The sequence below is a fragment of the Silvimonas sp. genome (assembly GCF_031291215.1).
In the GTDB taxonomy this organism is placed as follows: domain Bacteria; phylum Pseudomonadota; class Gammaproteobacteria; order Burkholderiales; family Chitinibacteraceae; genus Silvimonas; species Silvimonas soli.
In genome coordinates, this window is sequence record NZ_JARLJK010000136.1 from 283,326 (window position 1) to 398,668 (window position 115,343).

Annotated in this window: 101 protein-coding genes, 1 tRNA gene and 1 pseudogene (2 of these 103 cut by a window edge); 58 read left to right on the plus strand and 45 right to left on the minus strand. The window is 56.2% G+C overall.

Annotation, left to right across the window (positions count from 1 at the left end):
- A protein-coding gene (locus P4L78_RS16875) for an anhydro-N-acetylmuramic acid kinase (RefSeq protein ID WP_309329232.1) crosses the window boundary here: on the minus strand, nucleotides 1-823 show its 5' portion. It extends 281 nt beyond the left edge of the window; 823 of the gene's 1,104 nt are visible here — the first part of the coding sequence; it begins with the start codon at nucleotides 821-823; its stop codon lies off the left edge, out of view.
- 200 nt (nucleotides 824-1,023) lie between these two features.
- Between P4L78_RS16875 and tyrS the strand changes: the two genes are divergently transcribed.
- Nucleotides 1,024-2,262: a tyrosine--tRNA ligase gene (tyrS, locus tag P4L78_RS16880; RefSeq protein ID WP_309329235.1), complete on the plus strand. Its 1,239-nt coding sequence runs from the start codon at nucleotides 1,024-1,026 to the stop codon at nucleotides 2,260-2,262.
- Between the two features lie 186 nt (nucleotides 2,263-2,448).
- Complete coding sequence (locus tag P4L78_RS16885) at nucleotides 2,449-2,754, plus strand: hypothetical protein (RefSeq protein WP_283149290.1); 306 nt, start codon at nucleotides 2,449-2,451, stop codon at nucleotides 2,752-2,754.
- Here the strand turns inward: P4L78_RS16885 and P4L78_RS16890 are convergent.
- From P4L78_RS16890 to P4L78_RS16930, 9 genes and pseudogenes are all read right to left on the minus strand, one after another.
- On the minus strand, nucleotides 2,733-3,650 hold the full coding sequence (locus P4L78_RS16890) for a histone deacetylase (protein ID WP_309329239.1): 918 nt from the start codon (nucleotides 3,648-3,650) through the stop codon (nucleotides 2,733-2,735). The two genes, P4L78_RS16885 and P4L78_RS16890, sit on opposite strands and share 22 nt — an antisense overlap.
- 19 nt (nucleotides 3,651-3,669) lie before the next feature.
- Nucleotides 3,670-4,380: a lipoprotein-releasing ABC transporter ATP-binding protein LolD gene (gene lolD, locus P4L78_RS16895; RefSeq protein ID WP_309329242.1), complete on the minus strand. Its 711-nt coding sequence runs from the start codon at nucleotides 4,378-4,380 to the stop codon at nucleotides 3,670-3,672.
- 13 nt (nucleotides 4,381-4,393) lie between these two features.
- The gene (locus P4L78_RS16900) at nucleotides 4,394-5,629 is read right to left on the minus strand and encodes a lipoprotein-releasing ABC transporter permease subunit (RefSeq protein WP_309329245.1); all 1,236 of its coding nucleotides are present in this window, start codon (nucleotides 5,627-5,629) and stop codon (nucleotides 4,394-4,396) included.
- A gap of 114 nt (nucleotides 5,630-5,743) precedes the next feature.
- Nucleotides 5,744-6,535 carry a pyruvate formate-lyase-activating protein gene (gene pflA / locus P4L78_RS16905; protein ID WP_309329247.1) on the minus strand — a complete coding sequence of 264 codons (792 nt, stop codon included), beginning with the start codon at nucleotides 6,533-6,535 and terminating at the stop codon, nucleotides 5,744-5,746.
- Between the two features lie 166 nt (nucleotides 6,536-6,701).
- Nucleotides 6,702-6,872, minus strand: a pseudogene (locus P4L78_RS16910) (glycine radical domain-containing protein); the annotation flags it as partial.
- A gap of 79 nt (nucleotides 6,873-6,951) precedes the next feature.
- Entirely contained in the window at nucleotides 6,952-9,267 is a 2,316-nt protein-coding gene (pflB, locus tag P4L78_RS16915; protein ID WP_309329250.1) for a formate C-acetyltransferase, read from the minus strand.
- Between the two features lie 363 nt (nucleotides 9,268-9,630).
- On the minus strand, nucleotides 9,631-11,223 hold the full coding sequence (locus P4L78_RS16920) for a peptide chain release factor 3 (RefSeq protein ID WP_283149297.1): 1,593 nt from the start codon (nucleotides 11,221-11,223) through the stop codon (nucleotides 9,631-9,633).
- Between the two features lie 56 nt (nucleotides 11,224-11,279).
- Entirely contained in the window at nucleotides 11,280-14,186 is a 2,907-nt protein-coding gene (locus P4L78_RS16925) for a PAS domain S-box protein (RefSeq protein WP_309329253.1), read from the minus strand.
- 6 nt (nucleotides 14,187-14,192) lie between these two features.
- On the minus strand, nucleotides 14,193-16,106 hold the full coding sequence (locus P4L78_RS16930; RefSeq protein ID WP_309329257.1) for an ATP-binding cassette domain-containing protein: 1,914 nt from the start codon (nucleotides 16,104-16,106) through the stop codon (nucleotides 14,193-14,195).
- A gap of 290 nt (nucleotides 16,107-16,396) precedes the next feature.
- On the opposite strand from P4L78_RS16930, the gene P4L78_RS16935 reads away from it, so the two are divergent.
- The 3 genes from P4L78_RS16935 (at nucleotide 16,397) to P4L78_RS16945 (ending at nucleotide 18,560) form a co-directional block, all read left to right on the plus strand.
- Nucleotides 16,397-16,657, plus strand: coding sequence for a hypothetical protein (locus P4L78_RS16935; protein WP_283149300.1), 261 nt, complete (start codon nucleotides 16,397-16,399; stop codon nucleotides 16,655-16,657).
- Between the two features lie 73 nt (nucleotides 16,658-16,730).
- Nucleotides 16,731-16,982 carry a hypothetical protein gene (locus tag P4L78_RS16940; RefSeq protein WP_309329260.1) on the plus strand — a complete coding sequence of 84 codons (252 nt, stop codon included), beginning with the start codon at nucleotides 16,731-16,733 and terminating at the stop codon, nucleotides 16,980-16,982.
- A gap of 129 nt (nucleotides 16,983-17,111) precedes the next feature.
- Entirely contained in the window at nucleotides 17,112-18,560 is a 1,449-nt protein-coding gene (locus P4L78_RS16945; RefSeq protein ID WP_309329263.1) for a transglycosylase SLT domain-containing protein, read from the plus strand.
- A 70-nt stretch (nucleotides 18,561-18,630) separates the two neighbouring features.
- Here the strand turns inward: P4L78_RS16945 and P4L78_RS16950 are convergent, their stop codons facing one another.
- From P4L78_RS16950 to P4L78_RS16980, 7 genes are all read right to left on the minus strand, one after another.
- Nucleotides 18,631-21,198: a [protein-PII] uridylyltransferase gene (locus P4L78_RS16950; protein WP_309329265.1), complete on the minus strand. Its 2,568-nt coding sequence runs from the start codon at nucleotides 21,196-21,198 to the stop codon at nucleotides 18,631-18,633.
- 19 nt (nucleotides 21,199-21,217) lie between these two features.
- On the minus strand, nucleotides 21,218-22,027 hold the full coding sequence (map, locus tag P4L78_RS16955) for a type I methionyl aminopeptidase (RefSeq protein WP_309329267.1): 810 nt from the start codon (nucleotides 22,025-22,027) through the stop codon (nucleotides 21,218-21,220).
- 95 nt (nucleotides 22,028-22,122) lie between these two features.
- Complete coding sequence (minE, locus tag P4L78_RS16960) at nucleotides 22,123-22,383, minus strand: cell division topological specificity factor MinE (RefSeq protein ID WP_283149305.1); 261 nt, start codon at nucleotides 22,381-22,383, stop codon at nucleotides 22,123-22,125.
- Nucleotides 22,384-22,386: 3 nt separating this feature from the next.
- Nucleotides 22,387-23,196, minus strand: a complete 810-nt coding sequence (gene minD / locus P4L78_RS16965; RefSeq protein WP_283149306.1) for a septum site-determining protein MinD — start codon at nucleotides 23,194-23,196, stop codon at nucleotides 22,387-22,389.
- A gap of 85 nt (nucleotides 23,197-23,281) precedes the next feature.
- Nucleotides 23,282-24,004 carry a septum site-determining protein MinC gene (minC, locus tag P4L78_RS16970; protein WP_309329270.1) on the minus strand — a complete coding sequence of 241 codons (723 nt, stop codon included), beginning with the start codon at nucleotides 24,002-24,004 and terminating at the stop codon, nucleotides 23,282-23,284.
- Between the two features lie 189 nt (nucleotides 24,005-24,193).
- Nucleotides 24,194-25,012: a pyruvate, water dikinase regulatory protein gene (locus P4L78_RS16975; RefSeq protein ID WP_309329274.1), complete on the minus strand. Its 819-nt coding sequence runs from the start codon at nucleotides 25,010-25,012 to the stop codon at nucleotides 24,194-24,196.
- 71 nt (nucleotides 25,013-25,083) lie between these two features.
- On the minus strand, nucleotides 25,084-25,902 hold the full coding sequence (locus P4L78_RS16980) for a pyruvate, water dikinase regulatory protein (protein ID WP_283149309.1): 819 nt from the start codon (nucleotides 25,900-25,902) through the stop codon (nucleotides 25,084-25,086).
- 328 nt (nucleotides 25,903-26,230) lie between these two features.
- Here P4L78_RS16980 and ppsA point away from each other — a divergent pair, with 328 nt between their 5' ends.
- Together ppsA and P4L78_RS16990 are read left to right on the plus strand one after the other, a co-directional pair.
- Entirely contained in the window at nucleotides 26,231-28,642 is a 2,412-nt protein-coding gene (ppsA, locus tag P4L78_RS16985) for a phosphoenolpyruvate synthase (RefSeq protein ID WP_309329279.1), read from the plus strand.
- A gap of 150 nt (nucleotides 28,643-28,792) precedes the next feature.
- The gene (locus P4L78_RS16990) at nucleotides 28,793-29,995 is read left to right on the plus strand and encodes an aspartate aminotransferase family protein (RefSeq protein WP_309329283.1); all 1,203 of its coding nucleotides are present in this window, start codon (nucleotides 28,793-28,795) and stop codon (nucleotides 29,993-29,995) included.
- Between the two features lie 65 nt (nucleotides 29,996-30,060).
- On the opposite strand, the gene P4L78_RS16995 is transcribed toward P4L78_RS16990, so the two are convergent.
- From P4L78_RS16995 to P4L78_RS17005, 3 genes are all read right to left on the minus strand, one after another.
- Nucleotides 30,061-30,777, minus strand: coding sequence for an MgtC/SapB family protein (locus P4L78_RS16995; protein ID WP_309329286.1), 717 nt, complete (start codon nucleotides 30,775-30,777; stop codon nucleotides 30,061-30,063).
- A gap of 403 nt (nucleotides 30,778-31,180) precedes the next feature.
- Nucleotides 31,181-32,653, minus strand: a complete 1,473-nt coding sequence (locus P4L78_RS17000; protein WP_283149313.1) for an inorganic phosphate transporter — start codon at nucleotides 32,651-32,653, stop codon at nucleotides 31,181-31,183.
- Nucleotides 32,654-32,742: 89 nt separating this feature from the next.
- The gene (locus P4L78_RS17005; RefSeq protein ID WP_309329290.1) at nucleotides 32,743-34,212 is read right to left on the minus strand and encodes a protein adenylyltransferase SelO family protein; all 1,470 of its coding nucleotides are present in this window, start codon (nucleotides 34,210-34,212) and stop codon (nucleotides 32,743-32,745) included.
- A gap of 116 nt (nucleotides 34,213-34,328) precedes the next feature.
- Here P4L78_RS17005 and ybaK point away from each other — a divergent pair, with 116 nt between their 5' ends.
- The 3 genes from ybaK (at nucleotide 34,329) to P4L78_RS17020 (ending at nucleotide 37,292) form a co-directional block, all read left to right on the plus strand.
- On the plus strand, nucleotides 34,329-34,826 hold the full coding sequence (gene ybaK / locus P4L78_RS17010; protein WP_283149315.1) for a Cys-tRNA(Pro) deacylase: 498 nt from the start codon (nucleotides 34,329-34,331) through the stop codon (nucleotides 34,824-34,826).
- 100 nt (nucleotides 34,827-34,926) lie between these two features.
- Nucleotides 34,927-35,493: a cob(I)yrinic acid a,c-diamide adenosyltransferase gene (locus P4L78_RS17015; protein ID WP_283149316.1), complete on the plus strand. Its 567-nt coding sequence runs from the start codon at nucleotides 34,927-34,929 to the stop codon at nucleotides 35,491-35,493.
- Between the two features lie 44 nt (nucleotides 35,494-35,537).
- The gene (locus P4L78_RS17020) at nucleotides 35,538-37,292 is read left to right on the plus strand and encodes a hypothetical protein (RefSeq protein ID WP_309329293.1); all 1,755 of its coding nucleotides are present in this window, start codon (nucleotides 35,538-35,540) and stop codon (nucleotides 37,290-37,292) included.
- Nucleotides 37,293-37,404: 112 nt separating this feature from the next.
- On the opposite strand, the gene P4L78_RS17025 is transcribed toward P4L78_RS17020, so the two are convergent.
- The 8 genes from P4L78_RS17025 to trxB all read right to left on the minus strand — a co-directional run bounded on the left by P4L78_RS17025 (nucleotide 37,405) and on the right by trxB (nucleotide 45,568).
- Nucleotides 37,405-38,448, minus strand: a complete 1,044-nt coding sequence (locus P4L78_RS17025; RefSeq protein WP_283149318.1) for a bifunctional UDP-4-keto-pentose/UDP-xylose synthase — start codon at nucleotides 38,446-38,448, stop codon at nucleotides 37,405-37,407.
- Between the two features lie 101 nt (nucleotides 38,449-38,549).
- A complete protein-coding gene (locus P4L78_RS17030; protein ID WP_309329298.1) occupies nucleotides 38,550-39,470 on the minus strand; it encodes a formyltransferase in 921 nt (306 codons plus the stop codon).
- Complete coding sequence (locus tag P4L78_RS17035; protein ID WP_309329301.1) at nucleotides 39,467-40,411, minus strand: glycosyltransferase; 945 nt, start codon at nucleotides 40,409-40,411, stop codon at nucleotides 39,467-39,469. Before P4L78_RS17035 ends, P4L78_RS17030 begins: the two co-directional genes overlap by 4 nt.
- A 129-nt stretch (nucleotides 40,412-40,540) precedes the next feature.
- Complete coding sequence (locus P4L78_RS17040) at nucleotides 40,541-41,668, minus strand: DegT/DnrJ/EryC1/StrS aminotransferase family protein (RefSeq protein WP_309329304.1); 1,128 nt, start codon at nucleotides 41,666-41,668, stop codon at nucleotides 40,541-40,543.
- A gap of 8 nt (nucleotides 41,669-41,676) precedes the next feature.
- A complete protein-coding gene (locus tag P4L78_RS17045; RefSeq protein ID WP_283149322.1) occupies nucleotides 41,677-42,048 on the minus strand; it encodes an SMR family transporter in 372 nt (123 codons plus the stop codon).
- Entirely contained in the window at nucleotides 42,045-43,688 is a 1,644-nt protein-coding gene (locus P4L78_RS17050) for a glycosyltransferase family 39 protein (protein WP_309329309.1), read from the minus strand. Before P4L78_RS17050 ends, P4L78_RS17045 begins: the two co-directional genes overlap by 4 nt.
- 120 nt (nucleotides 43,689-43,808) lie before the next feature.
- Entirely contained in the window at nucleotides 43,809-44,474 is a 666-nt protein-coding gene (locus P4L78_RS17055; protein WP_309329313.1) for a Smr/MutS family protein, read from the minus strand.
- Nucleotides 44,475-44,614: 140 nt separating this feature from the next.
- Nucleotides 44,615-45,568 (minus strand): thioredoxin-disulfide reductase, encoded by a 954-nt coding sequence (gene trxB, locus P4L78_RS17060; protein ID WP_283149325.1) that lies wholly within the window; start codon nucleotides 45,566-45,568, stop codon nucleotides 44,615-44,617.
- Between the two features lie 269 nt (nucleotides 45,569-45,837).
- Here trxB and P4L78_RS17065 point away from each other — a divergent pair, with 269 nt between their 5' ends.
- From P4L78_RS17065 to rfaD, 29 genes are all read left to right on the plus strand, one after another.
- Nucleotides 45,838-46,542, plus strand: coding sequence for an ABC transporter permease (locus tag P4L78_RS17065; protein WP_309329316.1), 705 nt, complete (start codon nucleotides 45,838-45,840; stop codon nucleotides 46,540-46,542).
- Nucleotides 46,530-47,105, plus strand: coding sequence for a hypothetical protein (locus tag P4L78_RS17070; protein WP_309329320.1), 576 nt, complete (start codon nucleotides 46,530-46,532; stop codon nucleotides 47,103-47,105). The genes P4L78_RS17065 and P4L78_RS17070 overlap by 13 nt, the downstream gene beginning before the upstream one ends.
- A 133-nt stretch (nucleotides 47,106-47,238) precedes the next feature.
- Nucleotides 47,239-48,228: an MlaD family protein gene (locus P4L78_RS17075; RefSeq protein ID WP_309329323.1), complete on the plus strand. Its 990-nt coding sequence runs from the start codon at nucleotides 47,239-47,241 to the stop codon at nucleotides 48,226-48,228.
- Nucleotides 48,225-49,034: a hypothetical protein gene (locus tag P4L78_RS17080; RefSeq protein ID WP_309329325.1), complete on the plus strand. Its 810-nt coding sequence runs from the start codon at nucleotides 48,225-48,227 to the stop codon at nucleotides 49,032-49,034. The genes P4L78_RS17075 and P4L78_RS17080 overlap by 4 nt, the downstream gene beginning before the upstream one ends.
- A 204-nt stretch (nucleotides 49,035-49,238) precedes the next feature.
- Nucleotides 49,239-49,958, plus strand: a complete 720-nt coding sequence (gene rpsB / locus P4L78_RS17085; RefSeq protein ID WP_283149330.1) for a 30S ribosomal protein S2 — start codon at nucleotides 49,239-49,241, stop codon at nucleotides 49,956-49,958.
- A gap of 89 nt (nucleotides 49,959-50,047) precedes the next feature.
- On the plus strand, nucleotides 50,048-50,923 hold the full coding sequence (gene tsf / locus P4L78_RS17090; RefSeq protein ID WP_283149331.1) for a translation elongation factor Ts: 876 nt from the start codon (nucleotides 50,048-50,050) through the stop codon (nucleotides 50,921-50,923).
- 244 nt (nucleotides 50,924-51,167) lie between these two features.
- Nucleotides 51,168-51,887 (plus strand): UMP kinase, encoded by a 720-nt coding sequence (gene pyrH / locus P4L78_RS17095; RefSeq protein ID WP_283149332.1) that lies wholly within the window; start codon nucleotides 51,168-51,170, stop codon nucleotides 51,885-51,887.
- An 81-nt stretch (nucleotides 51,888-51,968) separates the two neighbouring features.
- On the plus strand, nucleotides 51,969-52,526 hold the full coding sequence (gene frr / locus P4L78_RS17100; RefSeq protein WP_390901532.1) for a ribosome recycling factor: 558 nt from the start codon (nucleotides 51,969-51,971) through the stop codon (nucleotides 52,524-52,526).
- A gap of 64 nt (nucleotides 52,527-52,590) precedes the next feature.
- The gene (gene uppS / locus P4L78_RS17105) at nucleotides 52,591-53,355 is read left to right on the plus strand and encodes a polyprenyl diphosphate synthase (protein WP_405051575.1); all 765 of its coding nucleotides are present in this window, start codon (nucleotides 52,591-52,593) and stop codon (nucleotides 53,353-53,355) included.
- A 1-nt stretch (nucleotide 53,356) separates the two neighbouring features.
- On the plus strand, nucleotides 53,357-54,163 hold the full coding sequence (locus P4L78_RS17110; protein ID WP_309329328.1) for a phosphatidate cytidylyltransferase: 807 nt from the start codon (nucleotides 53,357-53,359) through the stop codon (nucleotides 54,161-54,163).
- A 55-nt stretch (nucleotides 54,164-54,218) separates the two neighbouring features.
- On the plus strand, nucleotides 54,219-55,424 hold the full coding sequence (ispC, locus tag P4L78_RS17115) for a 1-deoxy-D-xylulose-5-phosphate reductoisomerase (protein WP_283149334.1): 1,206 nt from the start codon (nucleotides 54,219-54,221) through the stop codon (nucleotides 55,422-55,424).
- A 4-nt stretch (nucleotides 55,425-55,428) separates the two neighbouring features.
- Complete coding sequence (gene rseP / locus P4L78_RS17120) at nucleotides 55,429-56,778, plus strand: RIP metalloprotease RseP (RefSeq protein WP_309329331.1); 1,350 nt, start codon at nucleotides 55,429-55,431, stop codon at nucleotides 56,776-56,778.
- 26 nt (nucleotides 56,779-56,804) lie between these two features.
- Nucleotides 56,805-59,093: an outer membrane protein assembly factor BamA gene (gene bamA, locus P4L78_RS17125; protein WP_283149336.1), complete on the plus strand. Its 2,289-nt coding sequence runs from the start codon at nucleotides 56,805-56,807 to the stop codon at nucleotides 59,091-59,093.
- 25 nt (nucleotides 59,094-59,118) lie between these two features.
- Nucleotides 59,119-59,619: an OmpH family outer membrane protein gene (locus P4L78_RS17130; RefSeq protein ID WP_283149337.1), complete on the plus strand. Its 501-nt coding sequence runs from the start codon at nucleotides 59,119-59,121 to the stop codon at nucleotides 59,617-59,619.
- 12 nt (nucleotides 59,620-59,631) lie between these two features.
- Nucleotides 59,632-60,666, plus strand: coding sequence for a UDP-3-O-(3-hydroxymyristoyl)glucosamine N-acyltransferase (lpxD, locus tag P4L78_RS17135; protein WP_309329335.1), 1,035 nt, complete (start codon nucleotides 59,632-59,634; stop codon nucleotides 60,664-60,666).
- Complete coding sequence (gene fabZ / locus P4L78_RS17140) at nucleotides 60,666-61,124, plus strand: 3-hydroxyacyl-ACP dehydratase FabZ (RefSeq protein ID WP_283149339.1); 459 nt, start codon at nucleotides 60,666-60,668, stop codon at nucleotides 61,122-61,124. Before lpxD ends, fabZ begins: the two co-directional genes overlap by 1 nt.
- Nucleotides 61,125-61,222: 98 nt before the next feature.
- Nucleotides 61,223-61,999, plus strand: coding sequence for an acyl-ACP--UDP-N-acetylglucosamine O-acyltransferase (gene lpxA, locus P4L78_RS17145; protein WP_283149340.1), 777 nt, complete (start codon nucleotides 61,223-61,225; stop codon nucleotides 61,997-61,999).
- A gap of 63 nt (nucleotides 62,000-62,062) precedes the next feature.
- A complete protein-coding gene (gene lpxB / locus P4L78_RS17150; RefSeq protein WP_283149341.1) occupies nucleotides 62,063-63,241 on the plus strand; it encodes a lipid-A-disaccharide synthase in 1,179 nt (392 codons plus the stop codon).
- Nucleotides 63,238-63,822, plus strand: a complete 585-nt coding sequence (gene rnhB / locus P4L78_RS17155) for a ribonuclease HII (RefSeq protein ID WP_283149342.1) — start codon at nucleotides 63,238-63,240, stop codon at nucleotides 63,820-63,822. Before lpxB ends, rnhB begins: the two co-directional genes overlap by 4 nt.
- 185 nt (nucleotides 63,823-64,007) lie before the next feature.
- Entirely contained in the window at nucleotides 64,008-64,868 is an 861-nt protein-coding gene (gene motA / locus P4L78_RS17160) for a flagellar motor stator protein MotA (RefSeq protein ID WP_283149343.1), read from the plus strand.
- A 70-nt stretch (nucleotides 64,869-64,938) separates the two neighbouring features.
- Nucleotides 64,939-65,841 (plus strand): flagellar motor protein MotB, encoded by a 903-nt coding sequence (gene motB, locus P4L78_RS17165; RefSeq protein WP_309329339.1) that lies wholly within the window; start codon nucleotides 64,939-64,941, stop codon nucleotides 65,839-65,841.
- A complete protein-coding gene (locus P4L78_RS17170; RefSeq protein ID WP_309329342.1) occupies nucleotides 65,841-66,563 on the plus strand; it encodes a class I SAM-dependent methyltransferase in 723 nt (240 codons plus the stop codon). Before motB ends, P4L78_RS17170 begins: the two co-directional genes overlap by 1 nt.
- Nucleotides 66,548-67,936: an HDOD domain-containing protein gene (locus tag P4L78_RS17175; RefSeq protein ID WP_309329345.1), complete on the plus strand. Its 1,389-nt coding sequence runs from the start codon at nucleotides 66,548-66,550 to the stop codon at nucleotides 67,934-67,936. The genes P4L78_RS17170 and P4L78_RS17175 overlap by 16 nt, the downstream gene beginning before the upstream one ends.
- Nucleotides 67,937-67,956: 20 nt before the next feature.
- Nucleotides 67,957-68,733 carry an RNA methyltransferase gene (locus tag P4L78_RS17180; RefSeq protein WP_309329347.1) on the plus strand — a complete coding sequence of 259 codons (777 nt, stop codon included), beginning with the start codon at nucleotides 67,957-67,959 and terminating at the stop codon, nucleotides 68,731-68,733.
- 98 nt (nucleotides 68,734-68,831) lie between these two features.
- Nucleotides 68,832-69,329, plus strand: a complete 498-nt coding sequence (locus tag P4L78_RS17185; RefSeq protein WP_283149348.1) for a PilZ domain-containing protein — start codon at nucleotides 68,832-68,834, stop codon at nucleotides 69,327-69,329.
- Nucleotides 69,326-70,003 (plus strand): uracil-DNA glycosylase, encoded by a 678-nt coding sequence (gene ung / locus P4L78_RS17190; protein WP_309329349.1) that lies wholly within the window; start codon nucleotides 69,326-69,328, stop codon nucleotides 70,001-70,003. The genes P4L78_RS17185 and ung overlap by 4 nt, the downstream gene beginning before the upstream one ends.
- 59 nt (nucleotides 70,004-70,062) lie before the next feature.
- On the plus strand, nucleotides 70,063-70,971 hold the full coding sequence (locus P4L78_RS17195; protein ID WP_309329351.1) for an ROK family protein: 909 nt from the start codon (nucleotides 70,063-70,065) through the stop codon (nucleotides 70,969-70,971).
- 30 nt (nucleotides 70,972-71,001) lie between these two features.
- A complete protein-coding gene (locus tag P4L78_RS17200; protein WP_309329352.1) occupies nucleotides 71,002-72,690 on the plus strand; it encodes a glycoside hydrolase family 9 protein in 1,689 nt (562 codons plus the stop codon).
- A 6-nt stretch (nucleotides 72,691-72,696) separates the two neighbouring features.
- Nucleotides 72,697-73,692: an ADP-glyceromanno-heptose 6-epimerase gene (gene rfaD / locus P4L78_RS17205; protein ID WP_309329354.1), complete on the plus strand. Its 996-nt coding sequence runs from the start codon at nucleotides 72,697-72,699 to the stop codon at nucleotides 73,690-73,692.
- A 9-nt stretch (nucleotides 73,693-73,701) separates the two neighbouring features.
- Here rfaD and P4L78_RS17210 read toward each other — a convergent pair whose 3' ends face one another.
- Nucleotides 73,702-74,715, minus strand: a complete 1,014-nt coding sequence (locus P4L78_RS17210; protein ID WP_309329356.1) for an AraC family transcriptional regulator — start codon at nucleotides 74,713-74,715, stop codon at nucleotides 73,702-73,704.
- A 132-nt stretch (nucleotides 74,716-74,847) separates the two neighbouring features.
- On the opposite strand from P4L78_RS17210, the gene P4L78_RS17215 reads away from it, so the two are divergent.
- The 12 genes from P4L78_RS17215 to P4L78_RS17270 all read left to right on the plus strand — a co-directional run bounded on the left by P4L78_RS17215 (nucleotide 74,848) and on the right by P4L78_RS17270 (nucleotide 86,702).
- Entirely contained in the window at nucleotides 74,848-75,519 is a 672-nt protein-coding gene (locus P4L78_RS17215) for an HAD-IA family hydrolase (RefSeq protein WP_309329358.1), read from the plus strand.
- Between the two features lie 62 nt (nucleotides 75,520-75,581).
- The gene (gene cysM / locus P4L78_RS17220) at nucleotides 75,582-76,460 is read left to right on the plus strand and encodes a cysteine synthase CysM (RefSeq protein WP_309329360.1); all 879 of its coding nucleotides are present in this window, start codon (nucleotides 75,582-75,584) and stop codon (nucleotides 76,458-76,460) included.
- 58 nt (nucleotides 76,461-76,518) lie between these two features.
- Entirely contained in the window at nucleotides 76,519-77,367 is an 849-nt protein-coding gene (locus P4L78_RS17225) for a 3',5'-nucleoside bisphosphate phosphatase (RefSeq protein ID WP_309329361.1), read from the plus strand.
- A complete protein-coding gene (locus P4L78_RS17230; RefSeq protein WP_283149357.1) occupies nucleotides 77,364-77,921 on the plus strand; it encodes a dihydrofolate reductase family protein in 558 nt (185 codons plus the stop codon). Before P4L78_RS17225 ends, P4L78_RS17230 begins: the two co-directional genes overlap by 4 nt.
- Before the next feature lie 16 nt (nucleotides 77,922-77,937).
- Nucleotides 77,938-78,561, plus strand: a complete 624-nt coding sequence (locus P4L78_RS17235) for an L-threonylcarbamoyladenylate synthase (RefSeq protein WP_283149358.1) — start codon at nucleotides 77,938-77,940, stop codon at nucleotides 78,559-78,561.
- Nucleotides 78,562-78,685: 124 nt separating this feature from the next.
- Nucleotides 78,686-79,342 (plus strand): site-2 protease family protein, encoded by a 657-nt coding sequence (locus P4L78_RS17240; RefSeq protein ID WP_283149359.1) that lies wholly within the window; start codon nucleotides 78,686-78,688, stop codon nucleotides 79,340-79,342.
- A 61-nt stretch (nucleotides 79,343-79,403) separates the two neighbouring features.
- Nucleotides 79,404-80,606, plus strand: a complete 1,203-nt coding sequence (locus tag P4L78_RS17245) for a tryptophan--tRNA ligase (RefSeq protein ID WP_309329363.1) — start codon at nucleotides 79,404-79,406, stop codon at nucleotides 80,604-80,606.
- A gap of 94 nt (nucleotides 80,607-80,700) precedes the next feature.
- Nucleotides 80,701-81,513: a segregation and condensation protein A gene (locus P4L78_RS17250; protein ID WP_405051576.1), complete on the plus strand. Its 813-nt coding sequence runs from the start codon at nucleotides 80,701-80,703 to the stop codon at nucleotides 81,511-81,513.
- Nucleotides 81,514-81,522: 9 nt separating this feature from the next.
- Nucleotides 81,523-82,107, plus strand: coding sequence for an SMC-Scp complex subunit ScpB (gene scpB, locus P4L78_RS17255; RefSeq protein ID WP_309329365.1), 585 nt, complete (start codon nucleotides 81,523-81,525; stop codon nucleotides 82,105-82,107).
- Between the two features lie 110 nt (nucleotides 82,108-82,217).
- Nucleotides 82,218-83,588, plus strand: a complete 1,371-nt coding sequence (cysS, locus tag P4L78_RS17260; RefSeq protein ID WP_283149362.1) for a cysteine--tRNA ligase — start codon at nucleotides 82,218-82,220, stop codon at nucleotides 83,586-83,588.
- Nucleotides 83,589-83,716: 128 nt separating this feature from the next.
- Entirely contained in the window at nucleotides 83,717-84,463 is a 747-nt protein-coding gene (locus P4L78_RS17265) for an enoyl-CoA hydratase/isomerase family protein (protein ID WP_309329367.1), read from the plus strand.
- A gap of 130 nt (nucleotides 84,464-84,593) precedes the next feature.
- A complete protein-coding gene (locus P4L78_RS17270; RefSeq protein WP_309329369.1) occupies nucleotides 84,594-86,702 on the plus strand; it encodes an HDOD domain-containing protein in 2,109 nt (702 codons plus the stop codon).
- A 69-nt stretch (nucleotides 86,703-86,771) separates the two neighbouring features.
- Here P4L78_RS17270 and oppF read toward each other — a convergent pair whose 3' ends face one another.
- The 9 genes from oppF to P4L78_RS17315 form a co-directional block, all read right to left on the minus strand.
- The gene (gene oppF / locus P4L78_RS17275) at nucleotides 86,772-87,761 is read right to left on the minus strand and encodes a murein tripeptide/oligopeptide ABC transporter ATP binding protein OppF (protein ID WP_283149365.1); all 990 of its coding nucleotides are present in this window, start codon (nucleotides 87,759-87,761) and stop codon (nucleotides 86,772-86,774) included.
- The gene (locus P4L78_RS17280; RefSeq protein ID WP_309329371.1) at nucleotides 87,754-88,758 is read right to left on the minus strand and encodes an oligopeptide/dipeptide ABC transporter ATP-binding protein; all 1,005 of its coding nucleotides are present in this window, start codon (nucleotides 88,756-88,758) and stop codon (nucleotides 87,754-87,756) included. The genes oppF and P4L78_RS17280 overlap by 8 nt, the downstream gene beginning before the upstream one ends.
- A gap of 8 nt (nucleotides 88,759-88,766) precedes the next feature.
- On the minus strand, nucleotides 88,767-89,681 hold the full coding sequence (locus P4L78_RS17285) for an ABC transporter permease subunit (protein WP_283149367.1): 915 nt from the start codon (nucleotides 89,679-89,681) through the stop codon (nucleotides 88,767-88,769).
- 7 nt (nucleotides 89,682-89,688) lie between these two features.
- Nucleotides 89,689-90,624 (minus strand): oligopeptide ABC transporter permease OppB, encoded by a 936-nt coding sequence (gene oppB, locus P4L78_RS17290; RefSeq protein ID WP_309329373.1) that lies wholly within the window; start codon nucleotides 90,622-90,624, stop codon nucleotides 89,689-89,691.
- A gap of 147 nt (nucleotides 90,625-90,771) precedes the next feature.
- A complete protein-coding gene (locus P4L78_RS17295) occupies nucleotides 90,772-92,388 on the minus strand; it encodes a peptide ABC transporter substrate-binding protein (protein WP_309329375.1) in 1,617 nt (538 codons plus the stop codon).
- A gap of 140 nt (nucleotides 92,389-92,528) precedes the next feature.
- On the minus strand, nucleotides 92,529-93,602 hold the full coding sequence (locus tag P4L78_RS17300) for a porin (protein ID WP_309329377.1): 1,074 nt from the start codon (nucleotides 93,600-93,602) through the stop codon (nucleotides 92,529-92,531).
- Nucleotides 93,603-94,186: 584 nt separating this feature from the next.
- Nucleotides 94,187-95,596, minus strand: coding sequence for an NADP-dependent phosphogluconate dehydrogenase (gndA, locus tag P4L78_RS17305; RefSeq protein ID WP_283149371.1), 1,410 nt, complete (start codon nucleotides 95,594-95,596; stop codon nucleotides 94,187-94,189).
- Between the two features lie 686 nt (nucleotides 95,597-96,282).
- Nucleotides 96,283-96,576: a hypothetical protein gene (locus P4L78_RS17310; protein ID WP_283149372.1), complete on the minus strand. Its 294-nt coding sequence runs from the start codon at nucleotides 96,574-96,576 to the stop codon at nucleotides 96,283-96,285.
- Nucleotides 96,577-96,995: 419 nt separating this feature from the next.
- Nucleotides 96,996-97,069 (minus strand) — tRNA-Gly (locus P4L78_RS17315).
- Nucleotides 97,070-97,356: 287 nt separating this feature from the next.
- Between P4L78_RS17315 and P4L78_RS17320 the strand changes: the two genes are divergently transcribed.
- Nucleotides 97,357-97,656 carry a hypothetical protein gene (locus P4L78_RS17320; protein WP_309329380.1) on the plus strand — a complete coding sequence of 100 codons (300 nt, stop codon included), beginning with the start codon at nucleotides 97,357-97,359 and terminating at the stop codon, nucleotides 97,654-97,656.
- A gap of 90 nt (nucleotides 97,657-97,746) precedes the next feature.
- On the opposite strand, the gene hutH is transcribed toward P4L78_RS17320, so the two are convergent.
- Complete coding sequence (gene hutH, locus P4L78_RS17325; RefSeq protein ID WP_309329382.1) at nucleotides 97,747-99,297, minus strand: histidine ammonia-lyase; 1,551 nt, start codon at nucleotides 99,295-99,297, stop codon at nucleotides 97,747-97,749.
- Nucleotides 99,298-99,787: 490 nt separating this feature from the next.
- Between hutH and fusA the strand changes: the two genes are divergently transcribed.
- The 5 genes from fusA (at nucleotide 99,788) to P4L78_RS17350 (ending at nucleotide 104,483) form a co-directional block, all read left to right on the plus strand.
- Nucleotides 99,788-101,893, plus strand: coding sequence for an elongation factor G (gene fusA / locus P4L78_RS17330; protein WP_283149375.1), 2,106 nt, complete (start codon nucleotides 99,788-99,790; stop codon nucleotides 101,891-101,893).
- A 166-nt stretch (nucleotides 101,894-102,059) separates the two neighbouring features.
- A complete protein-coding gene (locus P4L78_RS17335) occupies nucleotides 102,060-102,902 on the plus strand; it encodes a polyamine aminopropyltransferase (RefSeq protein WP_309329385.1) in 843 nt (280 codons plus the stop codon).
- Nucleotides 102,903-102,923: 21 nt separating this feature from the next.
- On the plus strand, nucleotides 102,924-103,277 hold the full coding sequence (locus tag P4L78_RS17340; RefSeq protein ID WP_309329387.1) for a YkgJ family cysteine cluster protein: 354 nt from the start codon (nucleotides 102,924-102,926) through the stop codon (nucleotides 103,275-103,277).
- Between the two features lie 240 nt (nucleotides 103,278-103,517).
- The gene (locus P4L78_RS17345; protein ID WP_283149378.1) at nucleotides 103,518-103,961 is read left to right on the plus strand and encodes a hypothetical protein; all 444 of its coding nucleotides are present in this window, start codon (nucleotides 103,518-103,520) and stop codon (nucleotides 103,959-103,961) included.
- A gap of 129 nt (nucleotides 103,962-104,090) precedes the next feature.
- Nucleotides 104,091-104,483: a DUF423 domain-containing protein gene (locus tag P4L78_RS17350; RefSeq protein ID WP_309329390.1), complete on the plus strand. Its 393-nt coding sequence runs from the start codon at nucleotides 104,091-104,093 to the stop codon at nucleotides 104,481-104,483.
- Nucleotides 104,484-104,553: 70 nt separating this feature from the next.
- On the opposite strand, the gene folE is transcribed toward P4L78_RS17350, so the two are convergent.
- The 6 genes from folE to P4L78_RS17380 form a co-directional block, all read right to left on the minus strand.
- Nucleotides 104,554-105,267 (minus strand): GTP cyclohydrolase I, encoded by a 714-nt coding sequence (folE, locus tag P4L78_RS17355; protein ID WP_283149380.1) that lies wholly within the window; start codon nucleotides 105,265-105,267, stop codon nucleotides 104,554-104,556.
- A gap of 399 nt (nucleotides 105,268-105,666) precedes the next feature.
- Nucleotides 105,667-106,650 (minus strand): LacI family DNA-binding transcriptional regulator, encoded by a 984-nt coding sequence (locus tag P4L78_RS17360; RefSeq protein ID WP_283149381.1) that lies wholly within the window; start codon nucleotides 106,648-106,650, stop codon nucleotides 105,667-105,669.
- Between the two features lie 105 nt (nucleotides 106,651-106,755).
- A complete protein-coding gene (locus P4L78_RS17365) occupies nucleotides 106,756-108,120 on the minus strand; it encodes a glycoside hydrolase family 125 protein (protein WP_309329392.1) in 1,365 nt (454 codons plus the stop codon).
- Nucleotides 108,117-111,185: a hypothetical protein gene (locus tag P4L78_RS17370; RefSeq protein WP_309329394.1), complete on the minus strand. Its 3,069-nt coding sequence runs from the start codon at nucleotides 111,183-111,185 to the stop codon at nucleotides 108,117-108,119. The genes P4L78_RS17365 and P4L78_RS17370 overlap by 4 nt, the downstream gene beginning before the upstream one ends.
- 135 nt (nucleotides 111,186-111,320) lie before the next feature.
- Nucleotides 111,321-112,544: a sugar ABC transporter substrate-binding protein gene (locus P4L78_RS17375; protein ID WP_309329396.1), complete on the minus strand. Its 1,224-nt coding sequence runs from the start codon at nucleotides 112,542-112,544 to the stop codon at nucleotides 111,321-111,323.
- Nucleotides 112,545-113,023: 479 nt separating this feature from the next.
- On the minus strand, nucleotides 113,024-114,127 hold the full coding sequence (locus P4L78_RS17380) for a calcium:proton antiporter (protein ID WP_283149385.1): 1,104 nt from the start codon (nucleotides 114,125-114,127) through the stop codon (nucleotides 113,024-113,026).
- A gap of 683 nt (nucleotides 114,128-114,810) precedes the next feature.
- Here P4L78_RS17380 and P4L78_RS17385 point away from each other — a divergent pair.
- Nucleotides 114,811-115,343, plus strand: partial view of an EAL domain-containing protein gene (locus P4L78_RS17385; RefSeq protein WP_309329398.1) — the start only. Its footprint extends 2,110 nt past the window's final position; only the first 533 of its 2,643 coding nucleotides appear in the window; it begins with the start codon at nucleotides 114,811-114,813; the stop codon falls past the right edge of the window.

The window sequence follows — 115,343 nt, forward strand, 5'->3', positions numbered from 1 at the left end:
GGGCGGTCAGGGCACTCAAGGTGGCCTGTACGTCTTGCGGGGCGTGACTGTAGCTGGTCAATTGTCGCCGCAGCCATTCACCATGGAACAGATCGCGACCGGTGCTTTTCGGCGGCAATAGCGCGAAATAGGGCTCGGACAACATGGCTTGCAGCAAATCCGCCTGCAAGTGCCCTTGGGCCGCCCAGGCACCGCCCGCATCGTAGTGTTCACCGCGGTGCTGCAGCGTCCACATATCCATCAGGACATTGCCCGGCCCGGTATCAAAACCGATGATCGAGCCGCTTTGGTCCAGAATGGTGATATTGGCAATGCCGCCGATATTGGCAATGACACAAGGCTCGCCAGTATGGCCAAAGATGGCCTGATGAAACGCCGGGACCAGCGGCGCTCCCTGACCACCAGCCGCAATGTCGCGGCTGCGAAAATCACCCACAACCGTAATTCCGGTTAGTTCGGCCAGTCGCGCGTGGTTGCCCAACTGCACGGTGTAGCCGACTTCTGGCCTGTGCCGCACAGTTTGGCCGTGATTGCCAATGGCTTTGATGTCTGCTGTGGTGAGATGGCTTTGTACCAACAAACGCGAAACTGCCTCGGCGTATAGATCTGCCAAGGCATTCCCAGCCATATGGGCCAGATGTAATTCGTCCTCGGAACGCGCCTGTAACTGCATTAACAAGGCGCGCAGCTGTTCTCCCAACGGCAACGCCACAGCCGCGTGCAATCGGGGCTGGCCACCGGAAAAATCCACCAGCGCGGCATCTACCCCATCCAGGCTGGTCCCGGTCATCAGGCCGATATAGAAATCATGGTTCGCGGTCATGGGGTTTTCCAGTGGGTTAATCGCCTTGTCCGGGGCGACGGCGCGCTTGGCAGGTAGGGGAAAAGGGCGAATTGCAGTAGAATTGCGCGTTTATTGCATCCGTTTCCGGGCTCAACGCGCACTAGAGCGTAACAAAGCTGCCCGGCTATGCCAATCAACTGGAACGCCGCATCCGCTTCCAGACATCAGATCGAACTGCCATGACCGTACAAGAAAAAGCGCCGCTGCATCCGGACACTCTCGCCGCCCTGCAAATCATCAAACGCGGTGCCGATGAAATCCTGCCAGAAGACGAACTGATCAAAAAGCTGGAACGCAGTCGCACTACCGGGGTGCCGCTCAAGATCAAGGCTGGTTTTGACCCGACAGCGCCAGATCTGCATTTGGGCCATACGGTGCTGATCAACAAAATGCGGCAGCTGCAGGATCTGGGGCACGAAGCGCAATTTCTGATTGGCGACTTTACCGGCCGCATTGGTGATCCAACCGGCAAAAACACTACCCGGCCCCCGCTGACCGAAGAAGACGTCAAGCGCAACGCCGAAACCTACGAACGCCAGGTTTTCAAGATTCTGGACCGCGCAAAAACCCGCGTCATGTTCAATTCGACCTGGCATAACGAACTGGGCGCGGCGGGCATGCTCAAGCTGGCATCGTCCATTACGGTGGCGCGCATGTTGGAGCGGGACGATTTCTCCAAGCGCTTTGCCAATAATCAGCCCATCGCTGTGCATGAGTTCATGTATCCGCTGCTGCAGGGTTATGACTCGGTAGCGATGGATGCAGATGTTGAACTGGGCGGCACGGACCAGAAATTCAACTTGCTGATGGGCCGCATGTTGCAGCAGCAGCATGGCAAAGAGCCGCAAGTGGTGCTGATGATGCCACTGCTGGAGGGGCTGGATGGCGTCAACAAGATGTCCAAATCGCTGGGCAACTATATCGGCATCGATGAACCGGCCAACGAAATTTTCGGCAAGGTGATGAGTGTTTCCGATGTGCTGATGTGGCGTTATTTTGAGTTGCTCTCGTTCCGGCCGATGACCGAAATCGAAACCTTCAAGGCAGAGATCGCTGCAGGTCGCAACCCGCGTGACGTAAAGGTGTTGCTGGCACAAGAGCTGGTTGCTCGTTTTCACTCGCAAGCGGCCGCCGAAGCTGCGCTCACCGACTTTGAAACCCGTTTCCAGAAAGGCGCCATGCCGGATGAAATGCCCGAGTTCAACCTGGCCGCGGAAGGCGAAGGTTTGCAGATCGGTAACGTTCTGAAAGAAACACAGCTATGCCCGTCTACCTCGCAGGCGTTCCGCGATATTCAGGCGGGTGCGGTGAAGCTGAATGGCGAAAAAGTGGCAGACAAAAATCTGCTGATCGCCAAAGGCGAAACCGTCGTACTGCAAGTAGGCAAGCGCAAGTTTGCACGCGTGACGGTCGGCTGATTGTTGGTTTGAGTAGTTAACAAGCTGGCAAGCCGAAGCAAGGGAAAGGCGAGGGTAGTTGACCTCGCCTTTTTTGTTTTCTTTCAACGGGATGCAGAGACGCCGAATATTGTATTTTGTTACTGAATTACAGATTGGCACGCAGTATGCTTGTAGTTTTGTAACGCAATTACGATGGACCGCAGGATGAGTACTCTGGAAATCCCCCGCCCACGACGCGCTTTGGGGGTAATGCGTCGCATGCAATGTGGCTATCCGATTCTGGAAGCCGGGCCGTTATCCATGACCACCTACCTGGATGGCTACGGTCCCGAGGCCGCAATGTGGCTGAGCTTTTTCAATCACTACGGCTGGGTTACACCACGCGAATGGACCAACGGCATTCGGGCGTGGGTACTGTCGGATAAAGGCCGGTCGGTGCTGGAGCAGGGTGAAAACTGGTGGCAACAACTCAGTTGGTCGCAACGCCTCTATGTATGCTTCTTCGGCTGAGCCGTAGCAGCAAATAGTGTTACCGCAGCCTGCAAAGTTGCGGCATGAATGGCTACGGTCTGGTTGATATCCCGACCGTACCCACCTCCCATGGTGATGGCTACCGGCACATCAAATTGCTGGCAAAGTCCAAGCACATACTGGTCCCTTTGCAGCATGCCTTGGGCTGACAATCCCAAGCGCCCAAGGCGATCTCCTTCCCAGGCATCGGCCCCGGCTAAATACAGCACCAGATCGGGGCGTTGTTGCTGCAATAGCGCGGGTAAAGTGCATTCGAGTTGCGCGAGGTAAGTGACATCATCGCAAGCGTCCGGCATTTCGATATCCAGATCACTGCGAGCTTTTTGAAACGGGAAGTTGTTGGCGCCGTGAATGGATAGCGTAAACAGCGCTGGGTCATCCGCCAGGATATCTGCCGTGCCATTGCCCTGATGCACATCCAGATCAATCACCAACGCGCGGCGGATCAGGCCTTCCCGCTGTAACACCCGCAGCGCCACGGCGCTGTCGTTGAAGACGCAAAACCCGCTACCGTGATCTGTGTAGGCGTGGTGCGTGCCACCCGCCAGATTTGCGCCGCAGCCTTGCAGCAACGCCGTGCGGCAAGCGGCGAGCGTAGCGCCGGTAGAACGGCGTGACCGCTCCACCAACTCAGCTGACCAAGGCAACCCCAAAACACGCTCTTCGGCCTTGCTAAGCTGGCCGTCCCGCAGTTTTTCCAGGTATTGAGCACTGTGCGCGGTGAGCAATTCGAAGTCTGTGGCCGCCGGAGCGGTCTCGATCAAATCCGCAGCAAACGTGCTGACCGCCTCAAACAGCAAACGATATTTTTGTGCGGGAAAGCGATGGCCAGGCGGTAACGGCAGCGGATATTGATCGGTGCGAAAAATAATCACCGCGTACCTCGCGCCCGGATTACAGGGTCAACCCGCTGACCAATTGATGCAGATGGCCATCGGTAAGCTGCAATTGCCGCTGGCAACGCTGGGCCAGGGTGACATCGTGGGTCACGATGATGAAGCTGGTTTGCAGCGCCCGGTTTAATTCCAGCATCAAACCGAATACCGTTTCTGCAGTGCCCCGATCCAGGTTGCCGGTGGGCTCATCGGCCAGCACACAATCGGGCTCGGTCACCAGCGCGCGGGCAATGGCTGCACGTTGGCGCTCGCCGCCAGACAATTCGCCTGGTTTGTGATGGCTACGACGTCCCAGTCCGACTCGTTCCAGCATGGCCTCGGCTTGCTTGAGCGCCGCTGCTTTGGGCATACGCCGGATCAACAAGGGCATGGCGACGTTTTCGGCGGCGGTGAATTCCGGCAGCAGATGATGAAACTGGTACACAAAACCCAAGTGGCGATTCCGTAGCTCACCACGTTTGCTATCGGGCAGTGTGAACGGATTGGCTCCCAGGATGCGTACGCTGCCAGCCGATGGCACATCCAGCGCGCCAATCAAATGCAGTAACGTGGATTTGCCAGAACCCGATGCACCAACAATCGCTACCGTTTCGCCCTTGGCCAGCGTGAGGTCGACGTTGCTCAGCACGTGGGTTTCCAGCTTGCCGCTGATATAGCTCTTGCTGATACCTTGGGCCTGGATCACCAGATCGGAAACGTTGGTTGGCATGGCTGTTGGCTGCTTATTCATAGCGCAGTGCCTCCGCCGGATTGACACGGGAGGCGCGCCAGCTTGGATAAATAGTGGCGAGCAGCGCCAGCACAAGCGAGATCAGACCGATGCTGCTGACATCGCTCCACTCCACTTTGGAGGGCAACTCGGTAATCAGGTAAACGTCTGGCGAAAGGATGTGGGTGCCCAAGATGCGTTCAATAAACGGGACTATCGTGCCAATGTTCAGAGCGACCAATACACCGCCGAATACGCCGGTGAATGTGCCAACAAAGCCAGAGACCGCACCCTGAATCATGAAGATTTTCATGATCGAGGCCGGTGATGCGCCTAGTGTGCGCAGGATGGCGATATCAGCTTGTTTGTCGGTGACGACCATAACCAGCGTGGACACCAGATTGAACGCAGCCACGGCCACGATCAGGGTCAGAATCAGAAACATCATGCGTTTTTCAATTTCTACCGCGCGGAAATAGGTGGGGTTTTCCATGCTCCAGTCGCTAACCATCTGGTTCGGCATCTGGCCAGCCATTTCCAGCGCGACATTGCGCGCCAGCAAAGGATCATCCAGCCGCAAACGCACCCCCGAGATGGCATCACCCATGCGGAACAGCTTTTGCGCGTCGGACATTTCAATCAGCGCTACGCCCGCGTCGTAGGGGTAGTAATCCGCACGAAACAAGCCGACCACGGTGAACTGGCGAAAACGGGGAATCAATCCGGCGGGGGTAACTTGGCCATCCGGTGTGATCAAAGTGACCTTGTCGCCGGGACGAACACCCAGATCATTGGCCAGCTGCCAGCCCAAAACCACACCAAAGGTCCCGGGGATCAAGTTGGTGAGTTTGCCGCCGTAAACGTTGGCAACCGCCGGGCTGACGCCAGGTTCTTGCGCGGGGTCGATGCCTCGAATCAACGCACCTTTGACCTGACCACCCGCAGTCAGCAAGCCCTGGCCCAGCACATAAGGCGCGGTGGCTTTGACATGCGGATTTTTGGCAGCCTCTTGCGCCACGGTTGGCCACTGTTGCAGATGGTTATCCGCACCGCTGATTTGTACGTGGGCGGCCATGGCCAGAATGCGATCGCGCACCTCACCCTGGAAGCCGTTCATGACGGACAGCACAATGATCAGCGCGGCAACGCCTAGCGCGATACCCAATATGGAAATCAGGGAGATAAACGAGATAAAGCCGTTGCGCCTTCGCGCTCGGGTGTAACGCAGGCCGATCAGGAGTTCGTACATGGGCAGGGGACTTGTTCAAGGCAGGGCAAGTTTAACATGCCTGCCGTAAAACGCCCCGCGAATCCGGAAATGGCCTACGCGGGGCATGGGGTCATCCTGAAAGGCGATTTCAGCTTAGTAGGTGGTTAGCCCGTGCTTGCGAAATTGCTCGCGTACGCGATGGGTCAGTTCGGGCGAAGGCGGTTGAACGTTGGTGAGTTCGTAATCCAGCCCGAGCTCTTGCCACTTGGATTCGCCCATTTTGTGAAAGGGCAATACTTCTACTCTCTCCACATTGCCCAGGCTGGCCACGAAAGTGGCAAGACCTTCCACATCGTCTTCGAAGTCCGAAAAACCGGGCACCAGCACATAGCGCAGCCAAACCGGCTTTTTCATGGCGGCTAAACGTTTGGCGAACAGCAAACTGGGTTCGACCGGTTTTCCGGTAAGGCGCTCATGCCGTTCGTTGTTGAATTCCTTGATATCCAGCAGCACCAGGTCAATGGGTTCAAACCACTCATCAGGCAGGTTGCCCGACAGGAAGCCTTGGGTGTCGAGCGCAGTATGCAGTTTCAGTTCGTGTTTGGCGCGACGGAAGATTTCACCGGTGAAATGGGCTTGCATCATCGGCTCGCCACCGGAAATGGTCAGGCCACCGGCCACCCGCAAGAAACTGGCGTATTTGCCGATCTCCGCAATGACATCATCGACTGTGTAGACCTTGCCGTTATGCAGCTTCCAGGTATCCGGGTTATGGCAGTACAGACAGCGGAACTGACAGCCACTCACAAATAGGGCAAAGCGCATACCCGGACCATCGACCGCAGCGCCGGTCTCGATGGAATGCACAAAGCCAACCTGGCGACCCTGCGCATCGTAAGCAGCCGGGGCGATCTCGCCGACCTTTTTCAGTTCGATGGTTTCCATGTGATCTCCGGGGTACAAATTCTGATTTTTTATGGGTTTGCCCAAGGGCCAACTGGGGCCGACTGGCAAAACCAGCAGGCGATAAAGCATATATAAAACGGACCGGGGGCAAATGCCATACCGGTCCGCGATTTGATGGGTCAGCGGTAAGGCTGACGCGCTACGGTTATACCGTTGCGTGGAAAGTGCGGTTGATCACGTCCAGCTGCTGCTCACGCGTGAGCTTGACGAAATTCACGGCATAGCCGGACACACGAATTGTCAGTTGCGGGTATTTGTCTGGATTTTCCATTGCGTCCAGCAGAGTGTCCCGATTCAACACATTCATGTTCAGGTGAAACAATTGATTCTGAGCCATTTCGAAGTCCTTGTTGCCGGGATGCCGGAGTAAAACTCCGGACATCCCTCTTGCTGGTTTAAACCCGATCGTGGAACGTGCGGTTAATCACGTCCATTTGTTGCTCGCGGGTCAGCTTCACAAAATTGACGGCATAACCAGAAACACGCACGGTCAGTTGTGGGTAGTTTTCCGGGTGCTCCATCGCATCCATCAGGGTGTCGCGATTCATCACGTTCATATTCAGATGGAACAACTTGTCCATAGCGGTTTCAACGGCTTCAGTTGCGGCACATGCTGAACCACCGCCTTCACCGTGCGGGCCAAACAAACCGTCAATCGAGGCAGCCAGAGTCTTGATACGGTCTTGCGGGTTGTGACCCAACGAGTCCGGTGTCATCGAGGCTGTCCATGAAATACCATCCAGCGCAGCTTCGTATGGAATCTTCGAAACTGAGAAGCCCGCAGCGATAAAGCCGTTTTCATCCCGACCATTCATTGGGTTGGCACCCGGTGAGAACGGTGCACCTGAACGGCGACCATCTGGCGTGTTACCGGTCTTCTTGCCATAAACCACGTTAGAGGTAATGGTCAGTACGGACTGGGTTGGCGTGGCGTTACGGTAAAAGGCCGGTTGGGCTTTGATCTTCTTCATGAACGATTCGGTCAGCCATACCGCGATGTCATCGACACGGTCGTCGTTATTGCCGTATGCAGGGTAGGTGCCTTCGATCTTGTAATCGACAGCCAGACCGTTTTCATTACGGATAACGTGAACCTTGGCGTGCTTCACGGCCGACAGCGAATCCGCTGCGACTGACAAACCGGCGATACCACATGCCATGGTGCGCAGGATATCGCGGTCATGCAGGGCCATTTCGATGCGTTCGTACGCATATTTGTCATGCATGTAGTGGATGCAATTGAGCGCGGTAACGTAAGTCTTGGCCAGCCAGTCGAGCATCAGGTCGTACTTGGGCATGAGTTCGTCATAGCTCAGCACATCACTCTTGATTGGCTCAAAACCCTTGGCCACGACTTTGCCGCTCTTTTCATCCACGCCGCCATTGATGGCATACAGCATGGCTTTAGCCAAGTTGACGCGAGCGCCAAAGAACTGCATTTGTTTGCCTACGGCCATTGCCGAAACGCAACATGCAATTGCGTAGTCATCGCCCCATTGCGGACGCATCAGATCGTCGTTTTCGTACTGGATGGCAGAGGTATCAATCGACACCCTCGCGCAGAACTCTTTGAAGCCCTGCGGGAATTGCGTTGACCACAACACAGTCAGGTTAGGTTCCGGTGCAGGCCCGAGGTTGTACAGGGTGTGCAGAACACGGAAGCTACACTTGCTGACCAGAGGGCGACCATCCAGGCCAACGCCACCAATCGATTCGGTAACCCAGGTCGGATCGCCGGAGAACAGTTCGTCGTACTCTGGTGTGCGCAGGAAACGCACGATCCGCAGTTTCATGACCATGTGGTCAATCATTTCTTGCGCTTCGGCTTCGGTGATGCGGCCTTCTTTAATGTCGCGCTCAATATAGATATCGAGGAAGGTCGAGATACGACCGATAGACATAGCTGCGCCGTTTTGTTCTTTCACGGCAGCCAGATAGCTCAGATACAGCCATTGCACAGCTTCTTGCGCGGTAGCAGCAGGACGAGCCAGGTCAAAGCCGTAGGACTTGCCCATTTGCTTGAGTTCAGCCAGCGCCTTGATTTGTTCCGACAGTTCTTCACGCAGACGAATGACTTCTTCGGTGAACGGAACGTTATCCAGTTCAGCCTTTTCACGTTTTTTATCCGCGATCAGGAAGTCCACGCCATACAGTGCCACACGGCGATAGTCACCGATAATACGGCCACGGCCATAGGCGTCAGGAAGACCGGTGATCACGCCCGAACTGCGGCAAGCCATGATTTCCGGGGTATAGGCATCAAATACGCCCATGTTGTGATCTTTACGGTATTTGGTAAAGATTTCGGTAATCAGCGGGGACTCTTCAAAGTGGTAGGCTTTGAGGGAGTTTTGCACCATGCGCAGACCGCCGTTTGGCATGATGGCGCGGCGCAGCGGGGCATCGGTTTGCAAACCAACAATGGTTTCCAGATCTTTGTTGATATAACCTGGGCCGTGCGAGGTAATCGAAGAACCAACCTGAGCGGAGACTTCCAGCACGCCGCGTTTGCGTTCTTCTTTCAGCAGGACGGAGAGTTCGTTCCAGAGTTGGGTGGTGCGTTCGGTCGGTCCGGCAAGGAAGCTGTCATCACCATCGTACGGGGTATAATTTTCCTGGATAAAATCGCGGGTAGCGACTTTTTTCTGCCACTCGCCAGCGGTAAAACCACGCCAGGCTTCAAGCTGCAGATTAACTTCCGGTGCGTTCATGGTTTGATGCTCCTTGGTGACTGTCTGTTTGACATAAACCTTCAGACTACTCCCCCGGAGGGTTCACCTCAGGGGCCTTAGATGCAGTTAGAATAGCACCGCGCTACGGGGAAAGCCTGGCAAATATCTACACAGATCAACAGCTTATTGAAGCTGGAATTTGTTGATCTACGTCAATAATTTGACTGGGAATGTGATGCAGAATGAATATTCTCGTAGTTTTATTTCGTAGTTTTTGCTGGTGTTGAAGAGACAATTGCAGCAAGTGTCTTCTAAGGCTCGAACAGAATCGGCAGATTGCAAGGGCAATAAAAAAAGCACCGGATAGCCGGTGCTTTTTTTATTGCGCTACAACCAGAGCCGTTAAAGAGTAACGGCGTGTTCCCGCGTTTCGTGGAACACGATTTCGGGCCAGCGTTCCTGAGTCAATGCCAGGTTGACCCGGCTGGTTGCCAGATAGGCCAGGCTATTGGCTGCGTCACGGGCCAGATTGTTTTCGAGCGCCCGTTCAAATTCGGCCAGGCGTTTGGCATCAGCACACGAAGCCCATCGCGCGGTATAGATGGTCACCGGTTCAAACATGGCATCAACGCCGTATTCGTTGGCCAACCGGCTAGCCACCACTTCAAACTGCAGCACGCCCACGGCACCCAAAATCAGATCCGAGCCATTCAGTGGCTTGAATACCTGCACGGCGCCTTCTTCACCCAGTTGCTGCAAGCCTTTCTGCAATTGCTTGATTTTCAATGGGTTGCGGATGCGTACGATGCGGAACATTTCCGGTGCAAAGTAAGGAATGCCGGTAAAGCCCAGCACTTCACCTTCAGAGAACGAATCGCCAATCTGGATGTTGCCGTGGTTGGGCAAACCAATAATGTCGCCAGCATAGGCTTCTTCGACTTGCTCGCGCCCTTGCGCCATAAAGGTCACCACCGAGTTGGCCGCGATTTCCCGGCCCAAGCGCAAGTGCTTGAATTTCATGCCCCGTTCAAATTGGCCAGAACAAACGCGCAGAAACGCAATCCGGTCGCGATGGCGCGGGTCCATATTGGCCTGAATCTTGAACACAAAAGCAGAGAACTTCTCTTCGGTTGGCGAGACTGCACGCGCTGTAGCATCACGCTCTGCCGGAGCCGGGGCCCAGTCAATCAGTGCGTTCAGAATTTCACGCACGCCAAAGTTGTTGATGGCCGAGCCAAAGAACACCGGCGTCAGATTGCCGGAGAGGAACTCGCCCAGATCAAACGGGTGCGAAGCGCCGCGCACCAGATCCAGTTCCATGCGGGTTTGTTCGATTTCCAGCGGAAACAACTCATCCAGGCGTGGGTTATCCAGGCCTTGAATAATCTCGTCAGCGTCACTGGAGCGGCCTTCGCCCGACTTGAACAGCAAAACCTGGTCGTTGAGGATGTGATACACCCCGCGGAAAGTCTTGCCCATGCCGATAGGCCAAGTGACCGGAGCGCAGCGAATCTTCAGGACTGATTCGACTTCATCCAGCAATTCCAGGTTGTCGCGCACTTCACGGTCATATTTATTCATGAACGTGATGATCGGGGTGTGGCGCAAGCGGCAAACGTTCAGTAACTTGATGGTTTGCTCTTCCACGCCTTTGGCCGCGTCAATCACCATCAGTGCTGAATCGACAGCGGTCAGCACGCGATAGGTATCTTCTGAGAAGTCCTGGTGGCCTGGAGTGTCGAGCAGATTGACCACGTGATCGCGGTAATCAAACTGCATGACCGACGATGCAACCGAAATACCGCGTTGCTTTTCGATATCCATCCAGTCCGAAGTGGCAAACTTGCCACCTTTCTTGCCCTTGACGGTACCGGCGAGCTGAATCGCACCTGAAAACAGCAACAGTTTTTCAGTCAGCGTGGTTTTACCAGCATCGGGGTGAGAAATGATGGCGAAGGTACGGCGGCGCGCAACTTCGCGAGCAATATCGGGCATGGTCTGGGGCAGTTGAAAGCGAAACCGGCAATTGTACGGCAAAGCGTCGGTGGCGGCTAACCGACGGTGCTGGCCGTCAGTTGTTGCTCCATTTGCAGCAGTACGGTAAATACCGCGCCTCCGTCGGGGTGGTTGCACGCGGTCACGCTGCCGCCGTGGTCTTCCATGATCTGCTTGCTGATTGCCAGCCCAAGACCAGTGCCGCCAGCCTCGGCCCGTACCCGCGCGCTCTGGATGAACTTGTCAAAGATGGCATCCAGTTCGTGTTCCGGAATGCCGGGTCCATGGTCACGCACGGTCAAACCGACCGCAGCGGCGCCTGATGCCAGCGTCGCCTGTTCCAGATAGCGGATTTCGATAACGCTATCGGGCGGACTGAACTTGATAGCGTTGGATAACAGATTAACCACCACCTGCATCAGTCGCGCCTGGTCAAATACGGCGTAGAGCGGTTCGCTGTCGTCTTCAATATCCAGCCGCAGATTGAGCGTGCTGAGTAGCGGGGCAATTTCAGAGGCAGCGCCTTGTACTGCCAATTGCAGGCAGTGCCGGGTTTTGTCGTAGCGCATCTTGTTGGCTTCAAGACGGGACATATCCAGCAAGTCATTCAGCAGCACCAGCAAGCGGTTGCCGCTGGAATGAATGCGCTCAAAATAGCGCCCCAACGCGCCTGGCTCACCGCGACTGGCCTTGGAAATGCCCATTTCCGAGAAACTCAGAATTGCATGCATCGGCGTGCGCAGTTCATGCGACATGTTGGCGAGGAAGGCCGATTTGGAGATATTGGCTTCTTCCGCGGCATCTTTGGCTTCAACCAGCTTGCGTTCAATATCTTTCAGATGCGAGATATTGGTCAGGAACGCAAAGGCGTATTCCAGGTTGTGTTGCTCATCCAGAATGGCGGCCGAACTCACCAGGAAAGGCTGACGCTCGCCATTGGCGTCAACCAGCGTCACCTCAGACAACCGGTTTTCACCGGCACTATCGTTGACCAATGACACCGGGAAAATCTGCAGTGCGGGCTCGCCCCAGATGGTGTGCGGCTGCTCGCCGATCAAGTCTTCGCGCCGCAAGCCCAGCACCTGGCAAAAGGCGTGGTTGACATCGACGATATGACGATGGGTATCGATCAGGATAAAACCGTCGGCCGTGGTATCAATAATGGTGCGTTTCAATCGCTCGGACTGGCGTAGCGCCTGTGCGGCAATACGTTGGGCGGTGACATCTTCGATGACCGTGATCATGCCTTTGCCAGGGTCGCCAGGCACCAGTGCTTTGGCGTACATCATGGCCCAAAAGCCTGAGTGATCGCGGCGGAACAATTCGATTTCGCCGCGAAACACACCGCCGGTATTGATGCGGGCCCAGATGGTGGTGGCTAGCTCGTTGTAACGCGCCTCAGACCCATGAATGACCCGCGTGGGCAGACCAATGATGTCGCTGGCGGCGTAGCCGAACAATATTTCAAAAGCCGGATTAACCAGGCGAATGGTATTGCGCACCGACAACATGATGGCCAGCGGACTGGCATCCAGCACTGTACGGATTTCTGCCGTGCGTTCCAGCACTAGATCTTGCAAGTGGTCGCGGTGGCGCCGCAGTTCGCGTTCGGAGTTTTGTTGCTCGGTGATATCGCGCACCGTGCTGCAGATATACGCTTCCTGAAAGAACTCCACGTAATTGAAAGTGATTTCAACAGGCTGCAGCGCGCCTTCCTGATTACGCTGATGCGTAATGTGGACCATCCGTTTTTCGAGTCGCAGACGCTGCCAGAATTCCTGCCATTGCGGGTCGGTAATGTGTGGATAGAGATCAAGAAAACGTAGCTTGAGCAGTTCTTCGTGGCGGTAGCCTGTGGTGGTTGAGGCCGCCCGGTTGGCGTAACGCACAAACGCTTGGCGATCAGCCCACAAAATAACGTCTGGCGCTTCATCAACGGTGAACTGGGTAAGGTAGAGCCGAGACTCGATCTGCTCGACTCGCTTGATTTGCCGTAGCAGCAAGAACAGCAAAACGCTCACGACCAGGATCAGCACCAGTGCCGATACGGCGCGCCCCAGGAGGTCGCTGTGAAATTTCTGCAGCACGATGTCCAGATCGGACGTCACCATCACGATGATCGGTAGTTCGCCTTCCGACACCAGGAAAGTAACCAGCGTGTCGCTGCCGGACTGGGTGCTGTCCATGTAAAACGCGCCGTGATTCTGGCGGCTTTGTTCAAAACGCGAGACATTGGCGCTGCGTAAATTGCGGCCCAGTTCTCGGGTATCCAGCGGGTAATTCAGTAGCAAGATGCCGTCGTTGCGCAACAACTTGATATGCGTGCCCGCTGGCAGCTTGAGTGAGCGATAAAAGCGGTTGAAATAGTCAGGCTCGATGCCAGCGACCACCGCGCCGCCAAAACTGCCGTCAGGCCGGTCAACGCGATGTGAAACCGGAATATTCCAGGTAGCGGTGATTTTGCCAATCAGCGGGCCGGAGACCAGAAAACGCGGGTCGGTGCTGTCGCGATGGTATTGCAGCCACGCGCGATCAGAAAAGTCGATATCGTGTGCGCCCGGATGCGCTGCACTACTGCGCACCACACCCTGTTCATCGACCGTCACGATATCGCTGATTTGCGGAGTCAGCCGCAACTTGTTGCGTAGCTCGCGGGAGATTTCCTGCGCGTCGGCATTGCCAACACCGCCAGCAATTTCCAGCCGGTCCACCGTGCCCTGAATGGCTTGCTCGGCCGAGATGAACGTGCGGGTGGTGTGCTCATCCAGCGAGCGGGCCAGCAGCAGATTCTGCCGCCGCGCCTCATCCAGACTGGCATCGTAATCACGCAGGGTGAGCCAGGCGAGTATCAGTCCGCAGATCAGCAACAAGATCACGTAAAACGCCACCAGCCCGACTCGCATCGGGCGTAGTGACGATTGGCGCGGCAGGGTGGGTCCGCGTGGGCTGAACAGCCAGGCCATGAACGTTTAGCGCCGCGCTTCCAGTTGTTCCCAGCGTTCCAGCTTTTCCATCAAGCTGGTTTCAATGAGTTCTACCCGATTTTGCATCTCACGTGCCTTTGTTGGGTCGTTCCGGTATAGATCCGGGCTTTGCATTGCATCGTGCAAACTGACTTGTTCCTCTTCCAGCGCGGCGATCTCGGCAGGCAATTTCTCCAGTTCGCGCTGCTCATTAAAGCTGAGGCGGGCAGGGCGCTGGCGATTGCGATCAGCCTGTTTGTCGCCGGCATTGGTCGATTCTTTGGCGGGCGAACTGCTCGCTGCAGCGCTTGCGGCCCGGGCTTGCATCATCCGGGCACGCGCTTGCTGCCAGTCGCTATAACCGCCAGCGTTCTCCAGCAATACGCCGTCGCCCTCAAAAGCTACAACCTGGGTGACCACGTTGTCCAGGAATGCCCGGTCATGTGAGACCAGAAACACAGTGCCCGGATAATCAATCAGCAACTGTTCCAGCAATTCGAGAGTGTCGATGTCTAGATCGTTGGTGGGTTCGTCCAGCACCAGCACGTTGGCCGGACGGGTAAACAGGCGCGCCAGCAACAGCCGGTTGCGCTCACCCCCCGACAAAGACCGCACCGGGCTGCGTGCGCGCTCAGCCGGGAACAGGAATTCTTCCAGATAGCCCATGATGTGTTTGCGGGCGCCGCCAATTTCGACGAACTCGTTACCTTGGCTGACCACATCGGCCACGGTGGCGTTTTCGTCCAGTTGCTCACGGAACTGGTCGAAATACGCCACTTCGATTTTGGTACCGCGTTGAATGGTGCCGGAATCAGCTTCCAGTTCGCCCAGCACCATCTTCAGGAAAGTGGTTTTGCCCACGCCGTTCGGGCCGACCAAACCAATCTTGTCGCCACGAATCAAGCGACTGGTGAAGTCTTTCAGAATGATCTTGTTGCCGAAGGACTTGGTGGCGTTTTCAAACTCGGCAATCAGCTTGCCTGAGCGCTCGCCCGCATCCAGCTGGAACGAGACATTGCCAATGCGTTCACGCCGCGCTGCGCGTTCGCGACGCAGTTTTTCCAGTTGCCGCACGCGGCCTTCATTGCGGGTACGACGCGCTTCCACGCCTTTGCGAATCCAGACTTCTTCTTGCGCCAGCACTTTGTCGAACTTGCGATTTACCGTTTCTTCCTGGGCGATCAGTTCGGCCTTGCGCACTTCATAGGTCGAGAAATTGCCTGGGAAACTGGCGATATTGCCGCGATCCAGCTCGATGATGCGCGTGGCGACATTATCCAGAAAGCGTCGATCGTGAGTAATAAACAGCACGCTGCCGGAGAAGTTGTTGAGCAAACCTTCCAGCCACTCGATGGCGCTGACGTCCAGATGGTTGGTTGGCTCATCCAGCAACAATATTTGCGGCTCGCTCACCAAGGCGCGAGCCAGCGCTACGCGTTTTTTCCAGCCGCCCGACAATTCGGAGACCAGCGTTTGTGGTGGCAAACCCAGATGGGTAAGAGTGCCGGCGATCAGCACATCAAAACGCCAGCCATCGCGAGCTTCCAGTTCGTGCTGCAAATCCATCAGGCGGGACAACGCCTCTTCACTGCCGTCTTGAGTTTCGGCGCAGGCGTGGTAATCAATCAGAATCTGCCGCAAATCGCCCAAGCCTTCGGCGACGGCTTCAAAAACAGTTTGGCCAGGCTGAAACTCAGGCTCTTGCGCTACAAATGCCAGACGAGCGTTCTGGCTGACACGAATGGCGCCTTCATCCAGCGTTGCCACTCCGGCAATTGCCTTGAGCAATGTTGACTTGCCCTGACCATTGCGGCCAATCAGCCCAACGCGCTCGCCTTCCTCCAGCGAGAAAGTGGCGTGGTCAAGCAAGGGCCAGTGACCATAGGCAAGGCTGGCATTTTCGACGTAAAGCAAAGGCATTTCAGATTCCTGAACGGTGATCCATAAGGGTTTATGTTTTTGATTTGAGCTTTTACACCCGCTTGGATACCCGCTTTGTGTGGGCTGTATCCGGGCCAATCTGGCGCGACCTGCCATTCTACCAATTCAAACGCCCGCTTGACTGTCTATCCGCGTAATCCTGGTAACATGGTGTGGTTTTCGATACCGTCAGCCTGTTCCTGGTGAGGTAATCCATTTGCCGGGAAAATTCCCAGCGCAATGCCTCGGTAGTCTATGCTGGACCGAAATGACCACCCGGAGGACGCCCCATGGCCCAGAAACTGTTTTACCAATTTGATGCCGATGAACAAACCAGTTTCATCAGCGCATGTGAGCGCCACGGTTATGTTTACGAAGATTTTGATGTGGTTGCCAATGACTCATTCCTGAATGGCAGCGCCGGGGCGCACCAGCGGGAGGTCAGTGTGGCCAGGTTTGACCGCATCAAGCTCTATCTGGGTGAGAGCAACACCGGTTGGCTGCACGAATTTGAAACCGATCTGGCGAAAGGCAATTTTTCCCAGCTCTGAATGAGCGGGGTCGTGCGGTAACGATACGGCAGATATGATAGACGGATTGCCATAATGACAAAGAGAGGGCTGGATGGCGCAAGCGAGTATTGATGATTTGCCTTGGGATCAGCGTGTTGCGCTGGACGCCGCACTGGAAGCGTTGTCTTTGACCCATGAGGATTTTCGCTTCCGGATTGAAGATGGCTCATGGTTGAGTCAGAACGGCGTCAATCCGGCACGTATCACGGTGGAACGGCTAGCCGACGGCAAAGTCGAACACTACAGTTTTGCCGACGGCGAAACCAACTGGACGCAACGTCTGGTGCATAATTTCGCGGCATGAACGGCCTGTCTGCGTCTTTCTGCGATAAGGCGAAAGACAGGCGTTATCTGCTACGGCGGGCTCCTGAATTCAACCTTCTGTGATCTGATTACTGGCTTTCGATGCGCGCTGCCCTCTACAATGCTCGCCATGAACCAGGCCAAACCCCTGATTTACCTTTTATTGTTGGCGCTCGCTTTTGGCAGCAGCAATGCAGTTGCTGCCAACCATGGAGGCAAACGCCCACGCGCCGTTGCCAGCCAGAAAAGCGAACATCCGGCACTCAATACTCCCACCGACCTTGGGGATCAGGATTTTGATCCGGCCAACCCGCCGGGGCAGATTCGCGTATTGGTCGCGCTGGGTCCATCCACCTTTTTCTTCCAGAATGGCCGCCCGCACGGGGTGGAGTACGCCATGCTGCTGGAGCTGGAAAAATACCTCAATCGCAATCGCCCCAAGGCCCGTCCGCCGACCAAACTGATGTTTGTGCCGGTCGATGCCGGGGAGTTGATTCCATCATTGCGTGCCGGCAAGGGTGATATCGCCGCCGGTTTGATGCCGGTGAATGAGGGGGCCAAGCAACTGGTGGCATTTACCCAGCCCTATTTGCGTGATCAGTGGTGTGTGGTGCAGAGCCGTAACGCCACGCCTTTGACTGACATGCAGTCGGTCAATGGCAAAACCCTGACGGAATCCGCCGGTAGTTACGCCCGGCGTCTGTTGCTGGATTACCCCAAGGTCAACGTGCGGGATGCGCCAATTGGCAGCACCGCCGAAAACGTACTCGGCCAGGTGCAGTCGGACGATACCCAAGCCACTTTGGCTAGCCGTTATGTGGTGGATTTATGGGGCAAAAAATTCGAGAAACTGCGCCCTGACGCCTGTATCGACACTAACGTGGACGTAGCGTGGGCGGTCGACCAGGGCAAGCCGCAACTGCTGGCTGAGATCAATCGGTTTATTTCGACCAGTGGTGCCGGTATCGCTGAGCGGGCGCTAAAGCTGACACAGCGCTATTTGCCCAGCGATGCCAAGGTGGCCAATCCTAACCAGCTTAGTGCTTATGACAAGCTCGGTTTCTTTGCACCGATGTTCCAGCTAGTGGCTTCAGCCAACAATATGGACTGGATGTTGCTCGCCGCCATCGGCCAGCGGGAAAGCACGCTCAAACCGGTGATTCGGCAAAATGGCCCGACCGGGTTAATGCAGATCAACCCGTCTACAGCCCGCAAAATGGGCGTAACCAATCCGCACGACAATCAACAGAATGTCACTGCTGCCGCGCGTTACCTGGCGTATTTGCGCGATATTTTCAGCACACCGGGCATAGAGCCGGATGACCAGCTCAATTTCATGATCGCGGCGTACAACGCCGGGGAAGGGCGCATTCAGCAATTGCGCAAAAAGGCCCAGGCGCAAGGGCTGGATCCGAACCGTTGGGAAGGCAATGTGGAGAAAGTGGCGAAGCAGACCGTTGGCAACCGCCTGCTGGATTATGTTTCTACCGTCAATCGCTACTACCTGGCTTACCAGGGTGCATCCCGTGCTGCCTCGGCGCCGTTGGATGCTTCGGCTACGGCGGCTGTCGCTCAATAGATGGAGCGTGCGGTGATTAAAAAACCAACCCGGCATCAGGCCGGGTTGGTTTTTTAATGATAAAGCACGATTACACCTGCAAGGCCGCCAGGAGATCGCCTTCCAGATGGCGCACGGCGCGCTCGTCATCCAGAATCGGCCCGGAAATCAGGAAGTTATCTTCCGCCCGTTCGCCTAATGTCATGATCTTGGCCGACTGGATTTCGATGCGGTTGCTGGCCAGAATGCGGGCGATTGTCGACAGCAAACCGGTACGGTCACCCGCAGTGATCGACAACACCTGATATTGCCCACCGCGCTCATCTGCGCTGATTTCCACGCGCGGTTGAATCGGGAAGTGCTTGAGCTGGCGGGAGACACGCGCTTTACCGCCGGCAACCAGCGGCGCTTGGCGCGCAATCTGGCTGGCCAGTTCGTATTCCACATAACCAATCAGATCGCGATAAGCCTCGTTCGCGTGGTCCGGGATGTACACGTAGAAACTGTCCAGCGCATAGCCGTGGCGCGTGGTGTGAATATGCGCATCAAAAATGCTGTAACCGGCTTTTTCAAAGAAGGCGCAGATGCGCGCAAACAAATCGGCAACGTCTTTGGTGTAAACCATGACTTGCAGACCCTCACCAGACTCCGACAGCTTCGCGCGCACAATGGGCACGTCGGTATCCAGCCGCGAGAACAACTGACGGGTGTGCCAGGCGATTTCGCGGGCGTCATGACGCAGGAAATACACCGTGTCCAGTTGCGACCAGAACGGCTCGTGCACGTCATCGCGCAAGCCATACAGCCGCAGCAGTCGCAAAGCCTCGGCCTGGCGGTCTTCCAGCCACGTTTGCGCCGGGATATTTTTGCTGTTGAGGTAACGCTGGGTCGCTTTGAACAAATCTTCCAGCAGCTTGGCCTTCCACGCATTCCAGACCTTGGGGCTGGTACCGCGAATATCCGCTACGGTGAGCAGATACAAAGCGCTGAGATGGCGTTGGTCGCCCACCATGGCAGCAAATTCTTCCACCACTTCCGGGTCATAAACGTCGCGTTTTTGCGCGAATGACGACATCACCAGATGCTGACGTACCAGCCACGGAATCAGTTTGACGTCATCCGGATGCAGCGGGTGCGCGGCGCAGAAATCTGCGGCAATTTTTTCGCCCAAAGTGGAGTGATCTCCACCGCGGCCTTTGCCGATATCGTGGAACAGCGCCGCCATATATAGCGCCTCAGGCCGATCAAATTCGGCAATCAACCGCGAGCAAAACGGATATTCGTGCGTGAACGCCGCGACCGCAAAACGGCGCACATTGCGCAACACCATCAACGTGTGTTCATCGACCGTATAGACGTGAAACAGATCGTGCTGCATGCGCCCGACAATGTCGCCAAATTGCGGAATATAGCGACCCAATACGCCGTACTGATTCATGCGCCGCAAAATGCGTGTCAAACCCGCCGGTTGCCGGAACAGGTCGATAAACAATTGCTTGTTACGCGGATTGGCGCGGAAATTGTCATCAATCAGTGAGCGGGCGTGCCACAACGCTCGCAAGGTCTCTGGAGCAATATCGGCGGCATAGTTTTCTTGCTCGAACACCAGGAACAATTCAAGAATGGCAGACGGGTCTTGCTCGAACACGGTCGAATGGGTGATTTCCAGCACCGGTCCGCGCAGCTGAAAGCGTTCGTTGATCGGCGTGATTTCCACGCCAATCTGCGAAAAAATCCGTTTACGCAATGCCTGGACCAGCAATGGCGTGAGCTGGCTGACCACACGCGCTGCCAGATAATACTGCGCCATCAACTGTTCACTGGCCCGCTGCCGGTTGTTGTCGACATAGCCAAAATCTGCGGCCAGCGGGTTTTGGTAGTCGAACAGGATGCGGTCTTCGTGGCGCTTGGCAGTCCAGTGCAACTGGATGCGAATGCAGCGCAAAACCCGCTCCGCGTGGCGCAATTTCTGGCTTTCTTCGCGGGTGAGCATGCCCATGGCGGCCAGCTTGCGCCAGTTGTTGCCCAGGCCCAATGCCGCGGCAATCCAGCCAATCAGATGTAGATCGCGCAGGCCACCCGGCGCTTCTTTGATGTTGGGCTCAAGCTTGTAGGTTGCACTCAGGAAGCGACCGTATCGCGCCTGTTGTTCCAGCAATTTGGCGTCAAAGAACTCTTTCGGGTCGATGTGTCGGTAAACGGTTTCGCGAAAGCGGGCAAAACGTTGTTGATCGCCCGTCAGGCAACGCGATTCCAGCAACGCCGTTTGCACGGTAATGTCTTTTTCCGCTTCAGCCAGACAATCAGCCATGGTGCGCACGCTGTGGCCCACTTCCAGTCCGATATCCCACAACTCCCCGACAAACACCTCCAGCTTTTCCAGCAAGGCGGGTGAGGGTTGATCCGGCAATAGAATCAGCAGATCAATATCAGAATACGGATATAACTCGCCACGGCCATAGCCGCCGACGGCCACCAGCAGCACTTGCCCAGGAAACTGGTGCCTGTCCCACAACTCGATCAGCGTGCGATCAGTCAGATGCACCAAGGCTTGCAGCAATGGCGCCGCCTTGGACGGGTCGCTGAACTTGCGCCGCAACTCGGCTTTCTGGGCGGCGTGATACTCACGCAGGGCAACGACGGAGCGCAGGGCAGTCATGGCAGGTTGGGGTTCCGGTTTAGCCAAGCAGGTACTGGGCAGGTTTGGCTTGTACGCCAGCCGATGTGGTCAGGATCTCATAACCGGTTTCGGTCACCAGCACGGTGTGTTCCCACTGGGCCGAGAGCGAGCGGTCTTTGGTAACGATGGTCCAGCCATCCGGCATGGCGCGGATTTCACGTTTGCCAGCGTTGATCATGGGTTCCACGGTGAAGATCATGCCCGGCTTCAGTTCGATACCGGTGCCCGCCTTACCGTAGTGCAGCACTTGCGGGTCTTCATGGAAATGGTCGCCAATGCCGTGGCCGCAGAACTCACGTACCACCGAATAACCGGCTTTTTCGGCGTATTTCTGGATGGCCTCGCCAATGTCGCCCAGATGTGCGCCTGGCTTGATCTGCTCGATACCGATCCACATGCAGTCAAAAGTGACCTGGGCCAGCCGTTTGGCATGCGCGGGCACTTTGTCACCGACCATGAACATGCGGCTGTTGTCACCGTGATAGCCATCTTTGATCACGGTGACGTCGATATTGACCGTATCGCCATCCTTCAACGGTTTGTCGTTGGGAATGCCGTGGCAGATCACGTTATTGATCGAGGTGCAGATCGACTTCGGGTAGGGCGTATACCCCGGAGGCTGATAATGCAGCGGCGCCGGAATGGTGTGCTGCACGTTCACCATGTAATCGTGGCACAGACGGTCCAGTTCTTCGGTGGTCACGCCGGGTTTGACGTAGGGCGTAATGAAGTCGAGCAGTTCCGCGCCCAGCCGGCCGGCTACACGCATTTTTTCGATTTCTTCCGGTGTTCTGATAGAAACTGACATTTTGATTTTCCCACGGCCTGGTTAGCCGGATCGCGCAAATGACAAGAGAGGCGATTGCCTCTCTGTGCCTTAACATTTGAAAAGCAAGACGTATCTTACCGCCGGGCAGGCTCTGGCAGCACGATGTTCACTTCCAGTACTTCGAAATCATCTTTCTTTTCGAGTTGTACTTTAATGTCATCGGGATTAATCGCCACATATTTGGAAATGACGGCGATCAGCTCTTTTTGCAACTGCGGCAGGTAATCCGGTGCGTCGCGACCGGCGCGTTCGTGCGCCAGAATGATCTGCAAGCGCTCGCGGGCCACGTTGGCGGTTTTTTTCTTCTCGCCAAAGAAATAACTCAATATGGACATGACTTAACCTCCGAGCAGCCGCTTCCAGAACGGCTGTTTCGGTACTTCGACAAAACGCAGGGGCTTTTCTTCACCGAGGAAACGGGATACGACATCTTTGTATGCCTCCGAGACATCCGAGCCTTCGTTATGAATGGCTGGCGTGCCCGAGTTGGAGGCCTGCAAAACGGCTTCGGACTCTGGAATCACACCAATCAGCGGGATGCGCAACAGATGCTGGACATCATCCAGCGACAGCATTTCGCCCGTGTCGACGCGCTTGGGTGAATAACGGGTAATCAGCAAATGGGTTTTGACCGAGCCACCTTCTTCGGCTTTCTTCGACTTTGCGTCCAGAATGCCGATGATGCGGTCAGAGTCACGTACCGATGAGACTTCCGGATTGGTGGTCACAATGGCTTCGTCGGCAAAATACAGCGCCAGGAAAGCCCCGGTTTCGATACCGGCCGGGCTGTCACACACAATGTAGTCAAAACCGTCGTGAACCAGGTCTTTCAGGACCTTTTCGACGCCTTCTTTGGACAGCGCGTCTTTATCACGGGTTTGGGAAGCGGGCAGGATGTACAGGTTGTCGCAGTTTTTGTCTTTGATCAGCGCCTGACGCAGCGAAGCTTCGCCCTGAATCACGTTCACAAAGTCGTATACCACGCGACGCTCGCAACCCATGATCAGGTCCAGATTGCGCAAACCCACATCGAAATCGATTACCGCAGTCTTGAAACCGCGCAGCGCGAGCCCGGAGGCGAAGCTGGCACTGGTAGTGGTCTTGCCCACGCCACCTTTGCCGGAGGTGACAACAATGATTTTGGCCACAAAAAATCCCCTGTTAGTCTGGATTCGGTCAGTGATTCAGTCGGTTATCCAACTGTCTATGTATAAGGCTAATTCGGGCAGCTGATTACAAACTCAGCGCTTCGATAACCAGCTTGTCTTCGTTTAACAACACTTGCGCTGGCTTGGATTTCACCGAGGCAGGCAGGGACTCTTCCAGCGTGCGATACACGCCAGCGATCGATACCAGTTCGGCTTCCATGCAAGTGGTAAAAATTCGGGCATTCACGTCACCGCGGGCGCCAGCCAGAGCGCGGCCGCGTAGCGGTGCATAAACGTGGATATGGCCATCAGCGATGACTTCGGCGCCATTTGAAACCAGTGCCAGCACCACCAGATCAGCGCCTTTGGCGTAAACCTGCTGGCCGGTACGCACCGGCTTGGTGATCACCATGGTCGGGATACGTTCGGCCACTACAACCGGAGCCGGTGCGGCAGGCGCACTGACGGTTGCGGCGGAGACCGTTTCATCGGCCAGCACTACCAGCCCGGCTTCTTGCGCAGCCCGCTGTTGCGCGTCGTTGCCACCGTAGGCCCCAATCGGCTTCAGGCCAAATTGGCGCAGCAGATTGACAATGCTGCTGATTTCCAGCGCGCTGGGGCATTGGGGCAACTGATTGAAATCGATAGCGACCTGATCGCCGGTCAGCATGTGCTCGCGACCACCCAGCTTTTCTTGCAATGCAGCTTCAAGCGCGGTGGTGTCGGCGGTGGCGGGAACAAAGGTAAGCAGCTTGAGCCCGATGCTTTTGAATTCGAAGGCGGTAGCGTCAGTACGGGATCGGGACATGGGAAGGGCTGCGGGCCAGACGTTCAAAGGCGAGAGTGTACCGTCTCCCCGGCTGCGGCGGAAGTTATCCACACCATTGAGCGGCGAAACGTTGTCATTTGTTGAAAGCCGGGCGTCTGGTGCGGAAAGTGCGTTGCTGACGGTTACTCCAGCGCCGGAGATAACGCGATGAACCGGCGCACCGCAAAACTAGTAGCAACGCCGTTTCAAGCCGGTCTTCAGCATGATCGTCGTGGCCAGTTCTTCAATAGACAAGCGGGTGGTATTCAGAAACGGAATGTTTTCGTGCTGCATCAGACTTTCGGCCAGCACCACTTCTTGTTCGCAAGTGCGTAACAAGGCGTATTGGCTATCGGGCTTGCGCGACTGGCGAATCTGCGAGAGGCGGCCCGGATCAATACTGATGCCAAATAACTTGCTGCGATGCGCGTGCAAGGGTTTGGGCAGTTTGTGATCGGCAAAGTCTTCTGGTGTGAATGGATAGTTGGCCGCCTTGATGCCATATTGCAGTGCCAAATACAGACAGGTTGGCGTTTTGCCGGAACGCGAAACGCCGACCAGGATTACGTCGGCATCTTGCAGATTGCGGGCCATGCCACCGTCGTCGTGCGTGGTGGCGTAGTTCACCGCGTCGATGCGGTGTTTGTACTCTTCAAAATTGGTGATCGCATGCACCTTGCCAGAGGTGTGCGAGGACTGGCGCTGCAGTTCTTTCTCCAGCGGGCCAATAAACGTCTCGAAGAAGTCCATAGTCAGGGCTTCCTCAATCACAAACAATTTGCGCAGGCTTTCACTGATCAGCGTGCAGAAGACTATCGGCCGGCATTGGTCGGCGGCGGCCTGCGCGCGGATTTGTGCCACTGCTTGCAGGGCTTTGTCTTCGCTATCGATGTACGGCAGCACAATGCGGCGAAAGGTCACGTCGTCAAACTGTGTGATCAGGCTGTGACCAAGCATTTCGGCGGTAATGGCAGTGCGGCCGGAAACGAAGAAAGCAGTACGAAGCATTGCTGGATACTCCAGCCCGACAAGTCGGGGTTTGACGTCAAGGGCGCCAGAGCGCCGGCTAAAACACCAGATTAGAAGGTGCGCCGAACCAGTCCGGTGCGATGCATGATGGTCGTGGCCAGTTCTTCAATCGAGCGGGTGGTTGAACTCAGATAAGGCACGCCGACATGGCGCATCAGCGCTTCGGCCTCCGAAATTTCGAACTGGCAATTATCCAGCGCTGCGTAGCGGCTGCCGGGTTTGCGTTCTTCGCGGATTTGCGCCAGTCGGTCAGCATCGATGGTCAGTCCAAACATTTTGGTGCGATACGGCAACAACAAGCGCGGCAGGGTGTGCGCTCCGAAGTCTTCCGGGGTGAGTGGGTAATTGGCGGCCTTGATGCCATATTGCAGTGCCAGATAAAGGCACGTGGGCGTTTTGGCCGAACGCGAAACACCAATCAGGATAATGTCCGCTTCATTCAAATCTCGCGGCATCACGCCATCGTCATGGCTGATGGCGAAATTCACCGCGTCAATCCGCGTTTTGTATTCTTCAAAATTGGAAATACCGTGAGAGCGGCCTACGGTATGTGAAGATTCACGGCCTAATTCACGTTCCAGTGGATTAATGAATATTTCAAAAAAATCCAGCGTCAGTGCTTGTTCGACGTGAATGATTCGTCGCAACGTTTCATCAACCATGGTTGAAAAAACCAGGGGCCGACATTGATCGGCAGCAGCCTGTTCCCGAATGCGGTTGGCCGCTTCCTGCGCTTTCTCTGGGGTATCGATAAACGGCAAGGCAATGCGGCGAAAATTCACGTCATCGAATTGGGTCAACAAAGAGTGGCCCAGCATTTCCGCCGTGATCCCGGTGCGGTCAGAGACGAAAAAGGCGGTACGCGGCATTGTCAGCAACTCCAGGAAACCAGCACGGTTCGAAAGATAAATTTATCTAGCATAAAGTAGTTCATTCATGCGGGTATTGCCGAAACCCCGTAAGGCATCGTTTGCGCGACAGATGACTTGCCATTATTGCAATTGACACTAATCATTGTGATCGAATGCCACGCCTGCCAGATCAGTAAACCCGATAAAAATCAGACCATTGGTGGCTGTTGGGGCTTTCCCGATCCGGGATTTTCCCGTAATGGTTATCGCCACTATGCGATCCGCGTTCCCAGCCTAGAATGAAGGCCATCCATTCCGCAACGCAACATTTTGACGAGGTCCGCTGATGAATACCACTGTGAACCACGACCCCGCTGCTGCTGGTCAAGCGCTGGTGATTGATTTCACCCAGTTGCGCATGCACCAGGTTGAGCAAGTGGGCGGCAAAAACGCATCACTGGGCGAGATGATCTCCCAACTGGCCGAACAAGGCGTGCGTGTGCCAGGGGGCTTTGCCACCACAGCGGATGCGTATCGGCAGTTTCTGGCACATGAAAGTCTGGCTGACCGCATCGACGGCGCGCTGCACGGGCTGGATGTGGATGATGTCAAAGCACTGGCGCAAGTAGGCAAACAAATCCGTGAGTGGATTGTTGCCACGCCGTTCCCCAAAGCACTGGAAACAGAAATCGCCGCGCATTATCAATTGCTGGGCGACAACGTGACCGTGGCTGTGCGCTCGTCAGCAACCGCGGAAGATTTGCCGGATGCCTCATTTGCTGGCCAGCAAGAAACCTTCCTCAACATTCAGGGCTTTGAAAATATCCTGCATGCCATCAAGGAAGTGTTCGCCTCGCTCTACAACGACCGGGCGATTTCCTACCGCGTGCACAAAGGGTTCGATCACAAGCTGGTCGCGTTGTCGGCCGGGATTCAGCGCATGGTGCGCTCCGACATGGGCGCCGCCGGGGTGATGTTCTCAATTGATACCGAAACCGGTTTTGATCAGGTGGTGTTTGTCACCGCCTCGTATGGTCTGGGCGAAACCGTGGTGCAAGGCGCGGTCAACCCCGATGAGTTCTACGTGCACAAGCCCACGCTGGTTGGTGGTCGGCCAGCGATTGTGCGCAAGCATCTGGGCGGCAAAGCCATCAAGATGGAATTCAATACCGAAAGCGTGGCAGGCAAGTCGGTACGCACGGTAGAGGTTGATCCGGCTGAGCGTCGCCAGTTCTCGATCAGCGATGCCGAGGTGGAAGAACTCGCCCGTTACGCGTTGATTATTGAGAAACACTACCAGCGCCCGATGGATATCGAGTGGGGTCGCGACGGCATCGACGGCAAGTTGTACATCCTGCAAGCGCGTCCGGAAACCGTGAAGTCGCAAGAAAGCGCAACCGATAAACTGACCAAGTTCCGCATGCAGGAACGCAGCACGGTACTGACCGAAGGTCGCGCCATTGGCCAGAAGATTGGTGCGGGCAAGGTACGCATTATTCGCGACGTTTCCGAGATGGATCGCGTAGCACCGGGCGATGTGCTGGTGTCTGACATGACCGACCCGGATTGGGAACCAGTCATGAAACGCGCGGCAGCGATTGTGACCAATCGCGGTGGACGGACCTGCCACGCCGCCATTATTGCGCGTGAGTTGGGCATTCCGGCCGTGGTCGGTTGCGGCGATGCGACGCGCGTTTTGCGCGAAGGCGATGAAGTCACGGTGTCTTGTGCCGAAGGCGATACCGGCAATGTCTACCAGGGCATTCTCAAGTTCGAACGCGTGGACGTCTCGCTGGCCAAAATGCCGGAATCCCCGGTCAAGCTGATGATGAATGTCGGCAATCCCGAACTGGCATTCGAGTTCTGTCAGTTGCCGAACGAAGGTGTGGGTTTGGCACGGCTGGAGTTCATCATCAACCGCATGATCGGTGTGCACCCGAAAGCGCTGCTGGCCTATCCGAATCTGCCGCCAGAACTCAAAACTCAGGTAGAAGACCGTATTGCGGGCTATCGCTCGGCAGTGGATTTCTATGTCGACAAGATCGCCGAAGGTATCGCCACGCTGGCCGCCGCCTTCTGGCCGCGCAAGGTGATCGTGCGCTTGTCGGACTTCAAGTCCAACGAATACGCCAACCTGATTGGCGGGCCGCAGTACGAGCCGCATGAAGAAAATCCGATGCTGGGTTTCCGTGGTGCCTCGCGCTATATCGATCCATCTTTCCGCGATTGTTTTGAACTGGAATGCCGCGCCGCGAAGAAAGTGCGTGACGTGATGGGTTTGACCAACGTCGAGCTGATGATTCCGTTCGTGCGCACGCTGAAAGAGGCGGAAAAGGTCATTGATCTGCTGGCGGAAAACGGCCTCAAGCGTGGCGAGAACGGCTTGCGCGTCATCATGATGTGCGAGATTCCATCCAATGCGGTGCTGGCGGATCGCTTCCTTGATTATTTCGACGGGTTCTCGATTGGCTCCAACGACATGACCCAATTGACGCTAGGGATTGACCGCGATTCGGGCGGCCCGGTTTCGGCCTCGTTTGACGAACGCAACGACGCCGTCAAAGCGATGCTGAGTATGGCCATCAAGGCCTGCAAGGCGCGCGGCAAGTACGTCGGCATCTGCGGGCAAGGCCCGTCTGATCATCCGGATCTGGCGCAGTGGTTGGTGGAAGAGGGTATCGAAACCATCTCGCTGAACCCGGATACGGTCATAGAAACCTGGTTGTTCCTGGCCGGTGAAACTGTACAGACTCACTAATCTGCTGGCTTGGTCACAAAAAACGGAGGCGCTGGGTGGCCTCCGTTTTATTTTTGTGGTTTTTGCTTTGGATCATGCCGGTTAGAATGCAAAGCATCGTCTGGCAGCGTGTGCCACTTTGACCCATCGAGTTAAGCGAAAGGAACTGCAATGTCTTTTACCCGTGCCGATTTTGACCAATACATGGTACCCAACTACTCGCCCGCCGCGTTCGTGCCAGTGCGTGGCGAGGGAAGTCGCGTATGGGATCAGGAAGGTCGTGAATACATCGACTTTGGTGGTGGCATTGCGGTGAACTCACTGGGGCATTGCCATCCGGCGCTGGTCAAAGCGTTGACCGAACAAGGCAACAAGCTATGGCATTTGTCCAATGTGTTCACCAATGAGCCCGCGCTGGCGCTGGCCAAAAAGCTGATCGAACACACTTTTGCCGAGCGCGTATTCTTTTGCAATTCCGGTGCCGAAGCCAACGAAGCTGCGCTCAAGCTGGCACGTCGGGCGAGCATCGAGCAGTTTGGTGAAAACAAACATAAAGTACTGGCCGCGCTCAATTCTTTCCACGGTCGCACTTTCTTTACCGTGTGTGTGGGTGGGCAATCCAAGTATTCAGATGGTTTCGGCCCTCGGCCCGCCGGGATCGAACACTTTGAATACAACAACCTGGATTCGCTCAAAGCGCTGATTGATGACGACACCGCTTGCGTGATTGTTGAGCCGATTCAGGGCGAAGGCGGCGTCACCCCGGCAACGCAAGCATTCTTGCAAGGCGTGCGTGAACTGTGTGACCAACACAATGCCATCCTGATTTTTGATGAAGTGCAGAGCGGCAATGGCCGGTCCGGCAGCTTGTACGCTTATCAGGACTTTGGCGTAACGCCAGACATTCTCTCCACGGCCAAAGGTCTTGGCGGCGGCTTCCCGGTGGGTGCCATGCTGACTACGGAAAAACTGGCAAAGCATCTGGCGGTAGGCACCCACGGCACTACTTATGGTGGAAATCCGCTGGCGTGTGCAGTGGCTGGCGCGGTGCTGGATGTGATTACCGATCCGGCTGTATTGGCTGGCGTTAAAGCCAAAGCCGAGCGCATTCGTTCCCGTTTGTTGGCCATTTCTGCCAAATACCCGGTATTCCAGGAAGTGCGCGGCATGGGCTTGCTGATCGGTGCAGAACTGAATGACCGCTACAAAGGTCGTGCTCGCGATGTGCTGGCTCTTGCTACGCAAGAAGGTGCAATGATCCTGATGGCGGGGCCAGATGTGCTGCGTTTCGCACCATCGCTGGTGATGCCGGATGCGGATATTGACGAAGGTTTGAATCGCTTTGAAAAGGCAATCGCCAAGCTGGTGGCATAAGTCGTCTTTTGCCAGTCCCATAAAAAACCGCCCCTATGGGCGGTTTTTTATGGGTGACACACTTGTCATTCCATCGTGCTGGAGTTCCAGTACGCCTGCTTGATATACGGCTGGGTCGAAAGCCGCTGGGCAATTTTCTCCAGTTGGGCGGAATTGGCTGATGTCGCCAGCAACGTGGCGGTCAGTTCGACATCGTCATCGCCGAATGGCTCGATATCCATATCGCTGAGCGGATATTGCGCTTGATCCAGCAAAGCATCGATCAAGGCCAGCGCATGTTTTTGCTGGTCGCCATCGACCACCACATGCAACTGCCAGGTAACTTCACTGCTGCTATCGCTAATCGGTTGCCGGTTGATGGCGTTCACCAGCGGGCGCAGCAGTGTGTTGGCGGCCAGCACCAGCAAAGCGGTGAGGATGGCGGCATCCAGTTGCCGGGCACCGGCGGCGGCACCTGCCGCAGCCGAGCCCCAGAGCGTAGCGGCCGTGTTCAGGCCGCGCACGTTCAGACCTTCTTTCATGATGGCGCCTGCGCCCAGAAAACCGACGCCAGACACCACGTACGCCACGACGCGGATGGCGCCGCCCGCACCATCCAGCCGGAAAGCCATATCGACGAAGGCCGCAGCGCCAACGGCCACCAGCGTGTTCGTGCGTAAACCCGCAGTGCGCTGGCGGAACTGGCGTTCGTAGCCAATGATGGTGCCCAGAACAAAGGCCACGACGAGCGCAACAAGGGATTGGGCGAAATGCGGTAGATCAAAAGTGAAAACACTGAACATGGGTTCTCCTTGCCGTGGTCTGCGCACCATACGCGCCGAGCACGGCAAAATTGCGACGGCACTTTCAGTCAGCCCGAATGGACAATCCATTCAGTATGAGAAAGTGCGTTGAGCAAAGCAGGTGATTTACATCATCTGCCATGATTAACATTTAAATCGCAATGCGCTGATAGATAAGCGCGCAAGAACTAGCAGAGCGCACCGTCTCGCCGGGCGGCGGGACGATGACCAGAATTGGGCAGGGTCCAGCCGGATCAGCTAACAGGCAAAGCGAAACCGGAAAATATCTGGATATCCAAAGGGGTAGCCCCGAAAAGGAAAACGGCGCGATGGTAAATTCGCGCCGTACTGGCTGTCAACCTTGCTGGGGCAGATTGGTTATCCGACCCGCCGCAGCAAGCGATTATTGAATGAACTTGCTGGCGATCCAGAACAGACCTGCCGCCAGGCCCATTGCTGCGGGCAGCGTCAGTACCCAGGCCAGCAGGATGTTACGGATGGTCGAGCCCTGCAGGCCGGAGCGATTGGCCAGCATGGTGCCCGCTACGCCAGAAGACAGCACATGCGTGGTCGATACGGGTAGACCGAAAATATTGGCAATGCCAATTGATACCGCGGCGGTAATCTGCGCCGACATACCCTGAGCGTAAGTCATGCCTTGTTTGCCGATCTTCTCGCCCACGGTCTGCACCACGCGACGCCAGCCGATCATTGTGCCGACGCCCAGCGCCATGGCCACGGCCAGAATTACCCAGTAGGGCGAGTATTCGGTGGTCGCTGTCAGGTCTTTACGCAACTTTGAGAGGTCTGATTTTTCTGCCGAATCAATGCTTTTCATCGAGCCGACTTTCTTGGCGGTATCGTCCAGACAAAGCAAATTACGGCGCACGCGGTTGCGTGCTTCCGGCGTGATGTCACGATAAGACTGCACGCTGTCGAGCGTGGACAGCAGATCGGCAATCATCGGCTCGGTCATTTGCGGATCACATTTGTACTTGGCCGGCAGCTCGGCAGCAGGGGCTTTGCCCAACGCCAGATATTCGCCCAGCGATGCGTTATTGCGCTGATAGAACTGACGTAAGTGAATGGATGCGTCGCGCGTGCGTTCAATCTGGTAAGCCGTGGCATCCAGATCAACCACAAACTTGGCGGGCACGATGCCGATCAGCACCAACATGATCAAGCCAATGCCTTTCTGGCCGTCATTGGAACCGTGAGCAAAACTGACCGCCAGCGCCGAAACCACCAGCACCAGACGAGTCCAGAACGGCGGATGCTTTTTGCCGTCAACCAGTTTGCGTTGCTCCGGATTCTTGTGCATGCCCGATAAGGGGCGCAGTTTTTTCAGAATAATCAACAACAAACCGGCAATCACCACACCCACAATCGGCGAAATGATCAGCGACAGGCCGATTTCCACGACCTTGCCCCAATTGATGCCGTCATGAATCGAGGTATTCGTCAGCACCGCGTTGGTCAGACCTACGCCGAGGATCGAACCGATGAGGGTGTGCGAACTGGAGGCCGGCAAGCCCAGATACCAGGTGCCCAGGTTCCACAAAATGGCCGACGCCAGCAGGGCGAACACCATCACCAAACCGTGGCTGGTGCTCACGTTGATCAGCAAATCAACCGGCAGCAAATGGACGATGGCATAAGCCACACCCAAACCGCCGAGCAGCACACCGCCGAAATTGAAAATACCGGACAAGACCACCGCCAGATGTGGCGGCATGGATTTGGTATAGATCACCGTAGCCACCGCATTGGCGGTGTCATGAAAACCGTTAATGAATTCGAAAGTCAGGACAAACAACAGCGCCAGCGCAAGGCTGATCGCCACATGAACAGGAATACCGCTAAAAAGATCGGGCATCAGAAGGAGGGGCTTGAAGGCAGGATGGGCCGGATTATCTCAGAATCCGGCCCCGATGAGTGACGTACATTACTAAATATATTGCGCAATTATGACGAACAAGAGACCGATAAGCTGGCCGCCCAGTCCGGCGGCGCGGCGGCATAGTCAGCATATTCAGGTTGTTCAGCGAAAGGTTGGGACAAGCAATCGTGCAGGCGCTGCATCTCGCTGAAGTCGCCTTGTTGTGCTTTGCGGATGGCGATTTCGGCCAGGTGATTGCGCAAAATGTACTTCGGATTGGCAGCGCGGGCGCGTTCCTGAATGACTGCAACCGCATCGCCCGTGGCGGCTACCCGCTCGCGATAGTCAGTTAGCCACAGGTCAAAGGCTTCGCGATCCACAAAGCGATCACGCAACGCCGGGCATGGATGGGCATCTTGCAATCCCAGGGATGCCAGGTCACGCCAGAAGTTGGTCCAGTCGGTGCGCCCGGCTTGCAGCAGATTAAACAGCGCGGTCAACAAACCCCAATCTTCATCGCGCCAGTCCGGCAAGCCCAGCTTGGACTGAAATTGTGCGGCAAAGGCGGTTTCGAACAGGTCTTGAAAAGTATGCAAAGCAGCGATGGCTGCTTCGCGATCCAGCAACGGCAATAGCGCCTGAGCCAGCGCCTGCAGATTCCATAAAGCGATTTGTGGCTGCTGGTTATAAGCGTAGCGGCCACTTTCATCGGAATGATTGCAGATATGGCCCGCGTCAAAGCCGTCCATAAAGCCAAATGGGCCGTAATCCAGGGTCAGACCAAGAATCGACATATTGTCGGTATTCATTACGCCATGACAAAAGCCGACTGCTTGCCAATGCGCCAGCAAGATGGCGGTACGGGCAATCACGGCTTCCAGCAGTGCCAACGCAGGCGAGGCCGCGTCTGCGCATTCTGGATAGAAATGTTCGATGGTCCAGTCGACCAGTGTGCGCAACCCTTCATGATCGCCGTGATGGCAATAGAATTCGAAATGACCGAAACGCACGAAGGTGGGGGCGACGCGTGCCACCACGGCGGCGGTTTCCCGGGTCTCGCGCCAGATGGCTTCGGGCGATGCCGTCATCGCCAACGCCCGGGTAGTGGGAATGCCCAAGCCGTACATGGCTTCAGAGCACAGGTATTCACGAATGCTGGAACGCAAAACTGCGCGGCCATCGGCGCGCCGGGACCACGGCGTAGGGCCGGCGCCTTTAAGCTGGATTTCTTGCACAATGCCATTGCGGTCTTTGACTTCCGCAATCAGAATCGCCCGCCCATCGCCCAATTGCTGAACGTAAACCCCGAACTGATGCCCGCAGTACACGCTGGCCAGTGGCTCGCTACCAGGAATCAGTAAATTGCCGGTCAGGTAGTCCGTTAATCCGACATGTGCGTTTGTATCAGGATCAAGTCCCAGTTGTGCGGCCAGCGGCGCGTTCCAGATTGCCAGAACCGGCTCGGCTAATGGCGTGGGTGCAACCTTGGCGAAAAAGCGCTCCGGCAAGAGCTGGAAGCGGGGAGTTAGCGCAAGTCGGGCAAAAGTGTCGTTCACGTTTTACAATCCAGTGTTTGTCGGATGTGTCCGCCATGTATCCGGTTTAATTGTTGAGTTGTTTTGTCGGGTATTATATCACCCAAAACGACCAAGCCATCCTAGGAGAGGTGTGCGTGAGCGAGAAAGCACCGGTCACCGCGGCGATTCGCATGCTGCGCCAGCATAAAGCGTCTTATACCGAGCACTTATACGACTACGAAGAAAAAGGCGGCACGACAGTCTCGGCCCGTGAATTGGGCGTGCCAGAACACGCCGTCATCAAAACCTTGATCATGGAAGACGAAGCAAAGCAGCCCATGGTGGTGTTGATGCATGGCGATTGCGAAGTCTCTACCAAAAATCTGGCGCGGCTACTGCACAAGAAAACCATCCACCCCTGTTCGCCGGATATCGCCAACAAGCATTCGGGATATATGGTGGGCGGGACATCGCCGTTTGGCACGCGCAAGCCGATGCCGGTGTACATGGAAAGCAGCATTTTGGCGCTGGAACGAATTTATCTGAATGGCGGAAAACGCGGATTTCTGGTGGGAATTGCGCCTGCCGTTGCCCAAGACATTTTGCAGCCCGTACTGGTCGATGTGGCCATCGCCCGTGGCGAAAGCCACTAAGACCAGCAAACGCCGGAACGCATCCGGCAAGCACATTCCAGCTTAAGGAATGGCTAATAAGCACAGAACATAATCTCACTTTTTCAGCAAAGGCATCAGCATGGGGCATCGCTTAAGCAAGATCACCACTCGCACCGGAGACGACGGCAGCACCGGACTGGGGGATGGCTCCCGTGTTGCCAAGGATCACCTGCGCATTCATGTGCTGGGAGAGGTGGATGAGCTGAATTCGCAAATTGGGGTAGTGCTAGCGGAGGATTTGCCGGCTATTGCCAGCGAGTGCCTGGTGCTGGTGCAGCATGACTTGTTCGATCTGGGGGGCGAGTTGTGCATACCCGGTCGCGTCGCCTTGGGCGAAGCGCATCTATTGCGGCTGGAAGAGGCCGTCGAACAGTTCAACTCACAGCTATCGCCACTCAAGGAATTCATCCTGCCGGGTGGTACGCGCGCAGCGGCAGCCTTGCATGTTGCCCGCTGCATTGCTCGCCGCGCTGAGCGAGCACTGGTTACGCTGCGGGCCGCCGAGGAGGGTATCTCGGAGAACTCGCTGCGATATCTGAACCGATTGTCGGACCTGCTGTTTGTGATGGCACGCATTGCCAACCAGCACGGCGGCACCGGTGACGTGCTGTGGCAGCCGGGCCTTAATGCTCAGGCCATGGACTGATCCCTTGTACCCATTCATGATTTTCTTTTGTCCTGGTCCGCTGCATGCGTGATTTGAATCTTTCGTCTTTACGCTCGGCGGGCGACGCAGCGCATCGCCTACCCATTGTGTCCGGTCTGGTGCTGTTGGCATTTGTATTGGCCTGGCTATTGCCTGGTCTGGTGGGGCATGAACCCTGGAAACCTGACGAGGGCTACACCTTTGGTCTGGTTGAAAATATCGTCAAAACCGGTGACTGGGTTGTGCCAACGCTGGCCGGTGAGCCTTTCATGGAAAAGCCGCCCATTTTCTTTGTGACGGCGGCGTATTTCTTGCAAGCGTTTGGCGGCTGGATGCCGCTACACGATGCGGCTCGTCTGGCTTCGGGCTTCTGGCTGGTGATCGCCATGGTCGGGATCGCACTGGCGACACGGCAGATGTTTGGCAAAGGCTCCGGGCGCTGGGCCATCTTTTTGTTGCTCGGCTGCATTGGTTTGCCATTGCGTGCGCACCAACTCATTACTGATACCGCGCTGTTCGCGGGCATGGCATGGGGCATCTGCGGGCTGACCTATGCCCTGAGTCGGCCAATCTGGGGTGGCATCATGTTGGGGCTGGGCGGTACGGTCTCATTCCTGTCCAAAGGGCTGCTCGGGCCGGGATGTCTCGGGCTTACCGCAATTTTGCTACCGGTGTTGCTGCCCGCTTTTCGTAATTCGCGCTATGCCAAAGCGATTGTATTAAGCGTGATTGTGGGTGCGCCGTTGCCGGTGCTGTGGATGTTTCGGCTGTATACCCGTAATCCCGAACTGTTCCAGGTCTGGTTTCGCATCAACAACTTTGGCCGCTTTAATGGCACGGCCCACCTTGGCCCGGCGGCCACACCTTTCTTTTATCTCAAGACGTTGCCTTGGTATGCCTTTCCCGCCTTACCGCTGACATTGTGGGGGTTCTGGCGTGCATCTCGCGGCGCGGTTCATCTGGATGCCGTCAAAGTTGCGCCAGCGGTACTGTGCTTTCTGGTCAGCTTTGGCGTGCTGGTGATCGCATCCGATGCCCGCGAGCTGTACGCCATGCCGTTACTGGCGCCGTTGGCCATGCTGGGGGTGGCCGGTCTGGTGGAATATCGCGAGCCTGATCGTGGCTGGAGCGCTATCTCGATTCTGGTCACGGTACTTGCGTTGATACTGATGGGTTTGCTGCTAACGACTGGCTATGCCTTGTCGACAGGCGAGCCTCACGCCTTGACGACGCTGCTGACGCATCGTTTGTTTGTAGGCTGGATGCCTGCCTGGCACCCCGCCAACTGGGTGGCGTACGGCGCATTGCTGCTGGTGATCGTCATGCTTTGGCGCCGTGTGCCGCGTGGCCTGCCTGCGGGCTTCGTCTGGCGGTGGTCGTTGCTGATTGTGATGACGTGGGGCGGGATTGCAACGCTGTGGTTGCCCGCGCTCGATTTTGGCATGCGTTACCGCGAAGTGTTCATGACACTCAAGCCCGAATTATCAAGGTTGAACGATAAAGGCGAGTGCGTGGCCAGCTTGTGGCTGGGCGAGCCGCAGCGTGCCTTGCTCGATTACTACACGCATTACCGTACCTTGCGGCTGGAATCCTCGGCGGCGGGCTGGTCATGCCATTGGTTGCTGATCCAGAGCCGCCATGATCAATTGCCGGATGTCGCTCATGGTGTGCAACCTGCTTTTGTGGCGGCTCGCCCCGGCGACTTCAACGAGCGCTACATGCTGTTCCAGTTTCCGCAAACCATCCGCCAGATTTGGCCGGATGACGACATGCGGCCAGACCCGCGTGAAGCAAAGTAAAGCGTCAGTGGTGGTTGGCCTTGCTTGAGGCTGGGCAATAAAAAACGGGAGACCAGGTCTCCCGTTTTTTATTGCTGATTCATCACCTGGAAGGGCGATGAAACAGGCTTGATCAATCCACCAGTTCGCGTGCTGCGCCAACCTGGTCTTTGTACGCATCAAAGATACCTTTGAGCGAATCGGCCATGCTGGTGGTCGGCGCCCAGTTCAGATCTGCCTTGGTGTTGTCGATCTTCGGTACGCGGTTTTGGACGTCCTGGTAACCCTTGCCGTAGTACTCAGCGGAGGTGGTTTCCACAACGTTGACCTTGGCCACGCCATCGGCGTATTCCGGATATTGCTTGGCCAGGTCGATCATCATGCTGGCCAGATCACGCACCGAGTAGTTGTTGACCGGGTTGCCGATGTTGTAGATCTGACCGGAAGCGATGCCATCCTTGTTGTCGATGATCTTCATCAGCGCATCGATGCCATCGTCAATGTACGTGAAGGCACGTTTTTGATGGCCGCCATCCACCAGCTTGATGGTTTCGCCACGCACGATATGGCCAAGGAACTGGCTGATCACGCGGCTGGAACCTTCCTTGGTGGTGTGGATGCTGTCCAGACCAGCGCCGATCCAGTTGAACGGACGGAACAACGTGTAGTTCAGACCTTGTTCCATGCCATAAGCGTGAATCACGCGGTCCATCAGTTGCTTGGAGCAGGAGTAAATCCAGCGCGGCTTGTTGATCGGGCCACAGATCAGTTCCGAGTTGTCCGGATCGAATTCGTCGTCGTGACACATGCCGTACACCTCAGAGGTGGACGGGAACACCAGATGTTTTTTGTACTGCAAAGCCTGACGCACGATCGGCAGATTGGCTTCGAAGTCCAGTTCAAACACGCGCAGCGGGTTGTTCACATAAGTGGAAGGCGTTGCGATGGCTACCAGCGGCAGCACGACATCACACTTCTTCACGTGGTATTCGATCCATTCCTTGTTGATGGTGATATCACCTTCAAAGAAGTGGAAACGCTTGTGGTCGAGGAATTCACCAATCTTGTTGGTGAACATGTCCATGCCGAACACTTCCCAATCGGTTGTTTCCAGAATGCGCTTGGTCAGGTGGTGGCCGATGAAGCCATTCACGCCCAGAATCAGCACTTTTTTCATTCTTAATGTCCTTCTCAGGTGTAACCAATCAATTAAAAATCCAGCCGGGCTGCCAGACCCATTGGGGTCACAATCAATTCAGGCAAACCGGCGGCAACAAATCATTCACTCAGCAGCAGGGTGCGACCGGGAAAGCCGGACACCATCTGGGTGGTAAGCGGCTGGCCGTTCAATTCAGCTTCCAGAATCTGCAAAAAACCGCCTTGGGCCGTGGTGGCGATCAACTTGTCGTGTTCGGCCATCAACGCGGCACGTGGTGCTTGCCCGGTGGCTTGCAAAATGCGCGTACGCCACAAAATCAGCCGACCCTGTGCGGTGTCGCAAAAAGCACCGGGGTAAGGGTGGGTTACAGCTCGGACCAGATTATGAACCTGAGTGATCGACTGGTTCCAGTCGATTCGTCCGTCTTCGGCTTTGCGGCCGCCAAAATACGCTCCCAAGCTTAAGTCTTGCTGAACAAACTGCGCAGTGCCGTTCAACAAACCGGGCAGGGCACGATTCAGACAGATTTCAGCCGCTACAGTCACTTTCTCAAAGACTTCTTCAGCCGTGTCATCGGGCAGGATGGGGATCGCCTGTTGATCCACCAACGGGCCGTTGTCTGGCTTGACGTTCATGACATGCAATGTCGCACCGGTTTCGGTCTCGCCCTTGATGATCGCCCAGTTTACCGGCACCCGGCCGCGATACTTGGGTAGCAGCGATCCATGCATGTTGAATGCGCCGTACTTCGCGGATTCCAGCAGCGTGGCCTTGAGCATGTTGCGGTAGTAGAACGAGAACAGAAAGTCCGGCTTCAGACCGGCAATGCGCTGCTCCACTTCTGGCACATTGGGGTTTTCTGGCGTGATAAACGGAATGTCGTAATCACGGCAAACCTGCGCTACCGAACCAAACCAGATGTTCTCGTTCGGATTGTCTTCATGGGTTACTACCAGCGCGACGTCAACGCCTTGCGCCAGCAGCACCTTCAGGCAGCGCACGCCAACGTTGTGGTAGGCAAAAACAACGGCACGACTCATGACTCATCCTTTTGCTGCAAGATCGCGGTAATGAGGTAGCGCGGGCGCTGGCGTACTTCGTGATAAATACGACCAATGTATTCACCCAACAAGCCGATGCCGAACAGCGCAATACCGATCAGGAAGAAGGCAATGGCAAACAAGGTAAACAGACCGCCAACTTCCGGCCCGAAAAAAATACGGCGACCGATCAGCAGCAGCACCAACAGGCCCGACAGCAGCGAGATCACCATGCCCATCATCGAGAACGCCTGCAGTGGCACAATCGAAAAGCCCGTCATCAAGTCAAAGTTCAAGCGGATCAGGCTGTACAGCGAATATTTGGATTCACCCGCATGGCGCTCTTCGTGACCGACAATCACTTCGGTGGGGTTTTGCGAGAACGAATACGCCAGAGCCGGAATAAACGTATGCATTTCGGCACACTGGTTAATCAACTGAATAATGCGGCGATCATAGGCGCGCAGCATACAGCCCTGATCGGTCATTTTGATGCTGGTGAGCTTTTCGCGCAGGCCGTTCATCGCACGGCTGGCGATGTGACGCCACCAGGAATCATTGCGTTTACGGCGAATGGAACCGACGTAATCGTGGCCTTTGTCCATTTCAGCCAGCAAAGTGCCAACGTCTTCGGGCGGGTTCTGCAGATCGGCGTCCATGGTCACAATGCGCAAACCGCGCGCATGTTCAAAGCCCGCCAGAATGGCCCGATGCTGGCCGAAATTGCCATTCAGCAATACGACGCGAGTGACATCAGGGCGCGTTTCAAACTGTGCGGACAGCACACCGGCCGAGCGGTCGCGGCTGCCGTCATTGACGAACAGCACTTCATAGGTTTTACCCAAGGCATCCATGGCCGGGTAAAGCCGGTCGAACAAGGCTTGCAGTCCAGCCTCTTCGTTGTAAACAGGGATAACAACCGTTACTTCTGGATGGCTCATGGTGATATTTTTTGTCGCTGATGAATGGGAAAAGCCGGGCGCTTGCGTCCGGCCAGATAATTCGATGTTGTTGTTATAACGTGGCGCGTCGGTCATTGGCGAACTCTCGTGCCACGGGCACACATTGGATCAAGCGGCTAGAACAGGCAGCAACACATTGCGCAGTGCGGCGCAGACGCGGCTGACATCTTCGTTCTGCATGGCCGGGAACAGCGGCAGGCTTACTGTGGATTCACCCACCCGTTCGGCGTGAGGATACATGCCTTCCTTGAAGCCACGGGCGCGATACAGGCTAAACAAATGCAAGGCTGGGTAGTGGATACCTACGCCAATGCCTTGATCCTTCATACGGTTGATGAATTCGCCGCGGCTGATGCTCATGCGTGCCAGTGGCAGCAGCGGCTGGAACATATGCCAGTTGCTGTCATCGGACCACACCGGCATGGTCAAGCCCAGAGCAGGGTCGATTTGCTCGAAGTACAGCTTGGCCAGTTCTACCCGGCGCGCGTTAAAGGCATCCAGTCGCTTCAATTGGCCCAGGCCCACTGCCGCCGAGACATCGGTCAGATTGTATTTGCCGCCGGGCAAGGCGCAATCCATGGTGCCGTCTGGAAAGCGCGTCACGCCTTGCAGGCGCCATTTTTCAAACAGGCGCGCTTCTTCAGCATTGTTCATAACCAGCGCACCGCCTTCGGTGGTGGTCATGTTCTTGTTGGGGTGAAACGATACTGAACACAGGTCGCCAAAGCTGCCAACCCGCTTGCCACCCCAAGTTGCACCTTGCGATTGGGCGGCGTCTTCCAGTACGCGCAGATTATGCTTTTTGGCGATGGCGTACAGGCGATCACGATCCACCGGCAAGCCCGCCAGATCCACCGGCAAGATTGCCTTGGTGCGGGGCGTGATGGCGGCTTCGACCAGATCCAGATCAATATTACGTGTGGCCGGGTCGACATCTACCAGCACCGGCGTAGCGCCCGCGTTGATGATGATATTGGTGGTGGCAACCCAGGTCATCGGTGTGGTGATGACTTCATCGCCGGGTCCGATGTTCATCAGATGCAATGCGATTTCCATGGCGCCGGTCGCAGAATTGACCACGCGCACCGGCCGGCCGCCAAAGTATTCAGACAACCCGGCTTCCAGTGCTTGCACTTTGGGGCCGCTGGTAATCCAGCCACTGCGCAGCACATTGGCTACATCGGCAATGGTTTCTTCGTCAATGGAAGGGCGGGTAAACGGCAAAAAATCAGTCATCGCAACAATCAACTCCGAGCAATCAGGAAAACGCCAACCATGATGATGCCAATGCCGGCGACGCGTTGTGAACTCAACGCTTCACCAAATAACTGCCAAGCCAGCAGCGCGTTGACAACATAACCAATCGACAGCATCGGGTAGGCCACGCTGACCTCAACCCGCGACAGCGCCAGAATCCACACCACCACGCTGATTACATAGCAACTCAGGCCAGTCAGGATGTACGGATTGGTGCCCAGCTGCCAGCCTATCGGCAAAGCGTTAGAGAGCGAAAACTCAAAGTGACCAATGGTGCGTACGCCGGCTTTAAGGGCCAGTTGCGCGCCGGCATTGAGCAGCACGCCAATCAGAATCAACAGAAATTCAAGGGGTTTCATGGTTTGGCAATCACAATGCGACGCGGGTCGCTGGTTACGACAGTCATGGGCAAGCCGAGCTTTTGCAGCTTGTCATAGGTACCTTTGGCCATCACGGCCATGGGCGCGGCATCGGTTTGCCAGCGGCGCATGAATTCATCCAGATGGATCAGTTTGTCGGGTTCGGAAGTCTGACCCAGTTTGAATTCATCGACGTAATCCACAAATTGCAGCGTTCGTTTCAGATAAAACGGCAGCGTCTGATCGTAATAATCAACCGAATACAGCGTTGTTTGCGGCGTAATGCGTGGCTGCATGGCCTGCACGAGGTAATAGCTGGAATTGGTAGCGGCGAAAGACTCGTGTCCGACCATTGGCAACTGGCAGCCAATCAATCCGCCGATCACGGCGCTGGCAATTGCCGCGTTTTTACAGCCTTTGCTGGCGAAGACCCAGGCAGCAATACCTGCAGCGGTCAGTACCACCCCAGCCGCGGTAAGCCACAAGGAATACGCGTGGTTAATGGCAACGGGCGTGCGGTAGTTACCGTGCATGCCAAAAATCTGCGCGCCGATGATCAACGCGATCCCGGCTATCACCAGCCAGCCCAGATGCCAGCGCAATGCCTTGGCGGAAACCCGGTCCAGCACTTGTGCAGCCAGCATGGCCAACGCCGGAAAAATCGGCAGGATGTAAGAGGGCAGCTTGGAATCAGATTTGGAGAAAAACGCAAAAATGAATACGGCCCAGATCAGTAGAAAACGGTTGGTCTGAAAACGCTGGCTAGTTTCTTTCTGCCAACCTGTTTTCAATGCTTGCGGCAAAAAGCTGGTCCACGGAATCATCCCGGCGATCAGGATCGGGATGAAGTACCACAATGGCCCGACTCGGTTGTGCTCGGTGGTGGTAAAACGCTGGAAATGCTCATGCACAAAGAAGAACCAGAGGAACTCCGAATTGGCGCGAGACACCAGAAAGAACCAGGGCACTGTGATCAACAACATCAACAGCAAACCCTTGACGATATGCAGCTTCAACCACATCCGGGCATCGCGCTGGATGATCGAATACAACACCAGCACGGCGCCGGGCAGCACCAGTCCGATCAAACCCTTGGACAGAATCGCCAGGCCCATGGCGGCCCAACAGGTGAGCATCCAGTTGCGGGTTTCTTTGGCGGTGGCAGAGTCACGCTGGGCGAGTACAAACGCGCCCATGCCTAACGTCATGAAATAGCTGACGCCCATATCCAGCGTCAGAAAGTGCCCATTACCCAGCCACCAGGCGCAGCTGGCCAGCATGGCTGCGGCGTACCAGGCGGTGCGCTCACCCCACAGGCGACGGGAAACATAAAACGTAAACAGGATGCCCAGAAAGCCGGTCAGCCCCGGCCAGATGCGGGCGGCGAATTCGCTCTCGCCCAACACTTCAAAGCTGGCGGCGGTGGCCCAATATTGCAGTGCGGGCTTCTCGAAATACTTGATGCCATTCAGACGCGGCGTAACCCAGTCACCAGAGACAGTCATCTCGCGCGCGATTTCGGAGTAACGGCCTTCATCCGGATTGATGACTTTGCGGTAACCCAGCGTACCGAACCACAGAACGGCAAGCAGAATCACGAGCAACAGGCGAGCCCAAGGCTTGGAGGTGAATTCAGTCATCTGATCAGCATAGCGTCAAAACGCGGCATTGTACCTGAATGGCAGGCCTCACAGCTTAGGGCAGACTTATGCCTCTGTAACGGTCGTTTGCTGGCAGACAATGAAACAGTGGCCGAGAAACTATTTTTCACGCCAGCCTTTCAGTAGTACCAGCACGGCGCCGGACCCACCGTCCACCGCACGTGCCTGACTAAAACCAAGCACTTCATCGCGTTGCGCCAGCCAGTTTTTCAGCTTGAGCTTAAGCACCGGTTCGCGATTGACCGAACCCAGACCCTTGCCGTGAATGATTCGCACGCAGCGTTTGTTAGTGCGACGGCAATGTAAGAGAAACTCCGCCACGGCCAGGCGGGCGCTATCACTGTTCATGCCATGCAGATCAAGTTGCGCCTGCACCACCCACTCGCCGCGCCGCAATTTGCGCAAGGTCTCCAGCTTGAGGCCAGGCCGGATAAACAGCAGCTCTTCGCCGCTTTCCAGTTCATCCCATGGCCACAGGTCGGACATGGCGTCCGCCATGACCGCCGCTTCATCCTTCTCGTGCTGCCTTGGCCAGGGGCTGGGCTTGGCACGCGGATATTCAAAACGGGCCGGTCGATAAAGCTTTACCACCCCTTGGGTCGCGGCCAGAAACAATTCGTGATCGGTGGGTTCTGGCGGAATGATCGGCGCCGGTTTGGGCGCAGCCTGAGTTTGCTGAACCAGCGTCTTTTTGATTTGCTTCAGGCGCTGCTTCAGGTCGGCACTCATGATGAATAAATAATTGCGGTTCGATGGCGGCAACATAACATGCGCCGCTAGATTTGTTGAGTTTTGCGGGGGCCGGACCAACCAGCGCAGCGTCTGCGGCGTCAGTTGGGCGGCGAGCATAAAAAAACCGCACCCGAAGGTGCGGCTTGTCCACAGAGCGGGTCGGCCGTCCGGGTTTAGCGCAAAGTTTCCAGGTAACGATCCGCATCCAGCGCGGCCTGGCAACCGCTGGCAGCGGAGGTCACTGCCTGACGGTAGATATGATCTTGCACGTCGCCGGCAGCAAATACGCCCGGCACGCTGGTTGCGGTAGCGCCGCCGTCACGACCACCCTTGGTGATCAGGTAACCGGTGCTGTCCATCTCCAGTTGACCCTTGAAGATGTCGGTATTGGGCTTGTGGCCAATGGCAATAAACACGCCAGCGACTTCCATGTTTTTGGTGCTGCCATCAATCGACGACTTCAGACGAGCGCCAGTCACACCGGAAGCATCACCCAGCACTTCATCCAGAGTCTGGTTCACTTCCAGCGAAATCTTGCCTTCAGCAACCTTGGCCATTAAATGATCAACCAGAATCTTCTCGGCGCGGAAGGTGTCGCGACGGTGAATCAGGGTGACGTGGTTGGCAATGTTGGCCAGGTACAGTGCTTCTTCAACAGCGGTATTGCCGCCGCCGACTACCGCGACCTTCTGGCCGCGATAGAAGAAACCATCACATGTGGCACAAGCAGAGACACCCTTGCCTGCAAAAGCTTCTTCACTGGGCAGTCCGATGTACTGCGCCGAAGCACCAGTAGCAATAATCAGTGCGTCGCAGGTGTATTCACCGGCATCGCCGACCAGACGGATTGGTTTTTCGTGCAGATGCGTGGTGTGGATGTGGTCAAACAGGATTTCGGTACCAAAGCGCTCAGCATGCTTTTGAAAGCGCACCATCAATTCCGGGCCTTGCACGCCATCGGCATCAGCAGGCCAGTTGTCTACGTCGGTGGTGGTGGTCAGTTGGCCGCCTTGCGCCAGGCCGGTGATCAACACTGGCTTGAGGTTGGCGCGTGCCGCGTACACGGCAGCGGTGTAACCCGCCGGGCCGGAACCAAGGATAAGCAGACCGGAATGTTTGGTGGACATGAGATATTTTCCTGTGTGAAGACCGCAAACTGGTTGTTAGTTTAATTCATTGAATCCAGTCGATCTAATCGAAAATGACTATTAGCGTGATTTGCAGATTGGGGTTGCCCACGGTTTTGCCAAGATGTGGTCGCGGCCGCCAGTGTCCGGCCTCTATAAGCTGTGATACACGGCAATGGCGGAGTCTGACGCAGTTTTGTTGCAGGCTTTCAATGCAGGTTATAGTGCTGCTTCGCTAATGATATTCAAGGGCATCTGCTCCGGATCGCATGCTGCTACGACGCGTATTTTTGCCCCTTTTCAGGCCGCTAGCCGGTTTGCAGCGTGCCGCCGTCAGACGGGTGCTGCTTAAACAAATTTACTTTACCGGTAACGAGGCGGCATTTCTGATCTTGCTGATCGGTTTTGCGCTGGGTGGCATTGTGGTGGCGATGCTGCACGGGCAATACGGGCAAAGTCAGGAATCCTCATTGCGCTTGCTGGCCTCGCTGGGTTTTCGCGAGATCAGTCCGTTGCTGGCGGCGATTATCCTGGTGGCGCGTTCGTCTTCGGCCGTGGCGAGTGAACTGGCCACCATGCAAGTACATGGAGAGATTCGCAGTTTGTATCGCATGGGCATTCCGTTGGGTGCTTATTTGATAGTGCCACGCGTATTGGGCATGACCATTGCGTGCATTGGGCTGTCGTTTTATCTGGCCGTTGCTGCCCAGTTGGGTGGGGCAGTCCTCGGGGCCGGGGCCGATGTTACCTATCAGGTGATCGAGTTTGATCGCATGTTGAGTCTGGAGCAGGTGCTGACGTGCCTGGCCAAGGCAGCCTTGTTTGGCGCTGCTGCCAGTTTGCTGGCCTGTTACGTCGGTCTGCGAGTGGGGCCTTATGTTACGGATATCCCCAAAGCGTCATCGCGATCTGTTGTGCGCGGACTAAGCGCCGTATTTGTGCTCGATTTCATGTGGTCGTTATGGATCTCCTGAAGCTGTCTGACGGACTCGCTTTGTCACTGGAGCCGGGCCAGCGTTACTGGCTGGTGACAGGTCAAGAACAGCAATTGCAAACGCGCTTTGACGAATGCGCCAGTGCCTTGCGCAAACTCAAGCCAGGATCGGCCGCTGCGCTGGAAAGCAGCGGCGGGCTGCTCAGCAATTTGCGGGTGTGGGAAAACCTGGTGTTGCCAGCCTGGTATCATCAGCAACCGCCTTTGGCAGACCTGGAGCAACGTTTTGTGGCAGCCTTTGCCCGGCTGGGAATTGACGGTGAGCAACTGGAAAAAACCGCCAGCGCTTTGCCAGCAAGTCTTGATCGGGAGCATAAGCGCCAATTGGCGCTGGTGCGAGCCATGGTCCAGCAGCCCGCTTTTTTATTGACGGATCAAGACTGGTACGGCTGGATCGTGCGTTCCGCGCCCGGTGTGTATCGCGAACTGTTTGACGAACTGGCCGACGTAGCGCCGGTTATCGTGCTGGGGGTGGGTTCACCTGACCTGGCGCGTGGGCTGGTTGAAGTCTTGCCGAATGTGGCCAATGAGCCTGCCGGATAACAGTGGGGTGCCTCACGAACATCAGCCACCTGGCGATTGCATGCAAATATGTATATGAAATGTTGTCGGCGAGGCGCCTGAAGAGTGCCACCGTGAAACCTCCATCCAGAACCGCACCTGAAATCGATTGCCTATGCCCATAAAATATCTGAGAGACACCGACGCGCGCTTCCAGTGGCTGGGCTGGCGGGTGGGGGTGTTTATTGCTGCTGGCTTTTTGTGCTTTGTGGCGTTGGTGGTGCTGCTGGCGATTCGGCAGGGCTATTTCACCCCCAAGACCCGTTTGTCTTTTGTGGCCGAGAGCGGCAATAGCATGAGCACTGGCATGCAGGTGCGTCTGTCGGGCTTCAAAATTGGCGTCGTGGACCGGGTGGCGCTGAACGACCAGGCCAAGGTGGACGTGGAGTTGCTGATTGAGAACCGGTATATCAAATGGGTAAAACCGGACTCGGTGGCGCTGCTGCAGCAGGACGGTTTTCTGGGTGACCACTTTATCGAGATCGCCGGGGGTACCGCGACTGCGCTTCCGATCGAGGAAGGCGGCAAACTGATTTTCGCGCCGGTCATGGGTTTGTCCGAGATTGCCGCGGATTTGCGCCAGAGAACCATTCCCGTGATCGATTCCGTGCATGAGATGCTGGAATTCATGAATGACCCCAAAGGTGACGTGCGCGGCACACTAGCCAATCTGAACCAGTTCAGTGCCGAACTGCGCGAAACACGCAAATCGCTGGATCTGGTGCTGGCTCATCTGGATCAAGTGGCTGCCAAAGACCTCCCCGCTACTTTGAGCGATGCCAGACAGGCCGCGCAACGAGCTGACCAGGTATTGCAGACGGCGGACAGGGCCGCGTCTGATGTTGCGGCGCGCTTGCCGGGTATTCTCGAACATGCCAACACCACCGCCAGCGAGGCTGCAGCGCTGGCAACCAGCGCGCACCAAATGGTCGACAAAGTTGCGCCACAGGTGCCGGGCCTGGTGCGTGACACCGGCGATCTGGTGCAAACCGGCAATGATTTGACCGAAGGTGCCGCACGCAGCTGGCCGTTCAATCGCTGGATCGATGCGGCGCAGGCTTCGGCGCCCATTCCCGATAGCCGCCAGGGCGGGGGTGCGCAATGAAGATTCGCTTTCATTGGTATGTGGCTTTGTTACTGGCATTGCTGGTTGCCGGTTGCGGCTCCAGTCCCGTCGCCTCTGCGCCGATTGCGCTGGCGCAAGCGCGGGCCGAGGTGGTTGCCGCCAATCGAGGAATGCAGCGCCACGAATGGGATAGCGCCATCGCCCACTGGCAGTTGGCCTTGCGTTTATATTCATCGGTGGATAACTGGGGCGGGCAGGGCGAAGCACGGCTTGGATTGGCCAATGCCTACGCCATGCACGGGCAGCGCAATCTGGCACGCAATACGCTGACAGGCATGCTTGATCAAACCTTGTTTAGTCAGGCGCAGCGTACGCAAGCGGCCTATCAACTGGCACTGCTCGCACTGCCCGATACCGGCGCGGCCGTGTCATATCTAAAGCAGTCGCAAACGCTTTGCGCCGGGCAATGTGCCTTGGTGGCGCAATTGACCAACCTGGAGGCACGCATCCAGCTAACCCAGGGGAATGCGGCAGTGGCACTGGCTCTGGCGCAGACTGTGCTCGCGCATCCGGAAGGTATTCCCGAGTCAGAGCAAGCGCATGCCTGGCGACTGGTGGCGGAGTCGAAACTCCAGCTCGCCGATAGCGCTGGTGGCTGGCTGGCTTTGCAGCAGGCCTTGACCATTGATCGCAAAATAGCGGTGTCCGAATACCTGGCCGATGATCTGCTTCTGCAAAAGCGGCTAGGCAAAGCCATGTCAGACAAGGCCGTTGAGGACGATGCGCAGATGCGCCTGCAAAGCTTGTGCGCTGCTGTACCAGCGCAGGCTTGCACTGCGTTTTGATCCGGGAGTAAAGCCGCTGCTATTTTTGCGCTGAGTGTGGCTTGAGTTGCCTGTCACAATTGGGCTATAATCTTGCGTTCCGCGCTTTGCGGAAATCTTCCCGGTCCGCCATTAAGGGTGCGCCACTGCGATTTGAAAGATATTTCGATCTGGTGAGCGTGCAGCGCGGACGGTAGGCCATAACCCTTATCGGAGTTTTATTTTATGTCTATCAGCATGCGTCAAATGCTCGAAGCCGGCGTCCACTTCGGCCACCAAACACGTTACTGGCACCCAAAGATGGGCCAATACATTTTTGGTGCACGCAACAAGATTCACATTATCAACCTGGAAAAGACCCTGCCGCTGTTTGAAGATGCGCTGAAGTACGTGCGTCGCCTGTCGGCTAACAAGGGCACTGTCCTGTTTGTTGGTACCAAGCGCCAAGCCCGCGAAATCCTGGCTGAAGAAGCACAACGCGCCGGTATGCCGTTTGTCGATCACCGCTGGCTGGGCGGTATGCTGACGAACTTCAAGACCGTCAAGCAGTCCATCAAACGCCTGGAAGAAATGACTGCCATCCTGGCCGACGAAAACAGTGGCTACGGCAAGAAAGAAATCCTGACCATCAAGCGCGAAGTTGAAAAGCTCGAGCGCTCGCTGGGCGGCATCAAGGATATGAAGGGTCTGCCAGACGCACTGTTCGTTATCGATACCGGCTATCAAAAGGGTGCGATTGTTGAAGCCCAGAAACTGGGTATCCCTGTTATCGGTATCGTTGATACCAACAACAACCCGGAAGGCATCGACTACATCGTTCCAGGTAACGATGACTCCTCCCGCGCTATCCGTCTGTACGCTCGTGGCGTAGCTGACGCAGTGCTGGAAGGTCGTAACCAGGCCGTGCAAGAAGTTGTGGAAGCGGCTGCTGAAGCGCAAGCGTAATTCAGCCCAGCTAGAATCTGCATGAAAAAGGGGCCTGGCGCCCCTTTTTCGCAAGTATCCAAACACAATCGAGATTCAGGAGAATCACTATGGCGGAAATCACCGCAAAACTGGTTGGCGAACTGCGCGAACTGACTGGCATGGGCATGATGGAATGCAAGAAGGCGCTGGTTGAGGCTGCTGGCGACATCAAGGCTGCTGAAGAAGCGCTGCGCATCAAGTCCGGCAACAAGGCTTCCAAGCTGGCTGGTCGTACCGCCGCTGAAGGTACTGTTGCTGTGTTTATCTCCGGCGACAAGAAGCACGGCGCGCTGCTCGAAGTGAACTGTGAAACTGACTTCGTGGGCAAAGATGCCAACTTCCTGGCATTTGCTGCCGTGGCTGTGAAGGCAGTTGCTGAATCGAACGTGACCGATATCGAAGCGCTGGCTTCGGTTGTGGTGGATGGCCAGACTGTTGAAGAACATCGCAAGGCTGTGATCTCCAAGCTGGCAGAAAACATCACCCTGCGTCGTTCGGTGCGTTACGAAACTACCGGCGAACTGGCTGCTTACCTGCACGGCTCCAAGATTGGTGTTCTATTGGCACTGCAAGGTGGCGACGAACAACTGGGTAAAGACATCGCCATGCATATCGCTGCAAGCAAGCCGATTTGCGTGTCGAAAGACCAGGTTTCCGCAGAGCTGCTGGAATCCGAACGCAAGATTTTCTCCGCACAAGCGGCTGAATCGGGCAAGCCTGCCGACATCGTCGAGAAGATGGTTGACGGCCGTATCAACAAGTACCTGGCTGAAGTCACCCTGCTGGGTCAGCCTTTCGTGAAGAACCCTGACCAGACCGTTGAAAAACTGCTGGCCGAGAAGGGTGCCAAAGTTGATGCGTTCACCATGTTCGTGGTGGGCGAGGGCATTGAGAAGAAGGTTGTTGATTACGCTGCAGAAGTTGCAGCTGCTGCGAAGGTCTGATTTTCGACCGCTCCTTGATTGTCATGTGCTATAAATTTTGCACATGCAATCAACGGGCAATCGCGATGCAATTGACTATCCTTCAGGATAAGCATCACGCAACAACGCCGCGCGGCGACGCGCGGCGTTTGTTCGCCCGGTGTGTGCTTCGCCATGTTCGAACAACATCGCAAAGTGCATACTCCGGCTGGTCACGAGCCAGCCCATCCCACTCCTCCCAGCTCGATCAATAAAAGGAACCCGAATGAGCCCCGAACCCAAATACAAACGCATCCTGGTGAAACTGTCCGGTGAAGCCCTGATGGGTGAGGATAGCTACGGTATCAATCGCATCACCATCGAGCGCATCGTCAATGAAATCAAGGCGGTGGTTGATCTGGGCGTCCAGGTGGCGATCGTGATCGGCGGCGGCAACATCTTTCGCGGCGTGGCACCGGCAGCAGCAGGCATGGATCGCGCCACTGCGGACTACATGGGGATGCTGGCAACGGTCATGAATGCCCTGGCTCTGCAAGATGCCATGCGCCACGCAGGCATCGTCAGTCGCGTGCAATCGGCGCTGACCATCCAGCAAGTCGCCGAACCCTACATTCGCGGTAAAGCCATTCGCTATCTGGAAGAAAACAAAGTGGTAATTTTTGGTGCCGGTACCGGTAACCCATTCTTTACTACAGACACCGCCGCCGCACTGCGCGGCATGGAAGTGGGCGCGGATATTGTACTCAAGGCCACCAAGGTGGATGGCGTGTATACCGATGATCCTAAAAAGAATCCGGATGCAGTGCGCTACCAGTCCGTGACCTTTGATGAGGCGATCGGCCGCAATCTGAAGGTGATGGACGCCACTGCTTTTGCCCTCTGTCGTGACCAGAAAATGAATATCAACGTCTTCAGTATCTTCAAGGCTGGCGCTCTCAAGCGTGTGGTACTTGGGGAAGACGAAGGTACGCTGGTACACTGCTAAGTTATTCCGGGCCAGGCCCATTGCTATTTTGCCGGCTGCGGTTCTTACGCGGCCGGCTTTTGATTTAACGAGGTTGCAATCATGATCGCCGAGCTAAAAAAAGAAACTGAAACCAGAATGAACAAGACTCTGGAAACGTTGAAAACAGATCTGATGAAAGTGCGTACCGGTCGTGCGCATACCGGTCTGCTGGACCATATCCAGGTTGATTACTACGGCTCGCCAGTGCCAGTGAACCAGGTTGCCAACGTTTCTTTGGCGGACGCCCGTACCATCTCCGTTCAGCCTTACGAAAAGACCATGATTTCCAAGGTGGAAAAGGCGATTCGTGATTCCGACCTGGGTCTGAATCCAGCCACCAATGGCGACCAGATTCGCGTGCCAATGCCCATGCTGACCGAAGAGCGTCGCCGCGATCTGATTAAAGTGGTGCGTACCGAGGCCGAAGGCGCCCGCGTATCGACCCGCAATATTCGTCGCGATGCCAATAACGACCTCAAGAACCTGCTGAAAGACAAAGAAATTTCAGAAGATGAAGAGCGTCGTGGTCAGGATGAAGTGCAGAAATTGACAGACAAGTTCATTGCCGAGATCGACAAGGCATTGGCAGAAAAAGAAAAAGAATTGCTGACTGTTTAAGTTTTAAGCGCAGTCAGACAATGGCGTGGGTCGTAAGTAGTAACTGCAGGAGTGACGGGTGAGTATTTTTCGTAGTTCCACGCTGGATACGCCGGATCAAGCATCCGGCACTCCCTGCCACGTTGCAATCATCATGGACGGCAACGGGCGCTGGGCCAAACAGCGGCTGATGCCTCGCGTGTTTGGTCACAAAAAGGGCGTTGAAGCTCTGCGACAAGCCGTTAAAGCGTGCGACACGCTGGGTGTGAAATATCTGACGGTTTTTGCCTTTAGCAGTGAAAACTGGCGCCGGCCCGCTGACGAAGTCTCTTTTCTGATGGGGCTGTTCCTGCGAGTGCTGCAGTCTGAAGTCGACCGCATGCATGAAAACGGCATCCGTCTCAAGATTATTGGCGATCGCAGCCATTTCGCACCGGAACTGGTGCAGTGGATTGAATCGGCCGAGTCACGTACTGCAAACAATACTGGCGTAACACTGTCCATTGCTGCTGATTATGGCGGCCGCTGGGATGTCATCCAGGCCACTCAGGCCATGCTTAAGGCTCGCCCCGAGCTGGCCACCAACGGTTTTGACGAAGCCGACCTGGCGCCGCATTTAGCCATGGCTTACGCACCCGAGCCGGATCTCTTCATCCGTACTGGTGGCGAGCGGCGCATCAGCAATTTCTTGCTGTGGCAACTGGCCTACGCCGAGCTTTATTTCACCGACATGCTCTGGCCCGACTTCGACCATGACGCGCTGGCCGCTGCGGTCACTTGGTTCCAGGGGCGTGAACGTCGCTTTGGTCGCATCAGCGAACAATTACATCCACAAAGCGCGGCTTCCTGAAATGCTGATCACTCGTGTTCTGACTGCTCTGGTATTGATACCGCTGGTCCTTGCTGCGCTGTTTTTATTGCCGCATTCCGGCTGGGTCCTGTTTGCCGCTGGCGTGACCGCGCTAGGTGCGTGGGAGTGGGGCGGTCTGTGCCGGTTTAATCGACTGGGGCGGATTGCGCTCGGATTGGTGGTGGGCGTTCTGGTCGTGCTACTGTCGCCCGGGCAGTTTTTTGTATTTCGCCAGCCTTGGGTGTGGCCGGTGCTGGCCGCATCGTCCCTGTTTTGGGTGATCATCGCTCCGTTGTGGCTGCGTTATCGCTGGACACTACAGAACACCGCGCTGAAAGGTAGTCTGCCTGGCATCCTCTTGCTCGTGGCTGCGGGCATTGCACTTGTGGCGTTACGGGCGCAGGCTGGAGCGTCGGGCTTGCTGGCGGTGATGGTGGTGGCGTGGGTTGCTGATACGGCCGCGTATTTTTCCGGCAAGGCTTTTGGCAAGCACAAATTGGCTCCCGCAATCAGCCCAGGCAAAACCTGGGAGGGGGCGGTCGGCGCGATGATCGCTGTGGGTATCTACGTACTGGTTATGGCGCATTTCTCCGGCATCGTCTGGTGGAAAATGCTGCTGACGGGCTGGTGCCTCACCGTAGTGTCAATCGTTGGTGATCTGATGGAGTCCCTGTTCAAGCGCCAGGCCGGAATCAAAGATAGCAGCCAGTTGCTGCCAGGTCATGGCGGCGTGCTGGATCGGGTGGATAGTCTGATCGCCCTGCTGCCAGTTGCTGCGCTGATCTGGGTGTGGCTGATTCAAGCGTAATCCGTGTTTTGGTGGCATCGCATTTGTTTTAACGTCGTAACTACGGGCAGCATCCATGACCGCAATCCGAACGCTTACCGTGCTGGGCTCTACCGGCAGCATTGGTGTTAGCACACTCGATGTCGTTGCCCGACATCCTGATCTTTATCGTGTCTTTGCCCTGACCGGGGCTACCCAGCTGGAGCGTCTCGCCCAGCAGTGCCAGCAATTTTCCCCGCGTTACGCGGTGGTGCTGGATGACGCTGCTGCCACAGCGCTGAGCGCCTTGTTGCGAGCCCATGGCAGTGAAACCCAAGTGCTATGCGGGGAACAGGCGCTCGAGCAAGTCTCCACCGCGCCGGAAGTTTGTACCGTAATGGCCGCCATCGTTGGTGCCGCCGGCATGCGACCGACACTCGCCGCCGCCCGTGCGGGCAAACGCGTGTTGTTGGCCAACAAAGAAACGCTGGTACTGGCTGGCAAACTGTTTATGGATGCGGTCACTGCCAGTGGCGCTGAGTTGCTGCCCATCGACAGTGAACATAACGCGATTTTTCAGGTTCTACCTCGCGCGCACCGCGAACACCCATATCGTGGGTCGCTGGCCGAAGCGGGCGTCAAACGCATTCTGTTGACTGCTTCAGGCGGGCCATTCCGCACCCGTGCACCAGAAACACTGATCAATGTCACGCCGGAAGAAGCAGTCAAGCATCCTAACTGGTCGATGGGCCGCAAGATTTCGGTTGATTCGGCCACCATGATGAACAAAGGCCTTGAGGTGATCGAGGCGCATTGGTTGTTCAATGCTGCGGCCGATGAAATTACCGTGGTCGTGCATCCGCAAAGCATCGTGCATTCGATGGTGGAATACGCTGACGGCTCAGTGCTGGCACAAATGGGTGCGCCGGACATGCGCACGCCCATTGCGTATGGCATGGCATATCCACAGCGAGTTGCCTCGGGCGTGAAGTCGCTGGATCTTTTCAGTGTGGGACGGCTGGATTTCGAAGCCCCCGATCTCGTGCGGACCCCGTGCCTGCGTCTGGCGTTTGATGCGTTACGTGCCGGTGGCGCTGCCACCGCCGTGCTCAATGCCGCCAATGAGATCGCCGTTGCGGCATTTCTTGATCGGCAGTTGGGCTATATGGGCATTCCGGCCTTGATCGAGGATGTCCTGGCAAGCTGCGTAGGCGATTGCCGTGCTGATTCGCTCGAAGCCCTGCAACAAGCAGACGCCGTGGCTCGCTTGACTGCGCAACGCTGGCTGGCCGAGCACAACTGAAGTCATGAACGGACTGATCTCGCTGCTGGCATTCATTGTTACTCTCGGCATTCTGGTGACCGTGCATGAGTACGGTCATTACTGGGTGGCGCGCCGTTGCGGCATCAAGGTGTTGACCTTTTCCATCGGTTTCGGCAAGAAGCTGCTGTCCTGGCAACGCGGCGACACCACCTGGCAACTGGCAGCCATCCCGTTGGGCGGCTATGTGCGCATGCTAGACGAGCGCGAAGCGCCGGTGGACGATGCTGATCTGTCGCGATCATTCAATCAGCAGCACCCCCTCAAAAAAATGGCCGTCGCCGTCGCCGGGCCTGCTGCCAATTTGATTCTGGCGCTGCTGTTCTACTGGATATTGTTCCTCAGCGGTGTAAGTACCCTCAAGCCGGTCGTTGCCGACGTGGTGAGCGGTTCTCCGGCGCAACTGGCGGGCATTCGTGCGGGTGATCGTATTGACTCGGTGGCCGGTGAGCCGGTGGCGTCATGGGATGATTTGCTCGGACAAATGATTGACGCCTCCAGCTCTGGCGTACCGTTTGATATGGTTTTACGCGGTGCCAGCGGTGATGCAACCGTGCGGGTCGATCCGGTCAAGGCCGACATCAGCAATGTGGATGCTGATTTGCTCGACCGCTTTGGTATTTCTCCGTTGCCGATCATTCCAGTGGTTTCGCAAGTCGAGCCGGGCAGCGCTGCAGCGCAAGCTGGCATTCGCGCTGGAGACAAACTGTCCCTAATCAATGGCAAGCCTCTGGATAGCTGGACCACCCTGCAGCAAACCCTGATAAAGCATCCCGATCAACCACTGCAGCTTACGGTGATCCGGGCAGGCGCTCCTTTGGTGATGACCCTCACACCGCATGTACTCGAGTTAAAGGGCAAGCGCATCGGCCGGGTGGGTTTGGCGCCAACGCTAGACCCGCAACGCTGGGATGCCCAGCAAATGCAGTTGCGCTACGGCCCGCTGGATGCGATGGCGGCATCCTGGAACAAGGCTTGGGGTACCGTTGGCTTTACCTTGCGCATGTTTGGTCGCATGTTGACCGGGCAAGTCTCAACCAGCCAGATTGGCGGCCCGGTGACGCTCGCTACCGTTGCCGGACGCAGTGCACAAATGGGGCTTGAGCCGTTCATCAGCACGCTCGCATTGATCAGCCTTAGCCTTGCCGTGCTTAACCTGCTACCCGTGCCGCTGCTGGACGGAGGGCATTTGATGTATCATACCGCCGAACTGGTGACCGGACGTCCGGTCCCGGAGCGTGTACAAGCGTTCGGCATGCGGTTAGGCCTTGCGTTTCTTGCCGGGTTAATGGCGCTCGCGCTATATAACGATTTCTTCCGACTCATATCTGGCTGAATCCCGCCAGTTTCCGATCCGACACAATGAAATTAAAACCGCTTTCCTTGTTGCTTGGCGCAGCCTTGTCCCTCGGTGCACTTCCTGTTTGGGCCATCGATACATTTGTGGTCAAGGATATCCGTGTGGAAGGGCTCCAGCGTACTGACGCCGGCACCGTATTCAACTATCTGCCTGTCAAAGTGGGCGAAAGCCTCGACGACGACAAAGCGCAGCAGGCGATCAAGGCCCTGTACGCAACTGGCTTTTTTAACGATGTCCGTCTGGAACGCAATGGTGACGTACTGATCGTCACCGTAGATGAGCGTCCAACCATCGCGCAGATCAACATCAACGGTGCCAAGTTGATGGAAAAAGACCAGATCAAGACCGCGCTCAAGAGCCAGAATTTCTCGGAAGGGCGAATTTTTGATCAGGGTGTACTGGATGCTGGCGTACAGGAACTGAAGCAACAGTACTACTCACGCGGTCGGTACTCGGTTCAGATCAAGACCTCGCTCACCCGGCTGGAACGCAATCGGGTTGGCATTCAGTTTGATATTTCCGAAGGCGCGACTGCGCTGATCCAGCAGATCAACCTTGTGGGCACGCACGTCTACAAAGAAAGCGATCTGCTGAAAGAAATGAGCATGACCACGCCCAACTGGATGACGTGGTACACCAAGGACGATCAGTATTCACGTCAGAAAATGACGGCTGATCTGGAAAAGCTGCGTTCCTACTACATGGATCGTGGTTATCTTGAGTTCAATATTGATTCGACACAGGTTGCCATTGCTGAAGACAAAGAAAGCGTCTTCCTGACAGTCAACCTGAGCGAAGGTCCGCAATACAAAATCACCGACGTCAAGTTTGCCGGTGAAAGCACGCTGCCACAGGCTGAGCTGGAAAAAATGGCCAACATCAAGCCGGGCGAGATTTTCTCCCGTGCCAAGCTCAACAAGGCAACGGCAGCCATGTCGGCCAAGCTGGGTAATGATGGCTACGCTTTTGCCAACGTCAATGCCGTACCGGAAGTCGACAAGGTTAACCATACGGTTGCGTTTACCTTCTACGTTGATCCGGGCCGCAAGGTTTACGTGCGCAACATCAACGTCATCGGTAACACCACGACGCGCGACGAAGTAGTGCGCCGTGAGTTGCGTCAGCTGGAATCCGCACCGTATGACGCTTCCAAGATCGATCGCTCCAAACAACGTCTGAACCAACTGGATTACTTCCAGGAAGTGGCCATTGATACGCCGCCAGTGCCGGAATCCCCGGATCAGGTGGACATGAACGTCAAGGTTACCGAGAAGAAAACCGGTCAGTTCAATATTGGCGCGGGTTATGGCCAATCTGAAGGCGTGGTGATTATTGCTTCGGTTTCCCAGACCAACTTCCTGGGGAGCGGTAAACAGTTCTCGGCCGAGTTCAATAACAGCTCATCGCAACGGGTGTACTCGCTGGGTTTGAGCGACCCATATGCCACTGTTGACGGCATTTCGATGGGCTGGAACTTCTACAAGCGCGACACCGATCCTTCCTATAACAGTCTGGGTAACTACACCACCAGCGGTTATGGCGCTGCGCTCAATTTTGGCTTGCCGGTTACTGAAAACAACTCGGTGGGTATGGGACTGGCGTTTGATGACCTATCCATTGTTACCAATACTAATACGCCAAAGTACATTAACGACTTTGTGAACCAGTACGGCGACAAGACTAATACGGTCAGCGTCAACACCAAGTTTGGTCGCGATACGCGAGACAGCGCATCCTATCCAACCACGGGCTGGTACTTCACTACCTCAGCTGAAGCGGCAATTCCGTCATCTGACCTGAAATACTATCGACTGGGGGCTACCAGCCAATACTGGATCCCTTTCGGTGATCAAGGTATGGCGCTGGAATGGAATCTACAGGGTGGTTATGGCGGCAGTTACGGCGGTACGATTTATCCGTTCTACAAGAACTACTACGCCGGTGGCGTGAACTCGGTACGTGGCTTCGCCTACGGTACGATTGGTCCGAAGGATGAAAACGGTGACGGCATGGGCGGTAATCGCATGCTGACCAGCAGCTTTGAATACTTCTTCCCGATGCCTGGCATGAAGAACGACAAGACCACCCGTCTTTCGTTGTTCTTCGATTCCGGTATCGTCAAGGGTCCAACCGATAGCGTGCCTTCCGGAACAATGCGTTATTCCACTGGCGCTTCGTTCTCATGGGTATCACCGATTGGCCCGCTGAAGTTCTCGTTGGCTAAACCACTGCGCAAAGACGAATCGGATAAGACCGAGTCGTTCCAGTTCCAGATTGGCAATATTTTCTGATTCAGGGCTTCAACGAGGTTAGAGCATGAAAATCGCGCGACTGATTGGGTTTTATCTCTGTTTTGCCATGGTGTGCGCTTCGGCGTGGGCCGCAGATCCTGCATTGAAGATCGGTTTTGTCGATACAGACCGCATCTTGCGTGAATCTGCACCTGCCGTTCGCGCCGCCAAACGTCTGGAGAAGGAGTTCGAAGGACGTCGCGCCGATGTACAAAAGCTGGCTGATCAAGGCAAGGCACTGCAAGGTTTGCTGGATAAAGGTGGCTTGGCCGATGCCGATCGCAAGGATAAAGAGCGGCAACTGGTCAAGCTGAACCTGGATTACCAGCGCATGCAACGCGAGCTCAACGAAGATCTGAATTCACGGCGCAATGAAGAGCTTGCGGGCATCCAGGAACGTGTGAATAGCGCTATCCAGCAAATTGCCAGCAATGACAAATACGATCTGATCCTGCAGGAAGCCGCTTATCGCAGCCCGCGGATTGACATTACCGACAAGGTGCTCAAGCTGTTGTCGGACAAGTAAGCGGATTTTCATATGCGTCTGTCACAGTTAGTCGAAAAGCTTGGTGGAGAATTGCGCGGACCCGATGCCGAAGTGAGCCGGGTTGCGCCGTTGGAAACCGCAACATCCGATGCGCTGGCTTTTCTTGCCAATGTCCGTTTCAAGGCGTTGTTAAGTGAGAGCAGTGCCGGGGCGTTGCTGCTCAAGTCGCAAGATGCTGAGGGCGTAACCACGCCGGTCATCGTTACTGATAATCCTTACCTCTATTACGCGCGGGCTGCGGCATTGCTGCATCCGGCGCCGGCTGTACGCGCTGGCATTCATCCGGCCGCTTCGGTTGATGGTACGGCGGTGATCGACGCTTCGGCAGAAGTTGGGGCAGGTGCAGTGGTGGGGGCGGGCGCAGTCGTTGGCGCTGATGCCGTCATCATGGCGCAGGCTTTTGTTGGCGACCGCGCCCAGGTGGGTGCAGGTAGCCGGATTTTTCCGCAAGCCTGCCTGATGGCCGACTGTGTGATCGGTGAACGAGTCATTCTTCATCCTGGTGCAATTGTCGGGGGCGACGGCTTCGGCAACGCCTGGGCGGGCGATCATTGGGAAAAAATCCCGCAGCTTGGTCGAGTCATTATTGGTGATGATGTAGAAATCGGCTCCAATACCACCGTCGATCGGGGCGCGCTGGAAGATACCGTGATTGCGGGTGGCGCACGCATCGACAACTTGATTCAAATCGCCCATAACTGCCACGTGGGCGAGCACACAGCCATTGCGGCTTGTGTGGGGATTGCGGGCTCTACCCGTATTGGCGCGCGGTGCCAGATTGGCGGCGCGGCCATGATTAGCGGCCATCTGGATATCTGTGACGGTGTCACGATTCTTGGCGGCACGCTGGTTGCAAAAACCATCCGTCTAGCAGGCGTCTATGCTGGTTCATACCCCATGCAGACGCACGAACAATGGTTGAAAAACGCCGCGCATTTGCGGCACCTTGATGCATTGAGCGACAAGGTCAAACAACTCGAAAAACAAGTCGCAGCGCTCAAGGCTGCTGGCTCGCAGGAGGAATAATGAGCGAGACGATGGATATCATCGATATCGTCAAGTATCTGCCACATCGTTACCCGTTTTTGCTGATTGATCGGGTCATCGAACTGGAAGTGGGTAAATCGATCAAGGCGATCAAGAACGTAACGATCAATGAGCCTTTTTTTCAGGGCCATTTTCCGCAATACCCGGTTATGCCCGGTGTATTGATCATGGAAGCGCTGGCACAAGCCGCGGGTGTGTTGTCGTTCAAGTCCGAAGGCAAAATGCCGGACGGCGATACGCTTTATTTCTTTGCCGGGATTGATAACGCCCGCTTCAAACGCCAGGTATTGCCAGGCGATCAGCTGACTTTGTGTGTTGAGATCGTTGCGCAAAAACGTGGCATCTTCAAATACAAGGCCAAGGCATTTGTGGGTGAAGAACTGGCTGCAGAAGCTGACTTGATGTGTGCCGAACGGCAGGTCAAGAAGACGGTTTGAGTTTGCGCAGGGGCCGTGTAAGCCACGGCCCGCAATGTGACGAATTGGTTTGAACAGGCGGGCGCGATGCCCGCCAGACTTTTTCAGGATCGACGGATATGGCGAACATCCATCCGACAGCTGTGGTTGACCCCAAAGCAAAACTGCATGAGAGCGTTACCGTCGGGCCGTACACAGTGATCGGTCCGGATGTGACGCTGGGTGCCGACACAGTCGTCGAGGCGCATGTTGTCATTTCCGGCGTAACCACTATTGGTGAACGCAATCGCTTCCACTCGTTTGGCAGCATAGGTTGTGAACCGCAAGACAAGAAGTACAAGGGTGAGCCGACGCAGCTGGTCATTGGCAATGGCAATACCTTTTTCCAGAACGTGACCGTTTCCACCGGCACCGCCCAGGACGAAGGCATCACCAGCCTGGGCGACAATAACTGGATCATGGCGTACGTACATATCGCGCATGACTGCCGCATTGGCAGCAACACCATTTTTGCCAATAACGTCACCCTCGCCGGACATGTGCATGTAGGTGATTTTGCCTTTCTGGGTGGCTTTACCACGGTCCACCAGTTCTGCCGGATCGGTGCCCATGCAATGTCCGCCTTTACTGCCGCCATTTCGCAAGATGTGCCGCCGTTCGTAGTAACAGCTGGCAATCGGGCCAAACCAGCAGGTGTGCATAGTGAAGGCATGCGCCGCCACGGCTTTACGTCCGAGCAAATTGCGCAGCTCAAAAAAGCTTACCGCGTGCTGTATCGCCAGAGCTTGCCGCTTGAAGACGCGTTGACCCAACTTGCCGCACTGGCCGAAACGTCACCCGAAATCGCCCGCTTTGCCGAGTTTGTAAAGGCCAGCGAGCGCGGCATCATTCGCTAATTACATGCACCTTTTAAACCTGAAGCTGCATATCCGAATAACCAACGAAAATCAGACGAGCCGATGATTGATCGACTCTTTAGCCAAGCAGGCAAGGGACCACGCATCGCGATTGTTGCGGGCGAAGCGTCCGGGGATTTACTCGGTGCAGAGTTGATTGAGGCGTTAAAACGGCATTTGCCGGACGCTCAATTCAGCGGTATTGCCGGCCCCAAAATGAAAGCGCTCGGCGCCCATTCGGTGGTGCCCATGGAAAAGCTCGCGGTGCGCGGCTACACGGAAGTGATTCGTCACTTGCCAGCGCTGTTGCGCATCCGTCGCGAACTCAAAAAAGCCATCCTGCGCGAAAAGCCTGATCTGCTGATCGGGATCGATGCCCCGGACTTCAATCTGGGGCTGGAAGGCGCGGCCAAGGCGGCGGGGATTCCGGCAGTGCACTATGTCAGTCCGTCCATTTGGGCTTGGCGTAGCGAGCGCCTGAAGAAAATTGCCAAGGCTGTTTCGCACGTCCTGTTGTTGTTCCCGTTTGAAGTGCCGCTATACCGGCAGGCCGGGATACCGGCGACTTACGTTGGCCATCCGCTGGCGGATATGTTTCCGCTGGAACCCAATCGCGCCATGTTCCGGGAAATCCTTGGCGTACCCGATAGCGCGCTGGTGTTTGCCATGCTGCCCGGTAGCCGCCAGAGCGAACTGCAACTGCATGCCGAGTTGTTTATCGAAACGGCCAAACAATTAGCCGAGCGTTATCCGGCTGCGGTTTTCCTGGTGCCCTTCATTACGCGTGAAACCCGCGACATGTTCGAAACGCAAATGTGGAAGCTGGGTGCACAAGAACTGCCGTTCCGCTTGATGTTCGGCCACGCGCACGATGCCATGCTGGCATCCGATGCCATTATCGTGGCGTCGGGCACCGCCGCACTTGAAGCCATGCTGGCCAAGCGCCCGCTGGTGGTTACTTACAAGCTCAGCGGCATGACCTATCGCATGGTCAAGAAAAAGATCAAAACCCCGTACGTAAGCCTGCCCAACGCGCTGGCTGGCGGGTTTGTGGTGCCAGAGTTGTTGCAGCATGATGCAACCGTGGAAAACCTGGTTCAGGCAGTCACCAATATGGTCGATGACAAACGTTTTGGCGCGCAACTGGCCGATTGTTTCACCAGTTTTCACCAGCAATTGCAGTGTGGTGCTGCCGAGCGCGCCGCCGAAGCCATTCTGGGTTTACTGAGGCGCCGCGCGTGAGCACGTTGATTTGTGGAGTGGATGAAGCGGGGCGCGGGCCGCTGGCGGGTTCAGTGTATGCCGCCGCGGTGATCTTGCCGGATGATCACGGCCTGGTGGGTTTGAACGACTCCAAGAAATTGAGTGAAGCACAGCGCGAACGTTTGTTTCCGCTCATTCAGGAGCGTGCAGTGTCATGGTCAATTGCTTTTGCCACGCACGCCGAGATTGATCAGATCAACATCCTGCAAGCCACCATGCTGGCCATGCAACGTGCTGTTGCCGGGTTGCATATCGCGCCAGAAAAGGCACTGATTGACGGCAATCGCGCACCCAAAATCATCTGTCAGGCAGAAACCGTGGTGGGTGGTGATGCCATTCACCCGTGTATTTCAGCGGCATCCATCCTGGCCAAGGTGGCGCGTGATCGCGAGATTACCGAGCATGATGCGCAGTGGCCAGGCTATGGCTTTGCCAAACACAAAGGTTATCCCACCGCCGCTCATCTGGACGCGCTCAAACGCTTGGGGCCGTGTCCGATACATCGGTTGAGTTTCGGCCCGGTTCGTGTCGCAGTCGCACAAATGTCGCTCTGGGATTGAATCCCGGTTGTCGGCCCATCGCACTGCAACTAAACTGCGAAACGGGAGGCGTATCCAGAATGGGTATTTAAGGGGTTAAACCCTTACGCCGCAACATAAAGGCTCCACCTCATAATTCATGGGAGTGGGGCGGGAGAGTGATACTCCCTTCAATAACAGAGTTGTCACACGGGAATTCGCGGCGCATGTTTGTCATCATCGGTTATATCTTCATGGTCGCCTGTATTTTTGGCGCCTTTGCTGCCCATGGCGGCGAGTTGATGGTGTTGTGGCAACCAACTGAAATCGTCATTATTTTTGGCGGCGGCATTGGCGCGCTCATCGTGGGTTATGGTGGCAAACCAATCAAAGCCTTTCTTAAAGCTGCGCCGTCTATCTTCAAGGGTTCTCCGTACAACAAAGCCTTTTACATGGATTTGTTTGCGCTGCAATTTGAAGTCCTCACCAAAATTCGCAAAGAAGGCCTGATGTCGATCGAGGCCGACGTCGATGACCCGCATAGCAGTGCGGTCTTCAGTAAATATCCCAAGGTGGCGGCTGATCACCATTTAATCGAATTCATGACCGACTATTTGCGGCTCATGGTGGGCGGTAACCTCAACGCCTTTGAAATCGAAAACCTGATGGACGTGGAAATCGACACCCATCACCATGAAGCAGAAGTTCCAGCCACCGTTATTGCCAAACTGGCAGATGGCTTGCCCGCTTTCGGTATCGTCGCGGCAGTGATGGGTGTGGTGCACACCATGGGTTCGCTGCATTTGCCACCATCCGAGTTGGGCAAGCTGATCGGCGCAGCTCTGGTCGGTACCTTTATGGGTATCTTGCTGGCATATGGCTTTGTCGGACCGATTGCGTCAGTACTGGAATCGCGCGCGGCTGCGGCCACCCAAGCCTTCAATGCGATCAAGGTCACCCTGCTGGCCAGTCTGAATGGCTACGCCCCGCAAGTGGCGGTAGAGTTTGGCCGCAAAGCCGTTGAAAGCACCGAACGCCCAAGTTTCAAAGAACTTGAAGACTTCGTGAAAAGCACCAAGGGCAAGTAACCCGACCTTGACAGCAAATCTCCATGATGTCGGCCGATGATTCGTGCTCGGCCAAACAAGGTAAATAGCAATGAGCGATGATTCCCAACGCCCCATAGTCGTCAAGCGCATCAAGAAAGGCGGCCACGGGCATCATGGTGGCGCCTGGAAAATTGCCTACGCCGATTTTATGACCGCCATGATGGCGTTCTTTTTGTTAATGTGGCTGCTGGGCTCCGTCTCGAAAGGCAACCTCAAAGGCATCGCGGATTATTTCTCCAATCCGATGAAAATCGCTCGCCGTGGCGGCGAAGGTGCGGGCGATGCCGACTCATTGATCAAGGGCGGTGGTCGGGATTTGACTCAGCAAACCGGCCAGTTGCGCAAAGGCTCCATTCCCGATGCCGAATCGGTTAAAGACAAACATCGTTTGTCCGAGCTGAAGAAAAAGGTCGAGTCGTTAATGGACGACAAAGCCAAAACCAACAGCAAACTGGCGCAATATCGCAACCAGTTGCGCCTTGATATGGTGGCTGACGGCCTGCGCATCCAGATCGTCGACGCGCAAAATCGGCCCATGTTCAAATCCGGCAGTAGTGAGCTTGAACCCTATGCCAAAGACATTCTGGATGAGATTGGCAAACTGCTGAACGATGTCCCCAACTCGCTCTCGCTCTCCGGGCATACCGATTCCGCGCAGTTCGCTAGCGGCCAGCGCGGTTACTCCAACTGGGAGTTATCGTCAGACCGGGCCAATGCCTCGCGACGGGAATTGATTGATGGCTCCGGTCTGGCTACCGGAAAAATCTTGCGCGTTAACGGATTTGCCGATCAGGTGCCGCTGGATACCGGCAATGTTTCCGCGCCGGTAAATCGCCGCATCAGCATTGTGGTGCTCAACAAAGACGCCGAAACCGAGATTCGTCAGCAAGCCGGGCTGGATAAAGAGGCGGCGGCGCTGCCTGCATCTGAAGTCGCTACACACATCAAATAATGGCGCAGCCGATCCGCTTTGTATTGTTGCAATGCCTGGCCGCACTGTTTGTCGTTGTCGCTCATGGCCAATGGCCTGCATGTCCGCTCTGGCTGGTTTTGGCCGGTGGTGGCGCTTTGGCGGGTTTTGTTGCCTGGTTCTGGCAGGATGGCCGCTGGTGGTGTCTGTTTCATCTGACTTTCCCGCTGGCGGTGGGCTTTGCGCTAACTTTGCATATTGATTCCTCGGTGTGGCTAGGCGGTTTTGTACTGTTGTTTCTTTTTTCTGCGGGCGCCATACGCAGCCGGGTTCCGCTATACCTGAGTAATCAACGTACCTTGGCGTTGCTGAATGCCGAAATCCCCGCCAATGCAAAACTGATTGATCTCGGCGCGGGCACGGGGACAGTGCTGGCGTGGTTAAGCAAGAACCGGCCCGATGTGCAGCTCACCGGGGTGGAAGTGGCTCTGATGCCGTGGCTGATAGGCCGACTACGGCTGGGTGCCGGCATCGATTGGCGTCGCGGCAATGTGTTCAACGTAGACCTGGCCGGGTTCGACGTAGTCTATGCTTACCTGTCACCCGAGCCCATGCCCGAGCTTTGGCAAAAGGTGCGGGCGGAGTGTGGGCCGGGCAGCCGCTTCATCAGCAACAGTTTTGCAATTCCCGGCGTTGCGCCGGACAAGACGATCGATATTGGCGACTGGAAAAACAGCAAACTTCTGATATGGCAATCAACATAGCTCCAACTTTTGCTGCCTGGATCGCCGAGTGGACCAATCGGCCGCTCCCGATGCTGCAAACCAGCAAAGACCAATTGCTTCCCATGTTGCGGCGACCGGATCGTGTGCGCTTGCCCGACCTGGTTGACATCGTGCTGCGCGACCCGCTCCTGACGGCGCAGGTATTGCGTACCGTGAATCATCGCGAACGCACCAGTTTGTCGGCCGATGTGGTTTCCATTGAGAACTGTCTGGCGCTTTACGGGATCGGGCCATTTCTGGAGCGATTTGCCAATGGCCCGGTGGTTGAAACCACGCTGATGCCAAATCATCCGCAAGCATATGCCGCGCTGCTCACCGCCATCACCAATCTGCGTTTTTCTGCCCGATTGGCACGTGAATACGCAGGCCAGCGATTTGACGCCAAGCTGGATGAGATTTTCATCGCTGCCATTTTGTCCGGCTTGCCCAAGCTGCTGAATCTGCTTTCTCCCCAGCATTCCATGCTCGTGCTGGAGCAGACTGCCGCACATGATTTGCTGGTGGCATGGCACTTTCCGGAACCACTTCTGCAATTGCAAGCGGGCTCGGCAATCGTGACGCCGCGCCAACAATTGCAGGTCGCGGTTCTGGCCCTGGCCAATGCCCTCGATCATGGCTGGTGGCAAACCGATGTACAGCAGGCGCTGGAAGTCATCGTCGAAATCCTGCAATTACCGCAAGACGAGTGCTGGACGATTGCCAGCAGCGGCGTGCTGCGGTTTGTGCGCAAAGAAGGCGACCGTGTTACCCGTTTGCAAGCAGCGTACGCTTTGCCCATGTTGCCTGGTGAATGGGAAAAACCAGCGGAGGTCGCTCCCGCCGCAGCGGCGGTGCCCCAAGCCACGGCGATCATGTTTGCTGAGCGGTTGCATGCATTGCATGAGGCCTGCAAGAAAGGGGTCAAGCCTTCGCAATTGATCGAACTGGCCCTGCGTGTCTTTACCGACGGCCTGGCTATCCAGCGCGTGGCTTTTCTGGTTTTCTCCGAGCCGGACAACCAGTTGCGTGCCCGCTTCGTGCAAAGCCCGGAAATTCATGATCGTTTGCGCGATTTCACGTTGCCGATGGATAACGTTCATCTGTTCGCGCGGCTGATGCAAAAACCGCAAGCCGTCTGGTTGAGCGAGGCGACGCGCAGCAATCTGCAAAAACTGCTGCCGGGGACGTGGCTGCAACGGTTTGGCGCGGGCGATTTTTATGCGATGTCGGTGTTCATGAACGACAGGCCGGTTGGCCTGTTTGTGGGTCAGCGTACCGCCAGCCTTGCGCTTGATGAAACCACCTTTACCCAATTCAAACAGGTTTGCCTGCTGGTCAGCCGTGCGCTAGCCGAACGCAACGCACGCGCTTGAGTCGTATCCAAGGATTACCCATGGAAGTCATCCATTCCCCGCACAATGCGCTGTACAAGCTTTGCCACAAGCTGGCAACGCACCGACGGGACCGACTGAAACAGAAAAAGACCCTACTGGATGGCGCGCACCTGGTGGCCGCCGCACTTGATGCGCAATGGCCATTGGAAAAGCTGCTGGTCACGCCTGACGGGTTGGCCAATCCAGAAAATTCCGCCTTGATCGTCGCCAGTGATGTTGACGCCACAGTACTGGACCCGGCGTTGTTTCAAACGCTAACCGAATTACCCAGCCCTACGGGTTTGATCGCGCTGGTGGCGATCCCGGATGCGCCTGCCATGCGCAGTGATGGCCTGTGTTTGCTGCTCGATGGCGTACAAGATCCGGGCAACGTGGGCTCCATGTTGCGCACTGCAGCTGCGGCAGGGGTGGATCAAGTACTGTTGTCCAGCCAATGCGCTGATTTGTGGTCGCCCAAAGTATTGCGAGCGGGAATGGGCGCGCATTTTGCACTCAACCTGGTTGAACGAGCCGATTTGCTGCAGTTTGCCGAGCAGTTTTCCGGCCGCCTGGGTGCGCTGATGCTGGATGGGGCTGTGGATTTATATGAGGCCCGCTTGCATGGCGATCTTGCGCTGGTTATGGGTTCCGAAGGGCAGGGTGTGTCTGAAGAACTGAGTCAACGGGCGCAATTGCGGCTCAAAATACCGATGCATGCCGGGATTGAATCGCTCAATGTCGGCGCCGCAACCGCTATCTGCCTGTACGAACGACTCCGGCAGACTCGCGCAGTCTGATATCCGCCGGTTGCGGGGAGGATCGCGAGTTATAATTCGGTTGTCTTTGATTGTCGTGGTGCCGATTACTTATCCACCCTCAGCAGCGGAACAATGCCATGCCCAATTTCCCGGACGGCCTTTACTACCAGACCAGCCTGCCGCTGGCCTGGCTGGATGCGCCAGTGCAGAGTGAACTGGAGGCCCAGCGTTATCTGGAAGTACTGGAAGCCATGGAGCAGCATCCGCATGAGGGTATTGAGGTCTCGCAAGTCGAAGCGCGGCTGGATTTGCAGTTACTGTGGCTGGCGCGCTTGCTGACACCGCAAAAACCACCGGAGCGTGATGCCGAGATTGGCATCGAGCACATTCGTTGGTCGCAAACTGATGCGCCACAGGTTGGCGCCGAAGGTTATGTGGGGATGATATTGAGCCCCAGCCTGCCGTATCTATTGAGTATTGCTGCCACCATCACCGAGGTAGAGCCGGTCGATGGCGCCGTACAGGTCATGGCCACCTGGACGTGGCAGATACAGAGCTTGCGTGAAGCGTTTGAACGTACTGTTTTCCGTCACCATCGCGTGCAAATTCGCCGCAATCGTGGAGCCGTTTCTTGATTTTTGATGCCATTCCCGCCACTTGGCAGCCCGTGCTGTCGTCCTTACGCAATCAACCTTCACTCGTCAAACTGGGCGAATTTCTCGATGCCGAGATCGCTGCCGGTAAAACCATCTATCCGTCGCGGGATCACTGGTTTGCCGCGCTGGAGCATGTTGCGCCTGCCAACGTCAAAGTGGTGATTTTGGGACAAGACCCTTATCACGGCGCCGGTCAGGCGCACGGCTTGAGCTTTTCAGTGCCGCAGGGCGTGCGCAAGCCGCCGTCACTGGCCAATATCTGGAAAGAAATCACCCGCGATCTGGATATAACCCCGCCGCAAGATGGCTCGCTCACCGGCTGGGCAGATCAAGGGGTGTTGTTGCTCAACACTGTGCTGACGGTTGAAGCGGATTGCGCCGCTTCACATGCCAAACGGGGCTGGGAAGTGCTGACCGATGCCATCATTGCCCAACTGAGTGCGCAGCAAGAAGGGATTGTGTTCATGTTGTGGGGCAGCCATGCGCAAAAGAAAGGCGCGCTGATCGACCGCAGCAAACATCTGGTGCTGGAGTCGGTGCATCCTTCTCCGCTTTCGGCGTACCGCGGATTTATCGGCAATGGTCACTTTTCTGCAGCCAACCGCTATTTGCAGGAACGCTACCGGCAGCCGGTGGATTGGGCCAATGCCTGACTCGTTCTGGCCAGCACCTGAAAACAAGACAGACAACAACTCGCACAAGAAACGAAACCATGTCCGTTATTCTCGCCATTGATATCGGCGGCACCCAGATCAAATACGGCATCGTGGCCGACGACGGCGCAGTGCTGCACCATGCGCAAGTTGATACCCCAGCCACTCGCGGCGGCCCTTATCTGATGGACTATCTCTGTGAATTGGCCGCGCCACTGGTTCGCGAGTTTGCCCCGATCGGCATTGCCGTCAGCTCGCTCGGGCTGATTGATCCGGTCACGGGCACCATCCTCGGCGCCGCAGAAGCTGTGCCCAACTATGCAGGCTGTTCGCCCAAAGCCGCACTTGAAGCGGCTTTCAAGGTGCCGGTAACTGTCGAAAATGATGTCAATTGCGTCGCGCTGGCCGAAGGCTGGCAGGGCGCCGCCAAAGGCGTGCAACATTTCATCGCGCTAACCATTGGCACCGGCATTGGCGGCGGCATTGTCATCAACGGCAATCTGTATCGTGGTGCCCGCGCGGCGGCGGGTGAGTGGGGTTATATGCGGATCGCCGGCAAGATGTGGGAGCGATATGCGTCCATGTCGGCCTTGATCCGCGCCGTCGAGGCGGCAACGGGCGAGGGCAACTGGGACGGCAAGCGCATTCTGGCCGAATACGATGCGAAAAATGCGCAGATTTGTGCCGTCGTTGCCCAATGGCTGGACCTGTTGGCGACTGGCATCGCCAACCTGATATACGCTTTCAATCCGCAACGTGTGATTGTGGGTGGTGGCGTCAGCGCGCGCGGCGAGCCGTTCCGGCTGGAACTGGCCAATGGCATCGATGCGGTGCTGGAGCCGGATTTTCGCGGTATGACCGAAATCTGCCTCGCCAGCGCTGGCAACCACGCCGGCATGATCGGCGCCACTCGCAACTGGCTGCTGACCAATACGCCAGATCACGCGCTCCAGACCCCATCATTCTGAGCTTGTCACCCAGGCCGCCCGGAGACGAAATTGAAAATCCTGTTCAACCACATTGGCTTTACCCCGGCTTCACGCAAAACAGCCGTGATCGAAGCCCCAGCTGACGCCTCGCTGCTGACCTTTTCGGTCTTTAACGCGAGCACGCGGGAAAAGGCGCTGGCGGGCACAATTCAGTTCAGCGGCCCGGTCGCAAAGTGGAAGGATTGGCAATTCTGGCAAGCGGATTTTTCAGCTTTAACCGAATCGGGCGAATATTTCCTGGTGGTGGACGGGCAAACCCCGCCGCTGGTGTCGCATACCTTTAGCATCGCCGCAGACCTGTTTGGCGGCCAAATGCTGTCGGATATCGTGCATTACATCAAAGGCCAGCGCTGCACCGGTCTGTACGACAACGCCGACCGCAGCCGTCCGAAGTGGGGCAGCGACGAGCACCGCGACGTGCATGGTGGTTGGTACGACGCTTCAGGCGATTGCTCCAAGTATCTGTCGCATCTGTCCGTCGCCAACTTCATGAATCCGCAACAAACTCCGCAGGTAGTGTGGAACTTGATTGATGGCTGGGCCCAACTACCGCCGCAGGCTAAGTGGTTCAACGAACGTATGGTGGATGAAGCGCTGCACGGCGCGGATTTTCTACTGCGCATGCAAGACCCTGCCGGTTTCTTCTACATGACCTTGTTCGATAAATGGTCAAAAGATGAAAACCAGCGTGACCTGTGCGCCTATGCCACGCAGCAAGGCATCAAGTCGGACCAGTACCAAGCTGCGTTCCGCCAGGGGGGCGGGGTGGCGATTGCCGCATTGGCGCGGGCGAGCCAGTTGCCGCGTGATGGTGAATTTGCGCGTGCGGCGTACCTGGTTGCCGCAGAAAAGGGCTTTGCCCATTTGCTGGCCCACAACACCGAATACCTGGACGATGGTGTTGAGAACATCATCGATGATTACTGTGCACTGCTGGCCGCGACCGAGTTGCTGGCGGTGACGGGTGATGGCGTGTACGCCGACGCCGCCATTCGCCGCGTGCTCAACCTGCTGGAACGCCAGCAAGATGCCGGCTGGTTTGTGGCCGACGCAGCGGGTGAGCGCTCGTTCTTTCATGCTGCCGACGCCGGCCTGCCGCATATCGCGTTGATGCGTTATCTGGAAGTAGTGCCCGCCAGTCCGTTAGCGGGTCGTATCCGCGAGAGCCTGCGCCAGGCTTTTGCCTGGGAAACCCGCATTACTTTTGATGAAGTCGCCAATCCGTTTGGCTACCCACGGCAGTTTGTGAAGCAACCAGGTAGCGATGGTCAGATACAGTTTTTCATTCCGCATGACAACGGCACCGGTTACTGGTGGCAAGGCGAAAACGCTCGCCTGGGCTCGAATGCTGCCGCCGCCAGTCGCGCACAAAAACTGTTTGCCGACGAAACTGACCTGGCTCAAGCGCTGGACCACTATGCGCAAAGCGCGCTGGACTGGATACTGGGCGCCAATCCGTTCGACGCCTGCATGTTGCAAGGTTGGGGCCGCAATAACCCGCGATACGAAACGGGCTACTACAATGCACCTGGTGGTGTGTGCAACGGCATCACCGCCGGGTTCGATGATGAAGCCGATATCGACTTCAAAAAATCAGAAATAGCGACCATGGCCAATAGCTGGCGCTGGACCGAACAATGGATGCCGCATGGCGCGTGGCTGTTCCTCGCGCTGTGTAGCCGTAACAACCTGGAGTAAACAGTAATGACAATCGTGGTGACCGGCGCGGCCGGCTTTATCGGGTCCAATATCGTCAAGGCGCTGAACGAGCGCGGTGAAACCGACATCATTGCGGTAGATAACCTCACGCGTGGCGACAAGTTCCGCAATCTGGTGGATTGCCAGATTGCGCACTACGTCGACAAAACCGAGTTCATTGCCGAATTGGCCAGCGGCCGCTGGGATGGCCAGATTACCGCCATCCTGCATCAGGGCGCATGTTCGGACACTATGGAACACAACGGCAAGTACATGATGGAAAACAACTATCAGTACACGCTGGGATTGTTTGAATGGTGTCAGGCCGAGGAAGTCCAGTTTATCTACGCTTCCAGCGCCGCCACCTATGGCGCGGGCACCAACGGTTTTCACGAAGACCCGGAGTGCGAATCGCCGCTGAACGTGTATGGCTATTCCAAATTGTTGTTTGACCAGGTTCTGCGTCAGCGTTGGGATGACCTCTCCGCGCAAGCCGTGGGTTTCCGTTACTTCAATGTGTACGGTGACCGCGAGTGGCACAAAGAACGCATGGCTTCGGTGGCGTTCCACCATTTCAACCAGTACCGCCAGACCGGCAAGGTCAAACTGTTTGGTGAATACGGCGGCTATCCGAATGGCGGCCACACGCGTGACTTCATCTCGGTTGAAGATGTGGTCAAGGTCAACTTGTGGTTCCTCGATAACGCGGAAATCTGTGGCGTGTACAACGTCGGCACTGGTCGCGCCCAGCCGTTTAACGATGTCGCGCTCACGGTGGTGAACACGTGCCGTGCTGCCGAAGGCAAGCCAGCACTGACGCTGGAGCAAATCCTGGCCGAAGGCATCCTGGAATACACCGATTTCCCCGACGCCCTCAAAGGCAAATATCAAAGCTTTACCGAGGCAGACCTCACGCTGCTGCGTGAAGCGGGCTATGACGAGCCGTTCCTGTCCGTGGAAGAGGGTGTGCAGCGTTACGTGCAGCAATTGCTGAAACGCTGATTTCTCTGGTTAGTCAGTCCAACTGGAAGCCGGAACCACGTCACGCGGGTTCCGGCTTTTGTTTGCCTTTGCGAACGTATCTTCGGCTTCGCCAACCTGATGCCAATTGCAAAGATCGCTTCCGGCCAGCACGAGAGCAGGATCAACCGGCCCGTATTCCTGTTCCGCCGTCGCAGCTCGGCGCAAATGAAAACGCTTGCGAAATGCCGCTGGCGACAATCCCTTGGCGATGCCAAATTGCTTGTAAAAGTGGCTGGGACTTGGAAAACCGCTTTCTTCAGCGATCAATTGAATCGGCATTTGCGTGGTAATCAACAAATTGCAGGCATGGCCGATGCGCAACTGGCTGAGCAAACCCGTCATGCTGTCGTGCAATTGTTCACGTAACAGCCGTTTGATTGTGGCCTCGCTGGTGCTGGTTTCAGCGGCCAGATCGGCCAGCGTAACCGGCTCGCGATAATGCGCGTGCAGCCAGGCAAGGGCTGTCTCGATCCGTTTATCCTGGGTGTCCGGGGTAAACGTGCCGCCGATCAAGCGCGCATCGTGGTCACGCGGGATTTGCCCGAAAATCTGCAGCAGACAACTCAGACGTTCCAGCCCACTGGTCTGATGCAGTCGATCAAACAGCGGTAGCAAGCGTTGAATGCAGGCTGGGCTGAACTCCACGCCTTGTTGCACGCCACGTAACCACTCACAAAACCCCATCAGTTCGGGCAAGCCGATTGCCGCCAGTTGTTCCAGCCATTCGCGCGTAAAAAAGATCACCTGAACTTCTTGCGGTTGGCCATCTGCACGGCTCTGCGCTTGCCAGGTGTGTGCCTGATTGGGTGCAACCAGCACCAGATCCAGTTCGCCGAACGAGGCGACGTCGCCACCGACATAGCGCATGCCGCGCGCACGACGGGTCAAGGTGAGCTCGAACTCCGGATGGTAGTGCCAGGCAAATGGCACGCGCTCAACTTGTAAGTATTGGTAATGCCAACGTTGCCCGAAAGTCTGGCCAACCAGTTCACGTATGAGCATACGGGTTAAACCTTAGGGGTTGATCTGAGCTAATTGTAGAGAAATTTGCACCATAACTGAACGTTAAATTCAGGTGTCAGCCTAAGATAAACAACATTGAGTAATACCAGACTAACGGCAATGAGGTTTTATATGCAGCAACATCGCGCGCAGGCTTTTTTGTTTGATATGGATGGCACCCTGATCGACTCGCATCTTCTGGTCGAGCGCGTGTGGGAGGCGTGGTGCGCCCGCTGCGATCTGAATCTGGACGACATCCGTCAATACACCCATGGTGTGCGCACCGAAGACACCGTGCGCATGGTGGCACCGCATCTGAATGTGGCCGCAGAAGTGGCATGGATGGAAGAAATTGAAACCGACACCACTGGCGGCATTGCGCCATTGCCCGGCGCGGTCGAGTTTCTGGCGCAAGTGCCCGCCGGACGTTGGGCCGTGGTTACTTCGGCGTCGTTTCCGGTGCTCAAAGCGCGGTTTGACGCCTGCGAAATCCGCCTGCCTGAGGTGGTGGTGACTTCAGAAAACGTCGAACGTGGCAAACCGGCGCCCGATCCTTATCTGCTGGCCGCCCAAAAAATGGGAATTGATCCACGCAATTGCATCGTGTTTGAAGATGCACCAGCTGGTATGGCGTCGGCTCTGGCTGCGGGTTGCCGCGTAGTGCTGGTTGGCGATTTCATTTCACGTGAGCCCGGCGTTATTGGTCACATCACCGACTTTGCGCAGCTGACCTTCTCGGTTGATGGTGACTTGCTGCTCAGTGCCCCCGAACCGGTTTTGAAGGGCCTGCGCGCTATCGCCTGATAACGCCCGAAAGGCGGCACGCCATGATCAGAGTATAATTACTCTCATTCACGGAGTGCCGCATGTTCAAATACCTTGAAGATTTCGTAGGCAACACCCCGCTGGTCAAGCTCAAGCGCTTGCCTGGCAATACCAGCAACACCGTCCTGGTCAAGCTGGAAGGCAATAACCCGGCCGGTTCAGTCAAAGACCGCCCAGCGCTGTCGATGATTCGGCACGCCCAGGAGCGTGGCACCATTAAACCCGGCGATCGCCTGATCGAAGCCACCTCTGGCAATACCGGCATCGCGCTGGCCATGGCCGCTGCCATGATGGGTTATCGCATGACCCTCATCATGGCCAAAAGCTCCAGCGTTGAACGGGTGCAGACCATGAAAGCGTTTGGCGCAGAGGTTATTCTGGCGGAAAGCATGGAAGCCTCGCGCGATCTGGCCGCGACCATGGTCGACCAAGGTCAGGGCATCATGCTGGATCAATTTGCCAATCCGGATAACCCGCTGGCGCACTACGAAACCACCGGCCCGGAAATCTGGCGTGATACCGAAGGCACCATTACCCACTTTGTTTCCAGCATGGGCACCACTGGTACCGTGATGGGCACGCAGCGTTATCTCAAAGAGCAAAACGCCAATATCCAGATTATTGGCGTACAGCCATGTGATGGCGCATCCATTGCAGGTATTCGTAAATGGCCCGCCGAATACGTGCCCGCCATCTGTGACTGGAGCAAACTCGACCGCGTAATGGAAGTTTCGCAGCCAGAAGCGGAAGAAATGACTCGCCGTCTGGCACGCGAAGAAGGCATCTTTGCCGGTGTTTCATCCGGCGGCGCGCTGGCTGCTGCGATCAGATTGTCGGCCGAAGTCGAAAACGCCGTGATTGTGTCGGTAGTTTGCGACCGCGGTGACCGTTATCTCTCCACCGGGATTTTCCCGGCATGAAGCATTGTGTATTGCTCTCCCACGCCACCTGCTTCAGTCAAATAGCGAGGCCGCAGGCATGATGGTTCCTGTCGATTTGCATTGCCACTCCAATTTCTCGGACGGCTTGCTGCCACCGCAAGAAGTGACCCGCAAGGCTGCCGAACGGGGCTGCAAACTGTTTGCACTGACCGACCACGACGACACTCGTGGCCTGGCGTTGGCGGCAGAAGAAGCCGCTAAATACGGTATGAAGTTTCTCAATGGTGTGGAAGTCTCCGCCAGTTGGGGTAAGTACACGCTGCATATTGTCGGGTTGAATGTTGATCCGGCTAACCCGGTATTGTCTGAAGGCTTGGCCAGTGTCCGTGCCGGGCGTGATGACCGCGCCCAGCAGATGAGTGCATCACTGGCGCGGGTCGGGCTGGATAACGTACTGGAAGGCGCGCGTAAATACGCCGAAAACCCGGAAATGATCAGCCGTACCCACTTCGCCCGCTATCTGGTGGAAATCGGCGCGGCCAAAGATACCAAATCCGTGTTCAAGAAGTTTCTGGTACGCGGCAAGCCTGGTTATGTGGATCATGAGTGGGCGCGCATGCATGAAGCCATCGAGTGGATTCGCGCTGCTGGCGGCGTAGCTGTTCTGGCGCATCCTGGCCGCTACGAAATGGGTAACGAGACCATGCGCGTGCTACTCACCGAGTACCGACGCCTGGGTGGCGAAGCAATTGAAGTCGTCTCCGGCAGCCACGGCGCTGCAGAGGTAGGGCGCTTTGGCCGGTTGGCGCAAGAGTTTGGCTTTATGGCGTCTTGCGGTACCGATTATCACGCTACTGGTGAAGGCGCTCGCGAACCGGGCTTGAATCCTGAACTGCCAATTGGTTGCACGCCAGTGTGGGCACAATGGTTACCGGAGCACGCATGACCACGGTGGTGCTCTATGCGGCTATCTCGCTAGACGGCAAACTCGCCCGCAGTAACGGTGATCTGGACTGGTTGCCGCAAGTCGATCCGCAAGGCGGCGACTTTGGTTATGGCGAGTTCTATGCCGGAATCGATGCATTGGTAATGGGGCGCGCCACGTTCGACCAGGTGCTGACCTTCGGTACCTGGCCGCATGCGGATCGGCCGTGTTATGTGTTTAGCCACCACGCTTTACCCACCCAGCCGGTATCCAGCACTTTGCAACGGGTTGATGAGCCGGTAGCTGACTGGCTGCAAAGCATGCAACGCGCCGGTTTTGAGCGCATCTGGCTGGTTGGCGGCGGCAAACTGGCTGCCGATTTTTTCACGGCTGGCCGCATTGATGAGCTGATTCTGACGCTGGTGCCTGAGGTTTTAGGCGAAGGCATCGATCTGTTTGCCGGGCCAGCCGCGTCATCCTGGCAATTGCAGCGCACACAAGCATTACCCGGCGGGCTGTTCCAGCTACACTATGCCCGCTCCACCACCCAGGTACTTGACCGGGCGGACTCCTGACCTTATCTGTTGAGACATGGCCCAATTCTTTTCAATACACCCTGAAAACCCGCAAGCGCGTCTGATCAAACAGGCCGCAGACATTGTCCGCAAAGGCGGATTGATCGTTTATCCGACGGATTCCTGCTACGCCCTGGGCTGTCGGCTGGACGATAAAGACGCGCTGGAACGCATCCGCCGCATCCGGCAACTGGATGACAAGCACCATTTCACGCTGGTTTGCCACGATCTGTCGCAACTGGGCACGTATGCCCGGGTCGATAATCGCACCTACCGCATGCTCAAAACCGCGACGCCAGGCAGCTACACATTTATCTTGCAGGCCACCAAAGAAACACCGCGTCGCGTGTGGAACCCCAAAAAACAGACCATTGGTTTGCGGGTGCCGCAGCATCCGGTCGCGTTGGCCATGCTGGAAGAAATGGGCGAGCCGCTGCTGTCATCCACGCTTATCTTGCCCGGCGATGATTACGCGCTAACCGATGTGTGGGATATTCGCGACCGGCTGGAACACGATGTCGATCTGATTATTGATGGCGGTTATTGCGGTATCGACCCGAGTACTGTGGTTGATCTGTCTGGCGAGAACCCGGTGGTGTTGCGACAAGGCAAGGGCGACGCCAGCTTGTTTGGCGGTTAACCGTGGGTGATTGAACCCTTGGCCGCACATCTGCTCCATTCACGACGGCACTGCGATTCCCGCAGTGCCGTTTCCGTGCGATGATTCTGCGCACGCTCGCTCAAGCTCCTTCCGGTAAGGCCACATGGATATCAATTCCTTTATTCAGAACGTTTGCATTTACGCGTTGCCCGTTTTGTTTGCGATTACCCTGCACGAAGCCGCGCATGCCTATGCAGCCAAGAAATTTGGTGATCCAACTGCCTTTTTGATGGGGCGCATGACGCTCAATCCGATCAAGCACATTGATCCGCTGGGCACCATTGCCTTGCCGTTGCTGTGTTTGTTGTTGCCGGGCAGTTTTCTGTTTGGCTGGGCCAAGCCGGTGCCGGTCAACTTCGGCGATTTGCGCAACCCCAAACGCGATATGCGCTGGGTGGCGCTGGCTGGCCCGGCTGCCAATCTGGTGATGGGCATACTGTGGACACTGGTGCTGGGCGCAGTCATTCACGCCGCTGAAGGTGATTTCATGTTCCCGCTGCGGCAAATGGCGCAGGCCGGTGTGCAGATCAACGTGGTGTTGATGGTGTTGAACTTGATTCCGATTCCACCACTGGATGGCGGGCGGATTCTGGTCTCCATCCTGCCTATCAAAGCGGCCCAGACGGTGGCGCGCATTGAACCCTATGGCATGATCATCGTGCTGGTGCTGATGATGACCAAGGTGCTGTTTTTGGTGATGAGCCCGTTTATGGCGCTCACCTTCCAGTTCCTGCAGTTGTTTTTGAGGCCTTTTCTGTAAACCGCCTTGCGCGCGGTTGTGTTGCATATACTAATAAAATTAACTGGATCAAGGATTTAACATGTTTCCCGATCGTGTTCTCTCCGGCATGCGCCCGACCGGCAAGTTGCATCTCGGTCACTACCATGGCGTGCTCAAGAACTGGGTCAAGCTGCAAAGCGAATACGAATGCCTGTTTATGGTGGCTGATCTGCATGCGCTGACCACGGCGTATGACGATGTAACGGTCATTGAGAAGAGCGTTTGGGACATGGTGATCGATTGGATTGCTGCCGGGGTAGACCCCGCGCAAGCCACTATCTTTATCCAGAGCCGCGTGCCCGAGCACGCCGAGCTGCATTTGTTGCTGTCGATGATTACGCCGCTGTCCTGGCTGGAACGCGTACCGACATACAAAGACCAGATCGAAAAGCTGTCCAGCAAAGATCTCGGCACCTATGGTTTTCTGGGTTATCCGCTACTGCAAGCCGCTGACATTCTGCTGTATCGCGGCACGCTGGTGCCGGTAGGCGAAGATCAGGTGCCGCACGTTGAGATCACCCGCGAAATCGCCCGACGCTTCAATCATATGTTCGGCAAAGAACCCAACTTTGCTGAAAAAGCCGAAGCCGCCATCAAGAAAATGGGTGGAAAAAAAGGCAAGTTGTATGAAGAACTGCGTACGCGTTATCAGCAAGAAGGCGATGTAGAGGCGCTCGAATCCGCTCGTGCCATGCTGGCCGACACCCAGAACCTGAGTCACGGCGACATGGAGCGGCTGTTTGGTTATCTGGAAGGCGGCGGCAAAATGATCCTGCCGGAATCCCAGCCCTTGCTGACCAGTGCCTCGCGTATGCCCGGGCTGGATGGCGCCAAGATGTCCAAGTCTTATGGCAACACTATCAGCCTGCGCGAAGACTCCGATGCCGTCGCCAAAAAAATCCGTCAGATGCCCACCGACCCGGCGCGAGTGCGTCGCACCGATGTGGGTGATCCGGAAAAATGCCCGGTTTGGCAGTTGCACCAGGTTTACTCCGAAGACAGCACCAAACAGTGGGTGATTGAAGGCTGTAAAACAGCAGGGATCGGCTGTATCGAATGCAAGCAGCCGGTGATTGATGGCGTGCTGGCCGAACAAAAGCCGATGTTTGAACGCGCCCAACCGTATCTGGAAGACCCGACGCTGGTGCGTAACCTGGTGGCCGATGGCTGTGAGCGGGCGCGTGATCTGGCGCGCGAAACCATGCGTGATGTGCGCGAAGCCATGGGCCTGGGCTACGATTGATGTCCACTGGTGACCTCTCGCTGTGAATGCGCCTGCCCATCCTGCCGCCGAGCCCACGGAACCGCAGCCGCTAGCCACTGAAGGTGAGGCCGTGTTGCCGCTGGCCTTGGCGCATGTCTTTGGTGAAGTGGTCACTGAGTATCCGCAAGACCTCTATATTCCGCCTGATGCCTTGCGCGTGCTGCTGGATGCCTTTGAAGGTCCGCTGGACCTGTTGCTGTATCTGATCCGCAAGCAGAACATCGACATTCTTGATATCCCGATGGCGCGCGTTACTGCGCAATATATGGAATATGTCGATGTGATGCGGGTCGATCGGCTGGAGTTGGCGGCTGAATACCTGCTGATGGCCGCCATGCTCATCGAGATCAAATCCCGCCTGTTGCTACCCAAGCCTGCTAGCAGCGAAGAAGGCGATGAAACCGACCCGCGCGCCGAACTGGTGCGGCGCTTGCTGGAGTACGAACAAGTCAAACTGGCCGCGTACGAACTGGACCAATTGCCGCAAGCCGGACGGGACTTCCAGTTGGTGAGCGTGCTGTTTGAAAAAGACATGGTGGTGCGCTTGCCCGAAGTGCGTCAGGAAGACCTCAAAACCGCATGGATGGCTATTCTGGCGCGGGCCAAACGCAACAAGAGTCACACCGTAAAACCGGATGAGTTGTCAGTGCGTGAGCAAATGACGCATATCCTCAAGCTCTTGAAGGATGGCCGTTACGCTCGTTTTGAAACACTGTTTGATACCACGCGCGGCGTGCCGTTGCTGGTGGTGACTTTTATCGCGGTGATGGAGCTGGTGAAAGAGAAATACATCTGGGTGAATCAGGATGAAGGATTCGCCCCCATTTACGTTCGTCTGGCTGGTGCTTCGGCCGATGAAGTCATGCCCTTACCGCCTGAACACTGAGCCTGGTCCATGAGCACCTCTGTATCCACTTCCAGTCTTTATGACCGCGCCCACATGCAAAAAGTGCTGGAAACAGCGCTGCTGGTGGCGCCAGAGCCGTTGTCGCTGGCTTCGCTAAAAATCCTGTTTGCCGAAGAAATTCCCGGTGCCTTGATTAACGAGTTGCTGGAAGAAATCCAGCAATCGTGGTCAGGGCGTGGCGTAGAGCTGATCAAGGTGGCGTCTGGCTGGCGTTTTCGTGCACGGCTGGAAATGCAGCCCTATCTGGAAAGGCTCAACCCGGAGCGCCCACCACGCTATTCGCGTGCAGTGATGGAAACGCTCGCCATCGTCGCCTACAAACAGCCGGTTACCCGTGGCGACATTGAAGAAATTCGCGGCGTAACGGTATCCAGTCAGATCATCCAGACGTTGAAAGAACGCGGCTGGCTGGATGTGATTGGCCATAAAGAAGTCCCGGGCCGTCCTGAGTTGCTCGGCACCACCAAACAATTCCTGGATGATCTGGGGCTGGCTGGCCTGGCTGCACTGCCGCCACTACAAGAACTGGGCAATATGGTGTTGCCTGGCTCTGGCGATGCCGCCACTGAGTAATCCTGGCCTGGTTTGCCGGCTGGTCTCTCAAGCAAACCCGGTTTTTCACCCGCGACAGGCGTATCTGCTCTGCTAGAATGGCCCTTTTCGTCTCAACCTCTGGTAAGTCCATGCTGAACATCTACAACACGCTCGCCCGCGAGAAACAGGAATTCGTCCCCATCACCCCAGGCTTGGCCAAGATGTATGTCTGCGGCATGACGGTGTACGACTACTGTCACCTCGGCCATGGGCGCGTGATGGTGGTGTTCGACATGGTCTCGCGCTGGCTCAAAGCCAGTGGTTACGAGGTTGATTACGTGCGCAATATCACGGATATCGACGACAAGATCATCAAACGTGCCGCCGAAAACGGCGAAACGATTGGTGAACTGACCACGCGCTTTATCGACGCCATGAACGAAGATGCTGACGCCCTTGGCGTACAGCGGCCCAACCATGCGCCCAAGGCCACCGAGCATATCGATGGCATGCTGGCGTTGATCGGCCAGTTGGTCGCCAAGGGCTTGGCGTATCCCGCACCCAATGGCGACGTGTACTACGCCGTGGGCAAGTTTGAGGGTTACGGCAAGTTGTCCGGCAAGTCGCTGGACGACTTGCGCGCGGGCGAGCGGGTAGAAGTCGACCACAACAAACAGCATCCAATGGATTTCGTACTATGGAAAGCCGCCAAACCAGGCGAGCCAGCATGGGAATCGCCATGGGGTTCTGGTCGTCCTGGCTGGCATATTGAATGCTCGGCAATGAGTTGCTTCCATTTGGGTGAGCATTTCGATATTCACGGCGGTGGCGAGGATTTGCAGTTCCCGCACCACGAGAACGAGATTGCTCAATCTGAAGGCGCGCACGATCACAAGTACGTGAACTACTGGCTGCACAACGGGTTTATCCGGGTGGATGACGAGAAGATGTCCAAGTCTTTGGGCAACTTCTTCACCATCCGCGACATCCTCACCAAGTACGATGCCGAAGTGGTGCGCTTCTTTATTCTGCGCGCGCATTATCGTTCGCCGCTCAACTACAGCGACGCGCATCTGGATGATGCCAAGAACTCACTGACTCGTCTTTACACCGCGCTCAAGAACACGGCAGCGACCGACGTTGCCATCGACTGGACCACGCCTCACGCAGCGCGTTTCAAAGCGGCAATGGATGATGATTTCGGCACCACCGAAGCCGTCGCCGTGCTGTTTGAACTGGCGCATGAAGCCAACAAACAACAATCGGCTGCGCTTGCGGGCGAACTGAAAGTGCTGGCTGGTGTGCTGGGTCTATTGCAACGCGATCCGCAGCAATTTTTGCAAAGCGCCGCTGGTGAAGGTGAACTGAGCGCTGAAGCGATTGATGATCTGATCGCCCAGCGTAAAGCTGCCCGTGCTGCCAAAAACTTTGCCGAGTCCGACCGTATTCGCGATGCGCTGACGGCCGCAGGCGTTGTGCTGGAGGATGGCGCGCAAGGCACTACCTGGCGCCGCGCCTGACCGGCCACGTCTGGCCAGTTGTTGAGCGTTGTATTTGTGCGCATTAAACGCCGGTATCAGGGAAAGCCTGATGCCGGCGTTTTTCATGGGGCCGTGATAATGGTGCATCACGCAATCAAGAGGCTTTTATGCTGCAACTGATCGATCACCCCAACGGCATCCGTGAACTGAATCTGGCCCATGCGCCGGTGAACGCATTGGGGCCGGAGTTGCTGCGTGCATTGCGTGAGCAAATTGCAGTTGCGGTCAGCGACGGCACTCAAGGGCTGATCTTGTCCGGCCGCCCCGGCTTGTTTACTGCCGGGCTGGATGTGCCCGCCTTGTTGCCACTACAGCGCCCGGCATTGCGCCAGGCTATGGATGACTTCTTTGGCATCTTTGCTGCGTTGGCGGCCAGTCCGATTCCCGTCGTGGCTGCAATTACCGGCCATAGTCCTGCCGGCGGTGCAGTGATTTCGATTTTCTGCGATTACCGCATCATGGCCACGGGTGATTACCGGATCGGCTTGAACGAGGTCCAAGTCGGGCTGGTTGCACCGGAATGCGTGCAAAACGCTTTGCGACGGTTGGTGGGGCCTTACCGCGCCGAACGCTTGTTGGTCGCCGGTAGCATGATTACCGGCGCAGAAGCACATGCATGCGGCATGGTGGACGAACTGCGCCCGGTTGAAGGCGTGGTGCCAGCGGCAGTCGAGTGGTTGCAACAACTGGCTCGGCTGCCACGCCACGCCGTGCTCGCTACCCGTCGTATCGCACGCGCCGAACTGGTAGCTCCGTTTGCCGCCGGATTTGATCTGGACGCATTTCTGGATGACTGGTTTAACATTGAGACGCAAACGGCGCTGCATGCGCTGGTCGCCAGACTCAAAAAATAATCCGGCAGCACGACGGCCATATGCTTTGGTGCGCCGTCCGTAAGCTTTTCACTTTCAAAGTGTTGTTTAGGTGATTCCACCACTGTCTGGCTTATGCTGACTCGCTATGATGATTGCATGGGGAGGGCGCATGCCAACATCGCTGCAAAACAGGTTTCAATTACTGCGGGAACTGGGGACGGGTTCACAGGGCAAGGTATGGCTGGCCCACGACAGCAAGACTCAGCGTGAGGTGGTGCTGCGTGTCGGGGCGGTGGGTGATATCGCCGCAGTGGGCCTGAAGCATGCCGGTCTGGTGCCCTTGCTGGAGTGCACGCGCTTCGACGAACAGAGCGCGCTGGTTTACAAATACGAACAGGGTTCGCGTTTGAGCGAACAGCATTTCAGCATCGCACTGGCGGTGGATCTGGTTATTGATCTGCTGGATGCCCTGGCAGTCCTGCATGAGGCAGGGCTCACGCATGGTCACGTCACTGCACATAACATTCTGCTGGATACCCAACAAAAGCCGCGGCTGCTGGACATCGGGACAGGGCGAGGGCTCGCCGCAGATGACGTACATGCGGTAGGCGCTTTGTTTTACATGATTCTGACCGGGCAGACTGCTGCACCAGGCGCAAACCAGCCCAGACCGGAACTTGATGCGGCGCTTGATCAATTGTTGATGAGCGCACTGCAACCCAGGCCGCCCGCCGCCGCTGCCCTGCGCGATGCCTTGCGCAACTGGCGTGGCGACTCAACGCCCATGGCCGAAGGCGCGCCCGGAACGCTGGAATTTCTGCTGCGCCGTATGCGCCATACCAGCGATTTCCCCGCGCTATCTCAAGCCATCGGCGCAATTAACAAAATTAACGAAGGCGATGCCGAGCGCTTGCAAGTGCTTTCTGGCGTCATCCTCAATGATTTTTCGCTGGTCAACAAATTGCTGCGGCTGGTTAACTCTGCCAGCTATGGGCAGTTTGGCGGCACTATCAGCACCATTTCACGCGCCATCGTCATTCTGGGTTTTGATGCCATCCGCAATCTGGCCATCACGCTCTTGCTGTTTGAGCACATGCATAACAAGGCGCATGCCGCCCAATTGCGTGACGCGGTGTTGCAGGCGTTTTTTGGTGGCTTGCTGGCACGGCAAATTGCGCTGGAATGCGGTGCGCGCGACGCTGAAGAATCACTGATATGCGGCATGTTTCACCATCTCGGGCGCTTGCTGACGGTGTATTACTTTCCGGAAGAACAGCGCGAAATCACCCGACGCATACAGTCCGGCATGTCGGAGGAGTCTGCGGCCATCGCCGTGCTGGGGATGTCGTGGGATGAGCTGGGTATTGGTGTGGCGCGGCATTGGCTGTTCCCTGAACGCATCGTCAATGCCATGCGCCCACTGCCTGACGGCATGATGCGCGAACCGGCCAGCACGCTGGAACGTTTACGGGTTTACGCCAATCTCAGTGCCCGTCTGGTGCCGCTGGTGGGTGCTGCCCCGGTCAAGCTGAACGAGCCGGTGCGTTTGTTCGGCACCGCTACCGGGCTGGATTTTCGGGGCATGCAACAAGTCATGAAGGCAGCTGGCGCCGCGCTGATGGAGCAACTGGGTGCCATTGGGGTCGATGCGCATCACAGCGTGTTTTTGCAGACGCTGCTGCGTGGCGAGGGTGCCGAACAATCGGCCGATGTTATGGACGACCTTGTGCTGACTAGCGCCACCCAGACGGCGGGTGACGCGGCGGCGGTGCTGTCTGCGGGGGTTCAGGATATTACGCAGGCCTTGGTCAGTAATTTTGCGTTGAATGATGTACTGCGCATGATTCTGGAAACCATGTATCGCGGAATAGGCTTCGAGCGGGTACTGCTGTGCACGCGCGACGCTAAAAAACCGATGATTCTGGCGCGGTTTGGTTTTGGCAACGATGTAAACAGTGTAATTCCGCGGTTCCAGATGGATACCACGCAAAAAGGGGACGTGTTTCAGGTGACGCTTGAGCGTAATCTGGATGTCTTGATCGACGACATTGACGCGCCCAGTATCGCCGCGCGCGTACCGCAGTGGTATCGCCAGCAAGTGGCGGCGGCGACCTTTATGCTGTTTCCGATCAAGGTGGGTGATCGTGTACTGGGGTTTTTCTACGGTGATAAAACAGTGCCGGGCTCGATTACGGTGGGCAGCAACGAACTTAATTTGTTAAAAACTTTGCGCAATCAGGCGGTTTTGGCCATTCGCACCAAACAATCGGGCAGTTAGTCCGGCCTTGTGCGCAAATAAAAACGCCGTCAAGAGACGGCGTTTTTTTGATAGTACGGACAATCACGCTCAAGCCAGCACGCAAGCAGCCTCGGTACCTTCACTCATCTGACGCAGCGGTGGCAGCGTCTCGGCGCAGATCGCTTGCGCCTTGGGGCAGCGCGTGCGGAACACGCAGCCCGTCGGCGGGTTGATCGGTGAGGGCAGGTCGCCATTCAGAATCTGGATTACCTTGGCTTGTTCCAGCTTGGGGTCCGGAATCGGAATGGCCGACAGCAACGCCTGCGTGTACGGATGAGTGGGTTGGGCGTACAGCGCTTGCTTGGTCGCCAACTCCATGACATGCCCGAGATACATCACAAGTACGCGGTCACTGATGTGCTTCACCACGGCCAGATCATGCGCAATGAAAATCAGTGCCAGCCCCATCTCCCGCTGCAGTTCTTTGAGCAGGTTGATAATCTGCGCCTGAATCGAAACGTCTAGTGCCGAAACCGGTTCATCACAAATTACCAGCTTGGGCTCCAGAATCAACGCGCGGGCAATGCCGATGCGCTGTGCCTGACCGCCCGAGAACTCATGCGGATAACGGTTGATCTGCTGCTCGCGCAAACCCACGCGCACCATGATCTTGCGGACACGCGCCATCACTTCGTCATTGGACAATTCCGGACGATGCGTACGCAGCGGTTCACCGATAATCTGCGCCACGGTCATGCGCGGGTTCAGTGATGCCAGCGGATCCTGAAAGATCATCTGGATATCTTTGCGTGCAGCTTGCCAGTCGCCGTGACTGGCACCTTTCATTTCTTTGCCCATCCACACGATGCTGCCATCGGTAGCCGGGATCAGATTAAGCATGGCGCGAGACAAAGTGGATTTGCCGCAGCCCGATTCGCCCACCACACCCAATGTTTCGCCCGCATACAAATCGAACGAAACACCATCGACAGCCTTGAGCGTGCGTGGCGCTTGCCATGGCCACTTGTTGCCCTGGCGCACCTTGAAATGCACTTTCAGATCACGCACAGACAGAATGAGTTGTTTTTGCTCAGCCATGGACCAGCTCCTTGTGCTTGAGTGCAAACACTTCGGCACCAGCTTTGTGGCAGGCACGCAAAACTTGCGGATTCTCTGGAGTAGCCACCAGCGGCGGCATATCGGTATGGCAGCGCTGATCGGCCAGCGAACAACGCTCACTGAACGGGCAGCCCGCAGGCATATGCGCCATGTTCGGCGGATTGCCCGGAATCGAGATCAACTCGGCGCCGTCGTGATCCAGTCGTGGCAATGCGTTCAACAAGCCAATGGTGTACGGATGCGAAGGGCGATAGAAGATGTCGTCAGCCGTGCCGTATTCCATGGTGCGGCCGCCGTACATCACCATGACTTTGTCGCAGCTGCCGGCCACGACGCCCAGATCATGGGTAATCATGATGACGGCGGTGCCAAAGTCGCGTTGCAGTTCTTTCAGCAAGGTGATGATCTGCGCTTGTACGGTCACGTCCAGCGCGGTGGTCGGTTCATCAGCCACCAGGATTTCGGGCTCGCACAACAACGCCATGGCGATCATGACGCGTTGTCGCATACCGCCCGAAAACTCATGCGGATACATGGTAACGCGGCGGGCGGCTTCGGGAATCTTGACCGCTTCCAGCAGCTCGATGGCCCGTTTTTTGGCGGCCTTGCGGCCCATACCCTTGTGCAGCTCCAGGACCTCGGTCATCTGCCGCTCAACCGTCAGGTACGGGTTAAGCGAAGTCATCGGGTCCTGGAAGATCATGGAAATGCGATCGCCGCGAACCTTGTTCAGGTCTTTGGCCGGCATGGTGAGCAGGTTTTTGCCTTCAAACAGCGCTTCACCCGTGGCCTGGCCGTTGTTGGCCAGCAATCCCATCAGCGCCAGTACGGTCTGGCTTTTGCCGGAGCCGGATTCGCCGACGATGCCGATGGTCTTGCCGCGTTCCAGTTCAAAGTTGACGCCGTTGACCGCACTGATCACGCCGTCGGGCGTGGTGAACTGCACGCCCAGATTCTTTACTTGCAACAAACTCATGGCGGGCCTCAACGATCTTTCGGGTCGAATGCATCACGCAAGCCGTCGCCAATGTAATTGACGCAGCTCAGGGTGAGACACAGGAACAGGGACGGGAACAGCAGCATCCATGGCGTGGCATCCATCTTGCCAACAGAATCGCCAATCAATGCACCCCAACTGGTCATAGGCTCTTGCACGCCCAGACCCAGGAAAGACAGTACGGATTCGGTGAGAATCACGCCTGGCACGGTTACCGTGGTGTAGATCGCCACAATGCCCAGCAGATTGGGCACGATGTGATTGAAGATGATGCGATGCGTTGGCACGCCAATGGCGTGGGCCGCTTCGACAAACTCACGCGATTTGAGTGTGAGCGTCTGGCCACGTACCACTCGGGCGGTATCCAGCCACGAGAACACGGCGATGGTGATGATCACCAGATAGAACTCACGCCCGAACAACGTCATCATCAAAATGGCGATCAGCAGATACGGGACGGCGTACATCATGTCCACGATCCGCATCATGACCGAATCGGTCTTGCCGCCGAGGAAACCGGCGACAGCACCCCAGGCAATGCCGATTGCCACGCTGGCCAATGTACCCAGCAGGCCGACCAGCAACGAGATGCGTCCACCAATCAAGGTGCGAACCAGAATGTCGCGGCCCAGTTCGTCAGTACCAAACCAGTGAGTGCCCGCCCAAGTAGGTGCCATGCTGATGGCGCCCCAGTCGGTGTCGTCAAAAGCGTGCGGCAGCAGCGACGGTCCGATCAAACAGGCGAGGGTGATCAGCACCAGCAAAACGGTGCTGACTACGGCGGCTTTGTTTTTGGAAAAACGACGGCGCGCATCGGCCCAGGGACTGCGGCCTTTGATGCTGGCGAGCGGCAAATCGGTTACCGCGCCGGCCAGAGCGAGTTTTTTACGTGTGAATAACATGGCCACCTCAGTAACGGATACGCGGATCGAGCAGTGCGTACACCAGATCGACCAGCAAATTGAACAGCACGGCGATCAGGGTGATCAGCACCACCAGTCCCAGCACCAGTGTGTAATCGCGGTTGGACGCGCCATTCACGATCAGCTTGCCTAAGCCCGGCAGCGCAAACACGGTTTCGGTGACAACGGCGGCAGTAATTGAACTGATTGCCAGCGGGCCAAGTACGGAGGCAACTGGAATCAATGCTGGCTTGAGCGCGTGGCGCAAGACGATCGTGCGCAGCGGCAGGCCTTTGGCGCGAGCGGTGCGGATAAAGTTGCTTGTCATCGTTTCGACAAGTCCGGCGCGCATAATGCGGCCAATCGTCGCCACGTTGATAATGCTCAACAAGGCAATCGGCAGCACCATATAGCGTATGCCGCCATCCCAGCCGCCGGCAGGCAACCAGCCGTCACCATCCGGGTGCTTGAGCCAGATAGCGAAGATCAGGATCAAAACCGGTCCGAGCACAAACGAAGGTACGGTGTTGCCAATGTTGCCTAAAAACATCACCACGTAATCAATGGCGCTGTTTTGCCGCAGCGCGGCGGCAATGCCAAGTATGACGCCGACGACCAAGGCGATGATCATCGAAATGCCACCGATGGTCAGCGATACGGGCAAAGCTTGGGCAACCAGTGAGTTGACACTCCAGTCCGCGTAGCGGAAAGACGCACCCAGATCGCCATGGGCAAGGTCGTTGAGGTAGTACAGGTACTGCTTCCACATCGGCTGGTCGAGGTGGTATTTCGCCTGCAGATTGGCCAGCACTGCTGGTGAAATCTGGCGTTCGCTATCGAATGGTCCACCTGGGGTTAGGTGCAGCATTACATAGCAAATGGTAATGACGGCCAGCGCGGTGGGGATCGCCCACAGCACCCGGCGCAAGATGTAAGACCACATTTGATTTTCTTCCCGACTGGAACAACAAAAAGGCGCGCCCACGCAGGGCCGCGCCATTATTCCAGAATTCTGGAACGGCTGCGCAAAGGTGCGACTGACGGAAATACCGTATTGTCACAACACTTTGCGCGCTCTCGGTGCTTCTACTTAGTGCTTGATGATGTAGAAATCCTGCGTGAGGTAGTCATCCAGGAAGTTGGTGTTGGTGTAACCACCCACGTACGACTTCACCAGACGTGCCTTGGCGTACTGGAACATCGGGATGACTGCGTAGTCTTCCATTGCGAGTTCCATGGCCTTGGAGAACGCCGCAGTGCGCTTGCCGGCGTCGGTTTGCTGGTTACCGTCAGCAATCAGACCATCCACTGTCTTGCTGCAGTAGAAGGTATCGTTCTGCGCGCTGCCGCAACGGACCAGGTCGAGGAACGACGTTGCGTCGTTGTAATCGGCAATCCAGGCATTGCGAGCCAGTTGATACGCACCGTCATGACGTGTCTTGACGAACACCTTGAACTCCTGGTTTTCCATGCTGGTTTGCAGGCCGAGCTTGTTTTTCCATTCAGAGGCCAGGAAGAGGGCGATCTTCTTGTGCATTTCGTTGGTGTTGTAGGTGATCTTCAGCGTCAGTGGTTTCTTGCCCGGACCATAACCTGCGTCAGACAGCAGCTTTTTGGCTTCGGTTACGCGTTGGGCCATCGGCTCTTTGGTCCAGCTGTAGGTGGTCGGCGTGCCAGCACTGGTGCCTTTCACAAACAAGCTATAAGCCGGAGTCTCGCCATTGCCGGTAACGCGCTGGGTGAGGATGTCGCGGTCAACCACCATAGACAATGCCTGGCGCACGCGCTTGTCTTTGAACTCTGGCAGGTTGTTGTTCATGTTGAAGTAGTAGACGCCCAACCATGGGGTGTTACGCAGTTCGCCACCAAACTGCTGCTTGAGCGAAGCGTAGATGCCTGTCGGGATTTCGTCGGTCCAGTCCATTTCCCCGGACTTGTACATCTTCAGTGCAGTATCGTCGCTCTCAACCGGGTTGTAGGTCACTTTGGTGATCACAACGGTTTTGGCGTTCCAGTAGTTCGGGTTCTTGACCAGAACTACACGGTTATTTGGTACCCATTCAGCCAGCATGTAGGCGCCGTTGGACACCATCTTGCCGGGCTTGACCCAATCTTTGCCGTTTTTATCCAGTGCTTCTTTTTTCAGCGGGGCCATATTGCCCATTGCCACCAAACCTGGGAAGAACGGCACCACGTCGGTGGTTTTAACTTCAAGCGTGTATTTGTCGGTCGCTTTTACGCCCAGTTCTTTGGGCGCTTTTTTACCAGCGACGATGTCTTTGGCGTTAGCAATGAATTCATGCAGGATGGTGTACTTGGAACCGGTTTTCGGATCCACGGTACGCTGCCAGGAGTAAACAAAATCATCGGCGGTAACCGGGCTGCCGTCAGAGAACTTCGCGTCTTTACGCAGCTTGAATACCCAAGTATGCGGGTCGGTCTGCTTCCAGCTTTCGGCTACGCCAGGCAGGATGCTGCCATCGGCGCCGTTGCGAGTCAGACCTTCAAACAGATCGCTGGCGATGTAGTTGGCCGGTTTGGTTTCATACAGGCTTGGATCAAGCGAATCCGGCTCAGTGCCGTTGTGGCGCACCAGTTCTTGTTTGTCTGCCAGTTTGACGCCAGCTGGCACGTTCGCGGCCAGTGCGGTCAGGCTGCAGAGCCCGAGTGACGCGGCAAGCGCCGCTGCAATGATTTTGCGGTTCATGAAGTGCAACTCCTGGCCAATCGTGTTGGCATTTTGATTTGATGTGCCGCCAGCACGCGGGTGGTGCGCTGACAGTCGCCGGGTATAAACAAAACCGCTGCCAAGACTGTAAAGCACGCCCTGACAGCGGATCTTTGTCCTTAGAACAATGCAATCAGACCTACGCTGAGCACCTTGCTGTCGCCAGCACTGGATGCAGTCCAGCCCATGTCTGCGGCAGAGCTCTGAAATCCGTTCTGCCCGCGATTTTTAATGTAACTCGCCTCGGTGTAAAGCAGGGAATGCTTAGAGAGGTTGTAATCTGTGCCAATTTCAAATTGATCGGCGGTCCTCAAGCTCGGGCCGTTATCAAATTTCCCTGCAAACTGATGGACATAGCCAACGCGGGGAGTCCACTTGCCGATGCTGTCTTGCGCCATCAGCAGCACGCTATCGCGTTTCATTTGTGTTGCGGTTGGCGCACTGGCTGGCGCACCGGCCAAGTCCTGTTGCGCATGTTGGTACAGGGCACCAAAGATCATGCCTGGCACAGGGTAGATCTGTGCGCCCAACAAATAGGACTGCATGGATTTACCTTCGGCACCGGTCGGGTTGTACCAGGCGCCTGCGTTCGTGACGTCAGACAGGTCGCGGCCGGAGTTGCCGAACTTCTGATAGGCACCATACAAAGCAAACTTTTCCTGGGCGTATTTGGCGGATACGGTGTAGCCGTAGGCATTGTCGTTGCTGCCATCCCTGAGTTGATATTCACCCTTGAGTACCAGTCCCTCCCATTTGGGTGAGGTATAAAACAATGTGCCATTCGGGAAGGAGCGATACGTGCCGTCTTTAAATGTGCTCACCAGGGTTGTATTCGATTCAAACAAGTCGAAATCATCCATGACTTGCGAATAGGTGGACTTGGATTTACCCGAGCGAAACGAACCCCAATCTTTGTCGGAAATACCAATCCAGGCTTCGCGACTACCCCACGTGTAACCGCCGGTGTATTGATACAGATTCCATTCCAGCGTGCTGCCATTATCCAGTTTGTCTGAGCCTTTGAAGCCAAGGCGGGCGCCAATATCCTGGTAATACAGGCGATTGCCGCTATTGTTGCCGCTGGTGCCGTAGTCGATAGATGCTTGAGCAATACCGTAAATGGTAACGTCCGCGAGGCTAGTGCCTGCTGCGCAGGTCAAAGCAATGGTCATGGCCAGTTTGGAGAGTCTCATCCCGTCTTTTCCCGTGAATTTTTAGATTTTCGGCTCCCGACACTGGTGAAGCGCGTCGGGACGTATTGATCATTTCACGGTCGACGGAAAATTTAAGCCGGTAAAAAGACGAATGGAAAATTGCAGGAAAATAATGTTAGCCGCAACCCATTTTGAAATTGAATGATTAAAAATTTGAGAAAAATTAAAATAACTATTTCTAATAAATGGTGGATTTGATTTTTGTCAAATTGATGGGAATTTTTCTTACAATGGACATGCTTTTGATCGTGCACTTTACGGCGATTGCGCTGAAATAATAAAGTGCATTGGCATGATTTATTTGCCGGATGGCAGGTTAAATTTATTTGATGCACATTTAATGTGGTGTTCGGGCGACAGGTTTGGGGTTTGTTAAATATTTTTGACCGGAAAATGTACCAGTGGGGTCGAGACATTTCTGAATTTACGGCGTGAATCGGACGAGCAGGCATCGAGGCGTGCTATGGCTACCGCCAAATAAAAATCCGGCCACCTGCAAGGGGGTGGCCGGATTGATGTGTTGCTACTTGCGCTCCCGGAAAACCAACCGGGAACCCACAAGCTTAGAACCATTCAGCGTGGAAGATGCCTGGCTTGTCGGTGCGCTCGAAAGTGTGCGCGCCGAAGTAGTCACGTTGTGCCTGGATCAGGTTGGCTGGCAGGCGGGCAGCGCGGTAGCTGTCGAAGTAGGAGATTGCGGAACCGAAGGTCGGCACTGCAACACCAGCTTGAACGGCAGCAGCAACCACATCACGCAGTGCAGCCTGGTATTCGTTGGCAACGCCAGCGAAGTACGGGTCCAGCAACAGGTTGGTCAGTTGCGGGTTGTTGCGGTATGCATCGGTGATGTTTTGCAGGAAGCCCGAACGGATAATGCAACCAGCGCGGAAGATCTTGGCGATTTCGCCGTATTGCAGATCCCACTTGCTTTCGTCGGACTGGGCGCGCATTTGGGCGAAGCCTTGAGCGTACGAAGCGATCTTGGACAGATAAAGTGCGCGGCGAACCGATTCAACGAATGCTTTCTTGTCAGCAATGACAGGCTTGTTGGCTGGGCCATTCAGCAGCTTGCTGGCTTGAACGCGTTCGTCTTTCAGTGCGGAGATGAAACGCGCGAACACGGATTCAGTGATCAGTGGCAGCGGTACGCCCAGATCGAGCGCGGACTTGCTGGTCCACTTGCCCGTGCCTTTTTGGCCGGCCTTGTCCAGAATCACATCAACCAGTTCGCCACCGGTATCAGCATCTTTTTTCTTGAAGATGTTGGCGGTGATTTCGATCAGGAAGCTGTCCAGTTCGCCCTTGTTCCAGTCAGCGAACACGTCGGCCAGTTCGGCGTTCGACAGGCCAACCACATCCTTCAGGATGGCGTAGGCTTCAGCGATCAGCTGCATGTCGCCGTATTCGATGCCGTTGTGAACCATCTTCACGTAATGACCAGCGCCATCCGGGCCGATGTAAGTCACGCAAGGTTCGCCATCCGGAGCCTTCGCAGCAATTTGCGTCAGGATCGGAGCGACCAATGCATAGGCTTCTTTCTGGCCGCCAGGCATGATCGACGGACCTTTCAGTGCGCCTTCTTCACCGCCGGATACACCGGTGCCAATGAAGTTGAAGCCCAGGTCAGACAATTCTTTGTTACGACGGATGGTGTCGGTGTACAGCGTGTTGCCACCGTCGATAATGATGTCGCCCTTGTCCAGCAGGGGCTTCAGTTGGTCGATGGTGGCATCGGTAGCGGTACCGGCCTTCACCATCAGCAAAATGCGACGTGGGGTTTCGAGCGAAGCAACGAAATCTTCCAGCGTGTGGTGCGGAACCAGCTTCTTGCCTGGGTTTTCCGCGATAACTTCGTCGGTCTTTTCTGCCGAGCGGTTGTAGATCGAAACCGTGTGGCCACGGCTTTCAATGTTCAACGCCAGGTTACGGCCCATAACGGCCATGCCGATGACGCCGATTTGTTGCTTGGACATTTCTTCTGCTCCTGTCGATGCGCGTATTCGTAGAGCCGCGCCTGTTCTCACGATGGAATCAGCCTCTTGGGCTGAACTTGCCAATGCAAGCCGCCGCAGTGATTTTCGGCTGCATTTGATATGGGGTTTCTTTTCGCCTGATAAAGACGGTCTACTGCAAAGTTGGCACTTGCAGCAGTTGAAACCTCTATTTTCTGCCTGTGGGGTAAACCGCGCTTTCCAGACAAATAACAGTCCAGAGTGTTCCGATGATTCCGGGAGAAGCTGCGTACTTCAACAGTCCTGGACAAGGAAAAGCGAGCCATACATCCGGCACGGGTGCCAGAAAAACCTTCGCATCTTACACCCCTGTGGCTGAAGCTTCTACGCCGTTTCGACGAAACAGTGTTTCCAGTGAGGAAACAAAGCGTTGCTTGTCGGTGGCAAGTTTTGGTGCGGGAAGTAAGACCATTTTGGACTGATTTATTAAATCACTTGAACTGTGACGGCTTATATATTGATTTTATTTGATAAAACCAAAATTCAATATCGCAGGCTCTCGTGGGGCGATAACTGTGGCTGACGGACAAGGTCATGGTTTGTCTGCATCTTCAGTGCCTCCAGTTATTCGAACCAGAATGGGGCGCAACATAAGCGCAGGCCAGGAAAAAGCCCGCATCTGCGGGCCGCTCGAAACGGGGAAGGGCTTAGAGGTGGAATAGATGCTTGGCCTGGATTTTGCGGCTTTGCTCACCGATCTGGTATTCAATGTGATGGAACGAAAGGCGGCGCATTACTGCTTCAATCGTTTCTTTCTGTGCCGTTTCTCCAAGTGGAAAATCCACGATACGGCGCAGGGCCATGTTCTCTGGAAATTCGTGCTGGATTACAGCTTCAAGCACCAGCGAGTCCACCTGTGACGGGGCGAGTGCTTCGCCGAAGTCATAGGTAAATGTCTTCTCGTTTTCGTGCGTTCTGTAGGTGATGCGGATCGGTTTCATGGTGTCACAAGCCTCCTTTTACCTGAGGTGCACTAGGGTTGGGTGAGTGTTATTTCACTGAATATGAATTGTGAACGTGAAACTCAAGCACGAACCAGACCAGTTGCCGATTAGCGGCAAAGAGGGCGTGATAGCTGGCAATGGCTAGCGCATTTGCGGCCAAGAAACTTGAGCCACTACAAGGGGGCTTTCGTGCGTTGAATGGCTGGACGGGAGGGGAGGTGGTCAAGTTCAGGCCGCGCGCGCTCAATCAACACGCCCGGGCCGCTACCAACAGTCCATAGATCTGGATATTGGTCGCAAAATGAAAAAAGCCGCATTGAGCGGCTTTTTCTTGTTCAGTTTTGGCTTGGCCTTTCGTGGCATTGGACCATCTCTGCGCCAAAAACATTCCAAGTCATTGATTTTGCTGGGGATTGTGGAGCGGGCGATGGGAATCGAACCCACGGCTCTAGCTTGGGAAGCTAGGGTATTACCATTATACGACGCCCGCAACGAAGCCCGGATACTACCCGAACGGCTTCGCAGGGGCAAGCTGGCGTAGGCGTGCCAGCCAAGGTGAAGCCTTGTGGCAAGTCACGAAAATAGCATGTTTGACGCAGTCATTTCCGGGGCGCAGATAAACGTGACTAGCCGCATAAAGCGCTGGCGCAGATTGGGCGGCTAGTCACAAAAATATCTGTTTATTGCGGCCGCTCTTTTGCATCAAATACTTGCATAATTTTGTGACTTGTCACATAATTAATCCATATTCAATGCAAGTCACAAAAGGACGCGATCATGAAGCAAGCAGCCGACACCCTGACCGCCGAATTGCCCGGTCTTTCTGTGGTATTGAAACGCGGTCGGCCTTGTGTCGGGGCTCGCCCCATGACGGCGGCGGAACGTAAACGCCGCAGTCGGCATCAGCGCATGCAGTCGGCGCTGACATCTATGGATGTCACCAGCGTGCAAATTCCGGTGCAGTTGAATGCAGTGGTTGATGAGCGCACGCGGCGGTTGCTGCGCCAGCGGGCCGCAGAGCGAGGCGTGACGATAGGTGTGTTGATCGATGAAATGATGGCGCGCCTGATGAATTAACACTCAAGGGCGCATGTCAGAAGATCGCAACAAAAAAAGCCAGACCGGGTTGAGTGGTCTGGCTTTTTTTGTTTTCAGCGCTGGTCTGGTTTATTCGAACAGACTGTCAAGCAGGTCTTCGTTATTGGCGCCGAGGTTTCCCGCCAACACCAGCGTGGTGGCGTTTTCGATGTCCGGCGAGAACCAGCGATCTTTTTCATAGAACGGCACCTTGGCGCGCAAGTGGCCACGAACTTGAGCCAGGCGCGGCGAGGTGACCAGCGGCGCATGAAAATCCACGCCCTGCGCTGCGGCCAGCAATTCAATGCCAACCACCGTGGCGGTGTTGCGCGCGATATCGTCCAGGCGACGGCCAGCGAAGGTCGCCATGCTGACGTGATCCTCCTGGTTGGCGGAGGTAGGCAGGCTATCAATACTGGCCGGGTGCGCCAGAGTTTTGTTTTCAGACGCCAACGCCGCAGCTGTTACCTGCGCAATCATGAAGCCGGAGTTCAGCCCCGGTGCGTTGACCAGAAATGGCGGCAGGCCAGACAGCGAGGCGTCGATCAGCAGGGCAATACGGCGTTCAGATAATGCGCCAATTTCCGAGATGGCCAAGGCCAGCGTATCTGCCGCAAACGCGACGGGCTCGGCGTGGAAGTTGCCGCCAGACAGTACAGCGTCGTCAGCGCCATTTTCACCGGCAAACACCAGCGGATTATCAGTAACCGCGTTGGCTTCAATCAGCAAAGTGCGGGCGGCTTGAGTGATCAGATCATGACAAGCACCCATTACCTGAGGCTGGCAGCGCAGACTGTACGGGTCTTGGACACGCTCGTCGTTTTCCAGATGGGATTTACGGATTTCGCTGCCCACCAACAACTCACGATAAATGCGCGCAAGACGAATCTGGCCGGCCTGCCCACGCACTTCGTGAATGCGCGCATCAAATGGGGCGTCACTGCCGCGTGCGGCGTCAATTGCCAGCGCGCCGGATAATGTCGCCGCAGCGAACACCCGTTCCGCCATAAACAAACCATGCAAAGTCAGCGCCGTTGAAACCTGCGTGCCATTGATCAGCGCCAGCCCTTCTTTGGCGGCCAGTCGCAATGGCGTGATGCCGGTCTTGGCGAGTACTTCGCGAGCGGGCAAACGCTGGCCATCGAGCCAGGCATCGCCTTCACCCATCAGCGCCAGCGTCATATGAGACAACGGTGCCAGATCGCCCGAAGCGCCCACCGAACCCTTGGCCGGAATATGCGGGATCACCCCAGCGTTGAGTGCCGCCAACAGTGTTTCCACAATCACCGGGCGAACGCCGGAGAATCCGCGTGCCAGACTGCCAATCTTCAGCGCCATCACCAGCCGGGTTACGGCCGGGCTCAGTGCTTCACCCACGCCGACGGAGTGCGACAGGATCAGATTGCGTTGCAGTTCTTCCAGTTGTTCATCCGGAATGCGGGTGTGCGCCAGCTTGCCAAAACCGGTATTGATGCCATACGCGGCATGACCCTTGCCGAAAATGCGCGCTACCACATCGGCGGAGGCTTGCATTGCAGGCCACGCTTCTGGATCAAGCACCAGCTGGTGCGGTGCTTGCCACAGATTGCGCAGGTCGTTCAGGGAAAACTGGCCGGGTTTCAGTTGAATGCGTGGGCTCATGCTGCAGGTCCGTTTGATATCTGGTGGATGCTTGCTCGCTGGCAATGGGTGCCAAAGCGTGCGCTTGATTTATGCCGGTTCGCCCTGACTCTGTTGATGTGCCAGGGGCGAATAATTGCCGGTCAGGTTCAATGGAAGATGGGCATTCTACGTGTTTTGTTGGTTGTATATACAATTAGCACAAACCCGCATGAACGCACGATTATTTATCGATTCTGATGCCCGCTGCAGCAACACGCAGTCGTTTGGAAGTGGCGCTGATAAGGGCTGCAGATATGACGGTTGCGTGGCGGCGGGTTCAGCAATTTTCGCGCTTGCACACTATGGTGAAAGGGGCTCAATGCACGTAATTGCGTGTTGTTGAGCCTGCCGGTGCTGCTGCCTGTGTGCGCAGTACTGGTCTGTTCGTTACCCCTTGGTGGGTGCCCCCACAAGGCAGGTAAACACCCCGACTGCAAGTTGCAGCGGGGTATAAACGAGAGAGGTTCCCGTGTCCCGCAAAACGCCTATCGAGCGCTACCGCAATATCGGTATCAGCGCGCATATCGACGCCGGTAAAACGACCACCACCGAGCGCATCCTGTTCTACACCGGCGTCAATCACAAAATTGGCGAAGTCCATGACGGCGCGGCCACCATGGACTGGATGGAACAAGAACAAGAACGCGGGATCACGATTACCTCGGCGGCGACCACGGCATTCTGGAAGGGCATGGCCGGCAATTATCCAGAACACCGCATCAACATTATCGATACCCCCGGTCACGTCGACTTCACCATTGAGGTGGAGCGTTCCATGCGCGTGCTTGATGGCGCCTGCATGGTGTACGACTCGGTCGGTGGCGTGCAGCCGCAATCCGAAACCGTCTGGCGTCAGGCCAACAAATACAAAGTGCCGCGCATTGCCTTTGTGAACAAGATGGATCGGGTCGGTGCGGATTTTTTCCGCGTCCAGAAGCAGATTGCCGAGCGCCTGAAGGGCGTGGCGGTGCCGATCCAGATTCCGGTCGGCGCTGAAGACCATTTTCACGGCGTGATCGACCTGGTCAAGATGAAGGCGATCATCTGGGATGACGTCAGTCAGGGCGTGCATTTTGAATATGCCGATATCCCGGCTGATTTGCTCGATAGCGCCAACGAGTGGCACGAGAAAATGGTCGAAGCCGCGGCGGAAGGTGATGAAGACCTGCTGCAGAAATATCTGGGTGGCGAAACGCTGACCGAAGACGAGATCAAGCGCGGCCTGCGTAAACGCACCATCGCCAATGAAATCGTACCGATGTTGTGCGGCAGTGCGTTCAAGAACAAAGGCGTGCAGGCAATGCTGGATGCCGTCATCGACTACATGCCGTCGCCCATCGATGTACCCGCCATTTTGGGGCACAGCGAAGACGACAAAGAAATTGAGCGCCATCCGAGCGATGAAGAGCCGTTCTCCGCGCTCGCCTTCAAGATCATGACCGACCCGTTTGTGGGACAACTGACGTTCTTCCGGGTGTATTCCGGCGTGGTGCATTCCGGTGACGCACTCTACAACCCGACCAAGCAGAAGAAAGAACGGCTAGGGCGGATTTTGCAGATGCATGCCAACAACCGGGCCGAGATCAAGGACGTGTATGCGGGTGATATCGCCGCAGCAGTAGGGCTGAAAGATGCCACCACCGGCGACACGCTGTGCGATCCGGACAAGATCATCATTCTGGAACGGATGATTTTCCCGGAGCCGGTGATTTCGCAGGCGGTCGAGCCAAAAACCAAGGCCGATCAGGAAAAAATGGGCATTGCGCTCAATCGACTGGCGCAAGAAGATCCGTCCTTCCGGGTGCATACGGATGAAGAGTCGGGCCAGACCATTATTGAAGGCATGGGTGAGTTGCACCTGGAAATCCTGGTTGACCGGATGCGGCGCGAGTTTCACGTTGAGGCGACCGTGGGTAAGCCACAGGTGGCCTATCGCGAAACCATCCGCACTGCGGTGGAGGATGTTGAAGGCAAGTTCGTCAAGCAATCGGGCGGGCGCGGACAGTATGGTCACGCGGTGATCAAGCTGGAGCCGCAACCGCAAGGCAAGGGCTACGAGTTTGTCGATGCCATCAAGGGTGGGGTGATTCCGCGTGAGTTCATTCCAGCGGTGGATAAAGGCATTCGCGAAACGCTGACCGCTGGCGTGCTTGCGGGTTATCCAGTGGTGGACGTGAAAGTGACGCTGACTTTTGGCTCATACCACGACGTGGATTCCAACGAAAACGCCTTCCGCATGGCGGGGTCGATGGCGTTCAAGGACGGCATGCGGCGCGCCAAACCAGTTTTGCTGGAACCGTCCATGGCGATTGAAGTGGAAACGCCAGAGGAATTCATGGGGAACGTGATGGGCGACTTGTCGTCCCGGCGTGGCATGGTGCAGGGCATGGAAGACATTGCAGGCGGGGGTGGCAAACTGATCCGCGCTGAGGTGCCGTTGGCAGAAATGTTTGGTTATTCCACCACCTTGCGCTCGCTGACCCAAGGGCGTGCCACGTACACCATGGAGTTCAAGCATTACTCCGAGGCGCCGCCACCCGTGACGGCGGCAATTGTCAGTACCCGCCAACGCTGACAACTGCTGGCCAATCACGAAAAACGGGAATCCGCTGAAATGGATTCCCGTTTCTTTGTGATTCGTGCGCCAATTTGGCGATGGTGTTTTATGCAATTGTCTCGCCGTTCTGTGCATGGCGACGCGATAATGAAGCCTTCTCGACAGGGCGTAACTGCAAGATCCAATGCCAGATACATTCATCCCCGAATCAGCTAGCCAGTCCGCGATCGCTACGACCGCCGATCAGCCACAACCCTTTGTGCGCGAAGATAACGGCACGGTCTCGCTGCATTTTGATCTGAGCGCCACCCAAAGCAGCATGCGACTGGTGGCGCCGGACCATCTGGATCTGGGCTACACCCGGACCATGATGGGTTGTCTGCTGTTTAACGAGCAACCACGCCATGTGGTGTTGATCGGACTGGGTGGAGGTTCGCTCGCCAAGTATTGTTATCGCCACTGGCCGCAAGCACACATCACCGTGCTGGAAATAAACCCCCAAGTCATTGCTTTGCGCGATGCCTTTGCCGTGCCGCCCGATGACGAGCGCTTCCGTATTGTGTGTGGTGATGGCGCGCAGTTGATTCGGGAATTATCTGAGCCGGCAGACTGGCTAATGGTCGACGGTTTTGATGCCGATGGACAAGCGCCCAGCCTGTGTACGCAGCGCTTTTACGATGATTGCCAGGCTGCGCTGGCCGAATCTGGCGTGCTGGTGGTGAACTTTTGGGGTAACGATCCGCATGTCGGCGCTTATTTGAGTCGCTTGCAGCGCAGTTTTGCTGATGACGTAGTGCTGATTCGTTCGGAAGATGCGGCTAATCAGGTGGCATTCGCCGGTAACGACCAGGTGACGCGACGTGCGGACGCACAATTGTTTGCAGCGGCCACTAGACTGGAACAGGGCCCGGCTCTGGGTTTGCGCAACACAGCCCAGCTGTTGACTGTTAGTCGGCGGCAATTGCAAATGGAGGGGGCAGAGGCTGCCGCAACTGATCTGGCGAAAGGCCCTTTGGCACATGAGTGAACGCGTACTGGAGCACCATCAGTGACCGCAGTTGGCCAGAAAATCCGTTTTTACCGGACGCGCATCCCCTCATTTGAGTGCGTGCCGGGTTGTCACGATTGCTGCGGGCCAGTGCTGGCGACGAGCGAAGAAATGTCGCGCTTGCCGCGCAAAAGTCGAGAGCAACAAGATGCCGCACTGGCCGAACTGAACTGCGTGCATCTGGGCGGTCAGGGCTGCCAGGTTTATAGCGAACGGCCATTGGTTTGCCGCTTGTTTGGCACCACACCGCGCCTGGCTTGTCCGCATGGCAAGCGTCCGGAGGTGATGATCGACGAAGAGATCGAACAGCAAATTTACCGATTCTTTGAAACCAATCGGCAAGTGCTGATCTGATCGCGGGCATGAAGTTCAATGAGGCGACCCTTGCGTGAAAGCTTCAGCGGGCTTAAGTCTGGTTGGCGGCCCGGATCAACGGGCCAGAACAGGGGACGAGTGCGCGTTTTGAATATGCGTTTTCGCTTATATTTGAGATTGAGCGACGCTTGCTGCCGCCAAAAGCCTGAAATGTGTGGCCGATGGCGGTTTTGGGCGCGCTTGGCATGCTGGATAACTCAAATAAAAACAGGAATTTTCATGCGTCATCTGGCTTTTGTTGCCTTGCTACTGGTGGTGGTTATTGCTGGCTGCGCCGTTCCGGCCAACGATGCGGGCAATGCCAGCAAAATTGCTTCTGCACCTACGCCCACGCCAACACCAGTCGTGACCCCAACGCCCACCCCGACGCCAGTGCCCGCCAAGCCGGTAAAACGCAAACCCGCCAAAAATGCCAGTGCCGCCAGCCAGATTACTGGCAAGCCTGCCGCTGGCAGCAAATTTTCCATGCTGCGCATTGGCATGACCCGGCATCAGGTCGAAGCGTTGATCGGCTTGCCCGGTGACGTCAAAACCACGCAACTGAAGAATGGTGGCACCAGGGATGAAACCTTCTATCAGCATGAAGGCGTTCTGTCGTTCAGCAAAAATGGCACCGTGCTGGCCCATATCTCGGTGGATACTGCCGCCAATGGTTATCAATAGCCGAACGGTAAGCCACGCTCAAAGCTCCGCCCGGCAGGCCTGCGCGCGGCATCCTCAAAGAGGATCAGCGATTTCTTTCCCGCCGGGTTATGGCTTAAGCTGCTTTATTTTCGCGCGGGGGAACGCCGTTTGAATGATCGTCAATTGCTGGTGGCCGGTGCGGCCAATATGTTTATTGCCATTGCTGCAGGGGCATTTGGTGCGCATGGACTGAAAAACATGCTGAGCCCGGAAATGCTGGCGATCTGGCAAACAGGTGTGACTTACCAAGCCAGTCACGGTTTGGGTTTGTTGTTGCTCGCTGTGCTGTGGGATCGCTTTGGCCGCAGGCAATTGTCATGGGCTGGCGCTTTAATGTTGTTGGGGATTGTCTTGTTTAGCGGCAGCTTGTATCTGCTGGCGTTGACCGGCGTGCGGATGCTGGGCGCAGTTACGCCATTTGGTGGTGTGGCATTTCTGGCCGCGTGGGCGATGGTAATGTGGGCAGGTGTGCGTTCGCGCCGCGATAGCGGTGCTGCATAAAACGCATAAGTTAGAACAGGCTAGCGGGTAAGGCGAGGGCGGGTTTACGCCCTCGCGCCAAGTAACGGGCTTAGCCGCGCTTGGTCATTAGCGACAGAAACTCGCTACGCAATACCGGATCGCGCAGGAACGAGCCGCGCATCACGCTGTTGGTCATCTTGGCTTCGGTGTCTTTCACACCGCGCCAATGCATGCAGAAGTGATCGGCTTCCATCACAATCGCCAACCCATCCGGCTGCAAACGCTCCTGCAGCAGATCGGCCACTTGTGACACAGCTTCTTCCTGGATTTGCGGACGATTCATAATCCATTCAATCAGTCGCACGTACTTGGATAAGCCAATCAAATTAGAGTGCTCATTCGGCATCACGCCCACCCAGACCCGGCCCAAAATCGGGCACAGGTGATGTGAGCATGCGCTGCGCACGGTGATTGGCCCGACGATCATCAGCTCGTTCAGGCGTTCAATATTGGGGAACTCGGTCACCGCTGGCATCGGGTGATAACGCCCGTGAAACACCTCGCGGATAAACATCTTGGCCACACGCTTGGCCGTGTCTTGGGTGTTGTGGTCGCTCGCAGTATCAATCACCAGGCTTTCCAGTACGCCACGCAGTTTTTCCTGGACTTCGAGCTGCAAGGCGTCCAGTTCACCTTCTTCGATGAATGCGGAGATGTTGTCGTTGGCGTGAAAGCGGGCCTTGGCGTTGACGATGCGGGCGCGGATCCGCTGAGACACGGCATCAGGTGCCGCCAGTGTGTACTCCGATTCTTGTTTGGGCATGATGCGTACCTTTGAACTGTTTATTTTTCTAGCAAAATTGACGAAAAGTTTAACCGGTTTCACCTGTCAGGTAAAAACAGTTCCCCGCTTTACAGCGCATCCGGGCGGGCGGCGGGCAGGTGAATCCGGGGTCGGGCAACGGGCCAATGTGTCCGCGAGTATTTGCGATATTCAATAAAATCAGGGGATTGCAGATATTCACAAAGCATATTGCTTCGCGATGTAGCCATTTTTTGGCATAATTGACTGGTCTAATTGTTAGCACGCTTAGACATTTTCTGGAGATTCTCCTGCCCCGCCGCAAGCGGGTTTTTTTTATGGCTGCGCGAAATGGTGAGGAAAAACGCTTTCGGGAGTGAGTGAGTCACCGCTTTGAGGGCTGGCCGCGCCGGGATGGACTCAGGCTTTGGCGGCGCTGCTTTCGCGTACGATTAATTGCACCGGTTGCAACGCATTGCACTCTTTATTGGGCCCGCTAAGCAACAAGGAGATGCCTTCTCGGCCCAAGGCTATCTTGTCGACGGCCAGGGTGGTCAAGCCAGGTTGCGCGGTGGCGGCGACACCCAAATCGTCGAAGCCGACAAAAGCGATATCCTGCGGCACGCGCAGCCCCGCTTCCTGGCAGACCCGCATGGCGGCCAGCGCCGTGGCATCGTTATAGGCAAAAATGGCATCTGGCCGTTCAGGCAGCGCCAGCAACTCGCGCATCGCGTAGGGCGCGCCGGTGGCGATATCCATGCCGGGCGGAATGAGCGTTTCCAGCGCTGGATCAGCAAGTCGTCCCGCATCAAACAGCGCCTGGCGATAGCCGCGTTCGCGCAAGCGGATCGAATAATGCGCCAGCGATCCTGACAAAAAAGCAATGCGTTGACGCCCGCCCGCGATCAGATGCTGTGTGGCCAACCACGCGCCTTGCTGGTTGTCGGTGTTGACGGCAGGCCAACCCGGGGAGTTCATGTCCGACAGCACCACTGGTTTGCCCAGCGAGCGAATGATTTCCAGCGTTTCCGGTTCGAAGAAGCCGATACACAATAGTGCGTCAGGCTCTTGGCGCAATATTTGCCGCCGCGCCGGTTTGGCCGGGCTCAGCGACAATACGTCACAGCTAATGCCGCGCTCCTGGCACGCTGCTGCCGCGCCCTTGAGCACTTCTGAATAAAACGGGTTTTCCTGCGGGACTTCATGCTGACTATGCAAGATGCACAGCACGCGCCGAATAGGATCGGGGCGTAGCCGGGTCTTGTCGTAACCCAGTTCCTGAGCCAATTGCAAAATGCGTTCACGCGTGGCGTTAGACAGGCCTTGTTGGTGTTTCAACGCACGTGAAACGGTTCCCACAGACACGCCGGCGGCGCGGGCGAGATCGCGAATGCTGACCGGCAAGGGGTGTTCCTTTTTTTATTTATTGTTTAAAGCTTCAGGCCCGAATGACCCGGCAAAGTCGGATGTTGTTGCCAGTGCGTCTTGCGCTGGCTGCTCTGCCGCGCATTATGCAGCAGGCATAGTCAGATGTGCTGAACGCTCGCTTGCAAGTGTGGTAATCAGCTCACCAAATAAGGTGTTTGCCCAGGAAAACCAGCTGCGGGTGAAGTCTGTCGGGTCGTCCGGCATGAATGATTCATGCATCAGACCGCTGCCACCGTCGCTGGCCAACAACATACGCAGACAAGTGCTGATTTCCACCTGATCCGAACTGGTCAGCGCCCGCATGATGATCGACATCGGCCAGATGCGCGGCATGAGCGTGTGCGGGCTACCGATGCCTTCCAGTTGCTCGTCGCCGCTACGGAAAAACCACGGGTTGTCGGTAGAAAGCGCAAACGCCCGAGTGTTGCGGTAAATCTCGTCGTTAATGTCTACGGCACCCAGGTAGGGCAAGGCCAGCAGGCTTGGAACATTGGCGTCGTCCATCATCAGCGCATTGCCGAATCCGTCCACTTCATATGCCCAGATGCGCCCGTGAACCGGGTGGATAACGATGGCATTCCGCTGCAGCGCGGCGTGCACCTCATCCGCCAGCGTGCGGCAGGTTTCGATAAGTGGATCATCGGGGTAAAGCGTATCGAGCATTGCGGCCAACTGGCGCAGGCTCACTACGGCAAAGTGGTTTGACGGCACCAGAAACGGGTAGATGCAGGCATCGTCCGAAGGGCGGAACATTGATGCGATCAAGCCGACGGGCCGCAGCGGATTGCCAATGCCATTGCATGGCAACGTATCCGATTGCCACGCCGTCTTGCGAGTAAAGCGATAGGGCCCCGCATCTGTTTTGCGTTGCTGTTGTTGTAGCGTGGCGACCAGCAAACGCATGGTTTGCAGCCAGAACGCGTTGTACGGGCGACGATCTTGCGTAATCTGCCAGTAGCCGTGCGCCAGGCGAATGGCGTAACACAGCGAATCCAGCTCCCATTTGCGCTCATGCAGTTCGGGCTTCATCTCGGTGTTATCGAGTTGCCATTCGCTGTGACCAGGGCCGTCGTTAAACGCATTGGCATACGGATCGAGCGCAATGCACGCGGTTTGACGACGCACCAGCCCGGCAATCATTCGCGCCAGTTGCGCGTCTTGCGGAATCAGTCGCATATACGGCCAAACCTGCGCCGTGCTGTCGCGCAACCACATGGCGTGAATGTCGCCGGTAATCACAAAGGTGTCCGGCTCGTCGTCGTCATCCTGAAAAAACACCGTGGTATCCAGCGTATTGGGATAACAGCGGATAAACATTGCGCGCAGCTTCGGGTTGGTGATGACTGCGGCAATCCGGGCAATTTCAGCCTCGACCGCGGCACTGATAAAGCGGGGCGATTGCGGTCGACCATGCGTACCAGTGCCGGTTGGAAGAGGGCTTGTCATTGCACATCTACCGGGTGATCACGCAGGGTTTGCACAACGTCGCCAGAATGATCAGTCAGCAACAGCAAGGCGCGACCCGCCGCCAACGTGGTTTGATAGCTGCGAGAAGTTATCTGGTCTTGCCAGGCCAGCTGGCTGTCGCGGCTGGATTCGCTCACCGCGATCCACAAATTGCAATCGGCAAAGCTTTGCTTTTGCAAAAACACGCCTGGTTGCGCCTCGCCGATCCACTGCCACGGCGCGCTCACTTTGGCTGTTTGCATGGCTTTGCGATAAACCGCTTCGAGCGTGTCGCTGCGCTGGTTGAGTTCAAGTGGTAACGGGCACCACAGAATGCGGCCACGACCAATCTCGATCTGGGTCAGGCTGGAGGCACTGCCATCCAGATGAGCGCCCGTGCTGAGTCGGCCAATTGCCTCGCCGCCAAAGCTGGCGCGCAGCATTGTGTCATCCAGTTGCAGAATTTCTTCGCGGCTTAGATTGCGTACGGCGGCCTCTTTCATGGCAAAACGCTGCGTAGCGGGGCGCCAGTATTCGTCCAGTGTGGCCGGGCCGGTGAGCAGTACCGTGACATCGTGCTGCAACAACAGGTTTTCCAGCGCAATCCACGTTTGTTGTGCCAGATTTTGCGGGCAGGGTAGCAAGACCAGTTTTGGTACGTCCACCAACAAGCTGTCCAGATCAAAGTCGCTGACTGCGCGCAACGGCAGACCCAGCTCAAAGAAGCAGCTGCGCACCAATTGTTGTGTGGCTTCAAGGGCTGAGCGCCGGTTGCTGTAATCGTTGGCAAATGGATAGATCACCGCCGTTTCCGGCAACTGTCGTGCAGCCAGTTTGACTTGCAGGTTGCCAAAAAACGCGCCGAAAGCGCCGGTGATTTCGGCTTCCGGTTTCATGGAGCCATCCGCTCGGCAAGCGCCGATATGCGACTCGTTGATATTGTCCATGTGGTAGTTGATGTTCCATATCCACTGTACCGCCCCGGCATTGCCACATGCAAAAGCGTAGGCATATTTGCGCTCCAGCAAAGCTTGCAGTTCGGCCTCGCTGCGACGCGAACGGCCATCTGGGCGCTCCACGTGCATGATGCCGGTTTCCTGGATCACGTTGGGCTTGCCCGGGGTTTTGCTGAACAGACTGTCCCAGGCCAGTGCATCATTGAGCCACCAGCTATGCACCGTGGTGTAATCGACTGCCTCGGCATAAAAGAACGGTTGCGGGCGTTGCTGGCCCAAGGCTTCATCCTGCCCGACACAAACCATTACGCCGGGTGCGATAGCGCGGATGGTTTGGGCCAGATCGCCCGCCCATTCGGCATGCATGGCTTGGGTAAACAAGCTGTAGTCGAGCCAGATACCGTGTTGTTTGGGCAGGATTTCGGTGTTGTTAAAGCCCACTTCTTCCGGTTGCGGCGGTAATACGGCAGACCAGTCTGGTAGTTGCGCCGGGCTGGCGTCCCAGCGAGCCTGCCAGACGCTGATGTCCGGCTCACGCTGCTGCAGCCAGCTTCTGAAAGCGGCAATTTCATGGGGATCGCGCAAAGTGCGTGGGCCAATGAAGATGCGCGCCGGGTCAAACAGCGATGGCTCGTTGATCAGGTCCCAGTGCACTCGTTTGGTCTGTGCGTGGCGCCCGACAATGGCGCGGATAAAGCGTTTTTGCGCCGCACGGGAGCGTGGGTCCAGATAAGGGTTGCTGCCTTCCCATGCTTCTGGGGTGAAGGCAAAAAAGGTAAAACACGCTTCCAGATCGTGTGCGGCGGCGGTGAGAATAAACGCATCAATGGCGCGCAGAATGGCTTCGTTGGCATGGCCATCGACAAACATGGCGTGGCGCCAGGCGCTCCAGATACCGGTACGCAAATAATTGACGCCCATGCCGGCCAGCGTTGCCATGTCGGCGTTCCACACCGCGACGTTAGGTAGCTGCAGAAATTTGCGGTGAACGTCACTGGCCATATAGGTCATGCCAACCACGGGTTGTGGCTGGCCATCGCGTTCAAAATAATCGCGCCCGGCGCGCAAGCGGGTTCCCCGTTCCAGCAAAGCGTGATCCCGGCCCCAGAAGCCTTGTTGCAGCTGGATGGTTTCGTTGCTGTCGCTGGTGAGCGTGACATCAACCTGATACTGACCAGCCTGTACCGCAAACGGTAAAACGTGTCGAATATTCACGGTTCCATCCGCATCCATCGCCAGACTTTGCGTCAGTTCATACAGTGTTTCATGGTCCTTGCCGACTTTGATTGTGGCTTGCCAGTTTTGCGGCTGCGCGTGGCCAAGTGCTTCACCTTGCAGCGTTAGCGTGGCGACCTCGCCGGGCTCGTAGCAAGCGAAGTCCGGCTTGATCCACCATTCGGTCACGCCATTGGCGGCGTGTTCGGCCAGAGTGATCAACGCTTTGGCGCCACCGTTGCGCCAGAAAGCAGCGTCGACATCCAGATTGGTAAAAATCTGCCGGGAACCAGCGGCTACTCCGCGCAGGCGTTCAATCAATACCACCGGGCTGGCAATGGCGTGGCCCGCCGCATTGCTAGCGATCAGCAATGGATGAATGCGCGCATCCATCGGGCCAGCCGAACCGGAATCCTGTGGCTGGTCTTTGTGTTTGGTCGGCATCAGCACAAAGCCGTCTGTGGGCGTACTGGCGGCAAACAAATCACAAAACTCGGTCAGCCACGGATAAGTGGTGCCCGGTTTGAGTTCGATGGCCGAGCCGCTGTCTACGGCCATGATCTCGTGGATATCCAGATCACGGAATAGCGCCGCTTGTTCACGGCTGCCACCATCTTCATCGACCGGTTGCGAGAATGCCTGCCGCCCCAGACTCACCAGCGCGCCGCCGCGCTGGATAAACGCCAGCACGGCCGCCCACGCTGTCCGCGGAACATAACGTCCATGCAAATGAATCAGCACATCGCCCTTGCCCTTGGCCGCGTTCAGCGCGGCGCTGAGTTTTTCGGCGGTATGAAATCCAATGCCCTGTGCCTTCAATTGCGCCAGTGCACTGGCGTCCGGGCGTGTGCCGTTAAACGGGAAGTTGGCGTCGTAAAAGGCAATCAAAGGCATGGTGGGTCCTGGTAGGCAATGGCCACCCGGCGCAAACCGGCTAGCTGAGTATTCAGATTATGCGAAAAACGGGGAGGGATGCGCCGCATGGATGAGTGCTACCCATGCGGCGCATCCTTGATACGAGCGGGCGATTTATTTTTTACCCAACTGCGCATTCCAGTAGGCGACGGCTTGATCCAGCGCCGCTTTGGCTGGCTGGCGGCCGCTGACTGCAGCTTCCAGTGCGGTGCTCAACGCCTTCATCATGCCCGCCTCATCTGGCAACCCAGAGACATTCAAAGTACGTGCGGCACCACCAGTCGTGGCTGCGACCGCACCGCCTGCAGTGGCCGCATCTTTGCTGTTTTGTCCGGCCATAAAGTACGGGTCCGCCAATGCGACTTTGGTTGAAGGCATGGTGGTTTCCGTGGCTTTGGAGAACGTCAGTTGCGCCTTGTCGCTGGTCAGAAATTGCCCCAACTTGATTGCCGCTTCTTTATGGGCGTAACCCTGTAGGACCGACCACATAAACAGATTGCCCGGCAGGATTTTATTGGGATACGGCGCTACCGCGGCGTTGGCGTAGACCTTGGGTGCATCGTTTTTGATGCGGATCAGCGCGGATGGTGCAGTGGCGATCATGGCGTAGCGGCCACTACCAAAGCCGGCGATTTCTGCTTCAAACGTATCTTTGAACAAATCCGGCGGAATCACGCCTTCTTTGACAGCCTTGGCGTATTTCTCCAGCAAGGCTACGTGTTGCGGGCCGTTGAATACGGCTTTGCCGTTTTGCAGAATCGGCAGTCCTTCCATCATGAAGATGCCGGTTACGCCTTCGTCGTTCATTTTGGGAACAAAACCGACCACGCCCGTTTTCTGCTTGATCAAGCGGGCAGCGGCGAGCATCTCATCGGTATTGCGCGGCAGGGCGGTTACGCCCGCTTTATCCAGAATGGCCTTGTTATAAATCAGCACCGGCACCTGGTTGTACCAAGGCATGCCGTAGGTCTTGCCTTCATAGCTGACGTCTTTCAGCGCGCCTTCGGTGTAGACCGACTGAAACGTGCTGATATCAATCGGCTGGATGATTTTTTTCTGCGCAAACTGCGCCATCCACGGCACGGTAATGTTGATCAGGCCTGGCTGACGGCCTGCAGCAACGGCGGCAATGACGCGGGTTTGATAGGTATCCCACGTGACATCAACCCATTTGGCCTGAATGTCTTTCTGGCTGGCGTTGAACTCTTTGGTGAGTTGCGTCATGACACCATCAAACTTGGGCGACAAGCTGTTGGACCAGAACTCCACCTCAACCGCGGCCTGTGCGGCGGAGGCAAGCGTCAGGCCGATAACTGCAGCGTGCAATGTCTTCTTCATGCTGTACGACTCCTGTTGATTTCAATGGCAGCCGGGCGATCGGCCGCACTGAAGTGCTGTGTTTATTTAATTATTTAATTTTTACTAAACAACAAAAGCCATTCTGTTCCTGACCTGCGTTTTAGGCAAGACGGTCCGCTTGCCTCAGTCTGGTCAGGGCAAGTGAAGCTAAATTCGCAGTTCAAGCGAGAAGGGTGGGAAGGGGTCAGAAAGAAAATGCGGGGGAGCGGATGCAACAAAAACAGCCGACGTGCTACATCGGCTGTTTGGTGAGTGGGCGAATGCCTGAGGAAGTTACGTAGTTACAACGACAGGAGCGCTGCGCAGGGCTGGTGGCGGGGCGATGTCTATCGCACATGAATGCCGGTGAGCTTGCCCACGCCAATATTGGCTGGCCGCACTCAGCCAACTGGCACGTAAAGCAAGCCGCCGCCAAAGAAGCGCCACACCCGGCTCGTGGCGCCGATATCGGCCTTCAATTACGGCACGATATTCAAAAACAGAAATGCTGCAAACAACACCAGATGGACCACGCCCTGGAGAACGGTCGTGCGGCCAGTGCTCAGGGTAACGGTGCTGACAATCAAGGTGAGCACCAGCATGACCGATTCTTTGGCATCCAGACCCAGTAATAACGGTTTGCCCGTGACAATGAAAATGGCGGCAACAGTGGGAATGGTCAAACCGATACTGGCCAATGCGGAACCCAGCGCCAGATTCAGGCTCTTCTGCAGTTGATTGGCCCGCGCAGCTTTGGCCGCCGCAATGCCTTCAGGCAACAGAACCAGGCCCGCAATAATGATGCCGACCACAACGGCCGGTGCGCCAGCTTGCGCTACGGCGGCTTCGACTGTGGGTGATAGCAACTTGGCTAGTCCAACCACGCAGACCAGACTGACCAGCAGCAAACCGCTACTGAGCGCCGTTTGCTGGTTGCTCGGCGGTGGCGCATGTAATTCGTTGGCATCTATGACCGATTGTTCTGGCGACGGCACGGCAAGAAAATAGTCGCGATGGCGGACGGTTTGCACAAAAACAAAAGTGCCATACAAGACCAGCGAAGCCACGCCGGAAAAGGCCAGTTGAGAAGGCGACCAGACTGGTCCAACGACGGTAGTGGCGTAATTGGGCAATACCAGCGCCAGCACCGACAAGGCCGCCAGCACTGCCAGTGCAGCACTAGCACCTTGCTGCTGGAAAGTTTGCACCCGGTGTTCTATCGCGCCTAACAGCAGACACAAGCCGACGATTCCGTTGCACACAATCATGACTGCCGCAAACACGGTGTCACGCGCTAGCGCAGCTTTGGCTTCGCCGCCGGTCAACATCACCGACACAATCAGTGCCACCTCGATCACAGTTACCGCAACCGCCAGCACTAACGTGCCAAAGGGCTCGCCCACTTTGTGAGCGACCACTTCCGCATGGTGGACCGCCGCGAATACCGTACCAGCCAGGCAAACTGTGGCAAAGATCAGCAATGCGGCGTTGTTGCCCATGGCCAATGCGGCAATCAATGCACAGACCGACAGCATCGGAAAAATCCATGTCCAGCGCGGATTGATATTAGAAGGGTCGGACACAGCGGCTCCTTGGCTGGATGAGGTCATTTATCACAATGTCATACGTTTTATATGAGCCCGCACAATCTGGCAAACCTGCGCCGCGTGGCCGATGCTCGAATGGAGAGCGACGTTCTGCCTGATTTCGCAATCGGTCATCGTAGTTCAGTCCAGGTTTTTAAGAATAGGTAGTAGATACTTACTCTGTGCGTATAGTGTTTTTATCTAATTGATTGATCAGCGCAACGCAGAATGCCCCTTCCGACGCAACAGATTGCGGGATTGCCTGGTTGGTTGATATTGAGTCTTCAGTTGGCCCTGAAAAAATAGCCGTCAATTTTTTATATGGCTAAATTAATGGATAAATATCACTAATTTACATCGACTTATGTCGTGTTTATGAGTTGCTGCATGAAGGTGTTTTCTGCCGCTGAACTTATGGGTTTTGACGGACGGGCGAGTTTTCGGTGTTGGCGAAAAGTGCCGATTTCGCGGAAAGAGACGGACGGCGATTTGATGCTTGCATCAGAATTTTCTAATGCAATATTATGCAAGTGAGGTGACCTGACAGGTTTCGTACTATATTCACGTCAATGCGAAACTTACAGTCTGTCGCCGGAGTCATGCCAAGCCCTTAGTGCCAGGCAAAACCGGATCCGCAACCTGGTTTGCAACCCGCAAGACCCATTACTGGAAGCCAATCCGTGACTGAACCTGTGTCATCAGATATTCGCAACCGGCCATTGGTAACACAGCGACATGCCAGTGGCTCGGCAGAAGCGCTGGCGGAAATCCGCGACCATCTGGATGCAATTGATCGCAGCATGATGGTGGCCCGCTTTTCGCCAGATGGCGTATTTCTGGGTGCGAACACGCTGTTCCTGAATTCGTTTGGTTATGCCATAGAAGAGATTGCCGGCGCGCCGCATGAACTGGTTTGCCCGGTTAAACATCACTCTGGCTTGAGCGCGCATCAGGATTTGTGGCGGGTTTTGCGCAGCGGCCGGCCTTACTCGGGGCTGGTAGAGCGGGTGGCACGTGACGGGCGCGCCGTATGGCTGGAAGTCACCTATGCGCCGACTTTCGACCAGACCGGACAGTTGTTGTCTATTTTGTCGATTTCTTCAGATGTGTCGCTGAGGGTCGAGCGAGAACGCAGCGAATCCAAGCGCTTGTGGCAATCGCTGGTGGTCGACGAAACCGACAGTGCCGTGATCGTCACCGACGGTCAGTGGCG

Coding starts and splice junctions, on each gene's coding strand:
- P4L78_RS17310 (WP_283149372.1), bottom strand. CDS start 96,576: ATGAAACCGATCCGCATCACCTACAGAACGCACGAAAACGAGAAGACA.
- P4L78_RS17235 (WP_283149358.1), top strand. CDS start 77,938: ATGGCCCAATTCTTTTCAATACACCCTGAAAACCCGCAAGCGCGTCTG.
- bamA (WP_283149336.1), top strand. CDS start 56,805: ATGAAATTAAAACCGCTTTCCTTGTTGCTTGGCGCAGCCTTGTCCCTC.
- P4L78_RS17070 (WP_309329320.1), top strand. CDS start 46,530: ATGGATCTCCTGAAGCTGTCTGACGGACTCGCTTTGTCACTGGAGCCG.
- folE (WP_283149380.1), bottom strand. CDS start 105,267: ATGCCCAAACAAGAATCGGAGTACACACTGGCGGCACCTGATGCCGTG.
- P4L78_RS17015 (WP_283149316.1), top strand. CDS start 34,927: ATGGGGCATCGCTTAAGCAAGATCACCACTCGCACCGGAGACGACGGC.
- lolD (WP_309329242.1), bottom strand. CDS start 4,380: ATGCCAACCAACGTTTCCGATCTGGTGATCCAGGCCCAAGGTATCAGC.
- P4L78_RS17195 (WP_309329351.1), top strand. CDS start 70,063: ATGTCCGTTATTCTCGCCATTGATATCGGCGGCACCCAGATCAAATAC.
- P4L78_RS16935 (WP_283149300.1), top strand. CDS start 16,397: ATGGCCCAGAAACTGTTTTACCAATTTGATGCCGATGAACAAACCAGT.
- fabZ (WP_283149339.1), top strand. CDS start 60,666: ATGAGCGAGACGATGGATATCATCGATATCGTCAAGTATCTGCCACAT.
- P4L78_RS17170 (WP_309329342.1), top strand. CDS start 65,841: ATGGCGCAGCCGATCCGCTTTGTATTGTTGCAATGCCTGGCCGCACTG.
- P4L78_RS17075 (WP_309329323.1), top strand. CDS start 47,239: ATGCCCATAAAATATCTGAGAGACACCGACGCGCGCTTCCAGTGGCTG.
- P4L78_RS17110 (WP_309329328.1), top strand. CDS start 53,357: ATGCTGATCACTCGTGTTCTGACTGCTCTGGTATTGATACCGCTGGTC.
- P4L78_RS17030 (WP_309329298.1), bottom strand. CDS start 39,470: ATGAGTCGTGCCGTTGTTTTTGCCTACCACAACGTTGGCGTGCGCTGC.
- P4L78_RS16940 (WP_309329260.1), top strand. CDS start 16,731: ATGGCGCAAGCGAGTATTGATGATTTGCCTTGGGATCAGCGTGTTGCG.
- hutH (WP_309329382.1), bottom strand. CDS start 99,297: ATGAGCCCACGCATTCAACTGAAACCCGGCCAGTTTTCCCTGAACGAC.
- P4L78_RS17055 (WP_309329313.1), bottom strand. CDS start 44,474: ATGTTGCCGCCATCGAACCGCAATTATTTATTCATCATGAGTGCCGAC.
- ispC (WP_283149334.1), top strand. CDS start 54,219: ATGACCGCAATCCGAACGCTTACCGTGCTGGGCTCTACCGGCAGCATT.
- cysM (WP_309329360.1), top strand. CDS start 75,582: ATGTTCAAATACCTTGAAGATTTCGTAGGCAACACCCCGCTGGTCAAG.
- P4L78_RS17365 (WP_309329392.1), bottom strand. CDS start 108,120: ATGACAAGCCCTCTTCCAACCGGCACTGGTACGCATGGTCGACCGCAA.
- scpB (WP_309329365.1), top strand. CDS start 81,523: ATGAGCACCTCTGTATCCACTTCCAGTCTTTATGACCGCGCCCACATG.
- P4L78_RS17225 (WP_309329361.1), top strand. CDS start 76,519: ATGATGGTTCCTGTCGATTTGCATTGCCACTCCAATTTCTCGGACGGC.
- gndA (WP_283149371.1), bottom strand. CDS start 95,596: ATGTCCAAGCAACAAATCGGCGTCATCGGCATGGCCGTTATGGGCCGT.
- P4L78_RS16980 (WP_283149309.1), bottom strand. CDS start 25,902: ATGCCGCGTACCGCCTTTTTCGTCTCTGACCGCACCGGGATCACGGCG.
- P4L78_RS17185 (WP_283149348.1), top strand. CDS start 68,832: ATGCCCAATTTCCCGGACGGCCTTTACTACCAGACCAGCCTGCCGCTG.
- P4L78_RS16925 (WP_309329253.1), bottom strand. CDS start 14,186: ATGGCCTGGCTGTTCAGCCCACGCGGACCCACCCTGCCGCGCCAATCG.
- minE (WP_283149305.1), bottom strand. CDS start 22,383: ATGTCCATATTGAGTTATTTCTTTGGCGAGAAGAAAAAAACCGCCAAC.
- trxB (WP_283149325.1), bottom strand. CDS start 45,568: ATGTCCACCAAACATTCCGGTCTGCTTATCCTTGGTTCCGGCCCGGCG.
- P4L78_RS17335 (WP_309329385.1), top strand. CDS start 102,060: ATGCCAGATACATTCATCCCCGAATCAGCTAGCCAGTCCGCGATCGCT.
- rseP (WP_309329331.1), top strand. CDS start 55,429: ATGAACGGACTGATCTCGCTGCTGGCATTCATTGTTACTCTCGGCATT.
- P4L78_RS17370 (WP_309329394.1), bottom strand. CDS start 111,185: ATGCCTTTGATTGCCTTTTACGACGCCAACTTCCCGTTTAACGGCACA.
- P4L78_RS16950 (WP_309329265.1), bottom strand. CDS start 21,198: ATGACTGCCCTGCGCTCCGTCGTTGCCCTGCGTGAGTATCACGCCGCC.
- P4L78_RS17270 (WP_309329369.1), top strand. CDS start 84,594: ATGCCAACATCGCTGCAAAACAGGTTTCAATTACTGCGGGAACTGGGG.
- P4L78_RS17375 (WP_309329396.1), bottom strand. CDS start 112,544: ATGAAGAAGACATTGCACGCTGCAGTTATCGGCCTGACGCTTGCCTCC.
- frr (WP_390901532.1), top strand. CDS start 51,969: ATGATCGCCGAGCTAAAAAAAGAAACTGAAACCAGAATGAACAAGACT.
- P4L78_RS17285 (WP_283149367.1), bottom strand. CDS start 89,681: ATGTTATTCACACGTAAAAAACTCGCTCTGGCCGGCGCGGTAACCGAT.
- minC (WP_309329270.1), bottom strand. CDS start 24,004: ATGTCCCGATCCCGTACTGACGCTACCGCCTTCGAATTCAAAAGCATC.
- tsf (WP_283149331.1), top strand. CDS start 50,048: ATGGCGGAAATCACCGCAAAACTGGTTGGCGAACTGCGCGAACTGACT.
- P4L78_RS17180 (WP_309329347.1), top strand. CDS start 67,957: ATGGAAGTCATCCATTCCCCGCACAATGCGCTGTACAAGCTTTGCCAC.
- P4L78_RS17035 (WP_309329301.1), bottom strand. CDS start 40,411: ATGAGCCATCCAGAAGTAACGGTTGTTATCCCTGTTTACAACGAAGAG.
- P4L78_RS16885 (WP_283149290.1), top strand. CDS start 2,449: ATGAGTACTCTGGAAATCCCCCGCCCACGACGCGCTTTGGGGGTAATG.
- P4L78_RS17000 (WP_283149313.1), bottom strand. CDS start 32,653: ATGCCCGATCTTTTTAGCGGTATTCCTGTTCATGTGGCGATCAGCCTT.
- P4L78_RS17245 (WP_309329363.1), top strand. CDS start 79,404: ATGTTTCCCGATCGTGTTCTCTCCGGCATGCGCCCGACCGGCAAGTTG.
- P4L78_RS17050 (WP_309329309.1), bottom strand. CDS start 43,688: ATGACTGAATTCACCTCCAAGCCTTGGGCTCGCCTGTTGCTCGTGATT.
- P4L78_RS17040 (WP_309329304.1), bottom strand. CDS start 41,668: ATGACTGATTTTTTGCCGTTTACCCGCCCTTCCATTGACGAAGAAACC.
- P4L78_RS17265 (WP_309329367.1), top strand. CDS start 83,717: ATGCTGCAACTGATCGATCACCCCAACGGCATCCGTGAACTGAATCTG.
- tyrS (WP_309329235.1), top strand. CDS start 1,024: ATGACCGTACAAGAAAAAGCGCCGCTGCATCCGGACACTCTCGCCGCC.
- P4L78_RS16975 (WP_309329274.1), bottom strand. CDS start 25,012: ATGCTTCGTACTGCTTTCTTCGTTTCCGGCCGCACTGCCATTACCGCC.
- P4L78_RS16920 (WP_283149297.1), bottom strand. CDS start 11,223: ATGCCCGATATTGCTCGCGAAGTTGCGCGCCGCCGTACCTTCGCCATC.
- P4L78_RS17020 (WP_309329293.1), top strand. CDS start 35,538: ATGCGTGATTTGAATCTTTCGTCTTTACGCTCGGCGGGCGACGCAGCG.
- pyrH (WP_283149332.1), top strand. CDS start 51,168: ATGAGCCCCGAACCCAAATACAAACGCATCCTGGTGAAACTGTCCGGT.
- map (WP_309329267.1), bottom strand. CDS start 22,027: ATGTCAGTTTCTATCAGAACACCGGAAGAAATCGAAAAAATGCGTGTA.
- lpxB (WP_283149341.1), top strand. CDS start 62,063: ATGATTGATCGACTCTTTAGCCAAGCAGGCAAGGGACCACGCATCGCG.
- P4L78_RS17320 (WP_309329380.1), top strand. CDS start 97,357: ATGAAGCAAGCAGCCGACACCCTGACCGCCGAATTGCCCGGTCTTTCT.
- P4L78_RS17080 (WP_309329325.1), top strand. CDS start 48,225: ATGAAGATTCGCTTTCATTGGTATGTGGCTTTGTTACTGGCATTGCTG.
- lpxD (WP_309329335.1), top strand. CDS start 59,632: ATGCGTCTGTCACAGTTAGTCGAAAAGCTTGGTGGAGAATTGCGCGGA.
- P4L78_RS17210 (WP_309329356.1), bottom strand. CDS start 74,715: ATGCTCATACGTGAACTGGTTGGCCAGACTTTCGGGCAACGTTGGCAT.
- oppF (WP_283149365.1), bottom strand. CDS start 87,761: ATGGCTGAGCAAAAACAACTCATTCTGTCTGTGCGTGATCTGAAAGTG.
- lpxA (WP_283149340.1), top strand. CDS start 61,223: ATGGCGAACATCCATCCGACAGCTGTGGTTGACCCCAAAGCAAAACTG.
- rfaD (WP_309329354.1), top strand. CDS start 72,697: ATGACAATCGTGGTGACCGGCGCGGCCGGCTTTATCGGGTCCAATATC.
- pflB (WP_309329250.1), bottom strand. CDS start 9,267: ATGAACGCACCGGAAGTTAATCTGCAGCTTGAAGCCTGGCGTGGTTTT.
- P4L78_RS17175 (WP_309329345.1), top strand. CDS start 66,548: ATGGCAATCAACATAGCTCCAACTTTTGCTGCCTGGATCGCCGAGTGG.
- P4L78_RS16900 (WP_309329245.1), bottom strand. CDS start 5,629: ATGTACGAACTCCTGATCGGCCTGCGTTACACCCGAGCGCGAAGGCGC.
- motB (WP_309329339.1), top strand. CDS start 64,939: ATGAGCGATGATTCCCAACGCCCCATAGTCGTCAAGCGCATCAAGAAA.
- P4L78_RS17295 (WP_309329375.1), bottom strand. CDS start 92,388: ATGAACCGCAAAATCATTGCAGCGGCGCTTGCCGCGTCACTCGGGCTC.
- P4L78_RS16945 (WP_309329263.1), top strand. CDS start 17,112: ATGAACCAGGCCAAACCCCTGATTTACCTTTTATTGTTGGCGCTCGCT.
- P4L78_RS17300 (WP_309329377.1), bottom strand. CDS start 93,602: ATGAGACTCTCCAAACTGGCCATGACCATTGCTTTGACCTGCGCAGCA.
- P4L78_RS17065 (WP_309329316.1), top strand. CDS start 45,838: ATGCTGCTACGACGCGTATTTTTGCCCCTTTTCAGGCCGCTAGCCGGT.
- oppB (WP_309329373.1), bottom strand. CDS start 90,624: ATGTGGTCTTACATCTTGCGCCGGGTGCTGTGGGCGATCCCCACCGCG.
- pflA (WP_309329247.1), bottom strand. CDS start 6,535: ATGGAAACCATCGAACTGAAAAAGGTCGGCGAGATCGCCCCGGCTGCT.
- rpsB (WP_283149330.1), top strand. CDS start 49,239: ATGTCTATCAGCATGCGTCAAATGCTCGAAGCCGGCGTCCACTTCGGC.
- P4L78_RS17130 (WP_283149337.1), top strand. CDS start 59,119: ATGAAAATCGCGCGACTGATTGGGTTTTATCTCTGTTTTGCCATGGTG.
- cysS (WP_283149362.1), top strand. CDS start 82,218: ATGCTGAACATCTACAACACGCTCGCCCGCGAGAAACAGGAATTCGTC.
- P4L78_RS17045 (WP_283149322.1), bottom strand. CDS start 42,048: ATGAAACCCCTTGAATTTCTGTTGATTCTGATTGGCGTGCTGCTCAAT.
- P4L78_RS17215 (WP_309329358.1), top strand. CDS start 74,848: ATGCAGCAACATCGCGCGCAGGCTTTTTTGTTTGATATGGATGGCACC.
- P4L78_RS16930 (WP_309329257.1), bottom strand. CDS start 16,106: ATGCCTTTGCTTTACGTCGAAAATGCCAGCCTTGCCTATGGTCACTGG.
- P4L78_RS17280 (WP_309329371.1), bottom strand. CDS start 88,758: ATGAGTTTGTTGCAAGTAAAGAATCTGGGCGTGCAGTTCACCACGCCC.
- P4L78_RS17345 (WP_283149378.1), top strand. CDS start 103,518: ATGCGTCATCTGGCTTTTGTTGCCTTGCTACTGGTGGTGGTTATTGCT.
- P4L78_RS16995 (WP_309329286.1), bottom strand. CDS start 30,777: ATGTTCAGTGTTTTCACTTTTGATCTACCGCATTTCGCCCAATCCCTT.
- ppsA (WP_309329279.1), top strand. CDS start 26,231: ATGAATACCACTGTGAACCACGACCCCGCTGCTGCTGGTCAAGCGCTG.
- P4L78_RS16990 (WP_309329283.1), top strand. CDS start 28,793: ATGTCTTTTACCCGTGCCGATTTTGACCAATACATGGTACCCAACTAC.
- motA (WP_283149343.1), top strand. CDS start 64,008: ATGTTTGTCATCATCGGTTATATCTTCATGGTCGCCTGTATTTTTGGC.
- P4L78_RS17240 (WP_283149359.1), top strand. CDS start 78,686: ATGGATATCAATTCCTTTATTCAGAACGTTTGCATTTACGCGTTGCCC.
- P4L78_RS17230 (WP_283149357.1), top strand. CDS start 77,364: ATGACCACGGTGGTGCTCTATGCGGCTATCTCGCTAGACGGCAAACTC.
- P4L78_RS17025 (WP_283149318.1), bottom strand. CDS start 38,448: ATGAAAAAAGTGCTGATTCTGGGCGTGAATGGCTTCATCGGCCACCAC.